We start from the raw sequence: 88,133 nt of genomic DNA, 5'->3' as shown, positions 1-88,133 counted from the left end.
AATCAGGCCTTGAAAGCCGCTTAACAGAAATGTCCAACTTTACGGGGTCACTTCATAATGCGGCGTTTTTTTATTTTAAATATGAGTATCTAAGCCAGAATATTAGATTTAGCGAACCCTATACTGGATTGTCAATATCGATAAAGGTGACGTCCATCTTATGATTTTCTGCCAACCACTCACCCAAAGATTGAATACCATAACGCTCTGTCGCGTGATGACCTGCACCAAAATAATGTATACCCTGCTCTCTCGCAGAAAAAGTTGTTCTTTCTGACACCTCGCCTGAAATGAACGCATCCATCCCTTTACTTGCCGCCAAATCAATATAATCCTGGCCGCCGCCAGTACACCAACCAACACGTTTAATGTTTCGATGACTGCCACCATTAATAAACAGCGGTTTTCTGTTGAGTCGGCTTTCAATCAAAGCAGAAAATGCATCACCGGTAATTGCATCGGGCAACTCCCCCCACACCGCAACAGAATTAGGATTTCCATCTTCCAATCCTCCGCGTTGTTCAATACCCAGTAGGCTAGCAAGTTGTGCGTTGTTGCCTACTTCTGGATGTACATCAAGTGGCAAATGATACGCATACAGGTTGATCCCATGCTCAATCAAGGCCTTGATGCGACGAAACTTCATTCCTTTAATCGGCTCTGGCTCGCCACGCCAAAAATAACCGTGGTGAACCAACACAGCATCAGCACCATGAGCAATCGCAGCATCAATCAATGCTTGTGAAGCAGTCACACCTGTCACGACTTTCATCACGTCAGGTTTACCTTCTACCTGCATACCATTAGGACAGTAATCTTTAATCAAATGAGGTTTTAATAAACCATTCAGGAGGGTTTCGAGCTCAAAATTGTTCATTTATGATCCTAGATCAGGCGATGACTTTCAATCATTCTACCCAGCATTGACGTGCAGGTGAACTCACATTCCGATAAGCTGTTAATTCTCAATCAGTCAATACGTTATGGACATTACGCATGTTTGCAGATAAAGCACAAGTTGCCCGAGACATGGATTGGATAGCCAATACGCAAACTATTGTGCAGCTACCTTCACGGTATCAGTTTGATCATCAATTCTGGCAAGGTGTGCCAAAGATGAACTGGCCAGGCTATGAGGGCGGTCAACGTATCGGTTTTTATTATCAATGGCTGGTTAAGCAATGTATTCATTCACACCCAAGCTATCAGCTAGTGACAGAAGAAATACAGGTCATGACGGATGGACGTACTCTTGGCGCTGTCGATTTTATTGTCGAAAACCCGCAAGGCCAATTAGAACATTGGGAAGTGGCCGTTAAATTTTATTTGGCATTTAACACCGACTGGCATGGCCCAAACGGCAAAGATACACTGGCTAAGAAATATCAAAAGATGACAACCCAACAGCTGTTACTTTCTAATACCGAGGAATTCCTATCGCAATTTCCGCAGTATCCCATCAGCCAACGAAAACTCTTGATGCCAGGCAGGCTATATACCAACCCCTTTCTCCCTAAACATAAAGTCACTACGCCATCAGTGACATCAGATGCGGTTTGCGGGCATTGGTGCTGGCCTTCTCAATTACCCAGTGATAGACGTTTTTATCATCTTCACCGTCATCAATGGATGGAAGCGCCATCAGTTCATGAGCTTGATGAATTTACACTGAAGCTGCCATTGTTACGTGCACAGCATGTTATCGATGAACAGGGAGTGCGCTGGTTCGTTGTACCCGAGACTTGGCCTGAGCCCCATTAAAAAAGCCACCGATTTTCGGTGGCTTTATACACAACATTAGCGGCTACGTTTACAGGCCTGCGCTTTTGAACACTTCGCTGACGATTTTCTTCGCTTCTTCTTGGATCTCACGAAGGTGCTCGTCGCCTTTGAAGCTCTCACAGTAAATCTTGTAGATGTCTTCCGTGCCAGACGGACGTGCCGCAAACCAACCAAATTCAGTGGCGACTTTCAAACCGCCAATCGCTTGGCCATTGCCTGACGCATGAGTAAGTTTGGCTGTAATTGCATCACCCGCTAAGGTTTCAGCCGTCACCATCTCAGCGGAGAGCTTGCTCAGTACCGCTTTTTGCTCACCGTTGGCAGGCGCTTGGATACGCGCATAACAAGACGCGCCAAACTTTGCCGCTAGCTCGTCATAGTACTGCTGTGGGTTTTTGCCGGTGACGGCAGTGATTTCTGCGGCTAACAAACAAAGTAAAATACCATCTTTGTCCGTTGACCATGGCGTACCATCCATACGGAGGAATGATGCACCTGCGCTTTCTTCCCCGCCAAAGCCTAATTCGCCGCTATACAGTCCATCAACAAACCATTTAAAACCGACAGGCACTTCGCACAGTTTTCGGCCGAGATTCTCAACCACTTTGTCGATGATCGCACTTGATACCAGTGTTTTCCCAACCCCCACTTCACTGCCCCATTGTGGGCGATGCTGATAAAGGTAATCAATGCACACAGCGAGGTAGTGATTTGGGTTCATCAAACCCGCAGGTGTCACAATGCCATGGCGATCAAAATCGGGGTCGTTACCAAACGCGAGATCATATTGATCTTTGTATGCCAGCAGTCCTGCCATTGCTGAAGGCGACGAACAATCCATGCGGATCACGCCATCTTTATCCAATGACATAAAGCGGAATGACGGATCGATATCGTCATTCACTAGCGTAATATCTAGGTCGAAATGTATCGCGATGGCTTTCCAGTAATCAATACCAGAGCCGCCCAGCGGATCAACACCGATATGCAGTTTGGCTTTTTTGATGGCTTCGATATCAACAACCTGACCTAACTCACGCACATAAGGCATGACCAGATCCGTTTCAATAAACAGATCGCTCTCAGTCGCTTGCGCAAAACTGATGCGACGTACGCCATTGAGGCCAGCTGCAATCAACGCATTCGCGCGTTGCTCAATGGCCTTCGTTAACTCACCTTCCGCAGGACCACCATGTGGCGGGTTGTATTTGATACCACCATCTTGAGGCGGGTTGTGAGAAGGCGTAATAACAATGCCATCTGCTTGCATCTCGTTGGTTTTGTTGTGCGTCAAAATGGCATAAGAGATACCCGGCGTCGGCGTGTAACCACCGTCTGCCTGCGCAATCACTTTCACGCCGTTTGCGACCAGTACTTCTACCACAGAGCAAAATGCGGGCTCAGACAATGCGTGCGTATCTTTACCTACGAAGAGTGGGCCAGTGAACCCTTTCTCAGCGCGCACATCTGCAATCGCTTGTGCTATCGCCAGAATATGATCCTGATTGAAGGTATATTTATCTGCACTACCACGGTGACCCGAGGTGCCAAACTCTACTTTATGAGCAGGGTTGCTTGGATCCGGCGTCAGCTGAAAATAGTTCGACACCAATAGAGGAATGTTATGAAGATCTTGTTGCTGAGCACGTTGCCCCGCGCGATCAAAACTAGCCATGAGTTCGCATCCTTTCAGGAAATCTAATTCATAAAAATACAAAGAGGCTCGTCAATGACAGAGCCTCTATTCGATCTTATGTATTCGCAGTAAGCATTTCGATGTGATTTATTGCGATATACTTAGATTTCGCCAACAACTTTTTCAGTAATGTCGCTAGCAAAACCCATTTTAGTCATCAGCTGCTCAACCATCTGGCGCTTACGACCGGTATTCGTATTGGTGATCACCCAAAACGGGGTGCTCGGAATGTGCTTAGGTTTCGTTGTTTTGCCACTTTCTAGCAAGGTTTGCTCGTTATCAGCGAAGTAAACGCGAGTACGGCCTTTCAACGCAGTAACCTCTGAAAACGCTGGACCATCAATACGATAAAGTGTTGACAGAACAAGCATAAAACGTCCGATCGCTCTTTCTTGCGCTGCAAATTCGTCAGAGATCAACAATGAGCGCATTTCTTTAACGCGATCCACAGAATCGTGTTTTCCCGCATCTTTGCTGACAACAATTCCCTTTGGCTTATTAGCGGGAGTCAATGTCGCAACGGGTTCTTGCTCCATCTGCGGTGCCATTAACAGGCGGCGCAGGATGTCCGATGCACTTTCGCCAATGTGATGCGTTTGGCTGGCAATGTACCGGTATAGCTCTTCATCAACCTCAATTGTCTTCATCGTTTGATCATCGTGTCCTAATTACAATTCAACGGGGCGATTATACAGAGTTAGACAGGTATACTCTACGGCAAACGATTCATATTGAGAGAAAAGAACGGTGTTTTTGAACTACAAGATCCAAGGAGAAGGACACCCTTTGCTGTTGATCCACGGACTTTTTGGCAGTCTGGACAACCTAGGGGGACTCGCACGCGTATTGGCTGAGCATTATAAGGTCTATCAAATTGATCTGCCGAACCATGGACAGTCGCCACGCTCTGAACAGGTAGACTACCTTTCACAAGCTAATGCAGTGAAAGCGTTCTTGTTTCAACAAGGCCTTGATCGCGTCTCCGTCGTCGGTCACTCCATGGGGGGTAAAGTCGCGATGATGCTTGCCATCACCTGCCCCGATCTTGTTGATCAATTGGTGGTCATGGATATTGCGCCCGTCGCTTACCAAGTCCGTCGACACGATGCCGTTTTTTCGGGTTTAAATGCTTCTGTGCAATCCCCCATCTCAAATAGAAAAGAGGCGGAAGCGCGTTTAGCAGAGCATATTCAAGAGCCCGGCGTCCGCCAATTCTTACTTAAGTCACTGGCAAAGCAAGAGAACGGAGAGTTTGGGTGGCGCTTTAACGTTAACGCATTGGAAGTGAACTACAGTGACATTACTGACTGGCCCGCGAGTGGCAAGTTCGACGGTGACACGTTATTTATGAAAGGTGCGGATTCGGATTACATTTCGGCGCAACATCGTGATGACATCGAGCGCCAATTTCCTCAAGCAAAAGCGCACGTGATTGCGAATACCGGACATTGGTTGCACGCTGAAAAACCCGACACAGTTGCCCGTGTGATCACTCGCTTTTTAACAAAGTCAGGGCGTTAACAGACCGGTCTGAGTTGTGATATAGTGCGCGACGAAATAGGTTCCGAAAGGAGAGGGAAATGCTGTACGAGCATTTTGAATTGCTCGAAACGATAGGACTTGATCTGCTGTTTGCAGCAATCTTCTTCTTCATCGGCATGGCAATCAAGGACGTTTTAAAGGAAGGGAACGTACCGCCTTTTGGCCGACGCATTGTTTGGCTGGTACTTTTCTTAGGTTGCGCAGGTTTCATTACCAAAGGCGTGATTCAGTTTTTCTGGGAAGGCGCAGGCATCGGCTGATTGTCAGCATCTTACCCAAAACAGCAAGAAGGCTTGTCCTTCTTCTACACTTTAGAATTTGGGATGTGTATATTGCATCTCGACTAACAGAAAACAGGTATTCTCTATTATGGCGAGCGTAGGTCTCTTCTTTGGCAGCGATACAGGTAACACTGAAGCTATCGCCAAGATGATTCAAAAACAACTGGGTAAACAACTGGTACACGTTCAGGATATTGCTAAGAGCAGCAAAGAAGACATCAACAACTTCGACCTGCTGTTACTGGGTATCCCAACGTGGTATTACGGTGAAGCGCAGTGTGACTGGGACGACTTTTTCCCAGAGCTTGAGCAAGTTGATTTCTCAACCAAACTCGTTGCGATTTTTGGTTGTGGTGATCAAGAAGACTACGCAGAGTATTTCTGTGATGCGATGGGCACCGTTCGTGACATCGTTGAGACTAAAGGTGGCACTATCATTGGCCATTGGCCGACTGAAGGCTACGAGTTTGAAGCATCAAAAGCCTTGGTAGATGATAGCCACTTTGTTGGCCTATGTGTCGATGAAGACCGCCAACCAGAGCTAACTGCCCAGCGCGTTGAAACTTGGGTTAAACAAATCCACGAAGAAATGTGCTTGTCGGAATTGGAAGGTTAATTCCCTCCTCCGGCGGCAAAAAAACGCGCCCCGAGCGCGTTTTTTTATGCCTGCTATTTGTGTAGCCTCGCAAATTCGTGATGTTTGGATAAATGCTTAAGGCTCTTGACGGTACTTCGGCTTTTTTCGCACATACAGCACCCGCCTGACACGACTGACGACTTCGCCACCCTCATCAACAACATTGACAACAAATTCGGGAAACACCTTGTCGCCGCTGGCCGTTGCATGCTGAATGGAAGTAATTGTTTCTTCCGAGATAATAAATTCTGCAAACAAATCCGACGAACCTGGTTTGATGAAGTTAATGTCCGCTTCTTTGTCCCAAACAAAGTATTTTTCACCCAAAATCCCCATCAACATCAGGGCATAAGTTGGATCTGTCATTGAAAAAATACTGCCACCATACTGAGTACGGTTGGCATTTTTATTCCACCAGCGAAGCTTTAAACGCATTTTAACAAAACGAAAATCATCGCTGATCTCTAGAATTTTAATGCCAGCCCCCCAAAATGGTGGCCAGCAGTTAAGCGCAAATTTCACTATCCCTGGTTTGTAGTATTTATACACAGTAACTCCCTTTCTGGTCTAACCAGTTTATCGTGCCATTTTTGCTTAACAACAACAAGCCGCAAAACCAACCAATTAGGTCAGTTATTTATCGCGTGACACTGGCGGCGACTTATCACATTTGTTACGCTAACACACAACTTTTCCCGTTCTCACAATTACAGGGAAAAAAGCAATTACGTAGGAAGAACCGGATGTCAGATAATAACAAGGCACTGAAAGACGCAGGACTGAAAGTCACGTTGCCACGATTAAAAATCCTAGAAGTCCTGCAACAACCGGACTGTCAGCATATCAGCGCCGAAGATCTCTATAAGAAATTGATTGATATTGGCGAGGAGATTGGCCTTGCTACCGTTTATCGTGTTCTAAACCAGTTTGACGATGCTGGGATTGTCACCCGTCACCACTTTGAAGGTGGTAAATCAGTATTTGAGCTCGCAACGCAGCAGCATCACGACCATTTGGTGTGTTTAGATTGCGGAAAAGTGATTGAATTCACAGATGAAGTCATTGAACAACGTCAAAGAGAAATTGCGACTCGCTTCAATGTACGTCTGACAAACCATAGCTTATATCTCTATGGTCACTGCATCGAAGGCGACTGTAAGACTGATGAAACGCTGCACGATGCACGCTCTTAAGTCACCTTTGTAATTCAGCCTCTGTCTGTTTTAGTCACTAAAATAACAAGCATAAAAAACCGGAGCTTATGCTCCGGTTTTTTCGTTTACTACGGGTGATACACCAATCGGATTAAGTAAGCGGTCATAAATTTGCGCAGTAATAATTGGCAAGAATGACTGAGTACTGATTCTGGTTGGTATTAGCCGTCAATTTTCGCCCAAGTGTCACGAAGACCCACGGTGCGGTTAAAGACCAGTGCATCTTCCGAGCTGTCTTTACGATCTGTGCAGAAATAGCCCATGCGCTCAAACTGATAACCTTGCTCAGCAGCCGCTGCTTTTAGGCTAGGCTCAACAAAGCCATGAACCACAGTCAGTGACTCAGGGTTGATTGTTGCAGCGAAATCATCAGCAGCACCAGGATTTGGCACAGTGAACAAGCGATCATAAAGACGGATTTCAGCGGGTAAACCTGCATCAGCAGATACCCAGTGAATCACGCCTTTAACTTTACGGCCATCCGCTGGATCTTTACCCAAGGTTTCTGGATCGTAAGTACAGTAAACCGTCGTGATCTTGCCATCTGCGTCTTTATCACAACGCTCAGCTTTCACCACGTATGCATTACGCAGACGCACTTCTTTACCTAGTACCAGTCGCTTGTATTTCTTATTCGCTTCTTCGCGGAAATCTTCAGCTTCAATCCAGATTTCACGACTGAACGGCACATGGCGCTCACCCATTTCTGGTTTGTTCGGGTGATTCGGCGCTGACAAGGTTTCAATCTCACCATCGAAGTTTTCAATCACCAGCTTAATAGGATCGAGAACGGCCATGGCACGCGGTGCATTGTCGTTCAAGTCATCACGAATACAAGACTCAAGAGAGCCGATCTCAATCGTGTTCTCTTGCTTGGTGACACCAATGCGCTTACAGAACTCACGAATAGACGTTGGCGTGTAACCACGACGACGTAGACCTGAGATCGTTGGCATACGCGGGTCATCCCAGCCATGGACCAGATTCTCACTCACCAATTGGCTAAGTTTACGCTTAGACATCACGGTGTATTCAAGATTCAGGCGGCTGAACTCATACTGGCGCGGTTGACACTCAATGGTGATATTTTCCAATACCCAATCGTACAGACGACGGTTATCTTGGAATTCCAACGTACACAAGCTGTGTGTAATGCCTTCAAGCGCATCAGAGATACAATGTGTAAAGTCATACATTGGGTAGATGCACCACTTATCACCGGTTTGGTGATGGTGGGCAAAACGCACTCGGTACAATACAGGATCGCGCATCACCATGAACGGCGACGCCATATCGATTTTCGCGCGTAGGCAAGCTCTACCTTCTGCGAATTCACCGTTCTTCATTTTGTCGAACAGTGCTAAGTTCTCTTCAACGCTACGTTCACGGTATGGGCTGTGCTTACCCGGTGCAGTCAATGTTCCGCGATATTCACGGATTTCATCTGCACTCAGCTCTTCCACATACGCCAAGCCTTTCTCGATCAATTCGACGGCATAACCGTGCAAACGGTCAAAGTAGCCAGACGAATAACACACTTCGCCGCTCCATTGGAAACCCAGCCAGTTCACATCGCTTTTGATTGATTCAACAAATTCGATGTCTTCTTTTTCTGGGTTCGTATCGTCAAAACGCAGGTTACATTGACCTTGATAGTCTTTAGCAATACCAAAGTTCAAACAGATCGACTTCGCGTGACCAATGTGAAGATACCCATTCGGCTCCGGAGGGAAACGCGTATGAACTGTTGTATGAACACCACCAGCCAAATCTTTATCGATGATTTGACGGATAAAGTTGCTTGGACGAGCCTCAGACTCACTCATCAAAAAATACCTCGTAGGAAGAACTACATGAAATTAAGTCAATGATCCACGATCACGAGGTTTTACTCAACCTCTACAGAACGTCGAGACGAAAAAAAGCCCGCATATAGCGGGCTTCTGAGTCATAAGGTGTCGTTATAGTGACACTACACGGCCTTCACGTTGTTTGTCAGCACTCAATGCACGTACTTTTACATTGCTTGCGTCGGACACGGTAACAGGTGCAGCGTAATCAGCCCACGTTTCACCGCCGTCTACAGAGTACTGAAGTGGCAGACCAGGCATGCTGATGTTCATGTGCAGTTTACCTGCTTCAATCATAGCGCCAGGAACTGGGATACGGTATTGAATACCCGCCGCGTCCAGTTTCGCCATTTCACGTTGACCCATTACGTTTGCAAAGCGTGTCCAATCTTGCAACTGAGCGTCTTTGTTTACGTGGTCGGTATCAAGGTTAAAGGCTTTACCCGCTTGGTAGTCCAATTCCCAATCTGCTTTATGCCATGCGCGTTCTGCAGCAGCAATGACACGCGGGAACACCATGAATTCATACTGCTCGTCAGTACGAACGGTTTCGCTCCATAGCTGCGCAGACAAACCGTGGAAGCCTTTCGATTCCACAGTGCCTTTGCCGTTAAAGCCATTACCATCACGGTCTACTGATGTTTCAGCGTTCTGTGGCAAGTTTTCTGGTGCAAAGCCAAACATTTTACGCGTATCAGTAGCACGGGTTGCCCAATAGTAACCACGTTCTTTTGGATCAACCTCGTAAGGCATATCCATGTAAACGTAGTCTGGGTTTGACACGATCACGTCATAACCCTTATTCGCCCACTCGTAAGCCGATGCGTCTCCGCCCCAGTACAGAACGTCCCAGAAGTTAACGCGAACGTTGTCAGTGTCAAATGCTGATGCATCTTTCGAATACTTCAGGCCATCCTGCCACGCTTGGAAGTTAGGAATATCATGCGCCGCAACCACCTTGCTTACGCGCTCAGCAAAGTAGCTTGGCAGGTGACCGAAATCTTCTGCCACACCTTCTGCAATCGCTTTTTGACACACTGGCGACTTAGCGAAAGGCTTGTCTTCCTTGCTCAGATCAATGTTACCTTTCCAAGAAACAGGCTCTGCTGCATTCACGTCTTGGAAACCTGCGTTTAGCTTGATGTTCTTCGCTTCGTCACCACCAAAATGCCACGTCGTCAGAGGCATACCTGCTTCCGCGTGCATGGCTTTAACTTCGGTGATCACTTTGTCCACGAAGTTCACTGATGAATCCATGCATGGGTTGATGAAGCTGCGCTTGTCATAAAGCTGAACCGTCGTCACATTTGATGTATCCAACGGATCCATCAGACGGAACTCTTCTGCTTTAGCCAGATCGCCTTGCTCTGCATACTTGCTGTAGCGTGCTTCCATAGAAACAACGGCTGCACGAGAGTGAGCTGGCATATCGATTTCAGGGATCACTTCAATACCGCGTGCCTTCGCATGGCGCAGGATTTCCATGTAATCCGCTTTAGAGAAGAAACCTGAACCGAAGTTTTCAGTTGTTGGACCTGAACCCAGTTGTGGCAGAAGACATGAGGTTTCAGACAAATCATGACAACGATCCGCGCCGACTTCTGTCAGTTCTGGCAGGCCTGGGATCTCTAGTCGCCAGCCCTCGTCATCAGTCAGGTGAAGGTGCAGTTTGTTCAGCTTGTACGCCGCCATCTGATCAATCGTGCGCAGCATGGCTTCTTTTGAGTGGAAGTTACGCGCAACGTCAACCATCACACCGCGGTATTCAAAGCGAGGGGCATCTTCAATCGCAACCCATGGCAGCATGCCGCTGTCGTCTTTGTCCATCAATGCCATCAGTGATTGCAAACCGTAGAATGCACCTACACTGTCAAAACCAAGAACATCAACACCTGCTGCATTCACTGCTAGCTTGTAAGCACCCGATACCGCTTCTTCGCCGCTAAATGCTGTCGCATCAACATGGATGTTAAGTGCGATATCACCGTCTACGTTGACACCCAAAAGCGCTGCACGATCTTCAAATGCCGCCAATTGGTCAGCATCTAGAGCATTGTTCGTCACAGCAAAGCCAGACGTGACATGCAGAGCGCCACGCATTTGCTTAGTTTTCAGTGGTGTTGGGATAATAGATGCTTCAATCGCACCATCCGACAGTTGCGCTACATCGCTGTTTTTTGCAAAGCGCGATGCCGCGGTTGCCAAGATATTGTTGTCTTCAGGCGTGCGTTTCCACTTGTTCCCATCGATTTCAGCAACAAATGCATCAACGTTTTCAGTGTCCATTGAAGCGATGGTTTTTGGTGTTGCATCACCAGCAACAACATACGCACGTGGCATAAAGTCAGTTTCAAACAACTGCCAGTATTCCGCAATCAGGGGAATTTCGATTTTTTCGCCAGCCGCGAAACCATCGAAAGATTGTGTTGGCGTCAGCGCGTAAAGATCACCCGTTAGGTGTTCAATCGTGAAGTCGTCACTTGCGACATCTAGGAACACACGAATGCTGTGCAGATAGATTGTCCAATCGTTGCTAGCAACGGCATCGCCTTCATTAACAACCGTCATGTTTACTTTGTTACAAGATGCCCACTCAGCGCCCATGTCCTGACATGCTAGACCTTCTTGCGCACCATGGTTGGTTTGAACGTCGTAGCTAATGTTCAGCTGAGAAGCCAATGCATCTACCGTTGCTTGTTGTGCAGAGCCAGAAGGCAGAACGCCACAACCAGCCAGACCTGCAGCAACCGCTGCAGATAAGATTCCCATCTTAAATGTCTTATTCATTTGTATTTTTCCCTACGATTTAGCCGAATTCGGCCCAAAAAAAGCCGACCCCGCTAAGGGCCGGCTATATTGACTGTTTAGTCAGTATAATTTAATTAAGGCAGTTTGATTTCCGTCAAGTCTTCAGTTGTGCCGACTTTTTTCATTTCGCCAGCAACGATTTCTGCCAAAGGACCCAAGATAACCTGCAGGTTATTGGTGCCCAATTTAACAACACCCATCGCACCTAGTGCTTTCAGTGTTTTCTCGTCGATCTGAGCGCCATCTTTAACAGTCAGACGTAGACGAGTAATACATGCATCGATAGTCGTCAGGTTGTCGTGACCGCCCAACGCTTTCAAATACTGGCGAGCCAGGATGCTGGTTTCTTTAGATGCTTCAACACCATTTGATTCAGCGTCGTCATCTAGGTCTTCACGACCAGGCGTTTTCAGGTTGAACTTAACAATCGCGGTGCGGAACACGGCATAGTAAACACCGAAGAAAACCAGACCTTGAACGATAAGCATGTACCAGTTAACAGCCAGCGGGTTACGTGTAGACAAGAACATGTCAACAAGACCTGCAGAGAAACCGAAACCTGCAATCCACTGCATAGATGCAGCGATGTATACAGAGATACCAGTCAGAAGTGCGTGAAGCACATACAGACCAGGAGCCAAGAACATGAATGAGAATTCAAGAGGTTCTGTTACACCGGTAAAGAACGATGCGAAACCAGCAGCGATCATGATAGATGCTACTTTTTCTTTGTTCTCAGGCTTAGCCGTGTGGTAGATAGCTAGCGCTGCACCTGGCAGACCAAACATCATGATTGGGAAGAAGCCCGCTTGGTACATACCTGTTACACCAACAGTTGCAGTACCTTCAGCCAGAGACTTAGCGCCACCCAGGAAGTTAGGAATATCGTTAATGCCAGCAACATCGAACCAGAATACTGAGTTCAGAGCGTGGTGCAGACCCACTGGGATCAAAAGACGGTTAAAGAATGCATAGATACCTGCACCCAGTTCGCCCATGCCCTGAATACCTTCACCGAAGTTAACCAGACCACCGTAAACAGTTGGCCATACGTACATCAGGATGAAAGAAACAATGATTGCAGCAAAAGAAGTAACAATTGGAACCAAACGCTTGCCCGAGAAGAACGACAACGCTTTGTGCAGTTCTACTGTTGAGAAACGGTTGTACAGTTCCGCTGACATGATACCGACCAAGATACCAACGAATTGGTTCTGGATCTTACCGAAAGCCGCTGGAACAGCACTTGGGTCAATATTTTGAATTTGAGCAACAGCACCTGGCGACAGTAGCGTCGTAACAACGTACATACCAACCAGACCTGCTAGTGCAGCAGCGCCGTCTTTGTCTTTAGACATACCGTAGGCAACACCTACAGCAAACAGCCAAGACATGTTATCGATAATTGCAGCGCCTGCTTTAATCAAGAATGCCGCCAGAACGCTGTTCGCGCCCCAACCGGTCGGATCGATAAAGTAGCCGATACCCATTAAGATTGCAGCTGCAGGAAGCGTGGCAACGGGTACCATTAACGCTTTACCTACTTTTTGGAAATAACCGAGAATATTCACCTGTGTTCCCCCTATAGTGGTTCTTTCTCAGAGATGTAATGACAACATGGGACTTTTTTTACTATCCAATGTGGGTCAGGTGGAGTTTATTCCATTAATTTCGCCCCGCAAATTAAAACAGGTGCAATTGTGATTTTTGTCACTCAAAACGATACGAGATCCTGTTTTTTGCTAGCACCATCATAAAACTTATTTTATGATGAAAACTAAGATACAAATCCACTATGCTGTATAGTCTGAATTTGAATTAATTAAGAGGTGTACCGTGAGACTTATCCCTTTACAAACCGCACATGAAGTAGGCTTTTGGTCAGCACGCTATATTGTTGATGCAATTAACAAATTTGCTCCAACTGAAGATCGTCCGTTTGTTCTGGGTTTGCCAACTGGTGGCACTCCACTGAACACGTATAAGCAACTGATTAATCTTCATAAGCAAGGCGAAGTAAGCTTTAAAGATGTGGTTACGTTCAACATGGACGAGTACTGCGGCATCCCAGCAGATCATCCAGAATCTTACCGTAGCTTCATGTTCAATAACTTCTTCAATCACATTGATATTAAAGAAGAAAATATTAACCTTCTGAACGGTAACACTGACGATCATGAAGCAGAATGCCAACGTTACGAAGAGAAGATTAAATCTTACGGTCGTATTAACCTGTTCATGGGTGGCATTGGCAACGACGGTCACATCGCATTTAACGAGCCAGCATCGTCACTTTCATCACGTACTCGTATCAAAACCTTGACGGAAGATACCCGTATTGCTAACTCTCGTTTCTTTGATAATGACATCAACCAAGTACCTAAACACGCACTGACCATTGGCGTAGGTACCTTGCTTGACGCAAAAGAAGTGATGATTCTGGTTACAGGTCACAACAAAGCACTTGCTCTGCAAGCAGCGGTAGAAGGTTCAGTGAACCACCTATGGACTGTCTCTGCACTTCAATTGCACCCTAAAGCACTGATGATTTGTGACGAACCATCAACAGCTGAGCTTAAAGTGAAGACAGTTAAGTACTTCCATGAGCTAGAAGCTGAAAACATCAAAAACCTGTAAGGTAAGGAAGTATTCATGTACGCACTGACTAACTGCCGAATTTTTACTGGTAGCGAAGTGCTGGATAATCATGCTGTCATCGTCGATGGTGGCCTGATCCAGAACGTTTGTCCTGAAAGTGAATTGCCAGAAGGCATTGAAACTCGTTCACTTGATGGCGCATATCTCAGCCCTGGCTTCATCGATCTACAACTCAACGGTTGTGGTGGTGTGATGTTCAACGATGAAGTGACCGCGGACACTATCCACACGATGCATCTGGCTAACCTGAAGTCTGGTTGCACCAGCTTCTTGCCAACACTGATCACGTCTTCTGATGAAGATATGAAGGCATCAGTCAGTGCGATTCGTGATTACCAAGCACAATACGAGCATCAAGCACTCGGTTTGCACCTTGAAGGTCCATACCTGAATGTTGCAAAAAAAGGCATTCACAGTGTTGATTTCATTCGTCGTTCAGATGACGCAATGATCGATTTCATCACTGCTAATGCCGATGTCGTCACGAAAGTGACGCTGGCACCAGAATTAACGCCAGCGGATCATATCCGTCAGTTGGCTGATGCAGGTATCGTTGTATCGGCAGGTCACACCAACGCAAGCTACGTTGAAGCGCGTCTAGGCTTTAAAGCGGGTATCACGTTTGCCACCCACCTGTTCAATGCGATGACGCCAATTGCGGGTCGCGAGCCTGGTATGGTTGGCGCTATCTACGACACCCCGGAGGTTTATACGGGCGTGATTGCAGATGGTTTCCACGTAGATTATGCAAACATTCGCATTGCCCACAAATTGAAAGGTGAGAAACTGGTTCTTGTTACTGATGCAGCAGCGCCTGCAGGAGCAGACATGGATCACTTTATTTTTGTAGGTAAGAAAGTATATTACCGTGATGGTAAGTGTGTTGATGAGAATGGCACACTTGGCGGTTCGGCATTGACCATGATTGAAGCAGTACAAAACTCTGTCGAACACGTAGGCATCGCTTTGGATGAAGTGATCCGCATGGCAACCTTGTATCCTGCACGTGCAATCGGCATGGATGACAAGCTAGGGGCTATCAAGAATGGATATGTCGCTAACCTGACCGTGTTTGATCGCGATTTCAATGTCAAAGCGACTGTAGTTAACGGCGAATATACATTGAATTAGGACATTTATGACAGGCGGACAAATTGGTAACGTAGATCTGGTTAAACAGCTAAACGGTGCCGCCGTTTATCGACTTATCGACCAACAAGGGCCGATATCTCGAATCCAAATTGCTGACGTGAGCAGTCTTGCTCCAGCAAGTGTTACCAAAATTACCCGCCAGTTGCTTGAGCGCGGCCTGATTAAAGAGGTCGCGCAACAAGCGTCCACAGGAGGTCGACGAGCCATCTCGTTGACCACCGAATGCGCCCCTTTTCACTCTCTTGCTGTACGACTCGGCCGTGACCGCATCGAACTAACACTGTTCGACTTGTCGGGCAAACCTCTCGCCGAGCATGACGAAGCGTTTCACTATCCCAATCAGGAAACCCTGATTGAAGGTCTTCTTTTTCACCTTCACAGTTTCCTCGCTAGCCAACAAGACATTGTAAAAGAACTGATTGCCGTGGCGATTTCGCTTCCCGGTCTCGTTGATGCCGAAACAGGTATCGTCGAATACATGCCACATATTACGATCGACAAATTACCGTTAAGTGACTTAATTCGCGATGAATTTGGTGTGCAGTGTTACATCGGAAACGACACCCGGGGTCAGGCACTGGCAGAACATTATTTCGGGGTGAGTAAAAACTACTACGACACCCTACTCGTCAGTGTTCACAATGGTGCTGGTGCAGGTATCATCGTTAATGGCCAAGTGTTTTTAGGCTACAACCGCAACGTTGGCGAGATCGGACACATTCAAATAGACCCGCTCGGCAAGAAGTGTCAGTGTGGTAATTTTGGCTGTCTTGAAACGGTTGCTTCTAATCCAGCTATTATCGAGCACGCACAGCAGCTTTTGGCACAAGGCCATGAAAGCATGCTGCAAGGCAAAAAAGACCTCAACGTATCCGACATCTGTCGTGCTGCTGTTGCCGGTGATGAACTCGCGCGTCAGGTATTGGTAAAGGTAGGTAATCACTTAGGCAAAGCCATCGCGATGACAATTAACTTGTTCAATCCACAACAAGTGGTGATCTCTGGTGAAATTACCGAAGCAAAAAGCGTGGTGTTCCCAGCCATTCAACGCTGCGTAGAAAACCAATCACTAAGAGCCTTCCACCAGAATCTTCCTGTTGTCGCAGCCAGCTTGTCTTCTACTACACCGACACTCGGCGCATTTGCGCTGGTTAAACGCGCGATGCTTAACGGAATATTGCTTCAAAAACTGCTCGAAGACTAAAATTCTGTTACACAAATTAGGCACAGCTTAAGCTAATTTATGTTTAGCTTCATAGGCAACACAGGTTTACCGTGTTGCCTTTGTTTTATCTTATCATTTTCTGTTGTTAGGCCCCCTGTTTGACCGGCTTAGGCTTAAACGCGTTATTTTTTCGCAAGGAAACAATCAAAACCATGGATCTCGTTATCATTGCCGTCGCATTTCTCAGCGGTTTTTTAATGCTGCGCTGCCACATGCCCCCACTCGTCGGCTTCTTGATTGCTGGATTTGGCTTACATGCAGCAGGATTCACCTCCACGCCCGTTATCCAAACGTTAGCCGATTTGGGTGTTACCTTGCTGCTGTTTACTATTGGTCTCAAACTCGACGTAAAGTCTCTGCTCAATAAAGAGATTTGGTTCGGTGCCACACTCCATAACGTGATGACAACTGCACTGTTCTCACTTTGCTTGATGGGCTTTAAGTCACTTGGCTTTTCCGCATTTTCAAGCCTCGCGTTAAACGACATTGTACTTGTTGCTTTTGCTCTCTCTTTTTCCAGTACCGTTTTCGCCATCAAAGCCCTGCAAGAGAAAGGCGAAATGAACGCCACCTACGGCACGTTAGCTATCGGCGTTCTCATCATGCAGGATATCTTTGCCGTTATTTTCCTGACCATCGCCTCAGGAAAAGTGCCCGGTATAGAAGCCCTACTGTTATTTGCATTGCCATTGGCCCGTCCGTTGTTCTTTAAATTACTGGATCGCGTCGGTCATGGTGAAGTCTTAGTGCTTTATGGTGTTTTCCTTGCGTTGGTCGCAGGGGCGGGGTTCTTTGATGCTGTTGGCATGAAAGCAGACCTAGGTGCTCTGCTTCTGGGCATGATGATGGCAGCACATCCCCGTGCATCAGAGATGGCCAAATCACTGTTCAACTTGAAAGAACTCTTTCTGGTGTGCTTTTTCCTTAATATTGGCTTGTCAGAGCAGCCAACGTTGCAAGGATTGATGATTGCGCTATTGCTGTTGCTACTGTTGCCATTAAAAGGCCTGCTTTACTATGTCATATTCAATGGCTTCAAATTCCGTGTCCGGACCTCACTTTTCGCCACGCTCACCCTGTTTAACTACAGTGAATTTGGCTTAATTGTCGGTGGTATTGCCTACCAAATGGGCATCATGCCCGGCAGTATTTTGGTCGCCATCGCCATTGCAGTGTCTTTGTCCTTCATGTTAGCTGCACCACTAAATACGTTCAGTCATAAAATTTACGGTGCTGTATCATCACGCTTCAACGACCCGTCACCAGAGCGAATCCATCATAACGATCAGCTTATCGATCTCGGTGATGCTTCCGTGGTTATCATCGGTATGGGCCGCATAGGCAGTGGTGCGTATGATGAACTCGCAATAGAGTTTCCGTCAAAAGTACTAGGCATTGAAGCGCGTGAAGATTCAGTCGCTAGCCATCAAGAATGCAACAGAAATGTGATTCATGGTGATGCCACAGATCCTGATTTCTGGTCTCGTGTCACCTCCTCTCACCATATCGAACTGATCCTTCTTGCGATGCCTAATAGTCAAGCTAACACCTTGGCCATGGAGCAGATCAATCAATTAGGATTCGACGGCAAAGTCGCCGCTATTGCTAAGTACGTCGATGAACTTGAACAACTCAAAGCGCTTGGCGTTAACGAAGCCTATAACATCTACAACGAAGCAGGTGCGGGTTTTGCTCGCCATGTAAAAGACCAACTGCTTTAAGCCTCATTCTGAAATCCGTGACCACTCTTGTGCTCCCAAGCACAAAAGCGGTCACAAAATCATCAGCACCAATGTTTCATTCACTAAAAACCGCATATTGGTGAATGAAATTAAACTTCACCTCGGGTTTATTATTTTTATCTTCATAACAGGTTGCTTTTTTCTATCAAATTGGCAAATTGAAGACAATACAAAATTGAAACGCGTTTATGATGCGTGCATTAGGGAAGTTTGAGAGGGAATTATGTGTTCTGTATTTGGCATTTTAGATATTAAATCAGATGCGTCAGTGTTACGCGAATCTGCCTTGGAAATGTCCAAGAAGTTACGTCACCGTGGACCGGACTGGTCTGGCATCTATTCATCAGAGCGTGCAATTCTCGCGCACGAACGTCTCGCTATCGTTGGTTTGAACAGCGGCGCACAACCTCTTTATAGCCCTGATGGCAAGCTTATCCTTGCGGTTAACGGTGAGATCTACAACCACAAAGAAATTCGTGCGCGTTACGAAGACAAATACGATTTTCAAACCGATTCAGATTGTGAAGTCATCTTGGCGTTATACCAAGACATGGGTGCAGATCTGCTAGAAGAGCTAAATGGTATTTTCGCCTTTGTTCTTTATGACGAAGATAAAGACGAATATCTGGTTGGTCGTGACCACATTGGTATTATCCCGCTATACCAAGGCTACGATGAGTACGGCAACTACTTTGTTGCATCAGAAATGAAAGCACTCGTGCCTGTGTGTAAAACCATCAGCGAATTCCCTCCAGGTTCGTACTACCGCTCTCAAGATGCAGAGCCACAGCGCTACTACATTCGTGATTGGAATGAGTACGCAGCCGTACAAAACAACTCTACCAGCAAAGAAGAGCTGACTGAAGCACTGGAAGCTGCTGTAAAGCGCCAGTTGATGACTGACGTACCTTACGGTGTATTGCTATCAGGCGGTCTAGACTCGTCAATCACCTCTGCAGTTGCGAAACGCTACGCGGCAATGCGCATTGAAGATGATGGACAATCAGCCGCATGGTGGCCTCAGCTTCACTCTTTTGCCATTGGTCTTGAAGACGCACCCGATCTCAAAGCCGCACGTGAAGTGGCTGAGCAAATTGGTACTGTTCACCATGAAATGACGTACACCATCCAAGAAGGTTTAGACGCGATTCGTGATGTGATTTATCACATTGAAACCTATGACGTGACGACCATCCGCGCTTCGACGCCTATGTATCTGCTAGGACGTAAAATCAAGGCGATGGGCATCAAAATGGTCCTGTCTGGTGAAGGTGCAGACGAAATCTTCGGCGGTTACTTATACTTCCACAAAGCACCAAATGCCAAAGAGTTCCACGAAGAAACCGTGCGTAAACTGCTTGCGCTGAACATGTTTGACTGTGCACGCGCCAACAAATCACTGGCTGCATGGGGTGTTGAAGGTCGTGTACCTTTCCTCGATAAAGAGTTCATCGACGTAGCAATGCGCCTGAACCCTGCAGACAAGATGTGTGGCAACGGCAAAATGGAGAAGCACATTCTTCGTGAGTGTTTCGAGCACTACTTGCCAGAAGCGATTGCATGGCGCCAGAAAGAGCAGTTCTCTGATGGCGTAGGTTATGGCTGGATTGATACATTGAAAGCTGTTGCTAACGAGAAAATCTCTGATCAGCAAATGGAAACCGCCAGCTACCGTTTCCCTTACAACACGCCAACGACAAAAGAAGCTTACGTTTACCGTGAGATCTTTGAAGAGTTGTTCCCACTGCCATCAGCAGTAGAGTGTGTACCAGGTGGTCCATCAATCGCATGTTCAAGTGCGAAGGCCATTGAGTGGGATGAAAGCTTCAAAAACGCAGCAGACCCTTCAGGTCGCGCAATTGCAGCAGTTCACAACGAAGCCTACTCAAAAGCATAAACACCAGCATCCACCAATAAAAAAACCGCCATCACGGCGGTTTTTTATTTTTCGTCTCTAGCAAAGACCCGTTATCTCAACGCATTTGACACCAAGGCAAGGCGATGAAATGGTGACTGCTTAGTAGCTTAGTTCACTCAGTGACTAACAGCATTCATAAAATCAACGCAGCATCAGTGCCCAATAAGGCAGAGATTTAGCGCTCCCAGTAAGCTTCTTCCAGAGAATCTTCTCTCTCTGGCAAGCCGCGAGAAAGGCGCGGAGAATGCTGCGCCAACACTTCATAACTCACTCGGTTTGCGTACTTACACACCTGTGAAAACGAACTGTAGGTCAAGAACTGATGCACATGCTTGCTTGAGTTTGGCACGTTATCGCGATGGTAACGGTTTGCAGACATATCGTGCAGTACCGCTGACAACGCGCCATCGCCCGCACCATTGGTGTTTTTGATACGCTCTGGACCGCCCATGTAAGGCGCAATATGTGAATACACCTTCACTGGGTTAACGCACTGATCTTTCATCATCGGACGGCTGAATTCATAGCGGTTGAACTCAGCAATCGAACCTGGCAGCAATGGCAATGTGGTCTCACGTTTTGCATCATCATCGGTGTAACCTGCCATGTAAAGGCCAATTGGGCCCGCGGTGCAAAGCACCATGTCGACCCAATCCAACGTTTTGTCTGCAGCCACTAACGGATCAGATTCACCGGTTAGTGCTTCTGCTTCTTCTTCGTTCATGGCAACCACGGACACGTGCTCTGCCAAGAACTCACGCCACCATTGCGGGTTATTTTGAATGACGTACTTAGTACCCATGGTCATTACAACTGGCACATCATATTTTTTCGCGTATTCAATGGCTTTCATTGTCGCTTCAGGCATCGGATCGCCTTCCTTGCAACGCACCAAATAGGCAGTTAGCACCAGTGCCGACGCATTTTTAAAGATGTGCTCAGGAATAGATTGCGGTGTCAGCTGATTCATCAGCCCTTCACTAATAGCAAAGGTACGCTCGCCTTCCTCACTGATAAGCGCATAGCAACGACCAATTGGGCCTTGCACTGCTTCGAGATAATTCAGATCCATACGGCTAGACGTGTTGCACAAGTAGCGGTAAGAATAGCTACCAATGGTGATATCGCGGCTCATCACACCCAGAAGGATCGACTTATCATCTGCCAGCGTGGAATAGTTATGTAGCGTATTCCCAATCGTGCCACCCGCAAACTCATGGCTGATCATGTTGTTTTCTTTTAGCTCTTGATACAGCGCTTCTGCTCGCTTGTCATCAATCACCAAAGAATGGCCCTTACTTAGCCCATACTTTTCCACAAATTCATCGCTCACCTTCGCTTCAATATCAACCAGCGTTTGGTCAATACCGATAACATGAGGACGTTTCAGCTTACGTTGTTCACTCGCTTGAACAATCAATGGATCGCGGGCATGTACCGGAAAATAATGCTTAGACTTGCGTTGGCCTGGGAATTTCATGATTCAATGCGTCGTAGTAGGGGCGAAAATGAGAATTCTATCACAGATTTTTGAGGGTGGAATATCCCAATTACAAATATACCCGAGCACAGATCATATGCTCGGGTATAACATCAAAACGCAATCAGGTGGGAACTGGGGCTACCAATTTTGGGTATGACGCTCAACCAACTGTTTCATCATGGCAATATGCGCGGGAGAATCATTTAGGCAAGGAATAAAGTTAAAGACTTCCCCGCCCGCTTCCATAAACGTCTCGTGGCATTGATCAGAGATTTCTTCCAACGTCTCTAGGCAATCGACCGAAAATGCAGGAGAAATGATGTCAAGGCGTTTAACCCCTTCCTTTGGCAATTGCTCCAATGTTTTGTCGGTATATGGCTGTAGCCACTCTTCCCGACCAAAACGTGATTGGAACGTGGTTTTTATCGCGACATCGGTATCGAGACGTGCAATTAGCTTTTCCGTGGTCGCTAGGCAATGCTCGCGATACGGGTCACCGTTATCCGCATAACGTTTAGGAATACCATGATAAGAACACACCAACATGTCAGGCTTTCCATTCGCAGCCCACTGCGCTTCGACCGATTGAGCCAAGGCATCAATGTAGCTGTCCTCACTGTAATAGTGATTAATAAACCGAAACTCAGGCAAGACAGGTTGGTCTTTTAACGATTTGGCCAGCTTATCAAACACCGCCGCCGTGGTAGTGCGTGAATATTGAGGGTACAAAGGTAGCACCAAAATCTTGTTACAACCTCTGTCCTTCAACGCGCTCACTGCAGACGCTATGCTTGGCGACCCGTATGTCATGCCAATCTCAACGGGGATATCCAGAATTTGCTCTAGCGCCGCTTGCTGACGCTTTGAGTGCACCATTAACGGTGAGCCCTCATCCATCCATACGCTTTGATACAGCTTTGCCACTTTCGGCGAGCGCACAGGAAGGATAATACCGTGTAACAACGGGCACCAGAGCCAGCGAGTCATATCAACCACTCGCTGATCGTGCAAAAACTCACTTAAAAATGCGCTAACTGCTTTGGCGGTTGGCGCTTCTGGCGTTCCAAGATTAACCAGCAGAACCCCTACATTGTTTTCGTTATTTTCCATTTCAACCTGCTTAAACAGAGCGTTATCAATACACTGACCCAAGATTCATCTCATCGAGATTAGCGGGTTTCGTCTTAAAGGCAAAGCGTTAACTACATACTCTTTTTGTATCCAGTAACCTTGAGAAGTTTGGGAATAGAGGAACACAGAGCATGAGTCCAATACTGCTTCATTCATTAAAGCGATCAAAAAAGGGCAATCATAAGATTGCCCTTTTTGCATCGAAAAAAGGAATTAACCTAGTGCTTTTTCGATCGCTTCGCTCACGTCAGAAACTTGCAGTGTTCCATCGAACTTCAGGTATTGAGTGTTACCTGCTTCAGCTTCTTTTTGGTAATAAGCAATCAGTGGAGAAGTTTGCTCATGGTATACGCCAAGACGTGCCAGAACGGTTTCTTCTTTGTCGTCATCGCGAACAACCAGATCTTCACCCGTGATGTCATCCTTACCTTCCACTTTTGATGGATTGTAAACGACATGGTAAGTACGACCAGAAGCTAGGTGGGCACGACGACCGCTCATGCGTTCAACGATAACGCTATCAGCAACGTCGAACTCCAAAACGTAATCCACATTTACACCGACTTCTTTCAGGCCATCCGCCTGAGGAATCGTGCGTGGGAAGCCATCCAACAGGAAGCCTTTCGCACAATCTTCCTGTGCGATGCGCTCTTTTACCAGACCCAGAATGATATCGTCAGATACCAATTGACCTGCGTCGATAACCGCTTTCGCCTGTTTGCCCATTTCAGTGCCTGCTTTTATTGCAGCACGCAGCATGTCACCAGTGGAAATTTGTGGAATACCATATTTTTCCATGATGAATTGCGCTTGAGTACCTTTACCTGCACCTGGAGCGCCCAGAAGAATGATGCGCATAGTTATCCCCTTTCTTTACTTTGGAGTTTCGCAAAAACCTGAAACATACACGGTTATTGATACCTAAACAACCTCACGTCCTGAGTTTTAGCACGCTAGAGCACGTTTCGAACGGTTTCCCGTTAAACGTTCTTTGCACTAAAATTCGTGCTGACTTGCCCGATAAAAAATTCGATTTTCATGTCTCAATGAGGGCGTTTAGGTATATGACATAAATAAGCCCAGCTTTTCATGCTGGGCGTATATTGATGTTTATCTATTCGTTACCTGAATGCAATTAGCCTTTAGTCAAGAGTTGGTTAACTGCAGTCAAGAACTGTGACGGATCTTCCATTGAACCGCGCTCTGCGAGCATGGCTTGCCCCAACAGCATTTCCACCCAACGACCAAATACCGCCTCGTCGGCTTCATCAGCCATTTGTTTGATTAATGCATGCTCAGGGTTCAATTCGAAGATGTACTTTACTTCTGGCGCTTGCTGACCCGCTGCTGCCAGTAGTTTTGCCATCTGTGTGCCCATTTCAAACTCATCCGTCACCACCACTGCTGGTGTTCCTGACAGCTTGAAGGTCGTGCGTACTTCTTTCACTCGATCACCCAAGTAAGCTTTCGCACGCTCGACCACAGATTCAAACGCTTTTTGGGTTTCTTCACGTTTTTCTTTCTCGGCATCATCGTCAAACTTGCTCAGATCCAGGTCCGCTTTCGTGATGGCCTGGAACTGCTTACCGTCAAACTCTGGCAAATAACTCATTAGCCATTCGTCTATACGGTCATACATCAGAACCACTTCAATACCTTTCGCTTTGAACTGCTCAAGGTGCGGGCTGTTTTTAGCCGCTTGATAGCTATCTGCCGTCAAGAAGTAGATTTTGTCTTGTTCTTCTTTCATGCGTGAAACGTAGTCAGCCAGTGACACGGTTTGCTCACTGCTGTCAGTGTGCGTTGATGCGACACGCAGCAGACCCGCAATTTTCTCACGGTTTGAGAAGTCTTCCGCAGGGCCTTCTTTTAATACCAAGCCAAACTCTTTCCAGAAGCTTTGATATTTTTCAGCGTCGTTATTTGCCATACGCTCCAGCATGGTTAAAACACGCTTGGTACAGGCATTGCGCAGCGTTTGCGTCACTTTGTTATCTTGCAGAATTTCACGTGACACGTTCAAAGGCAGATCATTTGAATCAATCAGACCACGAATGAAACGCAGGTAGTTCGGCATAAACTGCGCGGCATCATCCATAATGAACACGCGCTGGACATATAATTTCAGGCCGTGTTTGTGATCACGGTTGAACATGTCCCATGGTGCTTTTGAAGGCACATACAGCAAGCTAGTGTAATCATTCTTACCTTCTACACGGTTGTGGCTCCAAAGCAGTGGATCCGCAAAATCGTGGGAGAGGTGTTTATAGAATTCTTGATATTCTTCGTCACTGATATCAGATTTTGAGCGGGTCCAAAGCGCCTGCGCTTTGTTAATTTGCTCCCACTTACCTTCGTCTTTTTCGTTGCCTTCTTCGTCGCGTTCTTTGGTCCACATTTCAACCGAAATACCAATGTGATCAGAATATTTACCAATCACTTCACGAAGACGCCATTCATCTAAGTATTCTTTGTCATCTTCACGAAGGTGCAGGGTGATTGACGTACCACGGGTTGTTTTCTCAATGCCCTCAATGGTGTAGTCACCTTCGCCAGCAGATTCCCAAAGGGTCGCATTCGCATGGTCAGTGCCAGCAGCGCGGGTAGTGACAGTCACTTTGTCCGCCACGATGAACGCAGAATAGAAACCCACACCAAATTGGCCGATAAGTTGGCTATCTTTGGTTTGATCATCTGAAAGTTGTTTGAAGAAATCGGCGGTACCTGATTTTGCAATCGTCCCCAAGTTCTCGATCACTTCTTCACGAGTCATGCCGATACCATTGTCATCAATGGTCAGGGTTCCTGCTTCTTTATCAACACTCAGGCGCACACGTAAGTCGCCTTCATTTTCATACAGTGCAGAATCAGACAGCGCTTTAAAGCGTAATTTATCTGCCGCATCAGACGCGTTTGAGATCAATTCACGTAAAAAGATCTCTTTGTTGGAATAAAGAGAGTGAATCATGAGGTGTAGCAGCTGCTTCACTTCAGATTGGAAACCTCGTGTTTCCTTATTATGTAGAGTGGCTTGATCGCTCATTATAACTCCAAACAAATGTGGTTCAGTTAAGTACCCTCTTTAGATAAGGCCGTAATGTTGCTTTTCAAGGTCTAAATTTCATTTTTTGATTTCTTGAGGTCTTTTTCGCAATTCGAGTATAATCCTTCTCAATCCCGTCCAAATTCAGTGGTTTTTATCTAAAATCGCTCAAAATACGCGCAGGTTAATATATCGGATGTTAATTAAATCGAACCGTTACCTTCTGGGAGAGCGTTTTGTCTTTTCTCCTAGCGAAAGCTCGTTGGTCGATCTCCATGAAAATGATGACCTCGTCAGGCTGGGCAGTAACGAGTGCCGGGTACTGATGGTTCTTATCGAGGAACCTCACGCTATCGTTACGCGTAATCGCATTCATGACTATGTTTGGCGTAAACAAGGTTTTGAAGTCGACGACTCCAGCCTAACCCAATCTATTTCCACACTGCGAAAAGCGTTAAAAGATTCGACAAAGCACCCACTAGTGGTCAAAACCGTGCCTAAACGCGGCTACCAAGTTATTTGCTCTGTCGAAGCGTATAACGACCAAGCAGTAGATCTGCCGCATACCGTTGAGGCGACAAATCAAGAATCCGAGCCAGAAGTGACATCCGGTGAGATTACAGAGATTCAAGAAGACGACATTAAAGTCAGCGAGCAACACGACGTGTCTGTGGCGCCAGAGCCCATAGTTGCTGACGTATTCGCCCAGCCAAACGTTGTTAAAAAAGTCAAAACTCCCCTGAGTTCTTGGACTGCCTTTATTTTGGCGCTACTGGTACCCATCGCATTTCACGTTTACTCGACGCCAAAGTCTGAAGCATTTCGTGAAATACTCACCGTACAAAACATACCCGTCTATATCCCAGTGACCAATGCGCGTATTAGTCAGTGGCAACCTATGGTTGAACGATGTGTCGCTAAGTACATTAGTTACTATGGTCAGGATCGCGAATTAGAAGAAGTGATTGTGACTGGTGGGCAAGATAGCCAAATATCATTGAATTACATTCACAGCGAAAAAGATGCAGATGAAAACCTCACCTATGTTCTGCTGACGAGCCATGAGGAGAGTCATACGCTATGCCGTTAATGAACGCACCGCGCAGAAGGGATCAACTTAAGCGCTTCGGCCCTTTTGTTTTGCTACTGCTCTCGATTGTTGGCAGCGGCTGGGTATACCTGGGTGAAGATTTCCGTATCGGTAATCTGTTGCTTACCAAGCATTGGAACTCTAAAACCATTAACTATATTGAAGAGTCAGCGTACAGAGATGTCACTGGCCTAACAACCACAGAACAACATAGCAATATGGTGTTCTTGCCGGACAATACCTACTCTCGCGATACGCAGATCATACTGAAAAATGAAACCGAAAATATTCAGATAGTGATGTCTGTTTCCGAATCGGGCGAGTGGGAAGTCAGCGGCGGCTATTTAAAACTGAAACTGGGTCAAATCAAAGACGTAACAACAGGCGACACCACAGAGTTGTCTGAAGAAGACCTTGCACTGGTGCGCACCTTCTATCGACTCGGTGCGGAGAAAGTTCGACGTATCGATGTCTTGGGCGACGGTTCATTACTTCTGACGAGTTTGAATCATGGTTCGATGATTTTATACAATCAAAGTTAGCCTTACACTCTCTGTTTCTTTTTCGAATCCATTTTATAAAAACGTCAGCATTGCTGGCGTTTTTTTGTTTTTCTCTTTTTTGGAAGTGACTCGTCATCATCAGGTTTGATCGGAAAAAATAAAGGCCGATCTCTCGGCCTTTATCTATTCAAACAAATCATTAACCTAATCGGTGTCGGCCAATGATGGAATGGGACAAGGTTGTACCGTCCACCAGTTCTAGCTCACCTCCCATGGGAACGCCATGGGCAATACGACTCGCTATCACACTATGTTCAACGCATAACTCGCTGATGTAATGCGCAGTAGCTTCGCCTTCAACCGTCGGATTCGTCGCCAAAATCAGCTCAGAAATAGACTCAGTGGCAAGGCGTCGTTCCAACACATCCAAACCAATGTCTGTCGGCCCAATCCCATCGAGAGGTGATAGGTGACCCATCAGCACAAAGTAGCGACCAGAATATTGGCCCGTCGCTTCAATGGCTGCAATATCCGCGGGGCTTTCTACCACGCAAATCTGCCCATTTTCCTGACGACGAGGATTGGCACAAATCGCACATTCCTCTTCCTCAGTGAAGGTTCGGCATTTAACGCAATGACCAATATCTATCATTGCCGATTGCAGCGCTTCAGATAGCCTAATGCCACCTTGACGATTTCGTTGAAGAAGATGAAAAGCCATACGCTGTGCCGACTTCGGGCCTACACCCGGCAGACAACGTAACGCTTCCATCAATTGTTCAAGCAGTTGGCTTGTACGCATAATTAATTAACGAATTCCGTTAGAATGGCATTTTAAAGCCTGGTGGCATCTGCATACCGCCAGTCACATCGCCCATTTTATCTTTTTGTGCTTCTTCAACACGACGCGCCGCATCGTTGAATGCCGCAGCAATCAAATCTTCCAGCATGTCTTTGTCGTCTTCCATCAAACTTTCATCGATTTCGACACGACGAACACTATGGCTGCCCGTGATGGTGATTTTCACTAGGCCTGCACCTGCTTCACCGGTCACTTCCATGTTTGCGATTTCTTCCTGCATCTTCTGCATGCGCTCTTGCATCTGCTGCGCTTGCTTCATCAGGTTGCCCATTCCGCCTTTACCAAACATAATTTTCTCTCTTTTTGATGGAGCTATTTACCTTGAGGTCGACACTCAATGTGGCCTCAACTTAGTTCATTGTGGCCAATCATAAAGCGTATACCGCTAAAAATTCAATTTCGAAAAGTAAATAGCCTCTTAGGTGGTTTATATAGGTCGAATGCTCTCTTCATCTATTTCTGCAGAAAACCGCTGACAGATAAAGCGAACATTTGGATCATCACTCAGGTTTTGACTCGCCTGAGCCAGTTTTTCTGTGTAAAGCTTGTCTCGCCATTCCAGTGGTGTCGTGCCCTTTTCACTCAACTCGACAGAGAGAGTGACGGCAAAGCCAAGCTGTTGGCTCAATGCTTCAACAAGCACCGCCTGCGCGGGTTCTGTGTTTAGATGGCCTTGTTCCGCGCGAAGAAACAAGTGGATCTGCTGTCCGTCTTGCTCCATCGCAGCATTGAGCGCCATTTGCTTAACAAGACGCGGAATGTTCAACGCACTGGCTATTTGACTCCACGGATCTTGTTCTATGGATTCCACCTCAAGCTTTTCACGCATTTCTGGCGTACGTTCATGCGCTAACGCTTTCTTTATTTTCTCTGGTGTAATCACGGCTATTTGAGGCGCGGGCGCTGCGAATGTTGGCTTCCAACGATAAGCGTCATCACCAATATTCACTTCAGCTGTCGGCATCGACGCAGCTTGGAATTTTGCCGGATCGGCAGGTTTATGCTTTGCCGCGATCCTCTCCATCACTGACAGCGATTCGCTGCCAGCCGATACCGTTTTACCCTTTTTTGGCGATTGGCCCTCTTGCTGACGTACTCTGCTTCTCAGCATATTACGTGCAGCTAATAAGCTTCCCGCGGATGAACCACCTTGTGATCCAGAAGTCGACGTCGCTGTATTCGTGCTTCCCGTCTGAACAGGCATTTGGGGCGCTGATGATTCAGGTTCAATATGCCCATCTTGCTCATATTCACGCTGCGCATCTTGCTCCATGGCCGCCATGTGTGAAGACAACTGTGGGTCTTCATCATATTGCGGCTGCGCAACAGGCACAGACTTTTGCGGTGCAGCCTGAGAAGGTGCTACCGCAGGCACAGCCGTCGATGGCATCGCCGCAGGAGCAATGGTTGGTGAGGCGGCCTGAGGTGCAGGAGGCACTTCCACATGTGGCTGAGGCACTCGGCTATAAGCCACTTGCGCTTTCAACGAGGCGAGTCTGTCTTGCGCGACCGAGCTTGCAGCTTGCGCAGGTGAGCTCTCGGCTGTTATTGAAGCGGGTTCTACCGATGGAACGGCAATCGATGCAGGTTCGAATTGAGACGACGTCACAGGTCTAAAGGCCAACAGACGCAGTAACACCATTTCCAATCCAGCACGACCGTCCGGTGCATACGGCAAATCTTGACGCCCTTGAAGCGTAATTTGATAAAACAGCTGAACGTCTTGTGGCGACAATGTGTGCGCCAAAGACAAAACGCGTTCAGCATCAGGCGAAGAAGCATCAACCGATTCAGGCAATGCCTGCGCCATGGCGACACGATGAAGCTGCGACGCGATTTCTTTTAACAGTCCGTCCCATTCAACGCCGACTTCAGCAAGATGGGTCAAACACTGCATGACATGATCAGCGTTGCCTTCAGCCAGAGCCTCCAACAGCAAAATCGCTTGGTCTGTACTCAACGTACCGAGCATTTCGGTGACTTGCAGTTCAGAGACTGAACCATTGCCAAGCGCGATGGCTTGATCGGTCAGCGACAGCGCATCACGCATACTGCCTTCAGCCGCACGCGCGATCAGGGATAATGCACGAATCTCAGAAGGCACTGCTTCTTGCTCAAGTACATACGTGAGCTGATCTTTAATTTGGGTCGCATCCAGGTGCTTCAGGTGAAACTGAAGACAGCGAGAAAGTATCGTGACAGGCAGCTTTTGAGGATCGGTGGTCGCCAACAGGAATTTAACGTATTCGGGCGGCTCTTCCAGCGTTTTGAGTAAGGCATTAAAGCTGTGTCTTGACAGCATATGCACTTCATCAATCAAGTAGACTTTGTATCGCCCACGTGCCGGCTTGTATTGCACGTTATCAAGCAAGTCACGGGTATCTTCAACCTTAGTACGGGACGCGGCATCGATCTCCATCAGATCAACGAATCGACCTTGATCGATTTCCTGACACGTTGAACACACACCACACGGCGTTGATGTGACACCTTGTTCGCAGTTCAAGCCCTTGGCAAAGATACGAGCAATGGTTGTTTTACCCACGCCTCGGGTACCACTGAACAAGTAGGCGTGATGCAATCGGTTGTGATCTAACGCGTTAGCTAACGCGGTCAGAACGTGTGACTGGCCGACCACATCGCGAAACTGATGCGGGCGCCATTTTCGGGCTAATACCTGATAACTCATGCGTTATAAATTCTGGTGATAATCTTCGGCAATCGTAGCACAGACACAAAAAGAGCGCGATCCTGACGATCACGCTCTTCCATCAATAACCGTTCAATTGGGCAATTAGTGACCGTCGAATTCACACAGGCTGTAAACATCAAGGCCGAGTGCTTCAAGGCGCGTTTCACCGCCAATCTCTGGCAAGTTAATAATGAAAGCGGCGTGAGCGACTTCGCCACCTAAACGACGAATCAGCTTAGTGGTCGCTTCGATTGTGCCGCCAGTCGCCAGCAGATCGTCGACCATTAAGACCTTGTCACCTTCTTGGATCGCATCGACATGAATTTCTAACGTGTCGACGCCATACTCCAACTCGTAGCTTTCACTGATCACTTCACGTGGCAGTTTACCCGGCTTACGAACAGGCACAAAGCCAACGCCCAACTCGAGCGCCAGCGGTGCGCCGAAAAGAAAACCGCGCGCCTCTGTACCCACAATTTTAGTGAAGCCTTGGTCACGATATTTCTCAACCAATAGCGCGATGGTGGTTTGGTAGGCTTGCGCATTTTCCATCAAGCTAGTGATGTCACGGAAAATGATACCTGCTTTTGGATAGTCAGGAATGCTTTTGATGCTGTCTTTAATAAATGCGATTTTGTCTTGGCTCATAATAGCTCACCACGAGAAGTGGCTTCCGTAATACTCAGGAAGTGTGTGTGTCCCATTGCGTGAGTGCTTTACATTGGGCATTAACGCCCGCCCGACAATGGGGACCAAACCGCCATGTTATGTATTTTCAGGGGCGTGAGCAACAGGTTCAATTTCGCGCAAACGATTAAACCAAGTTAAAAGTACGCACGCCATCACAATCAGCATACATTTGTGCCAAAGCTCAGGGACAACAGCAACAGAAAGGGAAAAGCTCAGGACGATGAAGACATTGGCGCGACGTTTGATTTTTCGATCAATCGCACGATGCTCATTCCAATTACAAATGATGGGACCAAATGTGGGGTGTTGATGCAGCCAAGCTGCAATACGGGGAGAGCCACGCATAAAACACGCACTGGCTAACAACATAAAAGGGGTTGTGGGCAACAGCGGGAGGAATATACCGATAACGCCTAAAACAACCGATATCCATCCGAGGATGATAAATAGAAATCGTTTTAAAGAAAACTGCACGCTCCCCCCTTGCTTGCAGATTATCTGCTCAACATGCCGATCCACGTTAGGGTTGCCGGCAATGTTGGGATCAACACCACTGCCACCATTCCCAAAAAATATACGGCATTAAACGGGTCTTTGTAGTTAGCATCCATCATTCACTTCCTTCTACTTCAACATCTATTGATTGGGCTGACAATATAACCGTTTACCACCGCGCTAAATACCGACAAACATCAGGGTTTATCCGCGTTGTCTTGATATATATCAGAGCACGAATACCGTGATTCGCTAGACTACTTCGGATATGACGCGCACTGAGATATCACCATGCTTGATATAGAAATCGTAGCACAGCTACAAAAAAACCTCGTAAATGAGAAAGAAACCGTTCGTAGCAGATTGGAAGATGCGCTGATTGAACTGACAGGATTAGATGTATCCAACGTACCGACGGCACATCTGATTAAACTTTGCAGGAGAGAAAGTAGTACCTTGCATGCTGATGGCTTACGCTTAGAAAAAATTGATGCGGCACTTTGTGCAATCCACACAGGTCTCTATGGGCTCTGTGCAGACTGCGAAGAAGAAATTGCTTTAGACGATTTACAACGAGACCCAGCAGAGTTACGTTGTGAAGAGTGTCGTAATCACAATCACTATCATCACGAAAAAGCCTCTTAATTGAGGCTTCTACTAATTGCAGTCTCCTGCGGAAATGACATCGGTAACGAAGCCATTGACGAACCAAGTTCGCACACCTAACCCTTGATTAATCGCTTCCCCATACTGATTACAGGTGTGAAATCTAATATCGTCTGCGACTTCACTTTTGTTCATGTTCCAATACCAGCGATTGCTGCGAAGTTTTTCTACAATCGTCAGCAATGCCTTATCTTCTTCGTAAATAAAGTGTGTTGTTGCGCCCCTTGACGACTGTATAGGAGCGTCATTCAAAACCAACAGTTTTTGGTTCAACCCATCAGGTACTTTTCCCTGATAATCAGACGCTGGCAAACTATTGACCAGTGAGTTTTGACACCCACCCAATACGAGAGGAAGAACCAACACAGCCCAATGCTTCATACAACCATCCTTGATATTAAAAGTCCTGTTCAATCATCCAACGCTTGAATGCTTTCTTCTCTTCGTTGGTTGCTTTTGTATACCAAAGTTTTAGCTGCGTGACTGTATCACCCTTGATATCAATATTACCTTTCTCATCAACACTAACCAAAACGTCTTCTAAGTCTTTTGCTTCGCCACCTTCAATGACGATACCGTTTTGTCGATTAAACTCTGCAACTGCTTTTTCCATATTTCGATAAGAACCAAAGCCACTGCCTGTCATCAAAGTACCCGTAACAACTTCAGTATTACCTGTAGAAACAGTCTCAACTTCCCACACAGGTTTTCTAAAAAAAGCGGCCGCTTGGCTTTCAATTCTAAATTTGGGCACAACCAGAGCTAAATCGTCATCAGAGACGTCCAGATCTAAAACATAAGGTTTTGATGTGAAGATGACGTTTTTGGAACCACGCTTCACCTCATCGTCATAACGCGCGACGATTTGATGACGACCAGGTGTCAAATCCAATCGCTTATCGCCATCATCGGCGATTTTTTTTACGTTCTTACCATTAACGACAAGAAACTCAATACCATTTTTTGCGGTGATTTCGGCTGCACCTGCAACGCCAGATAAAGCAAAAAAACCCACCAACAACATTTTCATTACATATCTTCCCTAAATAAAAAGCCGCCCATAAGGCGGCTTAATTAAGTATAACTCTAGGCAATGCTTAGAATTTAACTTCCATACCAAGTACGTAACCAGTATCAGTATCTTGGTCTACGCCGCCAATCTCTTTGTCAGCCACACCAACTTCCGCATAAACTTTTGCGTTGCTTTGCAGTTTGTAAGTTACGTTTGCATACAAGCTAGTAGATTCTTGGTTTGCAAAACCGCCTTTGCCTTTACCATCGATCCAATCATAACCGACAGCAAAAGACGTTTTCTCATCAGCCTGATAACCACCAGAGATACCAAATACATCTACATCCATTTGTCTTGTAGAAGCTGCTGCTTTGTCTTTATACTCAATTTGACCGTAAGCCAGCGCTACATCAAACGCATCGTTAATCGCGTAATCGAGTTCAAAGTTGTAACCTTGAGCATCAACTACATAGCTCGCGCTTTGAATATCTTCAGACAGGTTTTCACCGTCATAGAAGTATACGCGAGCATCTACAGATTCAAAACGTCCACCAATAACACCATCGATAACCTGGGTACCGTCAACACCTTTCGTCTTGTCACTGTCTAGATCAATTTCAGCGCCAGCATAGAAAGCACCATTGTCAAAACGCCATTTGATAACCTGCGCACCTTCGTATTGAACAAAGTTTGTTTGCTCAGTGCCGAGTTCGTAGTCTTTTTGGTTGCCAGCATCATCAATGATCAGAATCTGACGACCAAAAGTGATAGTACCAAAGTCAGCGCTCGCAAAACCAACCCACAACTCGTCATTGTCAACATTGCCAGTTGCGTTGGCTACACCATTATTGAAATTGTTTTCGTATTTGAAACCCATACCGGCAACAGCGTCTAAGCTATCGCTAACTTCGATAGCCGTTTTCAGGATCAAGTCTGCATCGTCAATGCGAAGGTAGCTATCTTCTGTTTTGCTATAGCCTTTGTAGTATTGGATTTCAGCTGCGCCTGACAGATCAACAGAAACGCCGTCTCCATCGTACAAGTTAACGCTTGCTTGTGCCGCGCCTGCTGCCAACAGAGCTGGAACTGCCATAGCTAGAATTGTCTTTTTCATGTTAATCCACTGCCTTTTCTTTATTAGAATGGAATTCCTGTTCCAGGATCCCTTTTATATTTGTACTTGTCACAGCGTCACAAAACCCTGCAACAAATACGCTTTAACTTCGAAACTTAGAGTGCAGAGAAATCTAAAATCTGTCAAATCCACAAAAATCAATATCAAAAAAACAAAAAACCATTTAAATACAGCCATATAGACAGACAGCCTCGAGCGAGATCACAATATTAATGTCAAAATGTAAAAAATCTGCAAAGTTACTCGCAATATCATCACGATATATAAATCCGAAAAACAGCAACAAAACAAAGATTTTTAGCATAACATACTGCAAATCACTCCACTATTCAGTGAATGGCATTCACTATGGTTTTCATAGCGATAGCTAATATTAGTTCAACTCATATTCGTGATCTGAATCCCAAAACAAAAAACAAATGACCGAATACTTGAACTCATTCACATTCTCCAGCCGTGATATAATGCGGTTCCCGTTACCTTTATGTGCCCTCAATGCTTAGTCCATCAGTTAAAAAAGACATACGTTGCAGCTACGAGAATTTAAAAGCGCAATTGCAGAATTTTGTTCCAAGAAAGGCGCAAAACTACCTTGTTGCAGAGTTAGCAAAAACACTTGCTGGGGAGTACAACCCCAAGCGTCGAATTCTGGTTGCAGAGGCAGGCACGGGCATCGGGAAGTCAATGGCTTACCTGATGGGCTCTATTCCTTTTGCATTGAATAACAACAAAAAGGTCGTTATCTCTACCGCCACGGTTGCCCTGCAAGAGCAGCTCATCGAAAAAGACCTGCCGTTGTTCAGACGGATCATTCCGAAAGAATTCAGCTTCGTCTTAGCCAAAGGCCGTCAACGATATTGTTGTGGAGAAAAACTCGCCGGTGCAGCGAGCGCCGAAGGTCATGGTCAACAGGCGCTTTTTGAAAAGAAACCTAAAAAGTCTGATATCGACCTCGTCAACGACATGTATGAGGCATATAAAAAGGGGAAGTGGGACGGGGATAGAGACGCATGGCCGAAAACCATTCCCGACTCGGTCTGGATGAGCATTATCTCAGACAAGCACACTTGCCACTCCGGTTTACACGCACACCGAGGCTGTCCATTTGCAAAGGCGCGTGAATTTCTCGACAAAGCAGACGTGGTCGTTGCCAATCACAGCCTTCTTATGGCGGATTTGGAGCTTGGCGGTGGCGTGATACTCCCAGAACCTGAACAAGCGCTATATATGATAGATGAAGCGCACCATCTTCCTATTGTGGCACGCGACTTTTCGGCAGCATCGGCAAGTTTAATTGGTGCGGCTTCGTGGTTAGAGAAACTCAATCAATCCGCATCAAAACTCGCTAACGCAGGCGACATCAAACGTAGCAGCCGATTCCTTGATGCACTTCAAACGGGCATCCAAGTTCTTATTCCCGGGCTTCGTGCAGTGCGCGAAATGCTCAAATCGCTGCCACTTAATGCCGATGGCATCTATCGCTTTGAAGATGGCGAGTTGCCTGAATCTCTGGTTAACGAAGCCAAGGAGCTGCAAAAGGCAGTCAAAAAAGCTCATCAATCTCAAGCAAAAATGCATGACCTTGTGTCCGAGCGAGTGAAAGACGGCGAGATCAGCGCCCGACTTGCCGATCCCCTGCTAGCTGAATCCGCGTTCTTCCTGCAACGGATGGAAAACCTAGAAAAGGTTTGGACACTGATGGCACAACCCAACGCCACCAAAGGTGCGCCTCTGGCTCGCTGGATCCAACAATGTCCTGAACGTGAAAATGATCTTGTCGTGCATGTTTCCCCGCTCGAGATCGGTTGGCGACTCGACCAACTGTTGTGGTCGCGCGCAGCAGGTGTGAGCTTAATGTCTGCAACACTTCGCGCGCTCAATTCGTTTAGCTATTTTTGCCGCCAAGTCGGGTTGGATGAAAACGATGGCACACGTTTCTTAGCCCTGCCATCGCCGTTCGACTACCAAGAAAACGCATTGCTCGTTGTTCCATCGTTACCTTATGAGCCACAGCAGGATGGGTTTACCAACATGCTTCCTGACGTATTGATGGAATACCTTGAAGGGCAAACATCTAGTCTCGTGCTGTTTTCCTCCTATTGGCAAATGAATCAAGTGGCAGACAAAATGCGCGCCCAGATCAAAAAGAATGGATGGCATCTTCATATTCAGGGAGAAGCGTCACGCACGGCCATTCTTGACGCGCACCGGCGCTGCTGCAAAGAAGGAAAGGTGAGCGTACTGTTTGGTACAGGCAGCTTTTCAGAAGGCCTGGATCTGCCCGGTAATCAACTGACAAATCTTATTATCACAAAGATCCCGTTTGCGGTTCCCACCTCGCCCGTTGAAGAAGCCCATGCAGAGTACATTGAACGGAAAGGTGGGAATCCTTTCCTGCAAATTTCAGTTCCAGAGGCAAGTAAAAAGCTTATACAATCAGCAGGTAGACTGCTGCGCAAAGAAGACGACTCAGGTCGAGTGGTCTTGTTAGATCGACGCGTCGTTACCCGCCGCTATGGCAAGGCACTGTTGGATGCTTTGCCACCGTTTAAACGTGTCATAGATCACTTATAGCCTTTATGACACACAACTTGACGAGCCACCTTAAATGCTAGAACTTTTTGACCCATCCACTATTGCCATTCTCGCCGTGGTTGCATTTTTGGCTGGCTTTATTGATGCTGTCGCAGGCGGAGGCGGCATGCTCACTGTACCCGCTCTCTTGTCAATTGGCCTACCGCCGCACATTGTTTTGGGTACCAATAAACTCGCCGCCACGTTTGCCTCCTCAACAGCAGCGTTAACCTATTACCGTAAAAAGCTTTTCTCGCCGACATTTTGGCGTCAGGCATTTTTTGCCACGTTAGTGGGGGCAATATTAGGTACTTTACTGGTGAACTACATCAGTACCGCATGGCTTGAGAAAGCACTGCCTCTTATCATATTGGCGATAGCGGTTTACACCATCTGGCATCCACAGCCGAAAGTCGATGGGCATGCATTGCCAAAAGATGACCCGAAATTAAAAACAAAACAATGGGGTCAAGGGCTCACGCTTGGTTTTTACGATGGCGTCGTCGGGCCTGGAACGGGCGCGTTTTGGGTCGTTTCGTCGATGTCGATGTACAAGATGAATATGTTGTTATCATCCGGTCTCGCAAAGGCGATGAATTTCACCAGTAACATTACTTCGCTCATCACCTTTATCATTCTTGGTCACGTTAACTGGGCAATTGGCCTCACTATGGGCGTTTTTCTGATGATGGGCGCTTTCATTGGCGCACACTCTGCGATTCGTTTTGGCAGCGCTTTTATTCGCCCTGTGTTCATCACCGTTGTCGTGATACTGTCGGTGAAGCTCGCCATCGATGCGTGGTTCTAATACCAATCAGCGTAAATATTCAGTCATTCTTGCTGGTTTATCCGATTGGTATGATTTTTCACCGTCAATTTGAGAAATAACATGGATTTATCCTCGCTAAAAGAACAGCTCAATGCATTGGCCATTCAAGCCGCTGAGATAGATAGACGACGCGGCGAAGGCATCAAGCCACTGTTTGATGAGCGCTTGTTTCGTACCCTTTCTCGTTTCCTCACGCCTTGCGTGGCAGAAGCAAAAAGCGTGGTGGACACACTAGAACGAGAACAATCCAGTGGACGGCTATCACCTCAACGCGCTGAACATCTTTGTGAAAAACTCATCAATCAAATTAGCGCGTTGCAACGCGAAATGGCGACGGTATCGATTCGACAGAAAGAGCGTAGTTTTGCACCGAGGTTCGGCACCTCCACAGGGCAACTATACCAAGAACTTGCTCAACATCAGGAGTGGGAGCGGCGTTTAGCCGATATGGTACGCGATGCGGAATTGAACATCGCGCATGGTAATACTATCGCGGAACAACAAGGCGCACAGAAAAATTTGCTGGTCGCGGAAAACCGACTGGCACGTTGTCGAGAGTCCAAAAAGAAAATTGAAGCTCGGATTGCATTTCGAGAAAAGAAAGGGTGATAAGAAAATATGTTACCCCTTGTTTATCATGAAATGTATTCTAATTTCCCGTTACCTGACGGACATCGCTACCCGCTTCAAAAATATCAATTGCTTAAAGCATTTATCGAGCAACAGCAATGGCCCGTTCAATCGTTTGAACCTACTGTCTTGTGCAGCGACAAACTAAAGGCCATTCATCATGTCGACTATGTCGATGCGCTCATCTCTGGCAGCCTCCCTTTGGTCAAAATGCGACGAATTGGTTTTCCTTGGACCCCAGCGCTGATTCAGCGATCACTGACATCTTTAGGCGGTACAACACTCACGGTCGACAAAGCAATTGAGCACGGTGTGGCGATTCACCTTACTGGCGGCTACCACCATGCACACTATGATTTTGGTAGCGGATTTTGCTTGTTTAACGATCTTATTCTTGCCGCTAACCATGCACTGTCTTACCCGGGAATTGAAAAAGTGCTCATTGTGGATTGTGATGTTCATCAAGGTGATGGCACCGCAACACTGGCACGAGATCGATCTGATATCGTGACACTCTCTGTGCATTGCGATAAGAATTTCCCATCGCGCAAACCTGAATCTGACATCGACTTACCCATGCCCATCGGTACAGACAGCGACAATTATCTTCGCGAATTTATACCCTGTCTGACACTCGCCCTCGCGCAGCATCAACCCGACATAGTGATCTATGATGCAGGCGTTGATATTCATACCGACGATGAACTTGGCTACATGTCAGTCTGCCAGAGTGGTATTGCGCAAAGAGACAACGCAGTATTTGAAGCGTGTAAAGCACACCAAATTCCTGTTGCTGCAGTGATCGGTGGCGGTTATCGTACGGAACAGACGGCACTGGTTCCGCTCCATGCAGAACTTGTTCGCGCGGCATTGAACACCTACTACCCACATACCGAGATATGAAAACAATGAATCAATCTGGATTAGAACAAGCACCTGACGACGTAAAACTTGCCGTCGATCTTATCTATTTATTGGAAAACAATAACGTGACGCCTGAGACCGTGTTGAAAGCGTTAGAGATCGTAAAAGCGGATTTTGAAAACAAAGTACAACGTCAAGAAAACTGATTCTTCAGTGCACAGCCCAACGCTTGACTAAGCAGGGCTCGTTTCATTTCTTCGCCCCCTACTGCTACATCTATCCCAGTCGAATTCACACCTACAATGTTAACCAATTTCAGTGTTTATGTTGGAATTTCCCATCAAAACCCACCCATATGATTACAGAACGTACAAATGGCAAAACTTTCAGATGCTCAGATCACCAATTTGAAGTATTATCGCGCCGTTTTAAATCTCATGGCGCTAAAAGCTCATGAGTTAAGACTGGCCGTAGGGACATGCTCAAACGGATTTGGAGATAGCGCAATAGACGCGCAACGCTACAGGCCATGAATCTCTGCAAGGAAGCGTCGCCAGGGTGATTTTTGTTACCCGGGGCAGAGAGCTGAAAAGGAAGTTTCAGATCCCTTGTCTCCTCCTTATCGCTCCGCTGCCTTTTTATTTTTGACGACAGTAGAGTTTGTTATGACGGAACTAAAAGAATTATTCGTATCCTTTGTCGATGCCGGGAATGGCTTGCTATGGGGAAGCGTGCTTATTTACCTTTTGATCGGCGCGGGTCTGTACTTCACTATTCGCACTGGTTTCCTCCAATTTCGCTCTTTCGGGCACATGTTCACACTCATCAAAGGCAGCCGAGAAGGCGCTGATGGTGGTATTTCCTCTTTCCAAGCGTTCAGTACCAGCCTCGCGGCTCGCGTTGGCACCGGTAACATGGCAGGCGTCGCTGTCGCTATCTATCTGGGTGGTCCTGGCGCCGTATTCTGGATGTGGGTCACGGCATTGGTCGGCATGTCTACTAGCTTTGTGGAGTCAACACTGGCTCAGGCATACAAAGTAAACCACAAAGACAACACGTACCGCGGTGGCCCGGCTTATTACATCGAAAAAGGTCTAGGTCAGCGCTGGTTAGGCATCGCCTTTGCGATTTGCTTGATTGTTGCATTTGGCTTGGCATTTAACGGCGTGCAATCAAACTCGATTGCCGCAGCGATGAACACCGCATTTGGCACTGATAACACCTGGGTAGGTATCATTCTGGCCATAGGTGTCGCGCCAATTATCTTCGGTGGAATGCGCTCCGTCGCGCGTGTTGCTGAACTGGTTGTGCCATTCATGGCTATCGGTTATCTGATTGTGGCCGTTTACGTTATTGCCATTAACATCGGTGTATTGCCTGAAATTTTTGCCACTATCGTGAAAAGCGCGCTGGGCTTTGAACAAGCTGCCGGCGGTGCGATTGGCGCTGCAATGATGCAAGGTATCAAACGCGGTCTATTTTCGAATGAAGCGGGTATGGGTTCGGCGCCAAACGCAGCTGCAACTGCGACAACACGTCCAAACCACCCTGCCGCCCAAGGTTACGTTCAGATGCTGGGTGTGTTTATCGACACCATCGTTATCTGTACAGCAACAGCATCCATCATCCTGCTTTCTGGCATGTTGGATACGGAAAGTGGCCTAACAGGTATTGCACTGACTCAAGCAGCACTGGTTACCGAAGTAGGCCCATGGGGCGCAGGTTTCGTTGCTATCGCTATTTTGTTGTTTGCATTCACGTCGTTGATTGCCAACTACTCGTATGGCGAATCAAACATCGAGTACATATTCAAAAGCAAGTTAGCAATCAGCATCTACCGTGTAGCCGTACTGGCTATGGTAGTGATTGGTGCAGTGGTCGATTTGCCAACCGTGTGGGCATTCGCTGATTTGTCGATGGGTATGATGGCGATGATTAACTTAGTCGCCATTCTGGGACTTTCTGGCGTCGCGTTCGCTTTGTTGAAAGACTACGAGGCACAACGCAAGGCTGGTAAAACGCCAACCTTCGACCGCAAGAAGTTCCCGAAACTGGACAAAGAAATCGACAAGGACGTTTGGCAATAAGCCTCGGCTTATACCAATCGAATTAAGTCAGCGGTCATTAAAAAAGGGAGCCTTCGGGCTCCCTTTTGTGCATCAAGAAAATCATTGGTTGGTCGGTGTCGACTAAGGCTCGGATCTTAGAATGCGCAAAGCTTCTTTGGCGTGCTCAACCGCATCACGACCAATAGATGTCAAATACCCACCGTCTTTCGCTGTGACCAGTTTTTTATCATACAAACGTTCTGTGGCAGCAACCAGAATAGGATCAGCATCGCTGCGAACCTTTAATCCCGCCATGTCTGTTGAAAGTGTAAATTTCACCAGTACATTCATTTCTTCAAGCAGTTCTGAGGTAAAAAGCATAAGGGCTCCGCAATCATTTACAATCAAACAGTTGAGTCAATATAGACCTTCAAACGTGCGGTAAACTGTGCCGAGATCAAGAACTGGTCGATCAATTTATTCAATTTCCAGTAAAACCTCAGAAATTTGATTTATGCCACATCTTGGGTGTGCTTCGTTCTGAAAAATCGCACTTCATTTCCAGGCTCTGGTGCTGAAGGAATAAAGCGAGATAACACCAACGAACTCAACGCCAACGCTGTCCCGAACAAAAATACAACCGTTGGAGAATACAACCATACCAACCCTAACGCCGCAGGAATGATAACTGCCGCAATGTGATTGATGGTGAAACTGACACCTGCCGTTGACGCAATATCTTGTGGATCGGCAATCTTTTGAAAATAGGTTTTAATGGCAATCGCCATAGCAAAAAACAGGTGGTCAATCACATACAAGGCACCCGCCATTTGCGCGTTCTCAACAAAAGCATAACTCGTAAAGACAATGGCGAGACCCATGTATTCAACGGTCAGCGCCCGTCGCTCTCCCACCCTGCCAATCCACGCGCCAATTTTAGTGGCAAACAACATGTTGAAGGCATAATTAACGATGAACAGTAGACTGACCTCACCCACTGAGTAACCGAACTTCTCCACCATCATAAATCCCGCAAATACGATGAAGATTTGTCGGCGTGCGCCGCTTAAAAACGTCAAGCCGTAATAAAGCCAGTATCGTTGACGAAGAATTAACTGACGTGTTTGTACGTGGGGCGAATCAAACGAGGGGAAGCTAAGCCACAGAAACAGCACGGCGCCCAAGCCAAAAAAGCCGAATAACATGTATACCGCATTGTAGTCCGCACCTAGCCATTCCATGACAAACCACACAGTGGCATAAGCGATGAGACTCGCGGCGCCTTTCCAAGCCAATACTCGCCCCAAAAACTGCGCACTTTTGTCTTTATCCACCCACTGTAGAGTCAACGACTGATTCACCGTTTCGAAATAGTGAAACCCAATCGACATCACCACGGTGGTGAGATAAAGCCCCCATTCGCTAGGAAACCACCCCGTCACAGCCACCCCGATGCACATCAGGGCGAGAAACAAAATTGCAAAGCTCTGCTCGCGTATCCAAAGCAGCAAATAGATAGCAGTAAATGCCAGAAAGCCAGGGACTTCGCGCAAGCTTTGTAATATCCCGATTTCTTTCCCCGTAAATGCCGCTTTCTCTACCACAAAGTTGTTAAGCAAAACATTCCAAACAGAAAATGTCATCGCCATGATGAAAGCCATCGCGATCAATAAGTTCGTTGGTGTTTTCAGTGCATTCACGCAGACGCTCCCAGCAGGTTTTTCCACACTGTAACTGCGTTGTATCAAATAAGCTAACGAGAATGGTTTAGGTCAAACATAAGAATCATTGAAGTCATGTTGCTTATCGTTTGAAGATGATTGAAGAAAGAAGGGGGTTAAACGTTAAGCAGGAGAGCAGGAGGGTAGGAGTTAATCGGTAAAGGCGACGTTAAGCTAAAGTATGTAAGACGTGAATGGCAACAAAAAAGCAGCTGACTGGCAGCTGCTTTTTCAATATCGCTAGCGAGCTTGATATTACGCTTGGATACCCACAATTAACCATGGTGAGTTAGCTTGTGTCATATCGCGTTCCAAGTGCCAGATGTCAGTAATGTCTTCTTCGACACCTTCCTGACCATCACGGTAACGACCGCTGAACTGCAAGCTCAGCTGCGCGCGTTGATTGTCGTAATCCGCACGAACAATTTCCGCATCAACGTACATCACTTCAGTTTGCTGCTCGCCAGAAAGCTTACTGCGCTCTTCTGACAGGTCATTGTAAAGCTCAGGAGTCACATACTCTTGGATGGTTTCAAGTTGGTTGTGATTCCATGCGCCTTGCAAAATACGGTAATGCTCACGCGAACCGTTTACAAATCCCGCCATGTCAAAATTAGGGGGGAAGTTAAAAGGCACGTCGTTGTTTACCGCACCAAAACCACCCGTTGAAGACGTTGCTGTCGACTCGCGAGACTGAGGCTGCTCATGATAATAGCCGTTACTTTTTTGCTGGCTATTACCGGCATACGCTTGTCGATTCGGCTGGCTTATTGCACCATTTTTCGCGGCCATTAAGCTCTTGAAGATCTTAAACAGCACAAAGGCAATCACAGCGATGATCAGAAAATCCATCATCTGGAAGCCATCAAACGCGCCCCCAAACATAGCAGCGATCAAACCACCCGCAAGAAGGCCGCCCATCAAGCCACCCAACATGCCTTTTCTAGACGAAGATTTCGCCGCAGAAGCAGGGTCATTTTGCTTGTTAAGAGAATTCGTGTTGGTTGGTTGAGATTTAGGTGCTGGAGCAGTCTTAAAGCTTTTGCCGAAAGATTTCCCGCCACCAAATTTTTTCGCTTCAGCATGTGGGGCAGAAACCACCATCACAAACATTAGCGCGAACAATCCAAAAAAACGTTTCATTGCAAACCTTTACGTTCAGTTTCAAGACTACGCAAAAAGCGTAACATACATTCATGCTAAGCCCATCGCAAATAAAGTCAATCTATGCACCCGTTGAAAATGTTACTAAGCGTTTATTTCCACCTTCATGCTCTCTCATGCCTTTTGCGATCAGGCTTCTTCTTTTAGCGACTTTGACAAAAAAAACGCACTCAATACGATTTACATCAGTCACTTTGCGCTTAAGTTGTTTTACACTCTCGCGTTAAATGCTTTAGGGGGAAATTCCATGAACGATACACACAGTAAAACAGTCGGTTATATACTCTGGATTTTTGGTTTTCTTGGCGCGCACCGTTTCTATTACGGCAAACCAGTGACGGGAACGATTTGGTTATTCACGCTCGGATTGTTCGGTATCGGCTGGTTAATCGATCTCTTTTTGATCCCTTCCATGGATCGCGAAGCCGATCTTCGTTTTAACAGCGGGCAGTATGACTATTCTGTTGCTTGGATTTTGCTGACATTTCTTGGTTTATTTGGTGTTCACCGCATGTACATGGGCAAATGGATCACCGGTATTCTTTACCTCTTTACAGGCGGATTTTTCCTTATCGGACTCATCTACGATTTCTGGACACTAAACGACCAAGTGTCCATTAAAAACTCTCAGCGCTTCTCGTAAAAGCACACGCCGCACACATAAGCCTCTCAGTTTGCTCTATATCTTCAAACTGAGAGGCACGTAACTTGCCCTTTAGATCCGCCACTCCTAGAATATCGAACATTGTTCACTATTTTGTAGCATTGATGTAATGGCACGCAGAAACGACCATAGCCGCGAAGAATTGGTAGAAATGACGCTAAATTGCGTTGAAGATTTTTTGAAGTCAGAACCCTATCAATCGCTAAGCCTCCGCAAAATCGCCGCCATGATCGGCTACGTCCCCAGCACCTTGGTCAATGTTTTTGGCAGCTATAATATTTTGCTTCTCCACGTTGTTACCCGCACCTTGGACGATCTTCAGTATCAGGCAAAAAATAGACTCGCCGATACCGATACCCCAAATGCCGCCCTCTTTGCACTTGCGCACCTTTATTTAGATTTTGCAGCGGCCAATCCTTATCGCTGGCGATTAGTGTTCGAACACACCATGCAAGGCGACAAAATGCCTGAATGGCACAGTGACCGAATCCAAAATATGACAGGAATGCTCGAAACGCTGCTCCGACAGCTTTCACCAAACAAAAGCGACGACGACATTGTACAAGCAAGTCGTGTCCTGTGGTCTGGTGTTCATGGTATTACCTTGTTGAGTGTTGATGACAAATTGTTTACTGATGCCCCCGTTGACGGCGGTAAGTTGATTGATAACCTGCTCACAGGGTATTTATCCAGCTGGGTAGAACGCTAACTGCAAGGAAAAGGGCAATGTCGAAGCAATCAGCTCTGTTAACACAGCGACGCTTTCTTCCGTATTTCGTCACCCAAGCGTTTGGCGCATTTAATGATAATGTGTACAAGAATGTACTGCTGATATTGGTCGCCTTTGCTGCACCAGGCGCACTTGGTGTAAGCACCAATCTATTCATTAATCTCGCTGCTGGCTTGTTTATTTTACCTTTTTTCCTTTTTTCCGCGTTTGCAGGAGAGCTGGCTGACAAATACGAAAAATCGCAATTTATTCGCATTGTTAAGTTGGTTGAAATCGCCATCATGAGCTTGGCAGCGGTCGCTTTTATCTTCGAAAGCTACATGCTCTTGCTTTTTCTTCTCTTTTTGATGGGCACACAATCAGCTTTCTTCGGGCCCGTGAAATATGCTTTGCTGCCTCAAACGCTCAAATCCAATGAACTCGTCTCGGGTAACGCCTTGGTCGAAACCGGCACCTTTCTGGCCATTTTGCTTGGCACGATTGTCGCGGGGGTCATCGCCAACCAATCCGATGCCAAATACCTTGCCGCATTCTCGGTGATACTGTTTGCTGCACTTGGGTATCTCAGTGCGCGTTATATTCCTAAGGCCAGTGCTGGCAACCCATCACTCAAGATTCGCTTTGCCCCTGTGCGCCAAATGAAAACCACCATGAGCATCGCGCACAAAGACAAAGTGGTGCTGCAATCCATTTTAGGGATCAGCTGGTTTTGGTTCTTAGGCGCCAGCTACCTCACCCAGTTTCCTAACTACGCCAAGCTGTATCTCGGTGGCAATGAAGCATCCGTCTCCTTCTTACTGACCTTGTTTTCCATTGGTATTGCACTCGGCTCATTGCTTTGCGACAAATTATCAGGGCACCGAATCGAACCGGGTATCGTGCCAATTGGCGCACTAGGGCTGACTGTTTTTGGTGCGCACCTGATGCTTTCGACACCGGATGTTGCGCCGCACACTGACACTTTTCTCGGTTTCATCTCAGAGCCGTCTTTGTGGTGGGTGTTTATAGATTTATTGTTTATTGGTGTTTTTGGTGGGATTTTCATTGTTCCGCTGTACGCCATGATGCAAAGTCGCGCCGAAGAAACGGAGCGCTCACAAGTCATTGCTGCCAATAATATTTACAATTCACTGTTCATGGTGGTGAGTGCGATTCTCGCCATAGTGTTATTGGGTGTGATTGAACTCAGTATTCCCGCGTTCTTCTTCACGTTAGCCATGATGAACCTTGCAGTGGCGTTGTACGTTGGTAAACAGGTCCCCGTATTTGCACTTCGCTTTATCATTTGGGTGCTCAGCCACAGCGTTTACCGTGTCCAACACAAAAACTTGCAGCATATTCCCGAACAAGGAGGCGCATTGCTGGTCAGTAATCACGTCAGTTATGTCGATGCACTGCTACTCGCCGGAGCCTGTCCTCGCCCTATCCGCTTTGTGATGGATGAAGATTATTACCACCTCCCTGTGTTGCACTATTTCTTTCGCACCACGCGCGTGATCCCTATCAAACTCACCAGCGGCTCTATTCGCTGTGCGCTTAATCAAGTCAAACAGCAATTGGAAGCCGGTGAACTTGTGTGCATTTTCCCTGAAGGGCAACTCACCTCTGACGGTGACATGCAGCCTTTTAAACGAGGGATTGACTTGATCCTCAAACAAACGCCCGTCCCAGTGATCCCGATAGCCCTAAAAGGCCTTTGGGGAAGCTATTTCAGCCGTGAAGGTGGACGCGCTTTATTGAAGTTTCCAAGACTTTGTCGATCTAACGTGGAGGTTGTGGCGGGCTCGCCTGTTTCACCTTCAGAGGCGTCATCAGAGCGGTTGTTCAATGACGTGAAAGCGTTGCGAGGAGATATATGTTAAGGCTAACTTGCCTAAGTAAGCTTAATTCATCAACTGCTGGTTCAGCCAATCTGACAGTGCTTGACGAGACACTTTAATGCCCGACGCCAAGAGATGTGTTGGCAGCACAAAAACACGTTGCGGGCACTGATACGGCGGGACCTGCGTTTTCGCCCATGTCAAAAAATCCTGCGCGTCGCACTCCCCTTCTATCAGCACCACAGGCACTTGCCCCCACGCTTTGTGTGCAATCGGTAGGATGAAGAGCTGAGTCACCCCATTAAAAGCACTGAGTATTCGTTCTACCGTTTCTGGCTGAACGTTTTCGCCACCGCATATAAACATATTGTCTAAGCGGCCTATGATTTGAAGATCTGGTTGCCTGCGCCCTTCAACCCGCCAACTAGCTTTGTCTTTGGTCTGAAACCAATCCTCGGTTAACGGCACCAATTCGCCATGAATCATGTAGCCCGGTGACAATGTTTCCCCTTTTACGCACACTTCGCCGTTTGGTGACACACTCAACGCACGGTATGGCAGCGGCGATCCGACAGAGAAATGCCCATCGGCGCGCTTTGCCGTGATCGTCGATGCCATTTCTGTCATGCCGTAGCCACACCAACAGCGAATGCCTTGTTTCTCGGCCAGATCAACCCAGTGTTGAGGGATCACTGCGCCGCCAAGCAAGACAGAATGCAAGCTTGCAGGCTTGCCAGCCATGACAAGGCGTTCAAGTTGTGTCGGCACTAGCGATGCGTGGGTCGCACCATTTAACGCCGTCATAAGCTTTTCACCGCGGGTATCAGCAATTTTTAGCGCTGCGCCTTGCGCTAGCCAGCGCCAGACAATGGCAAGGCCTGAGATATGAAAAAGTGGAAGCGACAGTAACCAGCAGTCAGCAGATTCAAACGGCATGAGCGAAAACAGGCCTGTTGCACTAGCAAGGTGATTTTCTGCTGTATGAGCAACCGCTTTGGGTCTGCCACTGGAGCCGGAAGTCAGGGTTAACGTCAGACAACGCTGCGCGTCATAGTCAAACACTGGCGTGTTAACCGAGGTGTTCAGCATCATTCCACTTGGTGTCGTTACCAAGGAATCAATACCAATATGGATTAGCAGCTCGTTGCGCTCACGTTCTGGAAAGGCAGGATTGAGCATGAGCGTCGTCAAACCGCGCTGCCATGCGGCAAGCATCAGTACGAGGGTATCGTAGTGATTATCGCTAGGGATGGCGATAGACGCGCCAGCTTGCAACGAGACGTCGAAGTGAACGCTCGCAATGTCGGCGCAAAGCTGCCGCCAGCTTATTTCAACATCATCGCGCACAATGGCCGTCGCATCAGGATACGTTGTCATCCAATGCTGCCACGGCCACTGCTCGAAACGGATCAGGCTGTTTGCTGCCATACCAAGCTGCAATCGGTCAGGGAAGTCAGAGGCAACGCGCAGCCCGGCCAAGGGGTATCGAGTTGTGCACCAAACAAATCCACCGTATCTAAACCGGGAAGCATGTCCGGTGTCAGCCAATGCGCAATGCGTGCAAGTTGATTCAAACCAAAGCTTGATTCAAGACTTGAACTTATCACCGCATCCATGCCCAATGCGTGAGCTTGCGAGACAAGACTTTTAACTGTGTCTAGGCTGCCAACCAATGTCGGTTTGATGACAACGGCGCGAAGCCCCTCTGCTGCTGCCAGCGCAAAGCCGTCATCACGCACGGTTTCATCCCATGCCAACGCAATCCCCGTGTCTTGCGCAAACGCCAAGCTCTCTTCAGGTGTCTGACAAGGCTCCTCCAAAAAAGCGATGCGAGAACGAAAAACAGGACTCACATACTGAGCAAATTGCTGAGCCTTGGTGGGCGTCCACTGACGGTTAGCATCAAGGCGCAGCATGAGATCGGGGATCGCTTCAAGGAACATGTTAACCACCATGCCATCACGAATCGCTTCATACATACCCACTTTGATTTTCGCCACTTTCTGCCCCGGCATGTCGGCGAGCTTTTGTACCAACTCATCAGGATCGCCGCTGCACAAAGGGGCTGTTAGAAAGTTGCCCTGCTCAGGAAGCTCACCCTCAAGCTCTGCCAACGCAACCGACAAGCCAAAGGCGACAGACGGATATAGCGCGTTCCAATCAATCGATTTGTTGGCAAGCCAATCAGACAACACCTGCTCAATTTGCTTCGCGGCATCGTCCACGGTTTCTTGACTGAACTCTGGCAAAGGCGCGATTTCACCACGCCCTAGTCGCCCATTATCACTCAGCTCAAGGATCAACCCCTCACGCGTTGCCAGACGGGTGTGACGTAAAATCACACCACTGTCCATCGGCAGCGAATAGCGATATATTTTCGCGTGTTTCATTGCCGCTACCATTATGGGTTGCGCGGGAATTTATCGAAATCAGGGCGACGCTTTTCGTTAAACGCGTTGCGTCCTTCCTGACCTTCTTCAGTCATGTAGAACATCATGGTCGCATTGCCCGCCAATTCTTGTAGACCAGCTTGGCCATCACAGTCCGCATTCAGCGCGGCTTTCAAGCAGCGCAGTGCCATTGGGCTGTGTTGCAACACTTCACGACACCAGCGAACGGTTTCACGCTCAAGCTCTGCATAAGGCACGACATGGTTAACCAGCCCCATATCCAACGCTTCTTGCGCATCATAGAAGCGGCACAGGAACCAAATTTCACGCGCTTTTTTCTGGCCCACAATGCGAGCCATGTAAGACGCCCCCCAGCCACCGTCAAACGACCCCACTTTCGGGCCAGTTTGGCCAAACTGCGCGTTGTCTGCTGCTATAGTCAGGTCACACATCATGTGAAGCACATGACCGCCGCCAACCGCATAACCGGCAACAGCGGCGATAACCGGTTTCGGGCAGGTGCGGATTTGACGTTGGAAATCCAACACGTTTAAGTGGTGGGTGCCTTGGTCATCACGGTAGCCGCCGTAGTCGCCACGAATTTTCTGATCGCCGCCTGAACAAAACGCATGCTCACCTTGGCCTGTCAGCACAATGACGCCCACTTTCTCGTCATAACGCGCATCCGCTAACGCTTTGATCATTTCGTTGACAGTTTGAGGGCGAAACGCATTACGCACTTCCGGACGGTTGATGGTAATGCGCGCAATACCGTCAACAGACTTATGAAACAGAATATCTTCATAGCCTTCAGAGCAGTCATTCCACTCTACCGATGCATAGAGTTCTTGTTCGGTTAAACCTGTTGTTATCGCCATAATGCTTCCATTAATTCATCAATTAAATGTCAAATCAGCCTTTTTACGTGCTGGCTAAACAGCGCTGGCTGTTCAGTATGAATATTGTGTCCAGCGTTTGGGATGGTAAAAAATGCGAATCCCGAATACTTCGCCAGTGCAGCAAACTTGTGGTCGTTCTCGCCACACAAATAATAAAGCGGCAACCCGCTGTTTTTCAGTGCTTGCGATAATATCGGCTGCTTAGCTAAAGATGTAGCACGCAACATACTGGCCACTTTGACTCCGAGGTTATCACTGCGAATAGCCACCAAACTTTGTTTTTGCTCATGATTTAGTGAGGAAAAGACAGCTTGTTGATACCAATCTTGAAGCACATCAACAATGGGCTCCTGCTCAAATCGCGCGGCCCATCGCGCATCATGGTCTTTTCTTGCTGCCCGCTCTTGAATGGGCAAACCTGTATGGCCGCTTTCAATGATGAGTCCCGCCAACCTCGCATCACCTTCACCAACGCTCTCTCGTTGGATAGCAGACAAATACATGGCAAGGCGCGCGCCAAGCGAATAGCCAATCAACCAAAACGGTTGATGAAGATGATATTGAATGGTTGTCGCAATCAAAGCGCAGGTATCGTCAAAGCCGGCAACATCAATGTGCTGGCTCTCACCATGTCCGGGGAGGTCAATGGTTAGGCAGTTGAAATCATTGCCGAGCGCGTCGATCACGTCTTGCCAATCTTTCCCGTTACCCAGCAGACCATGGAGAAACACTAATGCAGGTTTGTCTTTCGCATTGCCTGACGGTGAAGACAACAAGCGAGCAGACAATACAGACGCAGAAACGGGTTGTGCTCCGATTGAAGGTAAAGACGAATCCTCAGAAAAGATGGGCATGCGCAATGACATCAAAAAGGGCTTTCACATCACGTCCGCACTCACCTTCGGGCACGGTTAATTCGATGACCGTGGTGCCGTTTTGAGTTAAAACTTCAAGGCACGCATAACGCGCTTCAAGCAACGAAGTCGGACGGAGGTAGTTAAGACTAAACATGGCTGCAGCATGAGAAAATTCGACGCCATGGGGCATACGATAATAGGCGTCTTTTTTAGCATCCGGCACGGGCAGCATGTCGAAAATTCCGCCGCCGTTGTTGTTGATAAGCACTATCACCAGCGGCAGAGGATTGCGCGCCAGCAAGGCCAAGCTGTTCAGATCGTATAACGCGGACGTATCACCAAGCACACACAGCATCGGACGTTGACGCGCTCGCTGAACGCCCGCTGCCGTAGCAATCAAACCATCAATGCCTGATGCGCCACGATTGGCAAACACAGTGACATCCGGCAAGCAGCAGCACATATCCAGAAGACGGATTGCCATGCTGTTGCCAACAAAAAGATCGGTCTCTGACGTCAACCAATGAGCAAAATCGGTAGCAAACGTTTTTTCAGAAAGCGTATTGGACGCTTCACATTGCTGGCGAAGCAGTGCGAGATATTTATTGCTCGCGACGGCCAGTGATTTCGCCCAGTTTTTTCCCGCCACGTTGGCATCTAAAGCGACCAGATCTTGTGCGAGTGCATCCGCAACTTGCAAGGGGCTAGCGACAATACGATATGCAGGCTTGTGCGACGGGTCGAGTCTGCCGGGGTGCTCATCCACCAGCCAGTATTCCCCAGCAAAAGATGAGATGAATTGGCCAAGGCGTTTTGATACCAAGCGAGCGCCAAACTGCACCACGCATTCCGCCTGCTTGAGTACTGATACGCAGTCAGGGTTTTGCAGCCAAACGTCAAAGCCCGCAAACTCGGAGCCTTGCCCCGCTTGGGGATCACACAATAGCGGCCAGCCTAATTGTTCGGCCAACCTTTGTATGGCGTGGCGATCGGCTTGCGTCATCCGACCCGCAATCAACACGCCTTTTTTGTGTTGCAAGGTTTGCCATTGCGTTAGCGCGGTATCAAGCGAGGTGGATGTCTTAGAAAACGTCAGATAAGGCTTATCACCCGTTAGCCAGGTTTGTATCGGCGCAAGATAACGACCTGCATCATCGATATTGCCATAAAGCGGCTCAGGAAACGGACAGTTGATATGCACACTGCCACCATTCACGGCCTGATGATGTAATTGTTCACTTACCAGCGAAAGCAGCCAGCCCGGCGCGATGCTTTCAGTGGGGCTGGGCAAATCAGCAAAGCCATCGGCATGTTCACCGAAGACCGCTTTCTGGCTGATAGCTTGATTCGCCCCGCACTGGATCAGTTCTGCGGGGCGATCTGCTGTCAATAAAATGAGTTTTTCGCGAGTAAGACGACTTTCAGCCACGGCGGGTAACAAGTTAGCCACGGCGGTGCCTGAGGTGACAATCACAGCAACAGGACGGTTCGATGCTTTAGCAAGGCCGAGCGCGAGAAAGCCCAAGCCTCGTTCATCAAAATGCGTATGTAAGGTAACGCTCTTGCCATCTTGGCGTAATTGTTCAGCTTCAAGGGTCAGTGGCGTCGAGCGAGAGCCCGGTGCAATGCAAATATCAACGACGCCAGCGCGATGCAGGGCTGTCAGAATAAGACGAGACCAAATCCGGTTTAACGTGACCTGATTTAACGCCGTTGTGTTCGAAGAAGCCGTGTTTTCAGAGGCCATGTTTGCAGAAGCTGAATTCATCCTGCTCGTTTCTCCAAGGTGGAATCAGGGATAGGTGTGAGCAGGCTTAAAAGCGTCGAAATTTTGCGGTCCAATTCTTTCCACTCGCTCTCAGCCACAGAGCCTGGAACAATGCCCGCGCCTGCGAAAAGCTGCAAAGAATCCCCCATCATCAATGCGCTTCGAATGGCGACGCAAAATTCGCTGCATTCTGCACTCAAATACCCCACAGACCCGCTATACCAACCACGAGCAAACGGTTCGTTCTCCACAATAAACGCCACCGCGTCTTCTCTCGGCAATCCTGCGATTGCAGCGGTCGGCTGCAACGTATCGAGCAAGGTTGCGCTCGACACACCTTTATTGAGCGCCGCATCAATCGCGCGCTTTAGGTGCTGCACTTTGCGCAAGCGCACCAGATGAGGCGTTTTTTCAATGGTTAACGTCTGGCAATGCGAGGCCAGACGCGATGAAATGTCATCCACCACCAAACGGTTTTCATACACATTTTTGCTGTCATTAAGCAGCCATTTGGCCAGCGCAAGATCGTCTTCCGCACTCTTGCCACGACCAATCGTTCCCGCTAAGGCTTCCGTCGAGAGATCTTGCCCATGGCGGTTGAACAGACGCTCTGGCGTTGATCCCACAAAGCAGTGTTTCTCGTCCAGCGCTAACATGAAATGGAAGTTTGCGCGGTTCTGGTCGCGGCTGGCTTTAAGCAGTTGGGCGGCAGACACGGGGCGATCGAGCGATAATGAGGTTTTTCTCGCCAAGACCACTTTTTGCAGATCGGTTTGTTCGATGTGGGTCAGAGCACGATCAATCATGGCAGACCAATCAGGGAACGACGGCGAATGCTCAGTAGACAGAATATGGCACTCTGGCGGAGACAATGTGGGGTGCGCCATGGTCACTTTTGACAATGCAGCCTGTGTCTTCAGCAAGTCATCACCCAAATTAACCGTCAGCGTCCACGTGTCGTCCTGACGAGCAACTTCAATTTGCGGCAAGAAAAAGAAAGACTGCAAACAACGCTGATTGCGCGCGGTTCTACCGTCAAATGAACGGCCACCCCAAATACGTTGATTGGTCGATAACACTTTTTCCGCAGCAGCGGGATCGGTAAAGGTTTTCACTTGACCGAGCGCCATCACTTCTTCGCGACCGTCGCGAGTTTGCCAGTAGAATTTGGGATAAATGGGTTGGGCATCCAGCCATTCAATCGGGTCGACCTCTTCAGGCCATGAAAAACACACCGAAAGCTGATGGGGGATCGGGGACAGTGTCGACAAGGAATCAACAAGCTGGGCTATCGCTTGGCTTAAATCGGTCAAACTAACCTCACTGAATACTCACAAAGTGCCCGATTCCTTGGGTATTGCTGTTTGCTGAAACGCACGGGTAAAAGACCCCGATTCAACCTCTGCTCACACTATGTTCCAAACATGCAGTATGATTTGTGGGCAAAATATCCCCAAAGTGGCTTTTTTTGCACCAACAGACGTCATTTCTCGACAAACTCGATAATATTTCCTGTTGGAAACGCATTCTACAACCTTATTGATTGTGATGAAAACCGAATGTTCCAGCATAACGTATGGGTTTGCTGGCATTAAATCACTGATTTCTCTCTTTTTCGTTATTTATTACTATTAGCTACTTATATAAGCCTTTTCGTTAGTGTAATTTACTGCAAACACCAAAATTTAAGCTCAGGAATCATGATGCAAGATATCGGGATGTCGACCAAGCTGGATAATGTCTGTTACGACATTCGCGGGCCAGTGATGAAGCAGGCAAAGCGCCTTGAAGAAGAAGGCCACAAAATTCTAAAACTGAACATCGGCAACCCCGCCCCATTTGGCTTTGATGCACCAGATGAAATTCTGGTCGATGTGATCCGCAACCTGCCAACTTCTCAGGGCTATTGTGATTCCAAAGGCATTTATTCCGCCCGCAAAGCCGTGGTTCAGCATTACCAAAAACGCGGCATGCTCGATTTAGACGTTGAAGACGTTTACTTGGGTAACGGCGTGTCCGAATTGATCGTGATGTCAATGCAGGCACTGCTCAATAGCGGTGACGAATTGCTGGTTCCATCACCTGATTACCCACTGTGGACGGCGGCAGTGTCGCTGTCTGGCGGTAATCCAGTGCACTATATGTGTGATGAAGAATCGGATTGGTATCCCGATCTGGCCGATATCAAAGCCAAGATCACACCAAAAACCAAAGGGATTGTGTTGATCAACCCGAACAATCCGACGGGTGCCGTATATAGCAGAGATTTCTTGTTAGAAATCGCTGAGATCGCACGTCAGCACAACCTGATTATTTTCTCTGACGAGATCTACGACAAGATCTTGTACGACGGCGCTCAGCATCACTCGATTGCGCCACTGGCACCGGATGTCTTCTGTGTCACCTTTAGTGGCCTGTCTAAATCCTATCGCGTATGTGGTTTTCGCTCTGGCTGGATGATCCTGTCTGGGCCACTCCACAAAGCGACAAGCTACATTGCGGGACTGGAAATGCTGTCTTCAATGCGCTTGTGTGCCAACGTACCGATGCAGCACGCCATTCAGACGGCGTTAGGCGGATATCAAAGCATTAACGAGCTGATCTTGCCCGGTGGTCGTCTGCTTGAACAGCGTGACAAAGCCCATGAACTGCTCAATCAAATTCCTGGCATCAGCTGTGTGAAGCCCAAAGGCGCACTGTATCTGTTCCCGAAAATTGATACTAAGCGCTACAAGATCTATGACGATGAAAAAATGATGCTGGATTTTCTGATGCAGGAAAAAGTATTGATGGTTCACGGCACAGGCTTTAACTGGCCGAAACCAGACCACTTCCGTATCGTGACCTTGCCTCGTGTCGATGATTTAGAGCTGGCGATTGGTCGCTTTGAACGCTTCCTGTCGACGTATAGTCAATAAGAGCAAGAGATAGTATCGAAGGCCTAGGATTGCGGAAATGTGGTTCTAGGCCTTGTCGCTCTATAGGTCCTAGGTCCTAGGTCCTAAATATTTTCACTTCCACTCTGTTTCCACACTAACGCGAAAATTAAGCCTACGACAGCCCCTGCCCAGTGCGCTTGATACGCGACCCCAGCTTCAATTAATTCCGCCGTCATCGAATCACCGCCCGTATAGGCTTCATGAACCAATTTGAGCGTGACGCCTACCAGCATGACCCATCCCAGTGGGACTTTGTTCTGAATATCTCGGACGACACCAAACACAAATAACCCATGCAGTACGCCTGACAGCCCCGCATACCAATCGAATGGGCTAATAAACATCACTGCACCAATTGCCGCCATCATGGTCCATAGCATGGCTAACAGCGAGCGAGGCGCATAGTACCTGCGATGCAGCAAAGCCAATACCAGCAAGGCTGCTAAGTTCATGGCCATGTGGATAGCGTTGGTATGGGTAAGGTTTCCTGTTACGATTCGCCACCACTGACCCGCTTGTATATCAAGGCGATCCCAAACCAGCGCCTCATGGACAGTGGGAACTTGGGCAAGCAGGGTGAGAACCACCAAAACAACCAGTATTCGAGAAACTGACAATCGTGTCTCCAACTCTCGATATTTCATTTAGTTATAGCGTACCGTGGTAATGAATAAGAAAGCCAGTCGATATTGCGAACATTGCGGGAAAGCCAAAAAGGCCTGTATCTGCCACTTCATCTCTCGTATTGACAGCGATGTGCCTGTCATCGTGCTTCAACACCCTTCTGAAGTCGACCAACCCATAGGCACGGCGCGTATTTTGTCCTTGTCACTGCCCCATTGTGTGTTGTTCGTGGGTGAAGACTTTTCCGATCATGCGCAGCTCAATACCCTGCTGGCTCAAGACAATATCGACTTTGCGTTACTTTATCCTGCCGAGAACGCCATTCCTGTGTCTCTCTGGCAGGGAAAGCCCAATACAACTCGCGGCATCATCTTGCTAGATGGAACATGGCGCAAAGCCTTTAAGATGTATCAGCTGTCTGCCAACCTTCACGCGCTGCCTGCGGTGACATTGGATGCAATAAGTGAGGGGAATTATCGTATTCGTAAGTCCCCAAAAGAAGGTGGACTATCAACGGTTGAAGCGGGGTATCACGCGCTATCGGCAATGAGCGGCAATGATAGGCGTTTTCAGCCACTGCTGGATGCCTTTGATGGAATGATCGCGTTTCAGATAAGCCAAATGCCGCCCGGGGTGTATGAGCGGCATTATGGGAAGAAAAGCGAATGAAAAGAGCGTAAGGGCCTACTCTTTCCTCATTCCTACCTTATCTGATGCAAGGGTCCCTGATTTACTGCCGTAAACATAGTGGCGTATAGGCGCTGAGCATAACCATCTGTCATCGCAGAAATGTAGTCAGCAATCACGCGTCGACCTGTTTTTCCATCAGCCACATCTTTTAACCATTGGTCACGCGTGGCGACAGGCAACAGACGTTTTGGGTCGGCATCAAACGCATCGAACAACTCCATCACTAATTGCTGACCTTTGTATTCAATCACCTGAAGTTCGGGCTTTTGCACAACGTATTCGCTAACAAAGGCTTTGAGTACACCTAGTACGGTGTGCATCACGTCGGTCAGTTTGGCATTCCACTGCAAAAGCGGATCGTCGAATCGGCTGACACCATCTTGCACCGCAGGCTCAATGGCAATCGACGTCAGCAAGGTATTCACCAGCGCGCCAATGGCATCTTTGCGCTCATGATGAGGGCCAAACATCTGCTCACTCAAATGGCCGATATTGGTTTCAAGCCAAGGATCGCCGCATTCGGCCAGTTTACTGGCGACAGCTTCTTGCCATTGGTCTCGCTGAACAATCCCCATGGCGATGGCATCTTCTAAATCATGCACGCCATAAGCAATGTCATCGGCCAATTCCATGATGGAACAATCGAGCGATTTATATTTTGATCGGCCGTGGTGATCATCATCAGGCGCACGTCTTAAAGACGTAAACAAGTTCGCGTCTTTGTCAGACAACCCGCCTAACACCCAATCAAAGCGATCGGTATCATCCTGATAAATGCCCTTGGCGGGATGCCATAACGCCGCTTTGAGATGGCGAAATTCTTTCACATCCTCCGGCAATTGAAGCCGTCGAGTGTGCTTCAGCAACGTCGGATATTTCAGCAGCCCCAATAAGGTTCGGCGAGCCAAATTCATGCCATCTTGCTCGGTATAAGGTTCGAGCAATGACACAATACGAAAGGTTTGCGCATTACCTTCAAAACCATCGTCGTTGCGCATCATATAGTTCAGCGCAATCTCACCGCCATGCCCATAAGGGGGATGACCAATATCGTGCGCTAAACACAAGCTTTCCATTAAGCTGGTTGAAGGCAACAAGGGTTTAAAATCTGGTTGCTTCTCTTTGAGCTGGGCAACGATGCCCGTGCCAATCTGTGACACTTCTAGCGAGTGCGTCAGGCGGGTTCGATAAAAATCGCTGTGCTCTGCCCCAAGCACCTGAGTCTTCGCTTGTAGGCGTCTAAAGGCAGCCGAATGAAGGATACGGGCGCGGTCTCGCTGAAACACCGTGCGCTTATCGTTACGACGCTTCTTATTCTCTTCTGCCAGCCGTGCTTCCCATGTCGATGACACCAAAAACTTACTCATCGCTGATCTCATCGAGCGTTAGCCCAAAGCTCGCGCCAAACGTTGACATAAAATACGCCGTCGCCTCACTGCCACGGTCTTCCATGGTGGTTTCAAGACGACGCTTCGCCTGCTCGAATTCGTGGTTGCCCGCCGACAGCTCTTCTAAACACTTTAAATAGGCACAGATAGAATCAGCTTGCTTCACTAACTGATAGTCTTCGGCGTCTATCGCCGCACTGTCGATTAACGGGCGGTAATCATCACGAAACTCTTCCGGTAACATGGCCACCAGTTTGTCTTCCGCAATACGCTCAATTTTTTTGTATTCGTCGGCAATAGCAGGATTAAAGTACTTGATTGGCGTGGGTAAATCCCCCGTCAGCACTTCACTGCAATCGTGAAACATGGCCAACAAGGCGACGCGTTCTGGCGAATAATTGCCGCCAAATTTTCTGTTTTCAATCAGTGCGAGCGCATGGGCAACAAATGCGACTTGAAGGCTATGTTCAGAGATATTCTCGTTGAACACATTTCGCATTAACGGCCAGCGATAGATAAGTTTCATTCTCGCGAGATGGGCAAAGAAATGGCTGTGTTTCTGGCTCATGGCTTCCTTGACTTAGTTGAGACGTGGGTACTGATACCATTCTGTTGTCACAGTGATCTTTTCTCAAGCTTTTCACATGAAAAATCAGCCCATAAAGGCGGTAACCACTCGAGTGTCACGCATCAGAAGGTTAGGTTCAAATAACAGAAGGCATGGGAAGCGTACAAAACGCAGGGGGAAAATTAAATGAGACTGGGGAGAGGGTGCTCCCCGACACACAGCCTAGCGGGGATTACAGCGTTATGCGATCGCGATTTTTCTCTACGATGGCGTTACCAATACCTTTGACACCTGATAGTGCTTCTACAGATTCGAAAGCACCGTATTCGTTGCGAAAGTCGACAATAGCCTGCGCTTTTGATTTACCGATCCCATCCAGATACTTATCAAGCTCATCGGCTTCAGCCGTATTGATGTTCACTTCAATAGGCGCACCTTGAGCGCCATCTTGCGCAACGGCAAAAGGGCTGATGATTAGCGTTGCCGCCAGTACCAATGCTGAAAAGAGTGTTTTTATCATTTCCTGTTCCTTAGGTTGTATGAATGACTGTCCTCACCAGCATACGAATCCTTTCTCCCGGCTCCATTACAATGTACAAAAAAACGACGGGGCGCTAAAAGCGCCCCGTCGATGTGACTTATCAATTACAACTGCGATGCAATCACTTCAAAATATCAGTGATTATTGCTCCGCCGTGTCTAAAGAATAAGTGACCTCTGTTTTTTGTTTTAGCTGTGCAATCAAAGCATTCAGATCAGCATTGGCGGTGGTACGTGCCACACGTTCTGCCATCTGGCTTTGTAAGCTAATCTCTTCGGTTGCCGGTTCTTTCACGCTATCAAGCGCAACGATCAGAACATCGCCGTTAACAGCACGCGTCAGACCATACTCACTCGCATCAGCAGCAGGTGTCGGCATGGTAAACACCAATTCAACCACTTCACGCTCTGGTGACACACGGCTAACTTCGCTTTCTGCACCAAATGCGTAACCTGATGCGTTAACGCCTGCATCATTGTCAGCGTTGAGTTCAGCGAGCAAGGTATTCGCCAATGCATCCGCTGCTTTTTCGCCATCTTGGCGCTTAAGCATCGCCGTCACCTGCGCTTCCACGTCTTCATATGGTCGCACGGCTTCAGGTCGAACATCATCAACGCGCAGAACCAACACGTGTTCTGGTGCAATTTCGATGATGTCGGAGTTCAAGCCATCTTCACGCACTTCTGGTGTTTGTAACGCTTGCACAACCGCAGGGTTTGCGAGCGCACCGGACAGTTCGTTTAAGGCAATAAAATCCGTTTTATTCACCGTCGCATTCACTGCTTCAGCGGCATCATCAAGGTTGTCTGGCATTTCAAATGCTTTCTCAGCCAGTTCATTTGACAGTGCGTAGAATTTTTCAGCGGCATGTTGTAGCTTCAACTGAGCGATAATTTCATCGCGAACATCAGCAAAAGGCTTCGCATCAGACGGTTTAATCTCATCAAGTTTGATGATGTGGAAACCAAAATCAGACTGAACAACATCAGTGACATCGCCCGTGTTAACCAGTGCAAAAGACGCATCTTCAAACGCTGGGTCCATCACGCCTTTGTCAAACCAATCCAGTTGCCCGCCTTGTTCTGCGCTAAAGGTATCATCTGAACGCGTTTTTGCTAGCTCTGCAAAATCCGCACCTGCGTTAAGCTCAGCAAGTACAGCCTGTGCTTTTTCGTTGGCTGCATCATCATCACCTTGGATCATAATGTGGCTAACTTTACGCTGCTCTGACGTGCCGTAAGCGGCTATGTTCGCGTCGTAGTAAGCTTCAGCTTCTTCTTCGGTCACATCTGCAACGTCAGCAACGCCTGAACCCGTAAGCTCAACATAAGACAGCTTAAATTGCTCAGGGCGAACAAATTGACTCGGATTTTGCTCATAGTACGCTTTCTTCTGCTCGTCAGTGATTTCCGCTTTATCAGAGAAATCAGACAATGGCAGCGTCAAGGTACGCACCATGCGCGTTTGTCCTTCAAGCTTATACAGGGACTCTAATTCGTCTTCTAGGGCAAACTCGCTGCTTACCAGCGCGTTAACCAACTGCTCACGAACCATGTCTTGGCGAACGTATTCAGCAAATTGATCCGGACTTAAACCGTTACGACGTAGTGCCGCAAGGTACAAATCATTATTGAAAATGCCATTGCTTGAAAAAGCAGGCATTTCTCGGATTGATTGTTTAACCTGAACATCACTTACTCGTAGACCCAGTCGATCAGCTTCTTGGTCAAGAAGAGACTGATTCACCATACGGTCTAGAACATTGCGACGGAATTGAGCCAGATAATTGGGATCGCTCAACATCGTTGAGAAGAAATCTCCAGCCTGTGATTGCATCTGCGCGCGCTCATTTTGATAAGCTTGCTCAAATTGGCTACGGCTAATTTCTAGATCACCTACTTTCGCCGCCGGAATCTCAGTACCACCAGCGAGGTAGCCACCGACACCTGCAAAGGCAAAGGAAAAGATAATAAGGCTTAAGATGATCTTAACCGCGATGCTATTTACGCCTTCACGTAGTCGCTCCATCATAACGTGCCGCTACTCCTGCTAAATTGAAACGTTCGTCTTAAGAATTAAAACCAAGTATTAAAGATTAAAACTTAAGTATTAAAAACTAAAAAAGCGCATCCCGAGATGCGCCTTTACACTCTGTTGAGCCTGATTATACGCTGATGTCACAGACATTACAGCCTTAAACTCGGCTCTCTGCGACAAAGAGCAAACGGTATATTTAAGATTAGTTAACCGCGTCTTTCAGAGCTTTACCCGCTTTAAAGCCAGGGACTTTAGCGGCTGGAATATCAATTTCTGCGCCGGTTTGTGGGTTACGACCCGTACGTGCTGAACGCTCACGAACAGAGAAGGTACCAAAACCAACTAGAGCAACTTGATCGCCATCTTTTAGGCTACCTGATACTGCATCGATCAGTGCGTCTAGTGCGCGACCTGCTGAAGCTTTAGACAGATCTGCATTTTCTGCGATTTTATCAATTAACTGCGACTTGTTCACTTTTTCATCCCCTTTACAAACGAACCACAAATCCCATTTTTTGCGGTGGCGAATAATTAGTCATCGCCTTTGTTATCAAAACAAGGCTGTAAAACGCTGTAGCTGTTATGAATTAAGGGCTTGCAACGTTTCTCTTAACTTAGCCCTCAAAAAAAAGACTGACAAGCCTTTTACTGACTGTCAGCCCTTTGCGTTGCTTATTTTTGCTACGCGTCACTCTTTTTAGCGGTGACAAGCTCGATTCCGAGCGGATTGTTCTGCAATGCAAGGGTCAGAACATCGTCGATCCAACGCACAGCATGGATATCTAGGTCCGCTTTCACGTTATCTGGGATTTCTTCCAGATCGCGTTCGTTTTCTTTTGGAATGATGACCGTTTTAATACCACCACGGTGTGCAGCAAGCAGTTTTTCTTTCAAACCACCAATCGGCAACACTTCACCACGAAGCGTGATCTCACCTGTCATGGCAACATCAGAGCGTACAGGGTTACCCGTCAAGCTAGAAACCAACGCAGTACACATTGCGATACCCGCACTTGGCCCATCTTTCGGTGTTGCGCCTTCTGGTACGTGTACGTGAATATCACGTTTTTCGTAGAAGTCGTTGTTGATGCCCAGTTTCTCAGCACGAGTACGCACCACGGTCATCGCAGCCTGAATCGACTCTTGCATCACATCGCCCAGCGAACCGGTTTGTGAGAGCTTGCCTTTACCCGGCATTGATTCAGTCTCGATGGTCAGCAGATCGCCGCCCACTGATGTCCACGCTAGGCCCGTTACCTGACCCACACGGTTGCTTTCATCTGCTTTGCCGAAGTCGAAACGCTGTACACCAAGATACTTCTTCAGGTTTTCCTGATTAATGGTGATCGATTTCAGCTCTTTGTTTAACAGAATTTCTTTCACTGCCTTACGACACAGTTTAGAAATCTCACGCTCAAGGCTACGCACACCCGCTTCACGCGTGTAATAACGAATGATGCCAACAATGGCGGAATCTTCAATCGTGATTTCGCTTGGCTTAAGGCCGTTACGCTGCACTTGCTTATCAAGTAGGTGCTGCTTAGCAATATTCAGTTTTTCATCTTCGGTGTAACCCGACAGACGAATCACTTCCATACGGTCAAGCAAAGGACCGGGAATATTCATGGAGTTCGACGTCGCCACAAACATCACATCTGACAGATCGTAATCGACTTCCAGGTAATGGTCATTGAACGCATTGTTTTGTTCAGGATCAAGCACTTCTAACAAAGCAGACGATGGGTCGCCGCGCATGTCTGAAGACATCTTGTCGATTTCATCCAACAAGAATAATGGGTTTTTCACGCCCACTTTAGCCATTTTCTGAATCAGCTTGCCCGGCAATGAGCCAATGTAAGTACGACGGTGACCACGAATTTCCGCTTCGTCACGCACGCCGCCCAATGCCATGCGGGTGTATTTACGTCCCGTTGCTTTGGCGATCGACTGACCCAGAGAGGTTTTACCCACACCAGGAGGACCGACCAAGCAAAGGATTGGACCTTTCAGCTTGTTGATACGGTTTTGTACCGCGAGATACTCAAGGATGCGTTCTTTGACGCGCTCCAGACCATAGTGATCGGAGTTAAGGATCTCTTCAGCTTTCGCCAAATCCTTTTTCACTTTCGAGCGCTTCGACCATGGCACGCTGACCATCCAATCGATATAACTACGCACTACGGTCGCTTCCGCCGACATAGGAGACATCATCTTGAGCTTTTGCAGCTCTTGCTCTGTCTTCTCTTTGGCTTCCTGAGGCATTTTCGATTCTTCAATCTTCAGCTTCAGGCTTTCGAATTCATCTGGTGCATCATCCAGCTCACCCAGTTCTTTCTGGATAGCTTTCATTTGCTCATTGAGGTAATACTCGCGCTGGCTCTTTTCCATCTGCTTTTTCACGCGACTACGAATGCGCTTCTCAACTTGTAGCAGATCGATTTCTGATTCCATCATGGTCATCAAAAATTCAAGGCGCTCAGCGATGTCCACAATTTCGAGCACTTGCTGTTTGTCATGCAACTTCAATGGCATGTGCGCAGCAATGGTATCCGCCAAACGTGCGGCTTCTTCAATACCATTTAGCGAAGTGAGGACTTCCGGCGGGATCTTCTTGTTCAGCTTAATAAAGCCTTCGAACTGGCTGATGGCTGTACGCACCAACACTTCTTGCTCACGCTCATCCATTTCTGGCGTTTCGGTGTACTGAGCATCAGCAATGAAGAAATCATCCTCGCGGAATTTTTTAATTTCTGCACGCTGCAAACCTTCAACAAGCACTTTGACCGTGCCATCAGGCAATTTTAGCAACTGCAGGATTGAGGCCACTGTACCGACTTCATACAGATCAGCAATGGATGGGTCATCAGTTGCCGCGTCTTTCTGCGCAACCAATAGAATCTGCTTATCATTGTCCATCGCTGCTTCAAGGCAACGGATAGATTTATCCCTTCCCACAAATAGTGGAATAACCATATGAGGATAAACAACCACGTCACGCAAAGGCAGGACCGGAATCTCAATGCGCTCGGAACGCTCCAAGTTCATATTTTTCTCTCTTCCGTTTTAGATACTAATGAGTATATGGGGATAGTTTGTCAGGATTCAACGGCATACCAAGCAGAATGTAAAAAAGGGAGCGAGCGCTCCCTTTTTTTTTATAATTTGTTGGTTAAATAAGCTATTTAACCGCACGCATAGTAGGACTTATTCCGCACCCGCTGCTTGACTCTCTGCTGCTTCATAAATAAGCAAAGGCTCAGATTCGCCTTTAATCACAGATTCGTCGATCACCACTTTGGAGACGTCTTTGCTCGAAGGCAAATCGTACATGGTGTCCAGCAACACAGCTTCAACGATTGAACGCAGGCCACGAGCACCCGTTTTACGATCCATTGCTTTCTTAGCAATCGCCGTTAACGCGTCATCACGGAACTCTAGTTCAACGCCATCAAGCTCCAACAACGCAGCATACTGTTTCGTCAGTGCGTTCTTAGGCTCGCGCAGAATTTGTACTAGCGCATCTTCGTCCAACTCGGTCAGCGTCGCCGTCACAGGCAGACGACCGATGAACTCAGGGATCAGGCCATATTTCACCAAATCTTCCGGTTCAACCTTGCTGAACAAATCACTCAGGGTTGCTTCTTGGTCTTTAGAGCGAACTTCCGCACCAAAACCAATACTGCTGCCTTTTGCGATGCGTTGATCAACCACTTTGTCGAGACCCGCAAATGCACCGCCACAGATAAACAGAATCTTAGAGGTATCAACCTGCAAGAACTCTTGTTGTGGATGCTTACGGCCACCTTGCGGTGGAACAGAAGCGATGGTGCCTTCAACCAGTTTCAACAGCGCCTGTTGTACACCTTCACCCGACACGTCACGTGTAATTGAAGGGTTGTCAGACTTGCGTGAGATCTTATCGATTTCATCGATATAGACAATTCCACGCTCTGCTTTGGCTACGTCATAGTCACATTTCTGAAGCAGTTTCTGGATAATGTTCTCGACATCTTCACCCACATAACCCGCTTCGGTCAGTGTGGTTGCATCAGCCATTGTGAACGGAACATCCAGAAAACGCGCCAGCGTTTCAGCAAGTAAAGTCTTACCGCTACCGGTTGGACCAATCAGCAAGATGTTACTCTTACCTAGCTCAACACCTTCCGCCGTCGTATCACCATTTCTCAGACGCTTGTAGTGGTTATAAACCGCTACAGAGAGCACTTTCTTCGCTCTGTCCTGACCGATGACATAGTCATCAAGGTGTGAACGAATATCCTGTGGTGTCGGAAGTTCGTTGCTGTCGCGCTTAGGCATGACCTCTTTTATTTCTTCACGAATGATGTCGTTACACAGGTCAACACACTCATCGCAGATATAAACAGAAGGTCCAGCAATTAACTTGCGTACTTCATGCTGGCTTTTGCCGCAGAAAGAGCAGTAAAGCAGTTTGCCGCTGCCACCGTCTTTTCGCTTGTCTGTCATTCGCTAACCTCTTTAGGCTTTCGCCCATGTTTGCCATGATCTGAGTCTATATCAACTCGGCGGAAATTTCCGACAGCCGCAAGACCCAATTCCAAAATAAAAGGGGGATAAACCCCTAACTATCTCAGAACTAAAAAATTAATCGCGCTTATTTAATATCGAATCAACTATGCCATAGTCTACCGCATCTTGCGAAGCCATGAAGTTGTCACGATCGGTATCACGCTCGATCACTTCCAGCGGCTGACCAGTGTGCTCAGCAAGCAAGCTATTTAGCTTGTTCTTGATGGTCAGAATTTCTTGCGCATGGATTTGGATGTCCGACGCTTGGCCTTGGAAGCCGCCCAGCGGTTGGTGGATCATCACACGTGAGTTTGGCAGACAGTAACGCTTACCTTTCGCACCACCAGCCAGTAGAAATGCGCCCATCGAACACGCTTGGCCCATACATACCGTGCTCACGTTAGGTTTAATGTACTGCATCGTGTCATAAATAGACATACCCGCGGTAACTGAACCACCTGGAGAGTTGATGTAAAGGAAGATATCTTTTTCTGGGTTTTCTGATTCGAGAAACAGCAACTGCGCAACAACGAGATTCGCCATGTGATCTTCAACCTGACCGGTCAAAAAGATCACGCGCTCTTTCAGCAGGCGTGAGTAGATGTCGTAAGAACGTTCACCGCGGGAGGTTTGCTCAACCACCATTGGCACTAGCGCATCAATAATAGAAGGCATTCCGTTTTTTTCTTGAAAGCTCATAGTGTTATTTCCCTAAAATAAATGGCCCGGATGAATATACTTCATTCGGACCATTGTTATCAGAAGAGTGAATTCTAAGTCAAATGTCCACTCTACAATTCTAGCACTTATGCTTGAACTGGGTTCATCAGCTCAGAGAAGCTTTGTGCTTTTTCAGAAACTTGTGCTTTAGCTAACAGCGCGTCGATAGCTTGTTCTTCAAGAGCAACATTACGCATGTTCTCCATTAGACGCTGATCTTTCGCGTAGTAAGAAACCACTTCTGATGGATCTTCGTAAGCAGAAGCCATTTCTTCAATCAGTGCTTTCACACGATCTTCGTCAGCTTTCAGCTCTTCAGCTTTAATCACTTCACCAAGTAGCAGGCCAACAACAACGCGACGTTTCGCTTGTTCTTCGAACAGCTCACGTGGAAGTTCAGGTGCGTTTTCCATGTTGCCACCGAAACGCTGAACCGCTTGTTGACGCAGAACATTCACTTCTTGGTCGATCAAAGCAGAAGGAACGTCGATGTCGTTTTTCTCAACCAGACCGTCGATCACTTGCTCTTTGATGCGGTTTTTCACAGCTTGCTTCAGTTCGCGTTCCATGTTTTTACGCACTTCTGCTTTCAGGCCGTCAACGCTACCGTCTTCAACGCCGAAACGCGCAACAAACTCTGCCGTCAATTCTGGCAGTTCTTGTGCTTCAACTTTGTGCAGTGTGATGTCGAACTTCGCTGCTTTACCTTTCAGGTTTTCAGCGTGGTAATCTTCTGGGAAGCTCACTTCAATCGTGAATTCTTCGCCTGCTTTCTTACCAACAACGCCGTCTTCGAAACCTGGAATCATACGGTTTTGACCCATAGCCAGAGCGAAGCCTTCTGCTTTACCGCCTTCGAACTCTTCGCCATCGATAGAACCGATGAAGTCGATAGTGACACGGCTATCAGCTTGTGCTGGTGCATCAACGTCTGCCCAACCCGCTTGTTGCTTACGCAGGGTCTCGATCATTTCAGCAACGTCGTCTTCGTTAACGTCAGCTTGTGGCTTAACCACTTCAACTTTGTCCAGATCTTTCAGTGCGATTTCTGGGTAAACTTCAAAAGACGCTTTGAATACCAGATCTTTACCTTCTTCAACATCAACTGGAGTGAAAGTCGGTGCGCCTGCTGGGGTGATTTTTTCTTTGATGATAGCTTCGATGAAATGACGCTGCATCACTTCACCCATCACGTCGTTACGTACTGCTGAGCCGTACATACGAGAAACCATTTTCAAAGGCACTTTGCCTTTGCGGAAACCATCGAAACGACGATTTTTAGCAATGTTGCGTAGTTCAGCAGTCACTGCATCTTCGATGTTTGCTGCTGGAACAGTAATATTCAGGTGGCGCTGCAGGCCTTCTGTGGTTTCAACGGTAACTTGCATTGTATATTTAACCTCAAAACTTACTCAGATTAGCTGAGTGATGTTGCCCGGCTCCAGCCGGTAGCATCCTTTCGTGCTACAGCGATTCGATCGCCATAGCGCCTGTGAATTTGCGTACAAAGCGATAAAACGCTTGTATCAAATAACCTCAAAATACGAGGTGTGGTTTTTTAGACGCGCCATTATAGCGACACTGCCCTGCCGAGTCGAGACAGGCTGGGTCCATCGTCGTGTTTCTGTGAGATTGGGGCGTGAAAATGGAATTCAAGGGGTATAACGAAGGTTTTTAGGGTATTAAGGCATAGATCTTAGATAATAGGGCCCTAGGTTTTAGGATCTACTCTTCCCTGAAAAAATTCTATTCGGGAACAAGGAGTTTGACTGTTTAAGAGAGTGACACGAACAAAGGAACTCGGGGGAAGGAAATTGGTACGCCCTACAGGATTCGAACCTGTGACCCACGGCTTAGAAGGCCGTTGCTCTATCCAACTGAGCTAAGGGCGCACTTGATTCACACGAGTGTGCAAATGCAAGCCGGATTATAAGGGTCATAGACACTGCGTCAACGCTTTTCCTCACGCTTTGATATCAAATGCCTAATAAACAAGCACAGTCACCGCTAATTCGATTCAAACCACACCGTTGCACGCTCCGATCATGTCCATGATGTCTCGAGACGGACAAATACAAGGCGTCACGTCAGCAGCCGTGGTTTGGCTAATGGCAGGATTGGGTATGATCATCGCTTTTGACTATGGCCGACAAGCACTTTTATTGTGCGGATTCGTACTCTTTGTTCTGGTGGGATTAGATAAAGTTGAATCTACATTTTCTGCGTTACGCCGAGGCGTGCATAGAAAGTGGGAAAGTTCGCGTAAGAAGCCGGAAATACCTGACCAACAGGCCTAAGCGTATGCACAATTCTGAATATTCATTTCGATAAAAAATATCGATTATTACAAACAGTTTATCTCACTTTACGTTTTAGACTGGCGAAATAATAATCACGCCAACAAACATAGAAAACCTGCCCACTTTGAGCAGGTTTTTTTCATTTTACGTCATTACGATAGAGAAAACGCATTGCAACAGACCCTCGAAATTCGGACTGAAGGTAACAGCCCACTCGTGCCTGTTATCAGCCTGAGCCTATTTGCCGTTGCCTCAGGTTTCCTGATGAGCCTGATCCCGCTTGCGCTGAGTGCAAGAGGGATGTCGGTCGATCTCGCCTCTTGGCTTGCAAGTGTGTTTTACGCTGGTCTGTTGGGCGGCGCACTCATTAGTGCACGTATCGTGGGTAAGTTTGGTCACCGCAATGCGCTAGTTGCATTCTTAATAGCTATCGTGGCGACAGTCGGCATGATGGCCACTATTGCCTCACCTGCTGTTTGGCTCGTCTCACGATTTCTCGCAGGCGTTGCCGTTGCCGGCGTTTTCGTGGTGATCGAATCATGGCTATTGATGGCTGATACTGAAAAAGCACGTGCAAAGCGCCTAGGTCTTTATATGGCGTCTCTGTATGGCGGTTCGGCGTTAGGTCAACTGGGCATTGGTTTCTTTGGCACTGAAGGTGCGATGCCTCTCATGGTCGTTGCCACCCTGTTCTCTGCTGCCATGCTGCCACCGCTGATTTTCAAAAAAGGCCAGCCAAAAATCGTTGAACATTCGAGCATCAAGTTACGTGAAATGCGAGATTTACCGTCAGCTGCCTACATTGGCTGCATTGTGTCAGGCTTGGTGTTGGGTTCTATCTACGGGTTATTGCCGCTCGATCTAGAGCAACACTACAGCCACAACCAGGTGGGTATGTTGATGGCTATCGTGATCTTGGGTGGCATGGCAGTACAGCCACTTGTGAGCTGGCTAAATTCACGCGTAGAAAAAGCACTGTTAATGGCCATGTTTTGCTTTGCTGGCCTACTGGCTATCGCGATGATTGAAATCGCCACCGTGGATGCAGGCTTGATGGCCGGATTATTTCTACTCGGCGCAGCAGCCTTTGCACTCTACCCGGTCGCCATCACCCTTGCATGCCGAAAAGTGAGTGAGTCGAAAATTGTGGCAGCAGCAGAGTTAATGCTACTCAGCTACAGTGTAGGCTCCGTGATTGGCCCCGTATTGGCTGGCAAAGCAATGAACACAGAAAGCGGTTTGATGTTCTATTTCGCGATTTGCTTCGCTGCGACTCTCATTTACATGCTGGTCTCCACCAAGCGCAACCGTCGTCGTGGTGCGAATGGTGTCGATGACGTGATGCCAGTAGATTTGTAATTGGGCTTTAGGGTCCTAGGATTTGGCTGATGCTTGGCAAATCAAATATAAAGCAGGTCTGTATTTATAGACCTGCTTTTTTTTATGCTGTTTTTTCATGCTGTCTACCCTCTAAGGCACATAGCCAAAACCCAGATTTTACCGACCCGCTGTCGATATAATTTTGGCACTTACTCACTTTTTTGCTGTTCCATTTTCATCACTCCATGCCTAACGCACTCTTTTTCTTCTTATCTTTTTAATTCTCGATGAGAATAAAGAAACCGCACCTCATGCCTTATATTGTAAAAAGTATAATTTTCAATACAGTCCAGAACCTTTAAAGACTGACTAAGAAGACAATAAATATATACAAAATTAGACCTCGCCATAAATCCGACCCAAAACAGTCATTTTTGATGGAAACAAAAACATCAAAGATATTTAAATTATTATATTCAGCAACTTAATTATTAATTGAGTGAATAATCAATAGATTTTTGTACATTGCTAACTTGCTTCCTATGCTCACATTAGCCGCCTCATTTGTGAGACGCGCGTCACAGCACTGGAGGTTTTCAAATGGCCCAGGTCATACGCAATGCTTTAGTCTCTCTGGTTATCCTTTTTTCTCTTCAAGGATGCTTTTTGATTAACGGTCCTTTGGAATACGCACAAGAGACCAATGTGCCAGCAGTTAACTACCTCCCCATCGGCATTCCATTTGTGCTTGGTGGTCATGGCAGCAGCGTTCCCATTACCCCAGAACTCAGCCTTACTGCCAAACATATCGCCAAACTCGATTACAGTACGGTAGTTGCTTATCACCCTGATTGTGACATCGCGTTGATCAAAGAAGACAACACAGGCAAAAACACCGCCCCGCTGGGCACCGTGAAACAAAATGAATCCATCACCACCGTCGGCATGGGCCTCACGGGTAAGGTGATTGTTGGAGAGGGAAAATATTTTATCGACGTCAACTTCGTTGATAGCAGCCTGTTTGCTAGCTGTCCTGCCAGTATCACCGACGCGCCGGTTCAATCGGGCATGAGTGGTGGTGGCGCGTTTAATCACAAAGGTGAGTTGGTCGGCATCATTTCAGGCATTTCAGGTTCGGGGTTCAAATTGCTTGATGGCACCGATCTCGGCAATGAAAGGACCAGCGTGTTTGTCTCCACGCTCTACGTCAAACCGTGGCTAACAGAGGCTATTGAAAACTACTACGGTCAAGCCATGGATATGCTCACCGCAAACTTAACCTCACCCGCATCTGAACCACTTATTGACGCTTCTGGGACAGGAAAAATAAAGTGAGCGAAGCGCAAACGTTTGCGCTATAGCCATGTCACATTTTTTTTGTCAAAATACGGTCTCTTTCCCGTCTGTATCTTTGCCAAAGGAAAATCATGGCCGCTCAAATTATTGATGGAAAAATCATTTCTCAAACTGTTCGACAAGAAGTTGCCGCGCGCGTCGAAGCAAGAAAGGCTGCAGGCCTGCGAGCGCCAGGGTTGGCTGTTGTTCTCGTCGGTGATGATGCCGCGTCACAGGTCTATGTCGGCAGCAAGCGTCGCGTTTGTGAAGAAGTGGGTTTTATCTCTAAGTCTTACGACCTCCCATCAAGCACGCCCGAAGCCGATTTGCTGGCACTAATTGATACGCTAAATGCAGACGACGAAATCGACGGTATTTTGGTTCAGTTACCTCTTCCGGCGCAAATGGATGCAACTAACGTACTTGAGCGTATTCACCCAGAGAAAGACGTGGATGGCTTCCACCCGTACAACGTAGGTCGCCTGTGTCAGCGTATTCCTAAGCTTCGCTCATGCACACCGAAAGGCATTATCACACTGCTTGATCGCTACAACATCCCGCTTCGTGGTATGCACGCAGTCGTGGTTGGCGCATCAAACATTGTCGGTCGTCCGATGACCATGGAGCTTCTGCTTGCAGGTTGCACCACCACCACATGTCACCGCTTCACCAAAGATCTCGAAGGGCATATTCGCCAAGCCGATCTCGTGGTCGTAGCGGTTGGCAAACCTAATTTTATTCCTGGTGATTGGATCAAACCCGGCGCAGTCGTGATTGATGTGGGCATTAACCGAATGGAAGATGGCAAACTGGTGGGTGACGTGGAATACGATGTCGCCAAAACGAAAGCCAGCCACATCACGCCAGTACCGGGTGGCGTTGGCCCAATGACCGTCGCAACATTGATTGAAAATACGCTACTGGCGTGTGAGCAGTTTCATTCGTAATATCTGAAACGGCTTCGCCAAGATCAAACAAAAGCGAGCACTCATACTCGCTTCTTTTTGTATTTAATCTGCGCCAAACAAATCTCTTGTGTACACCTTATCTTCAACATCCAGCAAGGCATCATCCATACGGTTCGACACAATCACATCGGTGCACTGTTTAAAGGCATCAAGATCGGTGAGCACTTCTGAGTTGAACAATGTTCTCCCCGTGTACACAGGCTCATAAATCACAATCTCAATGCCCTTCGCTTTGATGCGCTTCATCACGCCAAGAATCGAAGAAGCACGAAAATTGTCCGATCCTGTTTTCATGATCAAACGATAAATACCCACCACTTTCGGCTTTCTTTTTAATATGGATTCCGCGATGAAGTCTTTACGCGTGCGGTTCGCCTCGACAATCGCCCCAATAATGTTATTGGGTACCGAATTGTAATTCGCCAACAACTGCTTGGTATCTTTCGGCAAGCAATATCCACCGTAACCAAACGACGGATTGTTGTAATGGCTTCCAATTCGGGGGTCTAAACACACCCCTTCAATGATCTCACGAGAATCCAACCCCAAAGCTTCAGCATAAGAATCAAGCTCATTAAAGTAAGCAACACGCATGGCAAGGTAGGTATTTGAAAAAAGTTTAACGGCTTCGGCTTCGCTAGAATGGGTAAACAGAACAGGGATATTCTCGTCTTCTGCACCTTCTAACAATAGGTTTGCAAATAACTCCGCACACTCTGTTTGCCCACCGATAATGATACGAGAAGGATGCAGGTTGTCATACAGCGCTCGCCCCTCGCGCAAAAACTCCGGTGAAAAAAGCAGGTTTTCTGTCTGATAGTGGGTTTTTGCGGTTTCCGTAAACCCCACTGGTACTGTCGATTTCACCACAATGAGTGCATGAGAATTGCAACACACCACGTCTTGAATGACCGCCTCAACGGAAGACGTATTAAAAAAATTGGTGACAGGATCGTAGTCCGTCGGTGTCGCCACAATCACAATGTCTGCCCATGCATAGGCTTCGTGGCCATCTAACGTGGCGTAAAAGCGTAAATCTTTATGCGTTAAAAAATGCTCGATGTCTTTATCAATGATGGGAGACACACCATTGTTCAGCATATCGACTTTCTCTTTCACAATATCAACGGCAACCACTTGATTATGCTGTGCAAGGAGCATGGCATTAGAAAGACCAACATAGCCCGTTCCTGCTACCGCTATCTTCATTCACTCACCCCATGAAAAGATAAATAAAGCACATCCAACTGCTTTTCGTTCTGCCTCTCGCGTTATTTCACGCGCGCAAAATCTATATTTATCTTAAATATAGGACATGAAGGTTTTCTGACGTTTATTTTGAGGTTTGATGATGTTGTCGAAGAGAAGAAAGAAGGAGGGAGATGGGATAAACACAAAGTACCGAGAGGACATTCACCGCTGCATCACTCATGCTACCGTCGCGCCCTTGAATCCAGTAAGTCTGAGCAAGCTCAGAGCCAATACCAAGTGCAATCAGCAAACACCACACGAAACGTCTTTTCCCTGAATCAAGGGTATAAACAAGCCAACTGCTTAGATGAAAAAGTGCGAAATGAAATAGCCAGTCACCATGACCGAAGAAAAAATGGCTGCTTTCGATGTTGATGGCCGAGAGACCAATCCCCGTAAATAATGAACTCAACCCAATCAATACGATAAACAGTGCAGAGATATAGAGAGCGAAAGATAATGGTGACTGTTTCAACGAGTAGAAATCCTAGTAAGGGAGATAGGGAAAGCAGGTCCTAGGTCCTAGATCCTATCTTTTATTCCTAGAACCTTGCTCTTACTTATCAGGATAACCATTCGGGTTGTTTGACTGCCAACGCCACGTATCCGTTACCATGTCATCAAGCGTATGGGTGGCTTTCCAACCCAACTCAGTTTGCGCCTTGATCGGGTCAGCCCAGCACTCGGCGATATCCCCTGCGCGACGTGGCGCCACTTGATAGGCAATTTCTTTGCCGCAAGCTTGGCTAAACGCTGCCACCATCTCAAGCACGCTCTTACCGTCACCTGTGCCGAGGTTATAAATGTGCAAGCCTGCTTTCTGACCGACTTTATCCAGCGCTGCCAAATGGCCATTTGCCAAATCAACAACGTGAATATAATCACGCACGCCACTGCCATCTGGCGTTGGGTAATCATCACCAAATACCGACAAAAACTCGCGGCGACCAACAGCCACTTGTGAAATGAACGGCATCAAGTTATTCGGAATACCTTGTGGATCTTCACCCATCTCACCGGATTTGTGTGAGCCAACAGGGTTGAAGTAACGAAGCAGCGTAATGCTCCAATCAGGGTTTGCTTTGTGGAAATCCGTTAAACACTCTTCCACCATCAGCTTGCTTCGGCCATATGGGTTGGTGGCAGACGTTGGGAAATTTTCACGAATAGGCACAGAGGCTGGGTCGCCGTATACCGTGGCAGAAGAACTAAAGATGATTGATTTTACACCCGCATCACGCATGGCATCCACCAGCACCAGTGTACCGTTTACGTTGTTGTCGTAGTATTCAAGCGGCTTTTCTACCGACTCACCCACCGCTTTCAAACCCGCAAAGTGGATGACTGCTTTGATGTTGTTTTCTTTTTCAAAAACAGAAGTAAGAAAAGCTTTGTCTCGAATATCACCTTGATAGAAGTTAGGTCGCTTACCCGTGAGCTTTTCTATACGATCAAGCACAGCCAACTTACTGTTGTGCAGGTTATCCACCAATACCGGATTAAACCCTGCTTCAATCATTTGTACGCAGGTATGGCTACCAATATAACCAACACCACCAGTGACTAGAACGTCCATTTTAAAATCCTGTTTTGCTTGCATATCAGCTTATACCAACATAACAACCGCTGCAAAAGCGCCTGCTTTGTTCTTAAGTAACCGAAAGCACGAATATTAATTGAAAATCTGGCAATGATTATATCGACAATCGGCAAGTTTTCCGATAACTATCTAGATACTCTCGCCTACCAATTTGGACCAGTCGCACGCGGTAACCGTCAACCTTCGTGCACTTTGATTCTAGGCGCAAGCACATCACGGTATGACGAAATTTTGAGTCCTATTAGTTGAAGATCAGGATGAGGGTGAGAACGTCGCAGTTAACATGGTCGAAAATTGATGGTGGCGAGCGGGGATTATCAGGTCCAATGCGAGGAAGATGCGCTTCAGTTTCTGGTGGGGAAAGGCTGCCAACACATTGTGATGCATAGCAAAGCCATCAGTGATGACGCGCTCACCGCATGGGCGAAAAAACTGCCTGGGCTAGTGCTGGTGAATCGCTGTGTGAAAGACATCGCGCCGCAGTGTGTGTGGCTCGACAATGCACAAGGCACGTACTTGGCTACCAAGCATCTGATTGAACACGGCCACCGAGACATTGCGTATATTTCTTGTGAAATGGCGTTAGATGATAAAGCCGCGAGGTTTGAGGGGTATCAACGTGCGTTGCAAGAGGTGGGAATTGCGGTGAACCCAGACTGGGTTGAAGAGGTGCCGTTTGGCGAGCAAAGCGGTGCAATAGCGGCGACTAACCTTCTCAACAAAGGCTTGCCGGTTACCGCCGTGGTGGCCTTCAACGATTTCTTTGCCGCTGCCGCCATGCAGGTGTTTCGCGAACAAGGCGTGAGCATGCCAGAGCGGTTATCGATTGTGGGGTTTGATGACGTGCTGCCCTCGTGCTATTTCAGCCCTGCACTGACAACGATAAGAAGCCCTATTGAGAGCATGGGCATGAATGCAGCCAGATTATCGCTAGGTGAACAAACCACCGCGCCGGTGCGCGAGTTCCAGCCAATTTTGATTAAGCGTCAATCGGTGCAAAGGCGTTAAGGCTGAGCGAGTTGGCCCTTTTAGCTGGCCAATCATGCTCTCGCTTCTCTTTTTATCCTTGTTTCTTATCTCGTGACACTGAGCGGCTCTTACTCGACCCGACCTTCCCACCAATAAGACAAAACAACCCGCCATCGCCCATTACTATCCTCTCTATCACATCACTCGTAACAGACTGATAAGCAATTTATTTCTATTAATCGCATTGATTAATGCATAGGGGATACGGATGTCCAAAACGCTTTTCACCATTGCCATCATTTTATCTTTGATGGGCTGCAATCATTCAACGTCAAACCCAAATACCCGTTCGACGCCCCCTTCCAATGATGCGCCGCCGTCATCAGAGCCCGACACTGAAACTGATACTGATAATAAGGAAGAAGAATCAACGTCATCGTTTTCCATGGAACTAAGAGCGCAACCGTCAGTAGACGATCAACTTGGACTTATCTACGAACATTTTGACCATACCCTCGACAGAACCGATTCGTTGACAGGCACAGATGCAAACCAAGACGGTATTCGTGACGACATAGAAGAATTTTTAAACATGCTGGAAGTGGAAGAGCCAGTGAGAAATGCCCTCAAACAAAACGCGCGTCATGTTCAAGATAACCTTCACTATGATTTCACCGAAGATACGCCAGAGAATGAAGATCTCGCGTTTGAAATCAGTAAGAACTACCTCAAAGTCATTGCTTGCGAGGGCTTTCTAGGCATGCCTGTGCGTGACATGACCAATACGTCAAAGACGCTCGTCGCACTCACCTACAACACCAAAGCACGCACCATGGCATTTCTGGCCTACAACAGGCTGTTAGATGGAAACTACTATAAAATGCTTGACGACAAGGAGGAGTATTGTGAATAAACACCTCATTACGATGATGTTTATTGTTTTAGCATCACAACCCTTGCACGCAGCAACATCGAACGAATGCGAAGTATCAGGCTATACGTTTGGCTTTTTTAATGGTGTCGCCAATACCTTTTTAAGCGCCACTCGCGGGCTAAATGAATTGCAGCGCCAAGCAGGTTACAGCCAATATAACGGCGAGGATGTCGAATACACTCTTTTCTACAATGATTCTCGCATCGATGAAAGTGCCATTTATGTGCTAGGGGATCTGGCGGAAACTTTCGATCAACGCACCAACGAACTCGACCAACGCGTTGCTCAGCGCTGGGAAGCATTTTGGGACGTCATCAATGGGCGAAGTAACAGCTCTATCATCGAAAGAATCATCTCCATCGTGCCTGCCTTTGCGCAATTAATTACGGATGTATTCAGCACCGCCGTGAATGAGAGTATCACTCGCTTTCTTGAGGCCCTATCCAGTTTAACGGGCGGAACAATCAATACCGGCGAAGTAAGAATGCAGCATCAATTGATCAATGACTCCAATACCTGGCTAGGCAAGAAGCTGGTCTACGTGGCGCATTCCCAAGGAAACCTTTGGGCGAACGAATCATTCAATTATGTACTCGGTCAAGAAGGTTATTCCGCCGACAACATCGCCATTGTTCACATCGCCCCTGCTTCGCCTATCTTGAACGGTGACTATGTATTATCAAGCAGCGACTTCGTGATAAACGGGTTACAGTTTACCGGCCCCACTAGTGTGCCATTGCCCAATGCCTTACTGCCTATCACCCGCACTGACCCATCGGGTCACATGTTGATTGAAAGTTATTTAGGGCAATCAAAGACACGCACAAAGATAAAAAGTCAGATCAGCAATGCATTTGATCGCCTGAGTAAACCAGAGATGGAAGATTACCTGTTCCAACTGAGTTTTGAGTACTCAGCGAACTTTGTACAGCATCATGAAAAAGCGCAATTCGACTTTATCGATTCCAAGAAAGATCGTAAATACTGTGATTTCTTTTGTTATGAGTACCTCACACGCACCTCCGAGCGCCCGACCTATCCTCATATATACGAGCTAAAACCCGCTGAAAATGTCAAACCACTGATTTTTGTGGAAAGAAAGGAAGAACAAGACGAGGAAACAAATAACGAGGATGGCGCAGAGGAAAGTTCAGGCGGCGGTGATGGCGCAGAAACAGAAGAAGGAACCGGTGAAGATATGCAAGGGAAAACGCGTAACATTCATGTTGAAACCTGCCAGAAAATCCCCGAGGAAGGCTCATTCCTGTTTGGCGAATTCTCAAACATTACCGATCTTTCATCACCGTTGGACATGACCAAAAAGCTCAAAGTGATAGACCGATACGGTGATACCTGGATATCCAAAACCCGAGATGTCAGCCCCCGTTATGAAGACGGTTACTCACCATGCGCAGGTAATGGCGAAAACATCGAAATCATCGCGAGTCAGGCTCACTACACCAGCAAGCAAAAAAGCTATCTCGAGAAAAATGACCTGTCAGGTAACTATCGAACAGGATCAACCGATCTCGACGGAACTTGCATACTGCACTGAGGCGAGTTGGCGAGTACGTATCCATTCTTACTCGCCACTCGACACTGCTCTCCCTCGCCCCTGCTCGTTACGCCATCTCCACCAACGGTGCTTTACCCATCCACTGGCGAATTTTCGACGTGATACGAAATATGTGGCTAATCGTGGCAAAGTAAACCGCAAACAACACCATGAAGGCTACAAACATCGCGGTTTCATTGGCCTGATACAGCTCACCCCATATACCAATCCCTGCAAACGATGCTGCCAGTAAGCAAATCACCAGTAGCGTCATACGCGATGACAAACCAACACGTTGGCAGATGTGATGCAAGTGCTCGCGGTCAGGTTTAAAAGGCGAGTGCCCTTTACGAACACGGCGAACGATGATAGCTGCCATATCCATCAGCGGAAGTGCAATAAACCAAAGTGCAGTAACAGGATTAATGGTTGTAGAGTGGTCAGGCTGAGAGCCACGGATCAATAACCACACCACAGTAAATCCAATCAACATGCTACCTGCGTCACCCATAAAAATTTTAAAACGCAGCCCCAATGGAATACCAAGGTTAAGCATAACGTACGGGATGATCGCGGCAATAAACATGGCACAGTTCAGCGCCAGGCCTGAATCACCCTGCACCCAAAACATGATACCCAAGGCGGCAAACGAAACCGACGCCAAGCCCCCAAGTAATCCATCAATACCATCAACCATATTAAATGCATTAATCGCACCAATCACGGCAATGGTTGTCACCGCGTAGCTTACCCAAACTGGCAAATTAACGGGTACATTGCCAGCAATGTTACCTAAGCTAGCTAGGCTTAAATCTGCCAGTATGATCATGGCAAGCGAAATAGCACCTTGCACAAACAGACGCACTTTAAAGCTGATATCGAACTTATCATCAAGTACGCCGATACAAACTAATACCACGCCACAAGCAAGATAAAGCCAATCGCTTTGCGTCATATCGATAAACAAAACGGAAGACAAGAAAATCGAGCAATAAATGGAGACTCCCCCTACCAGTGGAATTGCCCCTTTATGAAGCTTCCTCTCATTGGGTTCATCACCAAAATTGATTTTCTTCGCCACTTTTCGGAAAACGAATAACAGCGCAAAGGACAACAGAAATGTTGTTGCTATAGCTGATGACATATAATGTATTTTTCTAGTTAGTAAATTTTACTGAAAACCGAGGGCGACGTTCAGCGAGAAATGACGAGAGTGCGATTGGACCCTAAGTAGAGCAAGACCTGTTATAGGGTTTTACAGAATTATGTTTATGGTCTTGAGTACAGATAAAACAGTGGGAACGAATTTCAGGTTAGAGAGCACAACAACAAAATACGGATTACTGATGACTAAAACAGGATAAAGGGGCGAGTTATTAACCCCACCTTGAAACTAGAATCTAGCTCTTCCCTAGGTCCTATTTCCTATCCCTTATAGATATTCTCGAAGCAATAGTTAGTCGCCTCAATAAACCCTTCGACGCTGCCGCAATCAAAACGCTTGCCTTTGAACTTATACGCCAATACACAACCGCTCTTGGCTTGTTGCAGCAACGCATCAGTGATTTGAATTTCGCCGCCTTTGCCTGGCTCAGTGTTTTCGATAATGTCGAAAATATCTGGAGTGAGAATATAACGACCAATAATCGCCAAGTTACTTGGCGCGGTGCCTTGCTCTGGTTTTTCAACCATGTCAGTCACACGCATCAAGTTATCAGTTAGTGGTTCGCCAGCAATCACACCGTACTTGTGTGTTTCATCAGCAGGCACTTCTTCAACGGCAACAATCGAGCATCGGAACTGCTTATACAATGCTGCCATTTGCGCCAACACGCCTTGTTCTTTGTTAATGCAAAGATCATCAGCCAGCACAACCGCGAACGGCTCTTCACCCACCAATTCACGCCCGGTCAAAATGGCATGCCCTAAGCCTTTCATTTCGCGTTGGCGAATATAAGTGAAATTCGCCGAATCAATCACTTCACGAATATCATCAAGCAACGCTTCTTTGCTAGTACCAGAAATTTGATGTTCCAATTCGTAGTTCTTGTCGAAATGGTCCATCAAAGAGTGCTTTCCACGGCCCGTAACAATGCACATGTCCGTCATACCAGCCTGAATCGCTTCGTCAACGCCATACTCAATAAGAGGCTTGTTGACGATCGGCATCATTTCCTTTGGCATAGATTTGGTGGCTGGGAGGAATCTGGTGCCGTAACCTGCGGCTGGGAATAAGCATTTTTTAATCATAAATTTGAGCCCAATCGATCTAATAAATTGTCCATATTAAGAACATGTGGATGCACGTTCTCTTGTTCTTTCTTCGACGTTTTTTGCATAAAACAAACAGTACATGACCATTGCCAATGAGCCAGTCAATGAACTTCTGCGGAGGTTCCCAAATAAGGCTGCAAACATGCTTTTCCACCATGAACGCGCATGAATGCCACTCAAGGCCTTTACTTCAGGATGTTGCTCCGCAATTAAGGGATATTTTCTCACTAAGGCTCCTGCTTGCAGGACCGTTTTATCGACACTTTGCACAAAGCGATTTACGCGATAATGCACATCATATTTTCGATGCAACCCAGCACCAATTGCGTTATTAGTATGCTGCCTGTAAAGCATCAAAGGTTGATCGACATAGATCAACTCCCCTTCAACTTTAGCAACAAGTGCAAGCCACCAATCGTGCATATACGCTTCTTCTGGAACAGGTAATGCGCGATCTAAAAGTGCGCGATTAGCCATCATTGTGCACCCTGAAGCCACATTCTGTTTTATGAGACTGCCGATATTGGTATGCCAATTTTTCGGAATATTCTTTAAGGAAAAGTAAGAATTTGCGATAACTTCCAGCTCATCGTTCACCACAAGCAGGTCAGAAAAAACCAACTTAGGGTGTGAGCAATCATCTTCACCCATCGCATCCAACGTTGTCGCGAGCTTATCCTTAAGCCACACATCATCTTGGTCACAAAACATAACAAATTTGGCGGTACTCAAAGATGCACCTCTACAAAAATTTTGCGTAGGTCCTAAAGGTGTGCCGACTGAAGGATATATCTTAATCTTGTTATCATTTATGGCTAAATCGTGAAGCTTAGATAGCGTACTGTCTCGTGACCCATCATCGACGATAATGATATTGCTAACTAAAAAGTCATACCCATCATTTCGTTGCAATGAATGAATCTGCTCTTCAATGTATTTTTCACCATTATATGTTGCTAAAACAATGTCAATGGCGTGATTCGAGTCACCCTGCCAGTTCATGTGAATGCTCACTCACTTCATTATCCAATACACATAAAGAAGATTTTTTCGGTAAGCGTGACTCTTTGCGAAGCATGTACTTCATTACTCCGGACACATGCCAATAGAAATACTTTGATAACAACTTTTGGCTATCCCGGCTTCTGGTGTGAACGATGCAACTGTCTAACGCCATCGTGACATGAATATCGTGCAAGGCTGCTCTACGACAGAAGTCGATATCCTCACAATACATGTAATAGCTCTCATCAAACCCTCGAACTTTCAAAAAGTTCTCGACAGAAACGCCCATAAAAGCGCCACTCGACCAAAACTTCCCATCACTTGGTAAGCAATGATTTGAACGATTGATGATCGTTTTATTTTTTCGAAAAACATATGAAGAAACGAAATCAAAAAGCGAAGGATAACGTCGGATGTTATGATCTTGAACCGAGTGATCTGCGTCCAAGAATAGGTTGGCGGTGACTATACTGTTGGGAGAACGCTTAACCCCCTCTGCAAATTTACCGAAAGCACTCTTTGTTAGAATAATGTCCGGATTAACGAGAAGAAACACATCGCCACTCACTCTACCAAACTCGGTGAGATAGTGGTTAAAGTTCAGATTATTGTTCTCAGCAAAACCTTTGCAGACCTTATTTTTTATATAATGGATATCATGTTTTTCACAATGTTTCCTCAACAAGCTCGATGGCTTGTTGTCACGACATATGACGATCACATCATCTAAAGATGACAGTAACTTTAACGTTCCAAAGTTAACAATCATCTTTTCATGTCCATGTGATACAACCGAAACGATAAATCGCATTTCCTATGCCTAACCTTAAGTGATGTCCACTTACTATCTATATTAACGTCTGTAGTATTCAGATGTTTTCATGACCAACGTATCTAAGCTACCAAACTGAAGTTGATTAATACCCGCCGCTCCAGCCCTTCCGCCACCCGTAGGGAAAGCACTGCAAATGATGTCTGCGCCTTGCTTGTTGTTCAGAGGTGCCCTGAGGGACACCGTGTATGTTTTGTCACTGTTCAATGTCAGCACCAGATGCGCTTTTTGTGGTACTCGATTCGCCAACTCGTTCCCAAACACGCCACTGACACGACGACTTGTGGGCTTATTCGGCAATATATATACCGTAACCGTGTCATCAGAAAAATGAGGGGAAAGGCATTTCGCCATGCTCATATCTTCATCATAAGCCTGTTTCAGTTGATAATAAGGAGAGCTTTTGTCTTCCATCAGATCGAATGGCGATTCATACGCCATCAACAACTCAAACAAATCCTCAGGGTGGTAATGCAAATCATCCGTCGATGCACCATAACCATTGTAATTAATCAACGTGCCCAACTCTCGCAGGTAAGCGCACTCTCCTAGCGAAAGGCCAAGCTCGCTTCCCAGCCTATCCGCTCGGGCGATCATATTGTCGCCATATGCGGCGGCAATCGCCCACAAGCGGTATTCCCCTTGTAGATACGCATCCACAATCAAACTTGTACAGGTGTTCGCATCAAGGTCGATATGTGCATCAAGTAATGGCGATTGAGGAATGTCACCACTTTTATGGTGGTCCGCATAGAATACCGACACACCCAAATCGAGCATTGCGTTTAGTGTGATAAGGTTTTTTTCCATTGAAACATCCAACACAGTGACAGAGTCACCCTTCACGGCGTCACAGCGCTTGAGCAGAGCGATGTCTCTCTTAATCCCTGTGATTTTTTTTGCGTTCAATGGGTGATGTTTTCTTAGCTGCAACAAAGCAAGAATACCGTCAGCATCGCCGTTAAATACATCAAAATGGGCCATGTTACTTTCCTTGTCTGTTTTCAATAAATCCATTGACCAAAAGGTAGTCAACGACATCTTTCGCACACTCTTCCACTGAACGGTTATCTGTCTTCACATGAATCTCAGGATCAACCGGAGACTCATAGTCAGAATCAATTCCCGTAAAGTGCTTAATTTCACCGCTGCGTGCTTTTTTATACAACCCTTTAGGGTCTCGGCTTTCACAAACTGCCAACGGCGTATCAATAAACACCTCGAGAAACTGACCTTCAGTCAGCTTGTCGCGAGCTTGCTGTCTGTCTGATTCAAACGGCGAAATAAATGCCGTTAATACAATCAAACCAGCATCTACAAATAGATTGGACACCTCACCGACACGGCGAATGTTCTCGATACGGTCTTTATCGGCAAAGCCCAAGTCTCCATTAAGCCCATGCCTGACATTGTCTCCGTCTAACACGTATGTGTGCACATTTAGCTGGTGAAGCTGAACGTCAACCGCATTGGCAATGGTTGATTTACCCGAACCTGAAAGGCCTGTAAACCAAAGCACGCAAGGTTTATGTCCCTTTGCCGTTACACGATCATCGTGAGTCACTGCATGTTTATGCCAAACAACGTCTGAGGAAATTGTTGCACTTGAATCGGAGATAACTTGATAAGGAGATTGACTCATAACGAACCTAATTATAAAGGGAAAAAGTAGGGGACAAGAAACAGGACAACCAAGGCATAAACAATGCTGACTGGCAGCCCTACTTTTACATAATCTTTAAGGCGATAGCCACCCGCATTAAACACCATAAGATTGGTTTGATAACCATAGGGGCTAATAAAACTAGAGCTTGCTGCAAATGCGACGGTCATAACAAATGGCATCACGCTCACATTCGACACACTGGCCAGTGTCCAAGCAATCGGAAACATCAATGCAGCAGCGGCATTATTCGTCACCAACTCGGTAATCACCCAGGTGCAAAGATAGATAACCGCCAAAGTGAGATAAGGATGCTCAGCAACATTCAGTTGTGTCAAAGACAGAAGGATATCGGTTGTCCCTGTCGACATAAGGACCTGTGACAACAACAATGCGGCGCTAACCACCAGCCAAACGTCAATAGGAAGCCTTCTGGTTATATCATTCGTTGTCAACGCGCCGCTGAATAGCATGAGCCCAAGCAACACGCAAAGTGAAACAAATAGCTCAACAAGGCCAAAAGCAGCTAGACCGACAGCAGCAATAAAGCCCCCTACCGTGATCCAAGATTGGGCGGCCCCCATTTTGGTTTCCGGCTCCACGCCACTCAAAACGATAAAGTTTTTACTGACATTCTTACGGGTTTTAAAGTCGTCACCCACCGCTAACACAAGAAAGTCACCCGCACGTAAAGTTATCTCTCCCAGTTTACCCGAGAGCCTTTCACCATCACGCCTTACTGCGACCACGGCCGCATCAAATAATGCACGAAAGCCAACACTTTTGAGTGATTGACCATCCAATACACTGCCGTTTCGGATAACCACCTCAGTCAGGTTCGACTTCAATAATCCGTTCGAGTCAGCAAACAGCGAAAGCCCTTTGAACTGAGTGAGTTGCATCACCTTCGTGATGTCGCCACTAAATATCAGCTTATCGTTGGCTTCTAACACCTCATTGGGTGCAACAGGGCTAATCAACCGCCCTTGACGGACAAGTTCCACCAGAAACAGAGATTCTAAATGACGCAAACCGTTTTCTTCGATTGAACGTCCAATCAATGGGGACTTATCACCCAATCTGGCATCAATAAAATAGCCTTGAGTATCATCATTAGAGAGATTGCTCTCAGGCAAAAAGTGATGACTACACCACAACGTCATACCACAGGCGACAACCAAACAAATACCCACCGCCGTAAAAGAGAAAAACGACAGGCTGCTTCCTGACGCATCGATAAAAAGACTGTTAACAATTAAGTTTGTAGACGTGCCGATTAAGGTCAGCGTTCCACCTAAGATTGCCGCATAAGATAAGGGCAGTAACAATCTCACCGGCGAATGATAAGGATTGTTTCTCACAGGAGAAAGTAGCGTGGCCACAATCGCTGTGTTGTTCAACACAGCCGAAGACAATACGGTTCCGACATACAACCTCAGCCACGTTTTCCGGTAACTTTTCACCATCAAATTGGATGATATTAAACGAAGAATATGGGTTTTTTCTAACGCTAGAGAGCAGACGATTAATAGCACTAGCGTCAACAACCCAGGATTAGCGAAACTGCTTATCAGTTGCTCTTGGTCAGCAAGACCCAATACAACCAACGCAAGCAACGTCACGCCGAACACTTTTGCAGGTCGAGATTGAAACACCACCAAGCCAACAATCGTGGCGGCAAAAACGCTCAACGTCAGCAAGACATCAGTAGACATGAAATATCCGGAGATTAAGGATGGAAAGTGACAAAATGAAGCTAGAAGCTAGAAGCTAGAAGCTAGAAGCTAGAAGCTAGAAGCTAGAAGCT

The 88,133-nt window shown here is 47.2% G+C and carries 79 protein-coding genes and 1 tRNA gene; 31 read left to right on the top strand and 49 right to left on the bottom strand.

Annotation, left to right across the window (positions count from 1 at the left end):
* Positions 1-118: 118 nt before the first annotated feature.
* On the bottom strand, positions 119-877 hold the full coding sequence (locus ACED36_RS18280) for a Nif3-like dinuclear metal center hexameric protein (RefSeq protein ID WP_371733661.1): 759 nt from the start codon (positions 875-877) through the stop codon (positions 119-121).
* 119 nt (positions 878-996) lie between these two features.
* Between ACED36_RS18280 and ACED36_RS18275 the strand changes: the two genes are divergently transcribed.
* Positions 997-1,761: a DUF1853 family protein gene (locus ACED36_RS18275; protein ID WP_371733660.1), complete on the top strand. Its 765-nt coding sequence runs from the start codon at positions 997-999 to the stop codon at positions 1,759-1,761.
* Positions 1,762-1,810: 49 nt separating this feature from the next.
* On the opposite strand, the gene pgm is transcribed toward ACED36_RS18275, so the two are convergent.
* Positions 1,811-3,457 (bottom strand): phosphoglucomutase (alpha-D-glucose-1,6-bisphosphate-dependent), encoded by a 1,647-nt coding sequence (gene pgm / locus ACED36_RS18270; protein ID WP_017004277.1) that lies wholly within the window; start codon positions 3,455-3,457, stop codon positions 1,811-1,813.
* A 122-nt stretch (positions 3,458-3,579) separates the two neighbouring features.
* Positions 3,580-4,125 carry a replication initiation negative regulator SeqA gene (gene seqA, locus ACED36_RS18265; protein WP_016961071.1) on the bottom strand — a complete coding sequence of 182 codons (546 nt, stop codon included), beginning with the start codon at positions 4,123-4,125 and terminating at the stop codon, positions 3,580-3,582.
* A 100-nt stretch (positions 4,126-4,225) separates the two neighbouring features.
* Between seqA and ACED36_RS18260 the strand changes: the two genes are divergently transcribed.
* From ACED36_RS18260 to fldA, 3 genes are all read left to right on the top strand, one after another.
* Positions 4,226-4,999, top strand: a complete 774-nt coding sequence (locus ACED36_RS18260) for an alpha/beta fold hydrolase (RefSeq protein ID WP_371733659.1) — start codon at positions 4,226-4,228, stop codon at positions 4,997-4,999.
* A gap of 59 nt (positions 5,000-5,058) precedes the next feature.
* Positions 5,059-5,280, top strand: a complete 222-nt coding sequence (locus tag ACED36_RS18255; RefSeq protein WP_016961068.1) for a DUF2788 domain-containing protein — start codon at positions 5,059-5,061, stop codon at positions 5,278-5,280.
* Between the two features lie 109 nt (positions 5,281-5,389).
* Positions 5,390-5,917 carry a flavodoxin FldA gene (gene fldA / locus ACED36_RS18250; RefSeq protein WP_017005997.1) on the top strand — a complete coding sequence of 176 codons (528 nt, stop codon included), beginning with the start codon at positions 5,390-5,392 and terminating at the stop codon, positions 5,915-5,917.
* Positions 5,918-6,013: 96 nt separating this feature from the next.
* On the opposite strand, the gene ACED36_RS18245 is transcribed toward fldA, so the two are convergent.
* Positions 6,014-6,487, bottom strand: coding sequence for a DUF4442 domain-containing protein (locus ACED36_RS18245; RefSeq protein WP_371733658.1), 474 nt, complete (start codon positions 6,485-6,487; stop codon positions 6,014-6,016).
* Positions 6,488-6,681: 194 nt separating this feature from the next.
* Here ACED36_RS18245 and fur point away from each other — a divergent pair, with 194 nt between their 5' ends.
* Positions 6,682-7,131, top strand: coding sequence for a ferric iron uptake transcriptional regulator (fur, locus tag ACED36_RS18240; protein WP_016961065.1), 450 nt, complete (start codon positions 6,682-6,684; stop codon positions 7,129-7,131).
* Positions 7,132-7,313: 182 nt separating this feature from the next.
* Here fur and glnS read toward each other — a convergent pair whose 3' ends face one another.
* From glnS to nagE, 3 genes are all read right to left on the bottom strand, one after another.
* Positions 7,314-8,978, bottom strand: a complete 1,665-nt coding sequence (gene glnS / locus ACED36_RS18235) for a glutamine--tRNA ligase (protein ID WP_371733657.1) — start codon at positions 8,976-8,978, stop codon at positions 7,314-7,316.
* Between the two features lie 135 nt (positions 8,979-9,113).
* Positions 9,114-11,789, bottom strand: a complete 2,676-nt coding sequence (locus ACED36_RS18230; protein ID WP_371733656.1) for a beta-N-acetylhexosaminidase — start codon at positions 11,787-11,789, stop codon at positions 9,114-9,116.
* Positions 11,790-11,884: 95 nt separating this feature from the next.
* Positions 11,885-13,381 (bottom strand): N-acetylglucosamine-specific PTS transporter subunit IIBC, encoded by a 1,497-nt coding sequence (gene nagE, locus ACED36_RS18225; RefSeq protein ID WP_016961062.1) that lies wholly within the window; start codon positions 13,379-13,381, stop codon positions 11,885-11,887.
* Positions 13,382-13,646: 265 nt separating this feature from the next.
* Between nagE and nagB the strand changes: the two genes are divergently transcribed.
* From nagB to asnB, 5 genes are all read left to right on the top strand, one after another.
* Positions 13,647-14,447 (top strand): glucosamine-6-phosphate deaminase, encoded by an 801-nt coding sequence (nagB, locus tag ACED36_RS18220; protein ID WP_016961061.1) that lies wholly within the window; start codon positions 13,647-13,649, stop codon positions 14,445-14,447.
* 15 nt (positions 14,448-14,462) lie between these two features.
* Positions 14,463-15,599 carry an N-acetylglucosamine-6-phosphate deacetylase gene (gene nagA, locus ACED36_RS18215; RefSeq protein WP_016961060.1) on the top strand — a complete coding sequence of 379 codons (1,137 nt, stop codon included), beginning with the start codon at positions 14,463-14,465 and terminating at the stop codon, positions 15,597-15,599.
* A gap of 7 nt (positions 15,600-15,606) precedes the next feature.
* Entirely contained in the window at positions 15,607-16,824 is a 1,218-nt protein-coding gene (locus ACED36_RS18210) for an ROK family protein (protein WP_016961059.1), read from the top strand.
* Between the two features lie 173 nt (positions 16,825-16,997).
* A complete protein-coding gene (locus ACED36_RS18205) occupies positions 16,998-18,566 on the top strand; it encodes a cation:proton antiporter family protein (protein WP_016961058.1) in 1,569 nt (522 codons plus the stop codon).
* 244 nt (positions 18,567-18,810) lie between these two features.
* Positions 18,811-20,484, top strand: a complete 1,674-nt coding sequence (gene asnB, locus ACED36_RS18200) for an asparagine synthase B (protein ID WP_016961057.1) — start codon at positions 18,811-18,813, stop codon at positions 20,482-20,484.
* Positions 20,485-20,680: 196 nt separating this feature from the next.
* Here asnB and ACED36_RS18195 read toward each other — a convergent pair whose 3' ends face one another.
* The 4 genes from ACED36_RS18195 to htpG form a co-directional block, all read right to left on the bottom strand.
* Entirely contained in the window at positions 20,681-21,985 is a 1,305-nt protein-coding gene (locus ACED36_RS18195; protein ID WP_016961056.1) for an inosine/guanosine kinase, read from the bottom strand.
* 141 nt (positions 21,986-22,126) lie between these two features.
* On the bottom strand, positions 22,127-23,098 hold the full coding sequence (hemH, locus tag ACED36_RS18190; RefSeq protein WP_026023975.1) for a ferrochelatase: 972 nt from the start codon (positions 23,096-23,098) through the stop codon (positions 22,127-22,129).
* Positions 23,099-23,332: 234 nt separating this feature from the next.
* Positions 23,333-23,977 carry an adenylate kinase gene (gene adk / locus ACED36_RS18185; protein ID WP_016961053.1) on the bottom strand — a complete coding sequence of 215 codons (645 nt, stop codon included), beginning with the start codon at positions 23,975-23,977 and terminating at the stop codon, positions 23,333-23,335.
* A gap of 277 nt (positions 23,978-24,254) precedes the next feature.
* Complete coding sequence (gene htpG / locus ACED36_RS18180; protein ID WP_016961052.1) at positions 24,255-26,162, bottom strand: molecular chaperone HtpG; 1,908 nt, start codon at positions 26,160-26,162, stop codon at positions 24,255-24,257.
* Between the two features lie 196 nt (positions 26,163-26,358).
* Here htpG and ACED36_RS18175 point away from each other — a divergent pair, with 196 nt between their 5' ends.
* The gene (locus tag ACED36_RS18175) at positions 26,359-27,252 is read left to right on the top strand and encodes a transcriptional regulator (RefSeq protein WP_026023976.1); all 894 of its coding nucleotides are present in this window, start codon (positions 26,359-26,361) and stop codon (positions 27,250-27,252) included.
* Positions 27,243-27,794, top strand: coding sequence for a regulatory protein ToxS (locus ACED36_RS18170; RefSeq protein ID WP_016961050.1), 552 nt, complete (start codon positions 27,243-27,245; stop codon positions 27,792-27,794). The genes ACED36_RS18175 and ACED36_RS18170 overlap by 10 nt, the downstream gene beginning before the upstream one ends.
* 160 nt (positions 27,795-27,954) lie before the next feature.
* Here ACED36_RS18170 and recR read toward each other — a convergent pair whose 3' ends face one another.
* The 5 genes from recR to ACED36_RS18145 form a co-directional block, all read right to left on the bottom strand.
* Positions 27,955-28,557 carry a recombination mediator RecR gene (gene recR / locus ACED36_RS18165; RefSeq protein ID WP_016961049.1) on the bottom strand — a complete coding sequence of 201 codons (603 nt, stop codon included), beginning with the start codon at positions 28,555-28,557 and terminating at the stop codon, positions 27,955-27,957.
* A 19-nt stretch (positions 28,558-28,576) separates the two neighbouring features.
* Positions 28,577-28,906, bottom strand: a complete 330-nt coding sequence (locus tag ACED36_RS18160) for a YbaB/EbfC family nucleoid-associated protein (protein WP_016961048.1) — start codon at positions 28,904-28,906, stop codon at positions 28,577-28,579.
* A gap of 138 nt (positions 28,907-29,044) precedes the next feature.
* A complete protein-coding gene (gene dnaX, locus ACED36_RS18155) occupies positions 29,045-31,306 on the bottom strand; it encodes a DNA polymerase III subunit gamma/tau (protein ID WP_016961047.1) in 2,262 nt (753 codons plus the stop codon).
* A gap of 105 nt (positions 31,307-31,411) precedes the next feature.
* Complete coding sequence (gene apt / locus ACED36_RS18150) at positions 31,412-31,957, bottom strand: adenine phosphoribosyltransferase (protein WP_016961046.1); 546 nt, start codon at positions 31,955-31,957, stop codon at positions 31,412-31,414.
* A gap of 117 nt (positions 31,958-32,074) precedes the next feature.
* Positions 32,075-32,473: a YbaN family protein gene (locus ACED36_RS18145; protein ID WP_017004283.1), complete on the bottom strand. Its 399-nt coding sequence runs from the start codon at positions 32,471-32,473 to the stop codon at positions 32,075-32,077.
* Positions 32,474-32,785: 312 nt separating this feature from the next.
* On the opposite strand from ACED36_RS18145, the gene ACED36_RS18140 reads away from it, so the two are divergent.
* Positions 32,786-33,139, top strand: coding sequence for a TraR/DksA C4-type zinc finger protein (locus ACED36_RS18140; protein WP_016961041.1), 354 nt, complete (start codon positions 32,786-32,788; stop codon positions 33,137-33,139).
* Positions 33,140-33,151: 12 nt separating this feature from the next.
* On the opposite strand, the gene ACED36_RS18135 is transcribed toward ACED36_RS18140, so the two are convergent.
* From ACED36_RS18135 to ACED36_RS18125, 3 genes are all read right to left on the bottom strand, one after another.
* The gene (locus tag ACED36_RS18135) at positions 33,152-33,541 is read right to left on the bottom strand and encodes a hypothetical protein (RefSeq protein WP_016961040.1); all 390 of its coding nucleotides are present in this window, start codon (positions 33,539-33,541) and stop codon (positions 33,152-33,154) included.
* A 16-nt stretch (positions 33,542-33,557) separates the two neighbouring features.
* Positions 33,558-34,190, bottom strand: a complete 633-nt coding sequence (locus tag ACED36_RS18130) for a DUF2057 domain-containing protein (RefSeq protein ID WP_016961039.1) — start codon at positions 34,188-34,190, stop codon at positions 33,558-33,560.
* A gap of 67 nt (positions 34,191-34,257) precedes the next feature.
* Positions 34,258-35,286: a porin gene (locus ACED36_RS18125; RefSeq protein WP_016961038.1), complete on the bottom strand. Its 1,029-nt coding sequence runs from the start codon at positions 35,284-35,286 to the stop codon at positions 34,258-34,260.
* A 516-nt stretch (positions 35,287-35,802) separates the two neighbouring features.
* Between ACED36_RS18125 and dinG the strand changes: the two genes are divergently transcribed.
* From dinG to ACED36_RS18095, 6 genes are all read left to right on the top strand, one after another.
* Positions 35,803-37,881, top strand: a complete 2,079-nt coding sequence (gene dinG / locus ACED36_RS18120) for an ATP-dependent DNA helicase DinG (RefSeq protein WP_016961036.1) — start codon at positions 35,803-35,805, stop codon at positions 37,879-37,881.
* A 34-nt stretch (positions 37,882-37,915) separates the two neighbouring features.
* Positions 37,916-38,689: a TSUP family transporter gene (locus ACED36_RS18115; RefSeq protein ID WP_017004287.1), complete on the top strand. Its 774-nt coding sequence runs from the start codon at positions 37,916-37,918 to the stop codon at positions 38,687-38,689.
* 81 nt (positions 38,690-38,770) lie between these two features.
* Positions 38,771-39,319, top strand: coding sequence for a primosomal replication protein PriC (priC, locus tag ACED36_RS18110; protein ID WP_016961034.1), 549 nt, complete (start codon positions 38,771-38,773; stop codon positions 39,317-39,319).
* Positions 39,320-39,328: 9 nt separating this feature from the next.
* A complete protein-coding gene (locus ACED36_RS18105; RefSeq protein WP_371733655.1) occupies positions 39,329-40,243 on the top strand; it encodes a histone deacetylase in 915 nt (304 codons plus the stop codon).
* Positions 40,240-40,410 carry a pleiotropic regulatory protein RsmS gene (rsmS, locus tag ACED36_RS18100; protein ID WP_016961032.1) on the top strand — a complete coding sequence of 57 codons (171 nt, stop codon included), beginning with the start codon at positions 40,240-40,242 and terminating at the stop codon, positions 40,408-40,410. Before ACED36_RS18105 ends, rsmS begins: the two co-directional genes overlap by 4 nt.
* A 459-nt stretch (positions 40,411-40,869) precedes the next feature.
* The gene (locus ACED36_RS18095) at positions 40,870-42,291 is read left to right on the top strand and encodes an alanine/glycine:cation symporter family protein (protein ID WP_371733654.1); all 1,422 of its coding nucleotides are present in this window, start codon (positions 40,870-40,872) and stop codon (positions 42,289-42,291) included.
* A 102-nt stretch (positions 42,292-42,393) separates the two neighbouring features.
* On the opposite strand, the gene ACED36_RS18090 is transcribed toward ACED36_RS18095, so the two are convergent.
* The 3 genes from ACED36_RS18090 to ACED36_RS18080 form a co-directional block, all read right to left on the bottom strand.
* Entirely contained in the window at positions 42,394-42,633 is a 240-nt protein-coding gene (locus ACED36_RS18090) for a TIGR02647 family protein (RefSeq protein ID WP_016961030.1), read from the bottom strand.
* Positions 42,634-42,764: 131 nt separating this feature from the next.
* Positions 42,765-43,952, bottom strand: a complete 1,188-nt coding sequence (locus ACED36_RS18085; protein WP_371733653.1) for an MFS transporter — start codon at positions 43,950-43,952, stop codon at positions 42,765-42,767.
* A 276-nt stretch (positions 43,953-44,228) separates the two neighbouring features.
* Positions 44,229-45,116 (bottom strand): Tim44 domain-containing protein, encoded by an 888-nt coding sequence (locus tag ACED36_RS18080; protein ID WP_016961028.1) that lies wholly within the window; start codon positions 45,114-45,116, stop codon positions 44,229-44,231.
* A 268-nt stretch (positions 45,117-45,384) separates the two neighbouring features.
* Between ACED36_RS18080 and ACED36_RS18075 the strand changes: the two genes are divergently transcribed.
* From ACED36_RS18075 to ACED36_RS18065, 3 genes are all read left to right on the top strand, one after another.
* The gene (locus tag ACED36_RS18075; RefSeq protein ID WP_026023978.1) at positions 45,385-45,780 is read left to right on the top strand and encodes a TM2 domain-containing protein; all 396 of its coding nucleotides are present in this window, start codon (positions 45,385-45,387) and stop codon (positions 45,778-45,780) included.
* A 130-nt stretch (positions 45,781-45,910) separates the two neighbouring features.
* Positions 45,911-46,510, top strand: coding sequence for a TetR/AcrR family transcriptional regulator (locus tag ACED36_RS18070; protein WP_371733652.1), 600 nt, complete (start codon positions 45,911-45,913; stop codon positions 46,508-46,510).
* Positions 46,511-46,527: 17 nt separating this feature from the next.
* Complete coding sequence (locus ACED36_RS18065; protein WP_371733651.1) at positions 46,528-48,393, top strand: MFS transporter; 1,866 nt, start codon at positions 46,528-46,530, stop codon at positions 48,391-48,393.
* A gap of 21 nt (positions 48,394-48,414) precedes the next feature.
* Here the strand turns inward: ACED36_RS18065 and ACED36_RS18060 are convergent, their stop codons facing one another.
* Genes ACED36_RS18060 through ACED36_RS18035 form a run of 6 tightly spaced genes read right to left on the bottom strand, consistent with a single transcriptional unit; the run spans position 48,415 to position 55,578 of the window.
* The gene (locus ACED36_RS18060) at positions 48,415-49,779 is read right to left on the bottom strand and encodes an AMP-binding protein (protein WP_371733650.1); all 1,365 of its coding nucleotides are present in this window, start codon (positions 49,777-49,779) and stop codon (positions 48,415-48,417) included.
* Complete coding sequence (gene menC, locus ACED36_RS18055) at positions 49,761-50,741, bottom strand: o-succinylbenzoate synthase (protein ID WP_371733649.1); 981 nt, start codon at positions 50,739-50,741, stop codon at positions 49,761-49,763. The genes ACED36_RS18060 and menC overlap by 19 nt, the downstream gene beginning before the upstream one ends.
* A gap of 11 nt (positions 50,742-50,752) precedes the next feature.
* Complete coding sequence (gene menB, locus ACED36_RS18050; protein WP_016961022.1) at positions 50,753-51,619, bottom strand: 1,4-dihydroxy-2-naphthoyl-CoA synthase; 867 nt, start codon at positions 51,617-51,619, stop codon at positions 50,753-50,755.
* Between the two features lie 29 nt (positions 51,620-51,648).
* Positions 51,649-52,506 (bottom strand): 2-succinyl-6-hydroxy-2,4-cyclohexadiene-1-carboxylate synthase, encoded by an 858-nt coding sequence (gene menH, locus ACED36_RS18045; RefSeq protein WP_016961021.1) that lies wholly within the window; start codon positions 52,504-52,506, stop codon positions 51,649-51,651.
* Positions 52,478-54,265: a 2-succinyl-5-enolpyruvyl-6-hydroxy-3-cyclohexene-1-carboxylic-acid synthase gene (gene menD, locus ACED36_RS18040; protein ID WP_371733648.1), complete on the bottom strand. Its 1,788-nt coding sequence runs from the start codon at positions 54,263-54,265 to the stop codon at positions 52,478-52,480. Before menD ends, menH begins: the two co-directional genes overlap by 29 nt.
* A complete protein-coding gene (locus tag ACED36_RS18035; RefSeq protein ID WP_371733647.1) occupies positions 54,262-55,578 on the bottom strand; it encodes an isochorismate synthase MenF in 1,317 nt (438 codons plus the stop codon). Before ACED36_RS18035 ends, menD begins: the two co-directional genes overlap by 4 nt.
* A gap of 390 nt (positions 55,579-55,968) precedes the next feature.
* On the opposite strand from ACED36_RS18035, the gene ACED36_RS18030 reads away from it, so the two are divergent.
* Positions 55,969-57,183 carry a pyridoxal phosphate-dependent aminotransferase gene (locus ACED36_RS18030; protein WP_017004297.1) on the top strand — a complete coding sequence of 405 codons (1,215 nt, stop codon included), beginning with the start codon at positions 55,969-55,971 and terminating at the stop codon, positions 57,181-57,183.
* 83 nt (positions 57,184-57,266) lie between these two features.
* On the opposite strand, the gene rrtA is transcribed toward ACED36_RS18030, so the two are convergent.
* Positions 57,267-57,821 (bottom strand): rhombosortase, encoded by a 555-nt coding sequence (rrtA, locus tag ACED36_RS18025; protein ID WP_371733646.1) that lies wholly within the window; start codon positions 57,819-57,821, stop codon positions 57,267-57,269.
* 49 nt (positions 57,822-57,870) lie between these two features.
* Between rrtA and ACED36_RS18020 the strand changes: the two genes are divergently transcribed.
* Positions 57,871-58,497, top strand: coding sequence for a tRNA-uridine aminocarboxypropyltransferase (locus tag ACED36_RS18020; RefSeq protein ID WP_371733645.1), 627 nt, complete (start codon positions 57,871-57,873; stop codon positions 58,495-58,497).
* Between the two features lie 32 nt (positions 58,498-58,529).
* Here ACED36_RS18020 and ACED36_RS18015 read toward each other — a convergent pair whose 3' ends face one another.
* The 10 genes from ACED36_RS18015 to ACED36_RS17970 all read right to left on the bottom strand — a co-directional run bounded on the left by ACED36_RS18015 (position 58,530) and on the right by ACED36_RS17970 (position 70,212).
* Positions 58,530-59,885 (bottom strand): anti-phage deoxyguanosine triphosphatase, encoded by a 1,356-nt coding sequence (locus ACED36_RS18015; protein ID WP_017004302.1) that lies wholly within the window; start codon positions 59,883-59,885, stop codon positions 58,530-58,532.
* Positions 59,878-60,474, bottom strand: coding sequence for a 5'-deoxynucleotidase (gene yfbR / locus ACED36_RS18010; RefSeq protein ID WP_016961014.1), 597 nt, complete (start codon positions 60,472-60,474; stop codon positions 59,878-59,880). Before yfbR ends, ACED36_RS18015 begins: the two co-directional genes overlap by 8 nt.
* A 232-nt stretch (positions 60,475-60,706) precedes the next feature.
* Positions 60,707-60,994 (bottom strand): ComEA family DNA-binding protein, encoded by a 288-nt coding sequence (locus ACED36_RS18005; protein ID WP_371733644.1) that lies wholly within the window; start codon positions 60,992-60,994, stop codon positions 60,707-60,709.
* Positions 60,995-61,156: 162 nt separating this feature from the next.
* Positions 61,157-63,046, bottom strand: coding sequence for a peptidylprolyl isomerase (gene ppiD, locus ACED36_RS18000; RefSeq protein WP_371733643.1), 1,890 nt, complete (start codon positions 63,044-63,046; stop codon positions 61,157-61,159).
* Between the two features lie 208 nt (positions 63,047-63,254).
* Positions 63,255-63,527: a nucleoid-associated protein HU-beta gene (gene hupB, locus ACED36_RS17995; protein WP_017004308.1), complete on the bottom strand. Its 273-nt coding sequence runs from the start codon at positions 63,525-63,527 to the stop codon at positions 63,255-63,257.
* Positions 63,528-63,733: 206 nt separating this feature from the next.
* Complete coding sequence (gene lon / locus ACED36_RS17990; RefSeq protein WP_016961010.1) at positions 63,734-66,097, bottom strand: endopeptidase La; 2,364 nt, start codon at positions 66,095-66,097, stop codon at positions 63,734-63,736.
* Positions 66,098-66,256: 159 nt separating this feature from the next.
* The gene (clpX, locus tag ACED36_RS17985; protein WP_016961009.1) at positions 66,257-67,537 is read right to left on the bottom strand and encodes an ATP-dependent protease ATP-binding subunit ClpX; all 1,281 of its coding nucleotides are present in this window, start codon (positions 67,535-67,537) and stop codon (positions 66,257-66,259) included.
* Between the two features lie 138 nt (positions 67,538-67,675).
* Positions 67,676-68,299, bottom strand: coding sequence for an ATP-dependent Clp endopeptidase proteolytic subunit ClpP (clpP, locus tag ACED36_RS17980; protein ID WP_016961008.1), 624 nt, complete (start codon positions 68,297-68,299; stop codon positions 67,676-67,678).
* A 107-nt stretch (positions 68,300-68,406) separates the two neighbouring features.
* The gene (gene tig / locus ACED36_RS17975; protein WP_016961007.1) at positions 68,407-69,708 is read right to left on the bottom strand and encodes a trigger factor; all 1,302 of its coding nucleotides are present in this window, start codon (positions 69,706-69,708) and stop codon (positions 68,407-68,409) included.
* A gap of 427 nt (positions 69,709-70,135) precedes the next feature.
* Positions 70,136-70,212 (bottom strand) — tRNA-Arg (locus tag ACED36_RS17970).
* A gap of 153 nt (positions 70,213-70,365) precedes the next feature.
* On the opposite strand from ACED36_RS17970, the gene ACED36_RS17965 reads away from it, so the two are divergent.
* From ACED36_RS17965 to folD, 4 genes are all read left to right on the top strand, one after another.
* Entirely contained in the window at positions 70,366-70,617 is a 252-nt protein-coding gene (locus tag ACED36_RS17965) for an MgtC/SapB family protein (protein WP_241819217.1), read from the top strand.
* A gap of 174 nt (positions 70,618-70,791) precedes the next feature.
* Complete coding sequence (locus ACED36_RS17960) at positions 70,792-71,979, top strand: MFS transporter (protein WP_016961006.1); 1,188 nt, start codon at positions 70,792-70,794, stop codon at positions 71,977-71,979.
* A 561-nt stretch (positions 71,980-72,540) separates the two neighbouring features.
* Positions 72,541-73,275 (top strand): trypsin-like peptidase domain-containing protein, encoded by a 735-nt coding sequence (locus ACED36_RS17955; protein WP_371733642.1) that lies wholly within the window; start codon positions 72,541-72,543, stop codon positions 73,273-73,275.
* A 92-nt stretch (positions 73,276-73,367) separates the two neighbouring features.
* On the top strand, positions 73,368-74,222 hold the full coding sequence (gene folD / locus ACED36_RS17950) for a bifunctional methylenetetrahydrofolate dehydrogenase/methenyltetrahydrofolate cyclohydrolase FolD (protein ID WP_016961004.1): 855 nt from the start codon (positions 73,368-73,370) through the stop codon (positions 74,220-74,222).
* A 63-nt stretch (positions 74,223-74,285) separates the two neighbouring features.
* Here folD and ACED36_RS17945 read toward each other — a convergent pair whose 3' ends face one another.
* From ACED36_RS17945 to galE, 3 genes are all read right to left on the bottom strand, one after another.
* Positions 74,286-75,452 carry a nucleotide sugar dehydrogenase gene (locus ACED36_RS17945; RefSeq protein WP_016961003.1) on the bottom strand — a complete coding sequence of 389 codons (1,167 nt, stop codon included), beginning with the start codon at positions 75,450-75,452 and terminating at the stop codon, positions 74,286-74,288.
* Between the two features lie 124 nt (positions 75,453-75,576).
* Positions 75,577-75,969 (bottom strand): hypothetical protein, encoded by a 393-nt coding sequence (locus tag ACED36_RS17940; protein ID WP_016961002.1) that lies wholly within the window; start codon positions 75,967-75,969, stop codon positions 75,577-75,579.
* 81 nt (positions 75,970-76,050) lie between these two features.
* Entirely contained in the window at positions 76,051-77,070 is a 1,020-nt protein-coding gene (galE, locus tag ACED36_RS17935; protein ID WP_371733641.1) for a UDP-glucose 4-epimerase GalE, read from the bottom strand.
* 318 nt (positions 77,071-77,388) lie between these two features.
* Between galE and ACED36_RS17930 the strand changes: the two genes are divergently transcribed.
* The 3 genes from ACED36_RS17930 to ACED36_RS17920 all read left to right on the top strand — a co-directional run bounded on the left by ACED36_RS17930 (position 77,389) and on the right by ACED36_RS17920 (position 80,552).
* A complete protein-coding gene (locus ACED36_RS17930; protein ID WP_371733640.1) occupies positions 77,389-78,102 on the top strand; it encodes a substrate-binding domain-containing protein in 714 nt (237 codons plus the stop codon).
* 229 nt (positions 78,103-78,331) lie between these two features.
* A complete protein-coding gene (locus tag ACED36_RS17925; RefSeq protein WP_371733639.1) occupies positions 78,332-78,976 on the top strand; it encodes a chromosome partitioning protein ParA in 645 nt (214 codons plus the stop codon).
* Complete coding sequence (locus ACED36_RS17920; RefSeq protein WP_371733638.1) at positions 78,969-80,552, top strand: hypothetical protein; 1,584 nt, start codon at positions 78,969-78,971, stop codon at positions 80,550-80,552. Before ACED36_RS17925 ends, ACED36_RS17920 begins: the two co-directional genes overlap by 8 nt.
* 67 nt (positions 80,553-80,619) lie before the next feature.
* On the opposite strand, the gene wecA is transcribed toward ACED36_RS17920, so the two are convergent.
* The 7 genes from wecA to ACED36_RS17885 form a co-directional block, all read right to left on the bottom strand.
* Complete coding sequence (gene wecA / locus ACED36_RS17915; RefSeq protein ID WP_016960996.1) at positions 80,620-81,696, bottom strand: UDP-N-acetylglucosamine--undecaprenyl-phosphate N-acetylglucosaminephosphotransferase; 1,077 nt, start codon at positions 81,694-81,696, stop codon at positions 80,620-80,622.
* Between the two features lie 281 nt (positions 81,697-81,977).
* A complete protein-coding gene (gene galU / locus ACED36_RS17910; RefSeq protein WP_016960995.1) occupies positions 81,978-82,802 on the bottom strand; it encodes a UTP--glucose-1-phosphate uridylyltransferase GalU in 825 nt (274 codons plus the stop codon).
* Between the two features lie 36 nt (positions 82,803-82,838).
* Positions 82,839-83,828: a glycosyltransferase family 2 protein gene (locus ACED36_RS17905; RefSeq protein ID WP_016960994.1), complete on the bottom strand. Its 990-nt coding sequence runs from the start codon at positions 83,826-83,828 to the stop codon at positions 82,839-82,841.
* Positions 83,812-84,642 carry a glycosyltransferase family 2 protein gene (locus ACED36_RS17900; RefSeq protein ID WP_029486567.1) on the bottom strand — a complete coding sequence of 277 codons (831 nt, stop codon included), beginning with the start codon at positions 84,640-84,642 and terminating at the stop codon, positions 83,812-83,814. Before ACED36_RS17900 ends, ACED36_RS17905 begins: the two co-directional genes overlap by 17 nt.
* A 42-nt stretch (positions 84,643-84,684) precedes the next feature.
* Positions 84,685-85,647: a hypothetical protein gene (locus ACED36_RS17895; protein WP_016960992.1), complete on the bottom strand. Its 963-nt coding sequence runs from the start codon at positions 85,645-85,647 to the stop codon at positions 84,685-84,687.
* A 1-nt stretch (position 85,648) separates the two neighbouring features.
* Positions 85,649-86,305, bottom strand: coding sequence for an adenylyl-sulfate kinase (gene cysC / locus ACED36_RS17890; RefSeq protein ID WP_016960991.1), 657 nt, complete (start codon positions 86,303-86,305; stop codon positions 85,649-85,651).
* A gap of 11 nt (positions 86,306-86,316) precedes the next feature.
* Positions 86,317-88,041, bottom strand: a complete 1,725-nt coding sequence (locus ACED36_RS17885) for an SLC13 family permease (RefSeq protein ID WP_016960990.1) — start codon at positions 88,039-88,041, stop codon at positions 86,317-86,319.
* Positions 88,042-88,133: the final 92 nt, after the last annotated feature.

This window comes from Enterovibrio sp. FF113 (assembly GCF_041439165.1).
Taxonomy (GTDB): domain Bacteria; phylum Pseudomonadota; class Gammaproteobacteria; order Enterobacterales; family Vibrionaceae; genus Enterovibrio; species Enterovibrio norvegicus_A.
This window is presented reverse-complemented; position numbering and strand designations above follow the sequence as displayed.

Coding starts and splice junctions, on each gene's coding strand:
- ACED36_RS18280 (WP_371733661.1), bottom strand. CDS start 877: ATGAACAATTTTGAGCTCGAAACCCTCCTGAATGGTTTATTAAAACCT.
- ACED36_RS18275 (WP_371733660.1), top strand. CDS start 997: ATGTTTGCAGATAAAGCACAAGTTGCCCGAGACATGGATTGGATAGCC.
- pgm (WP_017004277.1), bottom strand. CDS start 3,457: ATGGCTAGTTTTGATCGCGCGGGGCAACGTGCTCAGCAACAAGATCTT.
- seqA (WP_016961071.1), bottom strand. CDS start 4,125: ATGAAGACAATTGAGGTTGATGAAGAGCTATACCGGTACATTGCCAGC.
- ACED36_RS18255 (WP_016961068.1), top strand. CDS start 5,059: ATGCTGTACGAGCATTTTGAATTGCTCGAAACGATAGGACTTGATCTG.
- fldA (WP_017005997.1), top strand. CDS start 5,390: ATGGCGAGCGTAGGTCTCTTCTTTGGCAGCGATACAGGTAACACTGAA.
- fur (WP_016961065.1), top strand. CDS start 6,682: ATGTCAGATAATAACAAGGCACTGAAAGACGCAGGACTGAAAGTCACG.
- glnS (WP_371733657.1), bottom strand. CDS start 8,978: ATGAGTGAGTCTGAGGCTCGTCCAAGCAACTTTATCCGTCAAATCATC.
- ACED36_RS18230 (WP_371733656.1), bottom strand. CDS start 11,789: ATGAATAAGACATTTAAGATGGGAATCTTATCTGCAGCGGTTGCTGCA.
- nagA (WP_016961060.1), top strand. CDS start 14,463: ATGTACGCACTGACTAACTGCCGAATTTTTACTGGTAGCGAAGTGCTG.
- ACED36_RS18210 (WP_016961059.1), top strand. CDS start 15,607: ATGACAGGCGGACAAATTGGTAACGTAGATCTGGTTAAACAGCTAAAC.
- ACED36_RS18205 (WP_016961058.1), top strand. CDS start 16,998: ATGGATCTCGTTATCATTGCCGTCGCATTTCTCAGCGGTTTTTTAATG.
- asnB (WP_016961057.1), top strand. CDS start 18,811: ATGTGTTCTGTATTTGGCATTTTAGATATTAAATCAGATGCGTCAGTG.
- ACED36_RS18195 (WP_016961056.1), bottom strand. CDS start 21,985: ATGAAATTCCCAGGCCAACGCAAGTCTAAGCATTATTTTCCGGTACAT.
- hemH (WP_026023975.1), bottom strand. CDS start 23,098: ATGGAAAATAACGAAAACAATGTAGGGGTTCTGCTGGTTAATCTTGGA.
- adk (WP_016961053.1), bottom strand. CDS start 23,977: ATGCGCATCATTCTTCTGGGCGCTCCAGGTGCAGGTAAAGGTACTCAA.
- htpG (WP_016961052.1), bottom strand. CDS start 26,162: ATGAGCGATCAAGCCACTCTACATAATAAGGAAACACGAGGTTTCCAA.
- ACED36_RS18175 (WP_026023976.1), top strand. CDS start 26,359: ATGTTAATTAAATCGAACCGTTACCTTCTGGGAGAGCGTTTTGTCTTT.
- ACED36_RS18170 (WP_016961050.1), top strand. CDS start 27,243: ATGCCGTTAATGAACGCACCGCGCAGAAGGGATCAACTTAAGCGCTTC.
- recR (WP_016961049.1), bottom strand. CDS start 28,557: ATGCGTACAAGCCAACTGCTTGAACAATTGATGGAAGCGTTACGTTGT.
- ACED36_RS18160 (WP_016961048.1), bottom strand. CDS start 28,906: ATGTTTGGTAAAGGCGGAATGGGCAACCTGATGAAGCAAGCGCAGCAG.
- dnaX (WP_016961047.1), bottom strand. CDS start 31,306: ATGAGTTATCAGGTATTAGCCCGAAAATGGCGCCCGCATCAGTTTCGC.
- apt (WP_016961046.1), bottom strand. CDS start 31,957: ATGAGCCAAGACAAAATCGCATTTATTAAAGACAGCATCAAAAGCATT.
- ACED36_RS18140 (WP_016961041.1), top strand. CDS start 32,786: ATGCTTGATATAGAAATCGTAGCACAGCTACAAAAAAACCTCGTAAAT.
- ACED36_RS18135 (WP_016961040.1), bottom strand. CDS start 33,541: ATGAAGCATTGGGCTGTGTTGGTTCTTCCTCTCGTATTGGGTGGGTGT.
- ACED36_RS18130 (WP_016961039.1), bottom strand. CDS start 34,190: ATGAAAATGTTGTTGGTGGGTTTTTTTGCTTTATCTGGCGTTGCAGGT.
- ACED36_RS18125 (WP_016961038.1), bottom strand. CDS start 35,286: ATGAAAAAGACAATTCTAGCTATGGCAGTTCCAGCTCTGTTGGCAGCA.
- dinG (WP_016961036.1), top strand. CDS start 35,803: ATGCTTAGTCCATCAGTTAAAAAAGACATACGTTGCAGCTACGAGAAT.
- ACED36_RS18115 (WP_017004287.1), top strand. CDS start 37,916: ATGCTAGAACTTTTTGACCCATCCACTATTGCCATTCTCGCCGTGGTT.
- priC (WP_016961034.1), top strand. CDS start 38,771: ATGGATTTATCCTCGCTAAAAGAACAGCTCAATGCATTGGCCATTCAA.
- ACED36_RS18105 (WP_371733655.1), top strand. CDS start 39,329: ATGTTACCCCTTGTTTATCATGAAATGTATTCTAATTTCCCGTTACCT.
- rsmS (WP_016961032.1), top strand. CDS start 40,240: ATGAAAACAATGAATCAATCTGGATTAGAACAAGCACCTGACGACGTA.
- ACED36_RS18095 (WP_371733654.1), top strand. CDS start 40,870: ATGACGGAACTAAAAGAATTATTCGTATCCTTTGTCGATGCCGGGAAT.
- ACED36_RS18090 (WP_016961030.1), bottom strand. CDS start 42,633: ATGCTTTTTACCTCAGAACTGCTTGAAGAAATGAATGTACTGGTGAAA.
- ACED36_RS18080 (WP_016961028.1), bottom strand. CDS start 45,116: ATGAAACGTTTTTTTGGATTGTTCGCGCTAATGTTTGTGATGGTGGTT.
- ACED36_RS18075 (WP_026023978.1), top strand. CDS start 45,385: ATGAACGATACACACAGTAAAACAGTCGGTTATATACTCTGGATTTTT.
- ACED36_RS18070 (WP_371733652.1), top strand. CDS start 45,911: ATGGCACGCAGAAACGACCATAGCCGCGAAGAATTGGTAGAAATGACG.
- ACED36_RS18065 (WP_371733651.1), top strand. CDS start 46,528: ATGTCGAAGCAATCAGCTCTGTTAACACAGCGACGCTTTCTTCCGTAT.
- ACED36_RS18060 (WP_371733650.1), bottom strand. CDS start 49,779: ATGGCAGCAAACAGCCTGATCCGTTTCGAGCAGTGGCCGTGGCAGCAT.
- menC (WP_371733649.1), bottom strand. CDS start 50,741: ATGAAACACGCGAAAATATATCGCTATTCGCTGCCGATGGACAGTGGT.
- menB (WP_016961022.1), bottom strand. CDS start 51,619: ATGGCGATAACAACAGGTTTAACCGAACAAGAACTCTATGCATCGGTA.
- menH (WP_016961021.1), bottom strand. CDS start 52,506: ATGTCATTGCGCATGCCCATCTTTTCTGAGGATTCGTCTTTACCTTCA.
- menD (WP_371733648.1), bottom strand. CDS start 54,265: ATGAATTCAGCTTCTGCAAACATGGCCTCTGAAAACACGGCTTCTTCG.
- ACED36_RS18030 (WP_017004297.1), top strand. CDS start 55,969: ATGCAAGATATCGGGATGTCGACCAAGCTGGATAATGTCTGTTACGAC.
- ACED36_RS18020 (WP_371733645.1), top strand. CDS start 57,871: ATGAATAAGAAAGCCAGTCGATATTGCGAACATTGCGGGAAAGCCAAA.
- ACED36_RS18015 (WP_017004302.1), bottom strand. CDS start 59,885: ATGAGTAAGTTTTTGGTGTCATCGACATGGGAAGCACGGCTGGCAGAA.
- yfbR (WP_016961014.1), bottom strand. CDS start 60,474: ATGAGCCAGAAACACAGCCATTTCTTTGCCCATCTCGCGAGAATGAAA.
- ACED36_RS18005 (WP_371733644.1), bottom strand. CDS start 60,994: ATGATAAAAACACTCTTTTCAGCATTGGTACTGGCGGCAACGCTAATC.
- ppiD (WP_371733643.1), bottom strand. CDS start 63,046: ATGATGGAGCGACTACGTGAAGGCGTAAATAGCATCGCGGTTAAGATC.
- lon (WP_016961010.1), bottom strand. CDS start 66,097: ATGAACTTGGAGCGTTCCGAGCGCATTGAGATTCCGGTCCTGCCTTTG.
- clpX (WP_016961009.1), bottom strand. CDS start 67,537: ATGACAGACAAGCGAAAAGACGGTGGCAGCGGCAAACTGCTTTACTGC.
- clpP (WP_016961008.1), bottom strand. CDS start 68,299: ATGAGCTTTCAAGAAAAAAACGGAATGCCTTCTATTATTGATGCGCTA.
- tig (WP_016961007.1), bottom strand. CDS start 69,708: ATGCAAGTTACCGTTGAAACCACAGAAGGCCTGCAGCGCCACCTGAAT.
- ACED36_RS17965 (WP_241819217.1), top strand. CDS start 70,366: ATGTCCATGATGTCTCGAGACGGACAAATACAAGGCGTCACGTCAGCA.
- ACED36_RS17955 (WP_371733642.1), top strand. CDS start 72,541: ATGGCCCAGGTCATACGCAATGCTTTAGTCTCTCTGGTTATCCTTTTT.
- folD (WP_016961004.1), top strand. CDS start 73,368: ATGGCCGCTCAAATTATTGATGGAAAAATCATTTCTCAAACTGTTCGA.
- ACED36_RS17945 (WP_016961003.1), bottom strand. CDS start 75,452: ATGAAGATAGCGGTAGCAGGAACGGGCTATGTTGGTCTTTCTAATGCC.
- galE (WP_371733641.1), bottom strand. CDS start 77,070: ATGGACGTTCTAGTCACTGGTGGTGTTGGTTATATTGGTAGCCATACC.
- ACED36_RS17925 (WP_371733639.1), top strand. CDS start 78,332: ATGTCCAAAACGCTTTTCACCATTGCCATCATTTTATCTTTGATGGGC.
- wecA (WP_016960996.1), bottom strand. CDS start 81,696: ATGTCATCAGCTATAGCAACAACATTTCTGTTGTCCTTTGCGCTGTTA.
- galU (WP_016960995.1), bottom strand. CDS start 82,802: ATGATTAAAAAATGCTTATTCCCAGCCGCAGGTTACGGCACCAGATTC.
- ACED36_RS17905 (WP_016960994.1), bottom strand. CDS start 83,828: ATGAACTGGCAGGGTGACTCGAATCACGCCATTGACATTGTTTTAGCA.
- ACED36_RS17900 (WP_029486567.1), bottom strand. CDS start 84,642: ATGCGATTTATCGTTTCGGTTGTATCACATGGACATGAAAAGATGATT.
- ACED36_RS17895 (WP_016960992.1), bottom strand. CDS start 85,647: ATGGCCCATTTTGATGTATTTAACGGCGATGCTGACGGTATTCTTGCT.
- cysC (WP_016960991.1), bottom strand. CDS start 86,305: ATGAGTCAATCTCCTTATCAAGTTATCTCCGATTCAAGTGCAACAATT.
- ACED36_RS17885 (WP_016960990.1), bottom strand. CDS start 88,041: ATGTCTACTGATGTCTTGCTGACGTTGAGCGTTTTTGCCGCCACGATT.